Here is a 115,343-nt window from a genome sequence, read left to right on the forward strand (position 1 = left end):
TCGCCCACGTCGTTCGCTGCTTCGAAGACACCAATGTCATCCACGTAGCCAACAAGGTCGACCCGGCCTCCGACATCGACGTCATCAACACCGAACTCGCCCTGGCCGACCTAGACACCGTCGAACGCGCCATCAAGCGTGTCGGACGCAATGCCAAGGGTGGCGACAAAACCGCCAAAGCCCAGCTCGAGCTCTTTGAGCGCATTTTGCCGATTCTCAATGAGGGCAAGCCGGTCCGCGGTATGGGCCTGACGGAAGACCAGCTGGAGTTGGTTCGTGAACTCTGCCTGCTCACGATCAAGCCCACGATGTACATTGCCAACGTCAACGAAGACGGCTTCGAGAATAACCCTCACCTGGACAAGGTCCGCGCCATCGCCGACGCAGAAGGCGCCGTCGTGGTACCGATCTGCAACAAGCTAGAAGCTGAAATTGCCGAACTGGAAGACGAGGAAAAAGCCGAATTCCTCGCCGAAATGGGCATGACCGAACCCGGCCTCGACCGCGTCATCCGAGCAGGCTACCGCCTGCTTGGCCTACAGACCTATTTCACAGCCGGCGTTAAGGAAGTCCGTGCCTGGACCATCCCGATCGGCGCAACAGCCCCACAGGCAGCCGGCGTGATCCACACAGATTTCGAAAAAGGTTTCATCCGCGCCGAAGTCATCAGCTATGACGACTTCATCACCTGTAACGGTGAACAGGGCGCCAAAGAGGCTGGAAAGTGGCGCCTGGAAGGCAAGGAGTACGTCGTTCAGGACGGCGACGTTGTTCACTTCCGCTTCAATGTTTAAGAAGCGCCAAACGGGGTTGACAGGCAGTCCAAAAATCCCGAGAATACGCGCCTCGTATGGCGGCACCGTTAAAGGTTTCGCCTTGTGGCAAGGTAGCTCAGTTGGTTAGAGCACAGCACTCATAATGCTGGGGTCGGCGGTTCAAATCCGCCCCTTGCTACCATTGATTTCAACAACAAAGCCGCTCACTGAGCGGCTTTGTTGTATCCGGCCTCGGTAACTTGCTGGTGACCCCTTCATAGCTTCAACAGCGTCAGCGTGGGTCCTCCTCCAACCCGACTGACGAGCCGTTCGACGGCATGCATCAGCTCCTGGACTTCTGCCGCCGAGTAGTGCGTGGTCATTGACCCGGAACGATGTCCCATTAGCGCCTTGCGCGTTTCCTCCGGCACTCCGGCCGCCCGTAGGCGACGCCCAAACGTATGCCGAAGATCATGCACCCGTACCTGAGTCAGACCAACAGCCGCCCTCGCCCGCTTCCAGCCATTGTTGTTGAGGCCGTCCCGCATGGGTTTTCCTTTATACGAAAAGACGTATTCGGAATGCTTGCCACGTTGGCGGTTCACACAAGCCTTAGCTTCGGAATTAAGCGGCACAATCCGGTCATCCCCGTTCTTGGTGAACTCACCAGGCAAGAGGAAGACTGAGGTCCCGAGTTCCGGCAAGGATATTTCCCAATCCCAGCGGAGCCCCGTGATCTCCTTCTCCCGGCACCCGGTATTCACAGCGAAGATCGCCGCTTCCCGAAGATGGCCAGCCACCGCGCCGAACAGTCGCTCCTGTTCATCCCAAGAAAGCGGATATGGCGCCCGCCTGTCACCCCACTCCACGTTCGGAATCAACGGGGGCGCTTCCAGCCAAGTCAGTCCGTGCTCATCCCGCCAGAGCCTCGCTGCCAATGTTAGAACCCGCCGGACAACCGCCAACGACCGGTTTACTGTGGCGCTTTTACGGCCCTCAGCTTTCCGAGCTTGAATAAACCGCTCCAGCGTCCCCGCGTGCACCTTCCGTAAAAGCAAGTCCCCAATGAACGGATCCAGCAACTTGAAGTCCTGAGCATCCCGGTCCACCGACTTCTTGTGTTGATGGTCCCTCAGGTACCGGGTGGCCGCCTGGCGCCAGGTTCGCTCCGGCCGCACGCCATACACCGACGCCTGTCGGGTTTCCTCCATCTTGCGAGCTAGGTAGCTTTCCGCTTCTGCCTTTTCACTTGTGCCAGTACTTTCTCGAATTCGGATACCTCTGACTCTCTTGTCGATGTGCCAGATGCCGCTTTCGCTCTTGTACAAGCCCGTCGTTTTGTTTCGCATTGTTTTGACACTCCTTTACTGGAGCGCCCGTACCGCTGTACATATTGATCTGCCCAGCGATCAAGCTCAAGTCTGTCGAAGGCGATCCCCTGAGATCCGATGGGGATTTCCGTCAGAAACGGGCACACCTCAGCGTTGAACCGGTTTCGGTCCATGCCGAGGTAACTTGAAGCGTCTTTTAGGCGGATAAATCTGGGCAAAACTGACACGGTACGGCTGCTCCCGGCGGATACAGGAGCAATACGGGATTCTGTTCGTTGCAGCGAAAATTAGTTATGACCACCCCCTGCCGGCTGAAACAGTTCATTTAGTGCAAAGCTGAAACTGAGTCAGGGTCGGCGCGAGCGGTCAAATCGGATGATGCGACCTTTCAATCGAATGAGGCCGTAATACTCGAAGCACCGGTTAAGATCCTGACTCAGACAGCGCAACACCTCGACTGCCGAGTTAAGGACTGGGACAGGGAAACGATGACGGTTATTCGGCCAAAGCGGACGTACGTGTATTAGTCGAAGTATGTCCGCTTCCGATCTGGAGCGGCCTTTACAGTTAGACGGTATGAGTGTAGACAACGACTCGCTCAGCAGCGCGCTTTAGCGCGCCTGATGGAGGGCTGAATGCCCGGAATGAACTGCAGCTATTAGTTAGCGATGAGGGCACAAGAGCCGATTCACCAATCCATCGCCCAAGAAGCTTTCGAGCATTCCAGTTGGTCGTTGCTTGCCGATAGTCTTTCCTAGTCGCAGCGACGATAGTAGGCCTTTTGGATCAAGTGAGCGAAAGATACTTCGAGTACTCATTCATATCTCAGAACCTTTTAGCTTACCGCTCACGTTCACTGACGGCTCCGCGGGAGCGGCGTTGCCGCGGAGGCGGAGACGTCGGGTGGAGCGTGTTGTTCGGCGGCATTCGGACGGACCACGTGACGAGTATCAGGCACCGCGATATCGAGCGCGAAGCAGGAGCAGGACACCCGGAAATAGGTAGCCGTTTTTGTTGATGAACTTCTCAACTTTACTTGGGAAGCATGCCGCAAAGGCATCGCAATTGGCCGTGGACTCATTGACCCACTTGCTCACTTTGTGTCGCAACAGTTGACGATCAATGCTGCACATATCAGCCGCTAGAATAGAGGATTTTGCGATAAAGGGAGCAGCGAAAACTGCAGCAAGGCGAATGTTAGCTTCAGTGTGATGGAGGTTTCCGCAATCATCCCAAGCAAGCTCCATTGCCTCAGCTACCCGATCCACACGGGCGCGATCTCCAATATTCTGCCAAGCCTGCTTGGCCTCAATGGCGAAATCCGTGCTTTGATGCGACACGTAAAGGTCGCACCTACCGCGGCACAGGTGGCCGACATCAATAATGCTGTTCCTCTCTGGCACTCGACCCTTCTTTCTTGTTGAGAATTCCTCGAGTGCTACCCAGCCGTTCAAGCGCCACGCTGCGCCAGCCAGACTACTCAGGGTTGCGCGCTCGTTGTACCACCAGAGGTTATCTTCCCATCCTTGCAACCTCGAATAGTTTAGTACGCACTCGGACCAGCTCTGCAGAAGCGGACTGAGTCCTCGCAGATCGCTGGAGCAGTGTCTCTGGACGAAGTCTTCTATTGGCATGCACTCTCTTCAACTGAGTTGGCGACAGCCTGGTTTGTCGCCGAACGAATGATATGGACTCCCCCTGCTCCCACGGCTTTTCGCGCAGGTCCGGTGGAATGATGGGTTGGGCTGCATATGAATTTTCTACCTTGGCGCCCACTCACCAGCATTGTTGTAATTCCGCGAGCCAACAAATCCGGCTGCTTGCCACATTAGATCGAATGCCGGCTTCATTGCCTTATCTGGTGGCACGGCTGACGGTGCAACGACATCTGGCAAGACAAGAGTTTTTCGATCAAACAACGTCTGGTGCGGATCATCGAATCCCCAGTCAGACCGGGGTAAGTCCAGGAACGGCTGGGAAGTGTCTAGAGAACTGGTGGCGATTCAGCACGCCCTCGTCTTCTGGCCACAGGTTTTAGCCACAAAAAATCCCCGCCTCTGCGGGGATTTTTTGTTACATAGCTTGATGAACGGGGGTTCTTAGAACTCATAATCTGCCGCCCGACAACCGACTGCCACCATCGAGGCTGGACAAGTAGCGCCTTGAGCGATACTTTCATGAAAAAAGTCGAAAAATGAACTATTATTCATTTTCGCAGTAAAGGCCCCAAAGTATCTAGCAGGCCGGAGCGCCCTAGCCCTCTCTTAAGGATCAGCTTTTCAACCCGCTACTTCCGCATGCAGAAAACCTGTTCGTTCTTTATGCAATCATCGAAGGGTGATGGCCATTCTGCGCCCCGACCTTACGAGGGGTGAACTTAACGACCTTTCTTTTCTTTGTTTACGGGTCTGAGAAAGCCCGCCCAACCGTCGAAATTCGATGGATCTCTCCGGCGAATCTGGATTTGGAAGAATCTAGCGCCTCACATTCATGCTCTTGGAACAGACTCAGCTATGAGAACCATCTTTGATAGGTCGATCCGTAAATCGTCACCACATCGTTCACTTTTGCGCTTGAGCGCAGTCGCTGGCGCAAGCGTACTGTTGGCTGCATGCCACAATCCATTTCATAGTGCATCCGTAAGCGGAGCTGGAACCCCAGCAACCACAACTACAACCACGCCGACTCCAAGCTACACGGTATCAACGCTTGGCGTTCATGCTGGCCTAAGTGCCCTGAGTCCCTCAACAGTTGCAGCAGCCGCCTCGCCCATAGGCGTTGCCGTCGACCCAACCTCAAAATATGTCTATGTGGCAAACTCTAGTAGCAAAACGGTTTCTCAATACACCGTCGGCACCGACGGTAGCCTCTCCGCAATGAGTACGCCAACGGTCACTACAAGCGCTAGTCCGCAATACCTTGCCGTCGATCCTAGCGGCAAATATGTCTATGTGTCCGACCATGCCCATGCCGACAACACTATTGCCCAGTACACAATCGGCTCCGGTGGCGCTCTAAGCCCGATGAGCACCGCAACAGTCGCTACAGGCCGTTCCCCGACATACATTGCCGTCGATCCAAGTGGAAAGTATGTCTACGTGGTGAACTCTAGTGACAATACTGTTTCCCAGTACACGATAGGACCCGGTGGTGCCCTCACCCCGATGAGTACTGCGACCGTCGCGACTGATACCCTCCCATTCGGCCTTGCCGTCGATCCCAGTGGCAAATACGTCTATGTGACGAACCTTACTAGCAAAACCGTTTCCCAGTACACCATCGGCTCCGGCGGCGCTCTCACCCCGATGAGTCCTGCAACGATTGCTACAGGCACAGGCCCCCGGGGCCTGGCTATCGATCCTGGCAGCAAATACCTCTATGTGGCGAACAGCAGCAGCGCCACTATTTCCCAGTACACCATTGGATCCGGTGGCGCCCTCACCCCGATGAGCACTGCAACGGTTGCTGCTGGCAACTTCCCCATTCAAATTGCTGCCGACCCGGGTGGAAGATATGTGTTTGTGACAAATTACAACGACAACACCGTTGGTCAGTATGCAATCGGGTCCAGCGGAAGCCTTACCGCCCTGACCCCGGCAACATTCACCGTAGGTACACACCCCAGAGGCATAGCAACAACCAAAAAGTACACCTATGTGATCAACAACGGTACTAACGATGTCAGCCAATTCGCCTTTGACACCATAGGCGGAGGCAACATCAGCCCAACAAGTGCCACTGTCGTCTCAGGCAATACAACGACCTTCACGCTAACCCCCAACACAGGATATACAGTTGATCACGTCACTGGTTGCGGAGGCGCACTCTCTACCAATACCTACACGACGAACACGATCACAACGGCCTGTACGGTAACGGCCTACTTCACGACCAGCGTGCCATAGGTCATTCGGCGATAGAGAGGTACAGGAGAGCTAAGGGGGAAAGACTGAGTTTGCAACGATGCGGCTTATTTCCCATAGCACGCCCTCGTCTTCTGGTCATAGGTTTTCGCCACAAACAGTCCCCGCCTCTGCGGGGATTGTATTGTTATGCAACTCGATCGATGAGAGAACGGTTAAAGATCTCGCGGCTTCAAGCGTTGCCCAGTTGACCACCGCCGTGCCTTTTTGTGGCCTTTTTCGAACGGAAGGGACTTTCTAACGATCCTTTACAGGAATTGTCGTTTTATGGACGGAATTTCTTGGAAATCATAGAACCCGGGGTATCGATTGGATGCATCACATCACATAACGAGGGCGCGCGTTCCCAATCATCAGACCTAACCGCAATAATCTGTCGATTCACCCTGCGCCAACTCAGCGTTACGGCGGCGATAGAGGAAGTGATGAACGGCCATCCCGCCCAGCATGGCAACAACAAAAATGACGGGTTTCGTATTCAGCAGGCTCAATGCCGCTAGCGCTGGCCCTGGGCAATAGCCGACCAATCCCCAGCCTACGCCGAACAGCGCCGCGCCAATGACCAGGGGGGCATCCACGTCCCGAAGACCGGAACTGCTGAACAAGGGACGAGACACGGCCGAAGCCGTTTTGCGCTGCCAACGCCAAGCTATCGCCATAACACTCAGGGCACTCGCCATCACCAGTGCAAGACTGGGGTCCCAGTGGCCGGCGACATCCAGAAATGCCAGGACCTTGGCCGGATTTATCATCTGGCTCACGGAAAGCCCCAAGCCAAAAAGCGTTCCACTGACCAGCGCTACCAGATTCCGCTTCACAGTTTGCCTCCCAGAAGGTGCTGAGTCAGGAACACGACAAGCCCACCGGTGAACATAAACACCATCGTGGCGACCAAGGAACGCAGTGAAAAACGGGATATGCCACACACACCATGACCGCTGGTACAGCCGCCACCCAGGCGCGTACCAAATCCGACCAGCAGGCCGGCAACGATGAGAAGAGGTGTACTGGCATCGATTCTGACCGCCGATAGATCACCACCCAAGAGGTGGTAAAGGATGGCGCCAACCACCAGTCCCCCAACGAACAGCCAACGCCAAGCTGCATCGCCACGGCGCAACAGCCCGGCGGTGATACCGGAAATGCCGGCAATACGTCCCTCGGCAAGCAGGAGAAGCGCAGACGCCAGTCCAATCAAGGCGCCACCCGCAATGGCGCTCCAGGGTGTAAAGTGAGTTATCACGCGTTCATCGATCCTTATAGTCATTAAGGCGCGCTAGTCTACCCTGCAACGGCTACCAGGCAAACCAGCGGCGATGGCCCAGATATATCGGTCATCCTGGCAGATGATTGCGCCAATGATGAGAGAAAAGACGCCAGTGATTCCCTATTCACGTTCACATACGACAAACGCACCGGTTGGCTGGATTTTTCTCACCAGCAGGAACCTTATCAACGTCCCTTAGCCACAAAATACGGATTCAGCACTGATTCCTTGCCATAGACCATCGGCGCACCCTCCAGCGTCGTCACCTGTCCGCCAGCGGCCTCCAGTACCGCCTGGGCGGCACCGATGTCCCATTCACAAGTGGGACCTAAGCGGGGGTAATGATCTGCAGCACCTTCTGCGATACGACAGAATTTCAGCGAACTCCCCGCCTGTACCAACACGTGGTCCCCCAACTGATCGATGTAAGCGCGGGTCTCATCGTTCAAGTGATTCTTGCTGGCAACGACCCGAAGCGGTTTGCGCGGCTCGACGACGCCTATGGCTCGCCGGCCGGCTGTATCTATTTTCCAGGCACCTTGGCCGACGATTCCTGCAAATATCTCGTCCAGAGCCGGTGCCGTGACGACGCCGAGTACTGGCGCCCCTTCGTGTACCAACGCGATATTGACCGTGAACTCGCCGCTGCGATTCACAAAATCCTTGGTGCCATCGATAGGGTCCACCAACCAGAAGGTTCGCCACTGCTGACGCTCGGCCCAAGGAATCTTTGCTCCTTCTTCCGACAGGATCGGGAAGGCCGGTTCCAGCTTCGCCAACCCATCCATAATGACCTGATGCGACACTAGGTCCGCTTCGGTCAAAGGGCTGGCATCGTCCTTATAGGTCACCTCAAAGGAGCGTCGGTAGATCGCCAGAATGGCGTTGTCTGCGGCTTTCGCTATATCGATCACAGACTCAAGCAGCCCGTCCAACGACAGGCCCGCTGCGTGTTCAGAAGGCATATCCACCACACCTCAGGGAAATAGATTACAGCCTTGTAAGCGATCTCTCACAGCGATGTCAGAGATGTCCGCTTTGCCCGGCCCCGAAATTCCATAGACTAGTCATCAGCACGGACGCAATGCAACCGTAGGGAGGCGTAACAGGGACGTTTAACTGCCTGAAGGATCAGGCGCGTTGAGCCACGGAGGGGCGCACACGGATGGTGTGCCCACCCTACCCTTCTCAGGTCTACCATGGACCACTTTCGAGCCCCTTCCTTTCCATATCCACCTGTACGGAAGGTCCATCAACGGGCCTGGAACAAGGAGTTTTCATGAAACGGATCCTTCATGCTGCGCTGGCAATGACCATCGCGTTACTGGTCGGTATCGCCGCGCCCAGCTATGCGAGCAGCGGCGCCTCCAACAAAGTCACAGCACAGACCCATATCACCAAACCACTCAACATCAACCGCGCCAGTGCAGCGGAATTGTCCAGCATGCTGAAAGGAATCGGTCCGTCGAAGGCCAGCGCGATTGTCGCTTACCGAAAAACCCATGGTCCCTTTCACTCGATTGACGAACTGGTGAAAGTCAAGGGCATCGGCTCGTCGACCATCAGCAAGAATCGGTCGCGAATCAGTATTCAGTAACACCTCAACGGGATGGGATACCCTCGCGCAGCTCCCATCCCTCTCGCGCTATAGAGCCTTCAAGCAACGTTGCATGCTTATCGTCACACAGGAAAAGCCGCGGCTCAAAACAAAGTGAACTAAACTACAACACGAGCTGCAATATCGGCTTGATGCCGGAACAGGTTCCAGTGTACCGGACTGCAGGCTGTTAGCGGGTGGCCCTGGCTTAAGCAGCAAGGGCAATGGGATGGCTGCAGGTTATCCAAAGGACCCGGCATGAAAGGATCGCATTCCGGAGCAACAGCAAGAACCTCCCTCTTCCTGCCGGGCCGAATATGGTGGCTGTTCCTTTGCCTCCTCATTAGCACGTTGCCAGTCCACGCCGGGCAAACTGTCAGGGTCGGCGTCTACGAGAATCCTCCGAAGATTTTCTATTCCGACCACCATATTTCCGGCATCTTCGGCCAACTCCTGCGGGAAATTGCCGAACGCAAAGGCTGGCTTCTACAGCCAGTGCCCTGCCAGTGGCATCGCTGCCTGGAAATGCTGAAAAACGGGCAGTTGGATCTCATGCCCGATGTTGCCATCAATGAACAACGCAACACCGAAATGGACTTCGGACAGGTAGCGGCGCTCTATAGCTGGTCTGCCGTCTATCGCAACCCTCATGTCAAAATAACATCGATACCGGACCTGAAAGATAAGCGCATTGCAGTGCTGGCTGGATCTATCCAGCAAGCGTACCTGACGAACCTGATTCGCCACTTTGGCATCCGCAATGCCCAATTGGTGCCGGTGGAGACGTTTCAGCAGGGTTTTCAAGACGCATCGACGGGAATTGTCGATGGCGTCGTCGCCAACAATTTCTATGGCGACAGCAAGGCGCCTCACTATAACCTGGAAAGCACCCCGGTGATCTTTCAACCGGCTCAGCTGTTTTTCGCGGCGCCCAAGGGAGAAGGCGCACGCCTACTCCCACCCATCGATCATTACCTCAAGACCTGGCAAGCAGACTCCAGCTCCGTCTACTACCGCATCATTCGTACTTGGGAAGCACTTCCTGAAAACCGGCATGTGCCGACAGCAGCTTGGTGGGGACTGGGGCTCCTGGGAGCACTGCTGGTAGCGGCCTTGGGGGCCGTGATGATCCAGCGGCGGGCCGTCAAGGAAAACAAGCAGCGCCTGCGCAGCACCGAAAACAAGCTCGCCGTTATTCTGGACAGTGTCGATGCTTACATTTACATCAAGGACAATGATCTTCGTTACGTCTACGTGAACCAAAAGGTGTCAGAGTTCTTCAAACGCCCCGCCGATCAGATCATCGGTTTAAGGGATGACAGTTTTTTCAACTCAGCAACAGCCTCCAAACGACTGGCCAACGACCAGAAGGTTATTTCCGAAGGTGAACGTATAACTTTCGAGGAAACAACCTGCCGTGAAGATGGCTCGGTCGACAGGTCCTACCTCACCGTCAAGCAACCGCTGATCGACGAAAACGGACAGACTTACGGTCTTTGCGGCATTGCCACTGACTTCACCGAGCAGCGCAAGAATGCAGAACGGATCAACCAACTCGCATTCTATGACCCGCTGACAAAACTCCCCAATCGCCGTCTATTGCTCGATCGAGCCACCCACGCCCTGGCGAACTTCCAACGCACCAACTCCGACGGCGCCCTGCTGTTTATCGACCTGGACAACTTCAAGGTACTCAACGACAGCCAGGGGCATGCCCAGGGAGACTTGTTACTGGAACAGGTAGCAAAGCGTTTGGAGGGGCTGGTCAGGAACAACGACACCATGGCCCGGTTGGGCGGCGATGAATTCGTACTCCTGATGGAAAACCTGGGAGAAGACAGTACCCTGGCAGCCCGGTACGTAGAAGTTGTTGCGCTCAAGCTCCTGAACTCTTTCCTTGAGCCCTACCGCCTGCATAAGCTGACCTATAAGATCGGCGCCAGCATTGGCGCGGCCATGTTCTCGGATGCGGAAGGCAGCGTCGAGGAACTGTTTAAACGGGCCGACATGGCGATGTACGAAGCCAAGACGAGCGGCCGCAATCTGCTGAAATTCTTCAACCACCAGATGCAATCGGCACTGCACTTCCGTGCGATGGTGGAGGCCGGCTTGCAGCAGGCCATTGAGAGCAACCATTTTTACCTTCATTACCAGTCTCAGGTGGACAGCCGCGGCCAGGTGTTCGGTGCGGAAGCCCTCATCCGCTGGCGACACCCCGAACATGGTCTGCTGTCACCAGCGGATTTCATACCCATTGCCGAAGTCACCGGCCAGATTATGCTGATTGGGGACTGGGTATTACGTACTGCCTGTCGACAACAGGTTGCCTGGCGGGATGACCCCAGGCTTGAAAAACTGGTGGTTTCCGTCAACGTCAGTACTCGCCAGTTTTATCATCCGGATTTTGTCGCCGACGTTCTTGGTATTCTCGATGAAACGGGCGCAGACCCGACACGGATCGAACTCGAACTCACAGAGAGCGTCCTGGCGGAAGATTTGGATATGCTGATCGACCGGATGAACACCCTGAGGGAGAAAGGCATCCGTTTTTCCCTGGATGATTTTGGAACCGGCTATTCATCGCTCAGCTACTTGAAGCGCCTGCCACTGGATCAGCTCAAGATCGACCAGTCTTTCGTCCGCGATCTGCTAACCGACCCCAATGACGCCGCCATCGTAAAAAGCATTCTTTCCCTGGGATATAGCCTCGACCTGGCCGTTGTCGCAGAAGGTGTGGAAACAACGGAACAGCGCGACAAGCTGCTGGCGATGGGCTGCAGCCTCCATCAAGGCTACTACTACGGACGCCCGGGCCCCGCCGAAGCCCTGATACCTGTCTGCTCAGCGACCACCCACCACTAGACCGCAGCAAACCCGGCAGTCTCATGTCGCAGGTTGCCCCCATGTTCAGGTGACACGCGAATTATCGCGCCAGCTCGATATGCAATTGATTGCATATCGAGACAGCTCTCTGTATTTTTATGCAATAAGTTGCATATCACCACCGTTACCAGGCCATGCTAATGGAGACTTCGATGACCTCTCATTCCTCACTGCTCCCCGCTGTTGCCGAATCAATGAGTCTTTGGCACGACATGATCGCCAAACGTGATCTGAGTGCACTGCCGACCATCGTGGCCAGCGACGCGACTTTTCGCTCACCCGCTTTTTATAAGCCGTACCACAGTGCGGCCGCGGTTTGCCTGATTCTGAATACGGTGATGACAGTGTTCAAAGAGTTCGAATATCACAGAACCTTTGCCAGTGAATCCGGACTGGACGTCACGCTGGAATTCAGTGCGATCGTTGGCGACAAGCACCTCAAAGGCGTCGACATCATCCGGTTTAACGAACAGGGCCAAATCGTCGAGTTTGAGGTCATGGTCCGGCCGCTCAACGCCTTACAGCAGTTGGCGACTGAAATGGGGGAAAAATTGTCGGCCTACCTGCCGAAATACAAGGACATGCCGTCGAAATAGTCCTCGGGAGAGAGCCGGCCGGGCCAGCGCTCTCTTAGCGGCTAAGGGCGAGACTACGACGGAACAGGAGCAGGGATGCCATGAAAAACACGCAACCGATACCAAATAGCGCCAGCAGCTGCGGCCAGATAACCTCAAGTCCCGCCCCCCGATAGAGCACGGCCTGCGCCAGACTGACGAAGTGTGTTGTCGGTGCAACGGACATAATGTGCTGAACCAGCAACGGCATACTTTCCCTGGGTGTTATGCCCCCGGAGAGCAATTGCAGCGGCAGGATCACCAGGATCATAAGCAGCCCCAATTGCGGCATGGAACGGGCAACCGTCCCCAACAGAATCCCGATAGACGTTGTTGAAAACAGGTTCAGCGCCGCGCCAAACAGGAACAAGGCGGTGGACCCGGCAATGGGTACGCCCAACAGATGCCGGACAACCAGCCACAACGACAGGCCCGCCGCGACCAACACTACCAACCCATTGGACCAGACCTTGGCCAGCATGATTTCAGCGGGCGTCAGCGGCATGACCAGAAGGTGCTCGATGGTGCCGTGTTCCCTTTCACGGATCAGTGCGGCGCCGGTCAGGATGATACTGAGCAGCGTCACCTCCGAAATGATCTCCATGACGCCACCGAACCAGACGCCGTTCAAGTTGGGATTGAAGCTGACCCGGGTGACCAGCTGGATCGGCAACTGGGGGGCACGCCCTCCGGGAGACAGGAAATGACTGACCTCGTCGCTGACGATGTTCTGGATATGGGTGGCCCCGACAAAGGCCTGCGACATGCGGGTGGCGTCGATATCCACCTGGATGGACGGAGCCCGCCCCGCGCGCGCATCCCGCTCGAAATGCTCCGGAATCACCAGCACGAAGGTGTAACGCCCGTGGTCCAAGGTCGGGTCGATATCCTTGAAGGCGATTTCCTGGGGCGGCATGAAATATGGGGGGAAAAAGGCCTCGATAATACGCGATGACAACTCGGAATGGTCTTCGTCAACCACCGCGATCGGCGCATTGTGTAACTCGAGGGAGCCCGCCTTTCCGGACGTGTATACCATGAACGAAAAGGACAGGATGACAAAGGCGAACAGCACCTTGTCGCTCCACAAGCTGCGTAATTCCTTTACGCCGAGATAGCCGATATTGGACAGTTTAGCCATATCAGCGCCCCTGTTTCTTTAGCAAGAGGACAGCGCTGACGGTCAGCACCGGGATAAACAGGGCCAAAAGCAGGTACTGAAGCTCAAGGTCGCCAAAGCTCAAGGCCTTGGTGAAAATACCCCGGCAGATAGTCAGAAAATAGGTGGCGGGCCAGACGTGCCCGATCACTGCGCCGACACCTTCCAGAGACGACACAGGGTCCGTCAGGCCGGAAAACTGTACCGTCGGCACCAACGTCAATATGGCTGTACCGGCCAGGGCGGCGATCTGGGTTCGGGTAAAGGCGGAAATCAGCAGACCTACGCCGGTCGTCACGGTGACATACAGCAGCGCTCCCAGGCTGAGAGCTATCAGGCTCCCCTTGAGCGGCACCCTGAAGATGAAAACTGCCAGCGCCACCAATACGAAAAAGCTGACCATGGCCACCAGGATGTAGGGCAGCTGTTTACCCAGCAGGAACTCCACCCGGGTCACCGGCGTCACGTAGAGGTTGGTAATCGAGCCCAGCTCCTTCTCCCGGACCACGCCCAGCGCCATCAGGATCGAGGGGATGAAAATCAGCAACAGCGGGATCACCGCTGGCACCATCGCGTCCAGGCTGCGGAAATCCTGATTGTAGCGATAACGCATATCCAGACCGACCGGCAACAGGCTGACATGCTGCCCATACTTTCGCAGGGCCGCATCGACCAGATACTGGTAATGCAAACCGGTGAGATAGCCACGAATGGTTTCGCCACGATAAGGCATGGCACCATCGATCCAGACGCCAATTTCCGCCGTGCGACCACGCTTAACGTCACGGCCAAAACCGGAGGGGATTTCCAAGGCAAGGCTCAGCTTGCCACTGCGCATACGCGCGCTCAAATCGCTCTCGCTGGTCAGCGGTGCCTGCTCGTCGAAATAGCGGGACCCTGCAATATCGGCCACGTAATCACGACTCTGGGGCGTGTTGTCCAGATCCAGGACGGCGAACTTCAGGTTCTCTACATCCATCGTGATGCCATAACCCAGAATCAGCATCAGAAGCGCCGATCCGAGCAGGGCAAACGTCAGTCGCACAGGGTCCCTGCGTACCTCCAGTGCTTCGCGGAGGGCATACGCCATCAACCGCTGCAGGCTGAAGGCGCGATCAGGGGCATGCACCGGCTCCGCCTGCGCAGGCGCCTGAGCGTCAACGTCTTCGGCATCGTCCGGTGAGGCTTCTTCGAGAACCTTGATAAAAGCCTCTTCCAGGCTATCAGCCCCATGATGCTCGATCAGATTGGCCGGACTGTCGCAGTCCAGCACACGCCCTGCGTGCATCAGGGAAATGCGGTCGCAGCGCTCCCCCTCATTCATGAAATGCGTGGAGATAAAAATAGTGACGCCCTGGTCGCGGGAGAGCTTGACCAGCAACGCCCAAAACCGGTCACGCGCGACCGGGTCAACGCCGGACGTGGGTTCATCGAGAATAAGCAGTTCAGGCCCATGCACAACAGCCACCGCCAAGGAGAGCCGTTGCCGGATGCCGAGCGGCAGCCCTGCAGCCGCCTGATCCATGACCGCCTCGAGATCGAAGTCGCGGGAAACTTCCGCCACGCGGCTTTCAATGTGCTCCGGCGGCAAGTGAAACAATCGCGCATGCAGGACCAGGTTCTGGCGCACCGTCAGCTCACCGTAGAGCGAGAACGCCTGGGACATGTAACCGACCCGTTTGCGGGTATTCAGGTCGTTGGCATCCACCGGCTGGCCAAAGAGGATGGCTTCGCCTTCAGAGGGCGGCAGCAAGCCAGTCAGCATTTTCATGGTGGTGGTCTTGCCACAACCATTGGAACCGAGAAAGCCGAAGATTTCGCCCTGTTCGATGGAAAAGCTGACATGATCCACCGCCGTAAAATTGCCGAAACGCATACAGAGCCCACGTGCCTCGATGGCGATCGCATGCTCACCGTCACCTCTCGGCGGCACCGTCAAAGGGTCTCTTTCTGCACCGGGCAATAAGCGAAGAAAAGCCGTATCCAGATCCGGACTCTCCGTGCTTGCCAACAGGTCGTCAGGACTGCCGCTGGCGAGGATGATCCCGTCGTTCATGGCCGCCAGCCAGTCAAAGCGTTCGGCCTCTTCCATATAGGCCGTAGCGACCAGCACACTCATCCCCGGGCGACGACTACGGATACGGTCGATCAGTTCCCAGAACCGCCGACGCGACAACGGATCGACACCGGTGGTCGGCTCGTCCAGTATGAGAAGGTCAGGGTCGTGAATCAGGGCGCAGCAAAGCCCGAGTTTCTGTTTCATACCGCCTGACAACTTTCCCGCAGGCCGGTCACGAAACGCCATCAGACCGGTAGAGCGCAACAACTCCTCAATGTGTTGATCTCTCATGGTCTTAGAGAGACCAAACAGGCGGGCAAAGAACTCGATGTTTTCCTGGACCGACAGCGTCAGATAGAGATTTCCGCCAAGCCCTTGAGGCATATAGGCAATACGAGGTGCCGCCCGGGAACGGAAGCGCTGGTCGCGCATATCCCCTTGGAGCACCTGAAGAGACCCTTCCTGGATCTTCAGGGCACCGGCCACCAACCCCAACAAGGTCGACTTCCCGACACCGTCCGGCCCGATCAGGCCGGCCATACAACCTGCCGGAATGGCCAGGTTGATATCGTTAAGCGCCACTGTTGCCTTGTAGCGGTGCGTCACGGCATCCAGCCGCGCAATGGTCTCAGCCATGAGGGAGTTTCACATCGAGCCATGCCGGCCAGGGGGTGCTGGTATCGAGGCGGACATAAGCCTCGCCAGGGACACCGGTTTTCACGCGATCCCGGTATGTCTTGAGCAGCGCCGGGTCGATCTTGACCTTGACGCGAAACATGAGTTTCTCCCGCTCGCTGCGCGTTTCGACTTCCTTCGGCGTGAACTGGGCTTCAGCGGCGACGAAGGTCACCTTGGCGGGGATGACATACTGGGGCACCGCATCGATGATCAGCCGGGCATTGGAACCAACGGTGACCTTGCCGGCCTGATCGGTGGGCAGGAAGATCGTCATATAGACATCGCCGACATCAAGCACCGTCATCACCTTGCCGCCGGCGCTCAACACTTCGCCCGGTTCCGCCAGCCGATACAGAACGCGACCGGATATCGGCGACTCCAATTGGCTATCGGCAATACTGGTCTGGATCCGCTGCACCGTCGCTTTCGCCGCCGCGATACCTGCCTCGGCGGAAACCACCTGCACCTGGGCGGCGTTGAGCGCGGCCTTGGCCGAGGCCGCCGAGGTCGAAGCCCGATCCAGGCTTTCCTTGGACACGTGCCCCTGCTTCACCAGCTTCTGCATACGCCCCAACTCAGCATTGGCATAAGACAACTCACTCTGGCGCTGGGTCACTACCGCCTCTGCGTATCGCTTGGCTTCCACAGCCTGCGCCAGTCTCGCCTGGGCTTCGTTCAACTGGGCGTTCAGGTCATCGGTATCCATCCGTGCCAGGATCTGCCCGGCCTTGACCATATCGCCTTCGTGCGCCTCGACCGACTTCAGCCGGCCGGCCAGTTTGGTCGCGACATCCACCTCGGTGGCCTCGATGCGGCCATTACCCGAAGCGAATTGCGGCGGTAAGGCCCCATTACTCTCCATGAGACGATATCCAACCCCCGCCGCCACAGCGACCACCGCAACCAACACCAATACGGCGACCTTCAGGGCTTTCTTCGATATATTCACCCGGCGCATCCTTCCCTAGGAATCAGGGTCACAGAATAAAGTGAAGCGGTTTCAGTGACTTTGCGCCAAATCAATATGAAGTACGGAATCAATGGCAAGACGCCCCTTACAATCAACGTGACCGCGCCGGACACCGGCATTCGGGCTATACTCTCAGGACTCGGAAGACACCACCGCCAGGAGGCAGGCGCCCACCCGCGGCTGCGGGTCGTTACTAAGCTGCGAGTTAGTGCCCCGACCTATGAAACCTGTTTGGCTCCTTTTCCTCCTTGTGTCGGGCTTGCTTGCGCTTTGCAACGACGCCCTGGCGCTAACACCCGTGGACCTGTCTGCAGAAAGCACCCTGCCAATCGGTACGCACATAGCCTATCTGCAGGAGAAGGCCGGCCCGATAGACCTCAGAGAAGCGGAAGCCGCCTTCAAGGCCGGTCGCTTCCACCCTGAATATCGAAGTGCCATGAATTTCGGTATCGGTGCGCCGCCGACCTGGCTGGCCTTTCAGGTCAGCAATACCTCCAGCGAAGATCTGCCACGACACATTACCGTCAATACCTCCTGGATCGACCTCATCGATTTTTACTTCCTCTCGCCCCGCAAGGACTTGGTGCACCAACGGCTAGGCGATCAACTGCTCTTTGACCAACGTCCCGTCACATCGCGTTATCTCGATACGACCTATGCCTTTGCGCCAGGTATCACGACGGTCTTTATGCGGGTCCAGACACCCGATCCCATGTCGCTCCCCGTCGAAATTCGCACAGACAAGCAGGACGCCACGGAAACGACCCTCGAAGCCTATACCTACGGTGTTGTCTATGGTGCGCTGGTGGCGCTACTCGCCTACAACTTCATTCTATTCCTGCGCCTGAAGATCTGGCGATATGCCTTCTATTCGCTATACCTGTCCAGCTTTATCGTCGCCAACCTTTCCTACACCGGGCACGGGTATTGGTGGCTATGGCCACAGAACCCAGCCTGGCAGCAATGGGCAAACCCGGTTCTGATGGTGGTTTATGGCGCCTGTGCGCTGATCTTCGCCATGTCGTTTCTCGATACGCCCCGCCATTTGCCACGACTGCATCGTTTCGTGGTCGCCAGTGTCGCGCTTCCCGTGGCAGTCGAAACCTGGGCGGGACTATGGGGGGATCGCGTAACCGGTCTCCTTCTGGCGTTCACTTTTATCCTGTACTTTTCCTTGCTGATGGTCGTTTTGGGCCTCGTGTCCTGGCGGGCCGGACTGACCTACGCAAAGTATTTCCTGATCGCTGCACTGGCTGGCGTCATCGGCGCGAGCGTGACAGCCGTCACCGTCTGGGGCCTGGTTCCCTATACTGAGTGGGGGTATCGCGCCGCCGAGATCGGCACTATGTTCGAAGCGGTCCTGCTTGCCCTGGCACTGGCAGACCAGTTCCGGGTCAGCGTCGAACAGAAAAACCGGGCGGAACAATTGGCCCGGATCGACCCGCTGACCGGGCTCAACAACCGTCGGGGCTTTAACGAACTGGCGACTTCGGTGTGGAATGCAGGCATTCGCAACCAGCGACACATCTCCGTCATCATGCTGGACCTGGATCACTTCAAGCAGCTGAATGACACCTATGGTCATTCAGCGGGCGACCGGATGCTTAAACTCATCAGCGAGGAACTTCGCCACACGGCGCGAGCCGGCGATATCCTCGCGCGCTGGGGCGGAGAAGAGTTTGTCCTTTTCCTGCCGGAAACGGCCCTAAAGGACGCGATCTATGTCGCTAACAGGCTGCGGACGAACATCAAGTCGAAATCCTTGGTGGATAACGGCCACACACTCACCCTGACGGCCAGTTTCGGGGTCTCCCACAGACAGTTCGGCAATGTCGATCTCGAGACCCTGATTCAGGCGGCCGACCGTCAACTGTATGTGGCCAAACAGACCGGCCGGAACCGGGTATGCTCCATCGACACCGATGTTCAGGGGGAGCAGTCAGAACCTGACAAAATCGTTTTGGGCTGACGATTGCAGACCGCTTCCCAGCAATATCCTCCGAGCCGTCCGCCCCTCCATGCCAGGGATAATCCCAAAAAAAGAGGTTCATCGCACTTTACCGGGAAAAGCGGCTTTGATTTCAAAGAGAGGTCGCTGCCCCGATACCCCCTTGTCATACCTGGAGGTTAGCGCTTGCTCCATCGGTAGGGCGCAATAACCGAAGGGCATTGCGCCGCATGGCAGCAGGCAAACTCCGAGTTTAGCTTCCGGGTGTCGTATCGCCGTTGGTCAGTCATGGGGTGTTGTTACACCGAGTGGCGTCTCATTCGCGACGATCCCCCCCCAAAAAAAAGCCCGACCATCCTGGTCGGGCCATCGCCCCAGAAAATGCGCTTTCAGCTCGCCTTACGCCGACGGACAGCGGTCAGAGTGGCAATACCCAGCCCCAGTAACGCCAGAGATCCAGGCTCCGGGACCTCTGAGGGTTCTGTGCCCGGCCCCCCGATGTTGGTGCGGAGGTTCGACAGGAAAACCGCACTGTCGAGGATGTGATCATTCACATCGCCGACCTCGAACAGCAGCGTGTGGCTGCCGGCACTCAATATCTGTGTCGTTGTCGTCAGCGACATGATCAAGCCATGGGGGTCGCCGAAAGCCGTGTTGACATCGGACGTGGTCAACAACGATGCGAAGCTGCTCCCTACCTGTACGGCCTTGTTATTGCTGTCAAAGACAACCTGATCGCTGGCGCTCGTGCCGTCGAGAAATGCGAGGAACGCATCTGTGAAGCTGTTGACATATTGAGGATATTCAATGGACCCGAAGATGAAGTCGAAGGAGACGGCACTATCGGAAGCCAGGGTGAAATCCACCTTTAAAGCAGCCACATCATTGGAGTCGCTAAAGTTGGTAATGTGCCCGGGGCCATAAGCATCGAACTCTGCGGTTCCCGACTGCTGCAAATTGGTACTGGGGACATTCGAGGAACTGGCCGGCCCCGCGGTATCGACAGCGTTGCCGGTCGACATCACGATCCCGTCGCCAAAGGTCACCGGCGGTGCGGTGAAGTTGGTGTAGGTACCAAACTGAACGGCAGAACCATTCACCACCGTTGCAGAATCGATCGTCACACCACTACCTTGCAAAGCTCCGCCCAAGGTAGCGCTATTGGTAGTCTGGTTGACGATTATCGTCGCTTGCACCGGCGCTGTGAGCAGCACCGCGCAGATAGCGGCAGCTAAAGATGATACCTTTGTAAATTGCTTCATCCCTAATTCTCCCTGACGGATAACATATTGAGATTGATCCATAATTTTGTGTGTAAAGTCCCTCACACAGGCGCCCTGCACGAATCAAACCAACCCGCCATTCCATGACTTTTCCCTTCTACAAACAATAAGATGCAAATTGCATATATTCAAAAAGACAACCTAACCGCAAAACATTGTAAAATTTAACGACAAGTGAAGCTCACCGGTGCAGTTCCCCAATGTTCCAGCACACCCCAATACTCTTTAATTCATTTAAAAATCATATAGTTAAAAATAAAGCACTCCAACAAGTGTCGACAGCGGCTGCGCAAAAGTTACCGACGTGCCTACAAGCACGACTGGAACCGTTACCAAGCGAATGACTGTCAAACGACGCATTGAAGGAAGAAAGCCGCGCCGAGGTCATCTCGGATAAAGAAAAAAGCGGATTATGGCGTCAAAGCGGTCGGGCGAGCTTGATTAATATGGCACCGGAGTTGGGAGTACCGTCCGATATCGCCAGTGCGGCGGCCTTCCTGACGGGTGATGACGCGGCGTTCGTTCATCGGGCTGTTTAGGCGGTGGACGGCAGCAAGACCGCTGCTTGAGATGGTCGAGTCAGGATACGCTCCTGTTTATCGGAGTATTAGCGGCAAATAGACATGCTGGTAGGCGATGATCGCTGCGACATAGAGCAGCAAGATCGCCATCGCCCCGTTGAACCAGCGAAAGATGATCGGGTTGGCAATCCGTCGGCCGACAACATGTCCCATCAGGCAATAGCTGCCGGGAGCGCCCACCGCCATGACAGCGATCACCGCCGACCACATCACCAGGCTCATACCGTGAATGCCGGCCGCTGGGAATTGAATGGCGGCGATGGGCAGGGTGGCGATGGTGCCCTTCGGGTTCATCAGTTGCATCAGCAGGCCGTCCCGAAAGCCCAGTTTAGGGGTGGTGTCGCCGTTGGTATTCAAATGGATGCTTGCAGCGAAGATTTTTACCGCCAGATAGCCGATATAGAGGCAGCCGATAGCGCTGATCAGCACCAAGCCGTCGCCTTGTACCCACTCCGTACCGATCCAGCCGAAGCCCAGCAGCAGAATCAGCATGGCCAGCCCGACGCCGAGAAAGAAGCCGACCGAGGACCGCAATTGCCCATTAATACCCGAATTCAGGCCGATCAGATTGATAGGCCCGGGCGTGTACATCATACCTATGGCATAGGCAAATATCGCAAGCACGGTAGGAGTCCTTGGTTAACGGGCGACGCTTTCCTGATACTGCTTGGGCGTCATCGCGTAGATACGTTTGAAACGGCGGTTAAAGTGGCTGAGGTCGGCGAAACCGTATCGGTAGACCACATCGTTCAGTGGTACCCCGGCATCCAGTTCCCGGCGGGCGGCATTGACGCGGCAACTGAGCACGTACTGGTGGGGAGTAATGCCGAACTGGCGTCGGAACAGCCTGAGGAAGTGATATTTTGAGAGGCTGGCGGCTTGGCTGATATCTTCCAGTGAGATGTCGCTGCTGACATGGTCGTGAATGAAATCACGGCCTCGCCACAACAACCTGTCGGCCTCGCGAACAAGTCCGTTGGGATCGAACTTACCTTCCCGTTGCTGCGCGCGGACCGCGATACGATAGAGGGCGTACTCCTGCTCGATGTTGCTGCCAACGTTGAGCATGATCAATCGCACCAGATCCAGAATGTGCTGGCGCATAACCGGGTCGGGCAGGAGTGTTTCGCTAACGCGAAAACCCTGGGCACTTGAGAGGCCGGCGGCATCAGCGAAGAGTGGTTCTAGCTGTTCCGGATCGATGTAAAGCATGACGTAATGCAACGGCTCATCGCCGCCCGAATGGCCGTCGTGCACGTCACCCGGATTGAACTGGATCACATTGCCGGGTGGGCTGCGGTGATAGGCGCCCAGGCCGAAGAAATCCTGCCGGCCAGTCAGTGTGACGCCAAAACAGTATTCCCCATGAGCGTGCCGGTCATAGCTGAAATCGCTCATGGTTGCCTGCAGCAGGGTCAAGCCCTGAACGTGCTCGCTTTTGATAAAACGAAACTGGCTGTCCTGCTTCACGCCTCGCCTCCAAAGCGGCTTTACTGCCTGATTCCTGTAAAGCCAGAATGACGCATCGACTTAATCAGAGGTTCCTTGGTAAAGGTAACGCTGCGGGGCGGGAATATCTTGGACAATGTTGCGGATTATCCGGACCAGACTCATTTAGGGCACAGGGTGCAAAACCATCGATCGCGCGATAACTATGCAATAACTACGCGATAACTACGAGATAACTACGAGATAACTACGCCATCACTGCTCGACAGCCGCTCTCATCCGTTCGGCGATTCGAGCTTTTTCGTCGGGGCCTAACAACGACGCTTCGACAGCGTTGAGCCCCAGAGTCAACAACGTCTGACGGTCAAAACCGAACGCGTCCTGTACCGCCAGGAAGTTCTCAGTCATATACCCACCAAAATAAGCAGGATCGTCAGAGTTGATGGTCACCTTCAGCCCGTAATCCATCATCTGCTTCAGGGTATGAGACTTCATGTCCGGGAACACACGGAGACGCGTGTTGGACAGCGGACACACGGTCAGCGGGATAGCTTCTTCCACCAATCGCGCCACCAAACCGGGACATTCGACGACACGCACGCCATGATCGATACGCATGACCTGCAACCGCTCCAGGGCTTCCATAATGTACTCTGGCGGACCTTCTTCACCGGCGTGCGCGACAGCCGGCAGTCCAAGCTCACGGGCGGCAGCAAAAACGCGCTCGAACTTGGAGGGCGGATGACCGACTTCGCTGGAGTCAAGGCCAACAGCGGCGATACGGTCGAGATAGGGTTGGGCCTGCCGGAGCGTTACGAAAGCGTCCTCCTCATCCAGGTGACGGAGGAAACTCAGAATCAGTTTTGAACTGATTCCAAGACGCTGTTCGCCTTCCTTCAACGCTCGGGTAATGCCATCGACGACAGTGCCCATAGCGATGCCGCGATGTGTATGACTCTGGGGATCGAAAAAAATCTCGGTGTGCACCACGTTCTGCGCCGCCACCCTCTCGAGATAGGCCATCGTCAGTTCGTAGAAATCACGCTCGGTCTGCAGAACCGCCGTACCCTGATAGTAAAGGTCCAGGAAAGACTGCAGGTTATGAAAGCGATAAGCCTCCCGCAACGCCTCAACGCTGGGGTGGCTTAACACCACCCCATTACGCCGGGCGAAGGCGAATAACTGCTCAGGTTCGAGCGTGCCTTCGATATGCAGATGCAGTTCAACCTTCGGCATGCGCGCAATCAGCGCACGCATGTCGGAGATGGCCGCATCCCGGGATTCCGTCATCAACTGGCTTTTCCTTCCACCCCTTTCACAAACCATTGCAACCCCAACAGCTCACCTTCGCTCAGTGATTTACCGGCGGGAACTTTGAGTTTGCCCGACTGATCATACAATGGACCGGTGAAAATGTTGAAAGTACCATTTTCGATCTCAGCCTTACGTTTCATAACCAGATCAGCGATGTCCTTGGGAACTGCCGGGCTTAGGGGCGCCAACTGCACAATACCCGACTTCAGGCCACCCCAGGTGGATTCCGGCTTCCAGCGGCCTTCCAACACACGACGAGCAGTTTCGACGTAATAAGGGCCCCAGTTGTCGATAACCCCGGTCAGCTGTGCTTTCGGCCCGTACTTGATCTGGTTGGAGTCTTGGGCAATGGCGTAAATACCATGGCTTTCCGCCACCTGCATCGGCGCAGGCGAATCGGTATGGGTGGCGATGACGTCAACACCCGACGCCACCAGGGTCTGCGCCGCTTCACGCTCCTTGCCCGGATCGTACCAGGTATTGACCCACACGGTGCTGACCGTCGCCTTGGGGTTGGTCTCATGCAGGCCGATAGTGAAGGCATCGACCACACGATAGACCTCCGGAATCGGGAACGGCAGGATGAAACCGATCTTGTTGCTCTTGGTCATGGCTCCGGCCACCAGGCCGGAAAGGTACTGGGCTTCATAGAAGCGGCCATTGTAGTTGCCCATGTTGGGCGCGGTCTTGAACCCGGTAGCCTGCTCGAAAATCACATTGGGGAATTCCTTCGCCACCTTGAGGGTCGGATTCATGAAACTGAACGAGGTGGTGAAGATCAGTTGATGACCGCTACTGGCCAACTGGCGGAAAACCGCTTCGGCACGCGCATCGGCGACATTCTCGACGGCAACGGACTGCACCTGGTCACCCAGCACTTCCTGCATGTGCTTGCGGCCCAGTTCATGCTGATAGGACCAGCCGATGTTACCGATAGGGTCGATATAGACGAAACCGATCTTCAGCGGCTTCTTCAACGGGATCTTGTAGTAGCCATCAGCCGCCATGGCGCTCATCGGCAGGCCACCCATTGCACTGGCAGCAGCCAGTCCCGCAGCCGTTTTCAGGAAATCGCGACGCGTGCTCATCTTCGTTATTCTCCTCGGATGTCAGTCATAGGCTTAAAGTGAACTCAGGTTTCAGCCCGGAATGGCCGCCCCAGTGATGCCGGCGTATTCAGCCGGATGCGCAGCGGATCGCGCGAAATCAACACCAACGCCACCACTACGGCAAGATACGGCAGCGCAGACAGCAGATAGGTATTCAGGTCCAGACCAGCCGCCTGGGAAAATAGCTGTCCGATCCCAACACCGGCGAACAGCCAGGCGCCGACCAGCAGCCGCAACGGGCGCCAGGTCGCAAAGACCACGAGTCCCACGGCGATCCAGCCCTGCCCTGCCACCATGCCCTCCGCCCACATCGGCGTATAGGAAGTCGACAGGAAAGCGCCCGCGAAGCCCGCCATGGCACCACCGAACGCAGCCGCCGCATAGCGGGTCGCGTTCACCCGCAAGCCCAGGCTATAGGATACCTTCGGGTCTTCGCCAACACTCCTTAACGTCAGCCCTGCACGGGTGCGGCTCAGGAACCAATGCACGCCAAACACCAGGGCCAGCGCCACATAAACCGGCAGAGTATGCTGGAACAGGATCGGTCCCAGCACCGGCAAATCCGACAAACCTGGCAGTGGCAGTGCCGGTAGCCCGGTAATCGAGTCGCCGGCGTAACCATGGCCAATGAAGCCACTCAGTCCATGGCCCAAGATGGTCAGCGCCAGCCCCGTGGCAACCTGATCAGCCATCAACTGGACGGTTAGCCAGGCAAACAGCAGCCCACAGAGCAGGCCGGCCACAAGCCCGGCCAGCAGCCCCAGATAAGCATTTCCAGAGGTAAAGGCCGCAATAAAACCACAGACCGCACCCACGGCCATCATGCCTTCGACACCGAGGTTCAGCAGACCTGCCCGCTCGCACACAAGCTCGCCCGCAGCCGCCAGCAGCAAGGGTGTGGCGGCAACGACCACGCCCGCCAGCAACGAAATCCAAACGGCGTTATTCATGAGGACACCTTCGCCAACCGGTAATTCACCAGGACATTGCTGGCGAGCAACGTGAACAGCAGGACACCCTGCAGCAACTGCCCCAGCGACGACGATAGGCCAAGGGTGATCTGCGCATTGTTGGCGCCGACCGAAAACAGACCGACCAGCAACGCGGCAGGTAACACACCCAGGGGATTGAGCTGTCCGAGATAGGCGACAATGATGGCGGAGAAACCCACTTCCGAATAAATATCAGGACGCAACTGGTTAATCGGACCGGCAACCTGCATCAACCCCGCCAGACCGGCCAGGGCACCGCTCAGTAGCAGAGCCATCCAGACGACACGCGGACGACTGAAACCGGCATAAGTCGAAGCTTCGTCACTGGCCGACACCCGAACCTGGAAACCAAACAGCGTACTGCGCAGTAAAATCCAGATCAGCGGAGCTGCCAGGAAGGCGAATACCGCCCCCAGACCGAATTGGGTATGCGCCCATATTACCGGCAGGGACGCCGCATCCTGAAAGCTCACCGAGCCGGGAAAGCCGTAACTCGACGGATCCCGCCAGGGGCCGAAGGTCAGATAATGCAACCCGGCGAGGGCGACATAATCGAACATCAGGCTGGTCAGAATCACGTTGGCATTAAAGCGGGTGCTCAGGAAAGCCGGAATCGCTGCATAGAGCAGCCCTCCGATAACGCCGAGCACTATCATACTGGGCAACAGCCAACCGGCACTGGATTCCGGCATATGCACAACGAGCGCACTGCCCAGGACAGCGCCGGCGATATACTGACCCTGGGCTCCGATATTCCAAACCCGGGAACGGAACGCCACCACCAGTCCGGCGCCGATCAAGGCCAAGGGGGCACTCTTGGTCAGCACGTCAGCCCAACCGGACGCCTGGGTCAACGGGGCCAGGAACAATGCATAGAAGCCATCGAGAGGCGCCTTACCGGAAGCCGCCAGCAAACCGCAGGCAATCACGGCTGCCACCAGCACCGCCAGCAGCGGGGCACCGAGACGCATGGCGAAGGACGGACGGGCACGGCGCTGAAGTCTAAGCGGCATCGCCGAATGCCTCCCAACCGGAGACGTTACCGCCCATCCACTGACCGAGTTCGGCGCGGTCGACCGACGCCACCGGACACACCGGAGACACCCGCCCTCCACTCATGACGGCGATACGATCGGACAGCAACAACAACTCGTCCAGATCATCGGAAATCACCAGCAAGGCGGAACCGCGTTCGCGCAGCGCCAGCAGGCCGTCCTGAATGCGACGCGCCGCTGCAACGTCAACTCCCCAAGTGGGTTGCGCCACGATCAGGATTTCGGGTGCCTCATCCAGCTCCCGGCCCATAATGAATTTTTGCAGGTTGCCACCGGACAGTGACGCCGCTGGCGATGCCACGCCAGGATGCCGGACGTCATGCCGGTCGCATAGCGATTGTGCCGCAGCCCGAGCCTGCCCGAGACGCAACAACCCCCACTGCATGGCTTTGGCCCAGCGCGTTAACAGGACGTTGTCGATCAGGGAAAGCTCCGGCACAGCCCCCTTCCCCAGTCGCTCCTCAGGGACATAACGCAAACCGAGCTTACGCCGGGCACGGACATTCAACTTGCCGACCGCCTGGCCGTCTATCAGGATGGCCTCCGGCGGAGAAGACCGCTCTCCCACCAACGCGGCCATCAGTTCCTGCTGACCGTTGCCGGACACCCCGGCCAGCCCCAGGATTTCGCCCTGGCGCAGTTCGAAATTCACCGATTGCAATGCCGTACCGTGAGGGTCGAGCGTCGACTGACTGAGACTGGACACCGCCATGCGAACCCGTGCCTCCAATGCAACGGGCTTTCGTTCACGTAATGGCGGAGGCGCATCGCCCACCATCAATGCAGCGAGATCCTCGACGGAGACATCGGCCGTATCACGGCGCGCCACGACACGCCCTGAACGTAACACCGTCACGCGATCACAGAGTCCACGTACTTCCTCGAGCTTATGACTGACGAACAAAATACTCAGCCCATCCGCGGCCAGACGGCGTAAGATCGCGAAAAGGCCCTCAATCTCCTGAGGGGTCAGCACTGCCGTCGGTTCGTCGAGAATCAGCAACTTCAACGGCTCTTCCTGCAGCAGGCAGCGAAGGATCTCGACGCGCTGGCGTTCGCCCACGGACAGGCGATGAACCGGCCGTCGAGCATGCACTTTAAGACCGTATTCCCGCTCCGCATCCTCAATGCGCGCGGCAATACGGTTCGGGTCCCAGCGGCCATGGCGGTTCAGCGTCAAGGCCAGGTTCTCGGCGACAGTCAGACTTTCCAGCAGGGCAAAGTGCTGCTGCACCATCCCCATCCCCAGCGCGCGCGCCTGCATGGGCCCTTCGATCCGGATCTCGCGACCATCCCACATCAGGCTACCGGAATCGGGCGCCAACAGGCCGTAGATCATTTTCATCAGGGTGCTTTTACCAGCACCGTTTTCACCCAACAGCGCGTGAATTTCGCCGGGATGCACACTGAGGGAAACGTCGGCGTTCGCCACCACACCGGGAAACGCCTTGGTAATACCATACAACTCCAGCCGCGGCTGCGTGCGGGCGTTGGCGCCACCCTTTTCGTCCGCTGTCACATTCATCGTCCGCTTCGATCCTATTCTCTCGCTCTTATGAAACTTTATCCGGTTGGCCAGATCGCAACGGATGGGATAATCAAATCATCCCCTTACCTATACATATTCGGTGCCAACACTGACAGATTCGATGCCAACATCGATTTTACACACAGATGCACCGTCACGAATCGCGTTTTTAACGCCGCAAAGGCCGGGAAAACGCGCAGATGCGCGCGACAGACAGTCTGCGGGGATAACGGATAGCCCGCACCACTGCTGCGCAAACCGGCCTATGATGCACCAGAATGAACCTTTGTTCATGTCAAAAACCAACAAAGGTGCTCCGGGAACGGCGATTCCCCCGAAGCACCCGGTGCTGGCGTTACCCGGGCACAGCACCAGACTTGAGTTCATCCAGCACGGCCACAACCTGCACTGACAGTGCCAATAGCTCATCCATTTTCGCCTTCAATGCCCCATTCCCCTCCGCACGGCTATTTGTGGTCGAGCGGAAGATCGCCGCGCCCGTCGCATGAATTTTGGGGTGCAGATCCCGGTAGAGTCGATTGAATTGGGGATGTGAGCGATAGGCCTGCCCTTGCGCACTGTCGAGGAACTTACCCAACCGGCACTGGGTATGGTCATGCAGTTCCGCAGCCGTCAGCGTTCGCTCGCCGTAGAGCGCATAGCGGACGATCTTGTCGACCCAGACGATATGGTCGTTCTTGGCCAGGGTGAGCAACATGCGAGGATTATCCGGCGGGAAAGCCTTGACGATATCCCCCTGCGCCTCGCGCAGGTCCGCAATCGACCGGGAGATGTCAGCGAAGATCCCATTCAGTTTCTGGGCACCATCCGATGTCCGCAGCACTCGTTCCGACATATCCTGCGCGACAGCCGACTGCTGATCGGCAGCATTGGCGATTTGCACCGTAGCCCGAACGTTCGCATCAGCCGCGTCGCGGGCCTGCTCGAAGCTGTGCTCCACTTCATCCCGCCCGTTAACGGACGCCTGTAATTCCCCAACCGCTTCTTTTACCAGGCTATCGATGGCCTGGGCGCCGTTGACGATATCGGAAACGATTTTCTCGATCTCGGCGGCCGCCGCCGCACTGCGGGCAGCCAACCCCCTCACCTCATCAGCAACAACGGCAAAGCCGCGACCATGTTCACCCGCTCGCGCCGCTTCAATGGCCGCATTCAAGGCCAACAGATTGGTTTGCTCCGCGATTTCGTTGACGGTCGACGTCAGTTGACTGATGTTGCGGGTCTTCTCGACAAAGTCGCTCACCTGTCCGCCGGCCTGGCTGACCGTCTCGCCAATACGGCCGAGTCGGCCCATCAGGGCGTCCAGCAACTGCTTCCCGGCCGAAGCCTGATCTCGCGAACGCTCTGCCTGCGTCAATACATCTTTTCCCAGCGCACCAATTTCGCCCGCAGTGGCCGCCATTTCTTCCGTCGCCGCCGACAGCGACTGGGTTTCATCGACCACAGCATTGAGCTGTTCCTGAAAATCCAGGACACGACGCCCAAAAGGTGTGAGAACCACAGCACATTGAACGACGCGATCCGCGAGACGTAAGTCATCGTTCAACTTGTTCGATACATAGTTCGATACCGGGTGCAACCAATCCGGCACGCGCACGGTCTCAGACGTCTGCTGAACAATACGATCGAACCAATGGCGAAACAGCTTCTCCGAATGGAACATTCAAAACTCCCCAACGCTGATCATTATTCTTATGACTCGTCGCAATGACGGAAAAACCCGACAGCCGGACAGATTACAACGACTTAGCAAATCCCTATATCCTTAGGCTGCAGGTGTCGGTGTTAGTCAGGAAAGCCGGAATAAAACGGAAAGGGCATATCGGAGCCAAAGCCCCGAAAATATCAGCGCATGAGCTTAGACGGAAAAATCGGAGGCAGCCACTGCCTCTGAGGAAATGGCGATAGGGGGGAGAGCCGGAGCCTCCCCCACGGCCGCCCGCTTAATTACCGGACGATCTCGGTTCCACCCGGTAACGTTCACCGGTTTCGGTCTGATAACGCGTCAACCAGACCGCTTGCCCCTGGTAGAGATTGACCCCCAAAGGCTGCACCACCGAAATGGTGCGTCCATCCTGGGTTCGCATGATGACCTGCAGGGCATCCTGGGCCGACGCGGCATTTTCCGCGTTACGCCCCAGAATCGAACCAAGAATGACCCCGCCGACCGTCATTAAGGCCTGGCCGTTGCCACCGCCCACCGAGTGGCCGGCAACACCACCGACAACCGCACCGGCCAACGATCCCGCTGAGGTCGTCGACGCATTGGAGCGGATCTTGACCTTGCGAACCTCCAATACCGTGGCTGGCGTCACCTGCCCCATGCTCATCGCTTCGCCAGGGGTAAAACTATTGGGACCCGGCGTCATGGTGCATCCCGTCGCCACCAGCGCCAAAAGACAGCTCATCAGCACCTGCACTACCCATTTCAGTGTCGTCGTCATGGGAATTTCTCCTTCACTCCACTGCGGACGTTACAACCTGAATCAGCCTCACCTTATGCAACCGTAAGGCGACGCTCAAGCCTGCACGATAGGTTCGCATGAGTGAAGGTCATGCACTTTGAGACGGATCAATAAGCGCTCTGATGACGGTAGTTGATAGAAATCAATACTGACGGATGCCGTTCACGGTTATCTTGTTGTTATGATTTATTGCACATTACAACGAAAAAAGCCTGTCATCGGCCATCTTTAAGGAGTCAGTCGACGTGAAACATTGCAATGGAATTCTCGCCACCTTTCTGACAGGCGCCCTATTGGGCCTGACCACCAGCCTCGCCAGTGCTGCGACAGATCCCGCAGTGGCGCAGCAACTGAAGTCATACATCAACAGTAAAGGGCTGTCCTGCATGGGCTGCCACGGTATCGAGCAGAAGAAAATCGGTCCGGCCTGGATCGACGTATCGAAAAAATTCGCCGGTAATCCCAAGGAAATCCAGATGCTGACCGACCGCATCCACAAAGGCGGCTCCGGAACCTGGGGCTCTATCCCAATGCCGGGCAATATGGCGACAGACAAGCAATCCGCCGAAATCGCCAAAATGATTGCGGCGCTTTACAAGAAATAAAGGGAAACCATCGGCCGGAGCACAGGTCCGGCCGATGGACGTCAAAGAATGACGAGGTGATTGGGCAATTCGTTTTTTGACTCTGTGGCAGGTACGTGGGTCTTCAGCAATTCCCCCGTACGTCCGATGCAGTCGAGAAAACCCTGTAACGTCTCCCCCCGCTTCACCTGCCGGGTGAAATTATCCACGATGCTTTGCCAGTCTTCCGGCGTGACAAACCGATTGATGCCCCGGTCGGCGAGGATTTCCACATAGCGCTCCGCCTCCGAAACAAAGATCAGGACGCCGGTGTCCCCCTTCGTATGATGTAGCTGTTGCGCCAGAAACTGTATCCGCGCAAGCGCTGCCGCACGCCGAAACCTTACCGCCTTCGGCACCAGGCGGCGATAGATCGGCTGCCAGCGAAACAGCACTGCCAGCAGCACAAACAGCACCCACTGCAACAGCAGCCAATCATGGCCACTAAGCCACCAGGGGCCGAGACTGGCCAAGCCGGGAACCACCAGCGCGATCATGGCCGCCCATAATGTGGAGACCCAGGTATAGTCGTCGGCATGGTGAGCGAGCACCGTCACCAGCTCAGCGTCGGTGTCTTTCTCGACAGCGGCAATGGCATCCGCGACACGCTGTTTATCCTGTTCCGTCAGTCGTTTCACTACCAACCTCCCGAGGCGCCGCCGCCTCCAAATCCGCCGCCACCGCCGGAGAATCCGCCTCCGCCGCCGAGGCCACCACCGAATCCACCGCCCGGACCGCCAAAACCGCCGTACCAGAACCCCCCTCGGCGTCGGCCGAAGCCGCCACCACCGCCCCCGAAAAAGCTGCCGAAGACCATGATGCCGATCACGATGACAAAGATGAGGGAAAACAGGTTACGGCTCGGTGGATTTCGGTCGCGAGCTTTGGGGATCGCGGTCGCGTCCCCCTGAAGCAGCGCGATAATCGCGCCGGCGCCATCGACAATCCCCTGGCTGACCTGCCCCTTGCGGAAATCCGGCAGGATAATCCCCTGAATGATACGAGAGGAAAGTGCATCCGTGAGCTGGCCCTCAAGCCCATAGCCCACCTCGATGCGCACTTTGCGCTCCTTCTTGGCCACAATCAGCAGCACACCGTTATTTTTTTCTTTCTGCCCGATACCCCAATGACGCCCCAACTGGTAGCCAAAGTCCTCGATGGTGTAACCCTGCAAATCGGGCAGTGTCACCACAACCAGCTGATTCGTCGTCTTCTGCTCAAACGCCCGCAATTCGGCCGACAGCTGCTGCTGCGCCTGGGCACTGAGCATATGGGCGTCATCCACGACGGGCCCCGTCAGTGCAGGGAACTGTGGGGCCGCGACGCTCCACGGCGCCGTCAGCATCAACAGCGCAAACGCCCACACCCGAACCGCCATCAGAACTTCACCTGTGGCGCCTGTTCCGCATTCGGCGCCGTCGCCTGGAACGATTCGTGAGGCTTCATATCGCTGTATAGCAGGCTATGCCAGATTCGGCCGGGGAAAGTCCGGATTTCGGTGTTGTACTTCTGTACTGCCAGAATGTAGTCACGACGGGCAATAGCGATGCGGTTTTCCGTGCCCTCCAATTGCGACTGTAGCGCCAGGAAGTTCTGATTGGCCTTGAGATCCGGATAGCGTTCGACCACCACCATCAGGCGGCTCAGCGCGCCTGTCAATTGGGCCTGGGCTTGTTCGAACTGCTTCATCTTCTTGGGATCGTTGATGGTCCGCTCATCCACCTGGACCGAACCCACCTTGGCCCGCGCCTGTACCACGGCTTCCAGCGTATCCTTCTCATGTGCGGCATAGCCTTTGACCGTCGCCACCAGGTTGGGGATCAGGTCTGCGCGGCGCTGATACTGGTTCTGCACCTGAGCCCAGGCTGCCTTAACCTGCTCGTCATAGGCCGGAATGTTGTTGATGCCGCAGCCGGAAAGGAACAGGGTCAACAACATCAGCAAACCAACGCGACCACCGGGCGGCAGGCGAAGAGGGAAGCGGGGAAGCGAAACGGTACGACTCGTCATGCGAAGGTCTCCTACCTGTCATGTGGGTTGCGGTCCGGTGCAACAGGATACGACGGGGAAGCATCGTGCTGCTGCCAAGGGCCGAAAACGGTTTTCAGCCGGTCCACCGCGAACTGGAACGTATTGTGGCGATTTGTCCGCCGACACGCCATCCCCCGTCGATGAACCCTTAACGATGAATGGCCCTCGCCTCCTGTAAATCCGGTCGCGGTGACCAGGCAAGCCACAGGGAAAGGCTCAAGGTACCGGCCAGCACCAGCAGGGATGCGCCTATCACGCCGTCCCATCCCGCCCAATGCCAGAAAGGATCCAGATAGAGGCTGCCGGTGCTTGCCCCGACGTAATAGAACACCAGATACAGGGATGAGGCACTTGCCCGCGAATGTGGCGCCTGACGACTGACCCAGCCGCTATTGGTCGAGTGGGTCAGGAAGAAGCCAAAGGCGTTGAGGAGAAACCCCAGCACGATGGTCGGTAACCAGGGCAACAACGTCACCAGCGAACCGGCCATGAACACCAGAATGCCCAGCGCCATCACCCAGGGCTGCGGCAGATACCGCGCAATACGGCCAGACAGGGCCGACGCCAGCGTGCCGCTCAGGTAGGTCAGGAACAGCAGGCCAATGAGGCTTGCCGGCAACTGGTGCGGCGGTCCCGATAACAGGAACGTCACATAGCTGTACTGATTGATGAAGATGAAAAAGTTGAACCCGCCGATCAGGTAAGCCACGATCAGAATCGGGTTTGACAGGTGTCCCAGCAGATTCCTGGCCATCACCTTCATGTTCAGTGGCTGCGCATTGAAGTGCTGGGATTTCGGTAACAGGCTCACGAATATCACCATGCAGACGATGCTGATCATTGCCATTACCCGGAACGCCCAGGCCCACCCCAGACTCTCGCCGACAAAGCCCCCGATCAGCCTGCCGCCGATCCCACCCAGGGTGTTGGCGCTGATGTAAAAACCGACAGCGGCGGTCAGGGCTGTGGGGGAAAACTCATCCCCCATGTAAGCAATCGCGATCGCCGGCAAACCGCCCAGGCAAAAGCCCTGCAGAGCCCGCAATAGCAACAACGAGGGATAGTGGTGGATGAATCCCAGCATCAGGGTGATGAGGGTTGCCCCTGTCATGCTGATCAACATCGGCCAACGCCGACCGACACTGTCCGATAGACTTCCGTAGAACAGAAGCGATAACCCCAATGTCAGCGTGCCGATAGTCAGGCTCCAGCCCGCCATTAGCGTGGAAACGCCAAAGGAGTGCCCCAGCATCGGCAACAGCGGTTGCGGGACATAGAGATTGGCGAAGATCATAAAGGACCCGAGACAGAGCGCCAGGGTCACACGCCAGAAGGCAGCGGTGCGGTATTCGATCATGACAGGAACAACAGTACGCTCATCGGAGAGTGATGGCCCGACTCTAGCAGCCGGAGGGCAATCATAGAACTAAATAGGGGCTATCGCGTTCAAAAGGAGGCCTCGATCGCCCGAACACGCCAGGCAACCCCATCATCCCGACGGATCTTCAGCCGTCTCGACCGATATCGCGACATCGCTTTCACTCCGCAACCCTTCCACCGGATTCAATCCCTTGGTAATGCCGATATGGGTCTCCATAGCCTCACGCGCCCGCTCCGGATCCCGGCTGCGGATGGCTTCGTAGATATCGCGGTGATGCTTTTGCAACAGTTTGAACTGCTCGTCAGAGAGCAGAATCTTTTCCCGGTACTGGGAAATGATGGGAATCATAATGCTGCTGATGGAGATGATCTGGTGCAGGTAGAGCGTATTGCCCACCATTTCCGCCACAGTGCGGTGAAAATCCAGATCCAGTGAGGTGATGCGCTCACGACTCTTACTGGTTTCCATGCCATGGACGATATCCCCAAGATGCGCGATCTGTTCCGGCGTATGGTTAAGCGCCGCTTTCGCAGCGGCCCAGCCTTCCAGCAACTCGCGTAATTCCGCCAACTCCCGGAACGCCCGCACCGACTGGCTGACCTGATCCTTCAGGGTATTAGGCAGCAAAGCCCCGGTGATCGACTTGATATAGTTGCCATTACCCCGGGTCTCCAGGTAGCCGGTAAAGATCAACTCCTTGATCGCATCACGCACCGGAGGACGGCTGACCCCCAACTGGGCGGCCAGTTGCCGTTCACTGGGCAGGCGATCCCCCGGTTGCAACTTGCCGTCGCGGATCACATCCTTGATCTGATCGACGATCAGGGCCGATATTTTCTGTTGTTTGATTTCCTTGAACATGGGCACCTGTCTTTTTCCGGGAGTGGCGCATTCTAGCCCCGTTTCAGTTCCATCGGCACAGCTTCCGTCACGCGGGGTGTCTGACTGACTTCGTCCAGCAGATAAAACAACGAACGGTAGGGTACCCCCGTATGACTGGACAGACCGATCTCGCAAGTCAGGTTCGTTGAGTACCCCTGGCTGCAGTTGCCGACGAGCGCCGGTGTCAGCGTCTCCAGCGCCGACTCGTTAAGTTCCGGCGTAAAGAAGCCCTTGTCCCCGGCAAAACCACAACATCCCACATCTGGTGGCACAACAACCTGCACAGCGCAGCGACGAACGACCTTCAGGAAGTTCTCGTTCAATCCCATCTTGCGAGCACTGCAGGTGAGATGAAGCAGTATCGGCTCAGCCTTCGGCTGGATCGGCAGCTTATCGATCAGGAAACGCTCCGCAAAAACGATCGGCTCGTACAGTTGCAGATACGACGGCAGGGTTTCCCGCATCAGCTTCAGGCAGGGACTGGTGTCGCACAGAATCGGGTGACGACCGCCATCGCTGGCTCGCTCCAGTGCCGTGGCGAGACGGGATTGCGCCTCACGTTCAGCCTCGACAAACCCCTTGCCCTCGAAACTTTTGCCACAGCAGAGATCCTTCAGCCCTTCCGGGTACACGACGGCAAAACCGGCCCGACGGAGTACCCGGGCGACAACGTCCGGAAGGTTTTCCGAGGTCGGTGAGGCCGCATCGCAGGCTGTTGGCGCACCGAAGGTCCGGGCCGCGCAGCTGGGCAGATACACGACTTTCGGCAACGCCGGCTCAGACATCCAGCGAACAGGCTCGAACCCCGCAGCCGCAGGCAGCGCAGGCGTCCATGCCGGAAAACGCCCAAGGCTGACGCTTCGCAGGATGGTCGATACCCGCTGCATCGCATAATCCCCCAGGAGGCGACGCCCAAATCGCGTCATCGTCAGCCCGAAGGCAAACAGTCGACTCAGGGCTCCCATATGATGGGCAAAACGTACCGCCACCCATTCGGCCAGGGGACTGTGGGACGTCTGCCGCAGCGACTTGATCAGCTTTCCGGTGTCGATATCGACCGGACAGCGCGTGGCGCAGAGACCATCGGTCGCACAGGTCCGGTCCCCCAGGTAGTCGAACGCCTTTTGCAGCTTCCGCAGCGTCGACCTTTCGCCGCCATCTCGCATCAGGCGATTGATTTCCCGCCACAGCACGATGCGCTGCCGGGGCGTGATACTGAGGTTTTTCGACGGACAGGCCACCTCGCAGAAACCGCACTCGATGCATTTGTCGATCACCTCATGGGCAGCCGGCATCGGTTTCAGGTTCTTCAGATGGAGGCGGGCGTCATCGGTCAACAGAACACCCGGATTGAGAATATTCAGCGGGTCCAGCAGGCTTTTCAGCTCCCGCATCAGTTGCGTGGCCTGACGTCCCCATTCCTTTTCGACAAAGGGAGCCATATTCCGTCCCGTGCCATGCTCCGCCTTCAGAGAGCCGTCATAACGATCCACCACCAGATCCGCGACAGCCTGCATAAAACCGGCGTAGCGATCGACTTCAGCGGGGTCGTCAAAATTCTGGGTAAAGACGAAATGCACATTTCCGGCCAAGGCATGGCCGAAGATAATCGCCTCGTCATAGCCATGGGCCTTGAACAGCTGCTGCAGTTCGACGATAGCATCAGCCAGACGCGCCAAAGGAAAGGCCACATCTTCGATGATGACCGTCGTGCCCTTCTCGCGAATATGCCCAAGGGCGGGAAACAGTCCCTTGCGGATTCCCCACAGGGCCGCATTGCGGCGGGCATCGGTGGAAAAACTGACCGGGAACAACGGATCGCCGGCTGAAAGCAGACCCCGAAGATCCTCCATCTGCTGTTCGAGCAGGCTGGCCTCGGCCGCACGGGTCTCCACCAGCAGCGCAGCAGTACCCGCAGGCAGCGTGCGCAGATCGACACCGACATCGCTTCGGTCTTCGATCGATCGCAGACTGGCCCGATCGATCAGTTCGGCGGCAGACACCGCAGCATCCCGCACCGCTTCCACCATTCTGCAGGCTTTGTGCACGTCCGGATAGAACACCAGGGCCGTCGCCTTATGGGGGTGATCGTGCACCGTGTGGTAGGTAATCTCAGAGATAAACCCAAGTGTGCCCTCCGAGCCGATCAACAGGTGCTGCAGGATATCGATCGGGTCCTCATAGTCGAGCAAGGCGTTGAGGCTGTAGCCGGTCGTATTCTTGATGCGGAACTTCTCCCGAATGCGGGCGGATAGAACGGCATCCGCCCGCACCCTCGCACCCAATTCGGCAAGCCCCCGGCAAAGTCCTGTCTTTTCGCGGAAAAAGCGTTCGCGGCTCTGGGCATCGCCGGTATCCAATACATAGCCATCATGCAGAACCAGGCGCATGCCTGCCAAAGTCCGATAGCTGTTCTGATCCGTGCCGCAACACATGCCACTGGCGTTGTTTGCGGCAATGCCACCGATCATGGCGGAGTCGATGGACGCCGGGTCAGGACCGATCTTGCGGGCAAAGGGGGCCAGATGCCGATTGGCCTGAGCGCCGGTCAGTCCCGGCTGCAAACGAATACGCTGGCCGGCGTCGAGCACTTCATGCCCAGTCCAATGCTGATCGAGCTTGACCAACACCGCATCGGTGATCGCCTGTCCAGAGAGACTGGTTCCACCCGCGCGGAAGGTGATCGGGATCTGCCACTGATGAGCGCTGTCCAGGATACGCACCACCTCGTCCTCGCAGCTCACCTTAACCACCAAACGCGGAACCAGGCGGTAGAAGCTGGCGTCGGTGCCGTACGCCAACCGACGGGGATAATCCTCAATGACCTGATCCTGCGACAGGAAACTCCTCAAATCATCCAGAAATGCCGGATAACCCGGTAGCTCAGACGCGTTATTCATAACAGCACGGACCACCTCGATCTGCGATATCTGACGTCAGACGACCGTCAGTTGCCTTACAGCGTCACCTTTCTTTATTTTGGTAATACCAAAATCCATTCACAGCACCCTATCGGGATTTTCGCGGGGCATCAACTGTTAATGGACTTGATGCCGCGGAGCACAGCAAGGAGACGAACGCCATCATTTCATCGCCAACGACATATCATTTAATACATTGATACTTATTATTTTAATTTCACAAAAACCTATCACTCCCTCTATAACCGGACTGCGCTGATGCCATGCACTGTCGTTTGTACCCACCGAAAATTCATTTGACAGCCCATCATCGGAGTGAAATGGTAATACCAATTTTAAGAATGGACGCAAAAATCCGATGCGATACCTGCCAAATTCGCAGGGCTGCATGGAGAAGACCCTAAAACAAGGCATGAAAAGGAGGCCGTTATGAAGAAGTTGCTGATGCTCGTTGGCGACTATGTCGAAGACTATGAAGTCATGGTTCCCTTCCAGACACTACTGGCCGTCGGTTACGAAGTCCATGCTGTCTGTCCTGATAAAAAATCCGGGGACAGCGTAAGAACGGCCATCCACGATTTCGAAGGTGACCAGACCTATTCGGAGAAACCCGGTCACAATTTCGCCCTGAACGCGACCTTCAGTGAAATCGACCCCGCCAGCTACGATGCCCTGGTGATCCCCGGCGGTCGTGCACCGGAATACCTGAGACTCAACGACAGGGTTCTGGAAATCGTTCGTCACTTCGCCACAGCGGATAAGCCCATCGCCGCGATTTGTCACGGCGCGCAACTGCTGGCGGCCGCCGGCGTGTTGGAAGGCAAGCAGTGCTCCGCCTACCCCGCCTGCGGGCCGGAAGTTAAAGTGGCTGGTGGCCAGTACATGGACATCGCCGTGGATCAGGCCCATGTCGATGGCAAGTTGGTCACTGCACCGGCGTGGCCCGCACACCCCCAATGGCTATCCAAGTTCATGGGCGTTCTGGGCGCCCAGATCACACTCTAATCCGCCATCCGGGCTGCACGCACTATTGCCGTGCAGCCCTCTCCCACCGTACCTTACCCTCTTCACGTTCAGACTTTCCGGTAAAGACCCCGTCCGTTCGACGCAATTTACCGTAGAATCCTGTCATCCCCGACAACCGTTCCGGAGTCCTAAGGAGGTCCCTTGCAGGCGACAAAAAGCAGTTCGGTGTGGCTGGCCTATGGCGGCTTGACCCTGACCGCCCTGTTCTGGGCAGGCAACGCCGTGATCGCCCGAGGCGTGGTGGGCGAAATCCCGCCGCTGGCGCTGTCCTTCTGGCGCTGGACCCTGGCGTTGTGCATCCTGCTGCCCTTTGGCCTGCCGCGCGTCTGGCGCCAACGAGACATCGTCAAACAGCGTTGGCCGTCACTACTGGCCCTGGCGGCCTTCAGCGTAGGCGCCTTCAATACCCTGCTGTACCTCTCGGCGCAAACCACCACCGCGCTGAATATCACACTGCTCAACTCGACGATTCCGGTGATGGTCGCTCTGCTGGCCTGGATCATTCTCGGCGACCGCATCCGGCTCGCCCAGGCTCAGGGTATCGGCCTGGCACTGGTCGGCATGCTGATTATCATCTCCCGGGGAAACTGGCATAACCTGGCCAACCTGGCCTTCCAGCCCGGCGATCTCATCATGGTGTGTGCGGTGTTCTGCTGGGGCTTTTTCTCGGTTCTGTTGAGACGGCAGGCGGTGCCGATGGATCCGCTGGCCTTCCTCACCTGTCAGGTGGCATTCGGCGTGCTGGTTATCCTGCCGTTCTACCTCGGCGACCTGCTCCTGCACGGAGGTTTCCACCTGCGCCCCGGACTGGTCCCACCCTTTCTGTACGTCGCCATCTTCCCGGGCCTGCTGGCTTATGCGTTCTGGAATCATGGCGTACACCGCGTCGGTCCATCCCGTGCTGCCATGTTCATGTACCTCAATCCAGTGTTTGCCGCGGTGCTCGCAGGATTGTTCCTCGGCGAACATTTGAGCCTGTTTCACCTGTTTGGCGGGATACTCATCCTTCTCGGATTGATACTGACGACGCGGCAAGCCGGACCATCATCATTGCCAGCCAGTAGCGAGTAACTGACCTTGTTCGTACACCTCGGAACCTTTTTGCTCGCTATCACGCTGCTGACAATGATTCCGGGCGTGGACACCCTGATGGTGATTCGCAATAGCGTCCGCGGCGGGTGGCGTGACGGCGCAGTGACCAGCCTCGGCATCTGCTGCGGCCTTTTTGTACACGCAACGGTCTCAGCCATCGGTATTTCCGTCATTCTGCTGCAGACCGCCTGGGCTTTCGCACTGCTCAAGCTGGCTGGCGCCGGCTACCTGATGTGGCTCGGCGTCACCACCCTGATACGTTCCTGGCAGCAACCGTCATACGCCACCCCCGAATCGCTGGCGCCCCCGGCGCGGAAACAGGGTGACTGGCGTTCCTTTCGGGAGGGCTTTCTGTCGAATGTCCTGAATCCCAAGACCATCCTGTTCTACATGGCGTTTCTGCCCCAGTTCATCGACCCCCAGCGTTCTGCGCTCGTGCAATCGCTACTCCTGGCCGGCATGCATTTTATGCTCGCAATGATCTGGCAGTGTCTGCTGGCGTGGGGAGTCACACACACCAAACGGCGCTTTTCACAACGGGCTGCTTCTGCGGGCAGTCTGTTTCAGGGCATCACCGGCACCATATTGTTAGCCATCGGCGCCCGACTGGCACTGGAGCAGTCGCACTAAGCCAGCCGGGTCGAGTCAACGCACCGATTCAATGATTATCCTGCTCCCGATCCCACATCCATCGTTGATGTTTCTGCAGGGTTTCCAGCTGCTCCTTGGTCAGTAATTTGCGCAGTTGCACACCCATCTCAATCCGCTCAAGAAACATCGCACGCCGCTGAGCTTCAACCGCGTCGTAGGCCTTCTTCACGGCTGCCATGTCGGGGTCCGGTTTTGACAGCGCCTGATTGAGATCAAACATGTGAAGGTGTAACTGTTCTGCATGCTTGAGCTGACGCGCCACACTCCCTTCGATAACTTTCCCGATCTGCTCTTCCTGCTGACGGGTGAGCTGCAAGGGCGAGCCGGCCCAGCCACCCATCATGCCCGGCCCCATGCCGTAGCCGTAACCTCCCATCATTCCGGGGCCCATACCATATCCACCCATCATCCCAGGGCCCATACCGTAACCGTATCCACCCATCATCCCAGGACCCATGCCATAACCACCCATCATCCCCGGGCCCATACCATAACCGTATCCGCCCATCATCCCGGGGCCCATGCCATAACCACCCATCATCCCGGGGCCCATACCGGACCCGAGACAGTAACCGAAACCCCGTGTCATGCCCGGACCGCAAATGGCACCGGACGTCGTGTTACCTGAGGCCGTTCCGTTGCCGGAGGCCATCATGGTGCCAGGGCCATAACCGGCCATATGCGCTGAAGTGATGCTCGCCAAGGTCAAACCCAACACCACCAACAACAAGCCGATACCTAAGCGCCCCCATCCTTTTCGCTGCCCTTTCATACACACCCCCAGTCCATGCCAATGTAGCTTTCCATCGTAAATCAGCATGCCCAGCGGCACCTTGACGGCCATCAATGGAATGTCAGGGAACCGCCCGGCCCCCCATCCGCATCACCTCGAAGGACTTCCCATAAGAGGTCCGAAACACCATTGGCCTCAACAGCCATGGGATTCGGCCGACCAGACATGTGCTATACCTAAGTTTATCGTGTGAAAATGAGCGGATGCGCAGTGTTGTCAGCTGGCATCAGCGCCAACAGTCGCGACAAGGTGATATCCAGCAATACACCGCTTGCCTCTGCACGAAAGCCCCGCCGGAAAACAGCAACGAAAGCACTGGGGCAGACAACAACAAAAGGAGAAAGGCACTATGCGAGTAGGCCTTATAGTGGACTCGGCCTGTGACTTACCGTACGCATTTATCAAGCAACACGGCATATTCATTCTTCCAGTAACGGCTCGCATCGATGGCCAGACCTTTGTCGACGACCACGACCCGGTCACAACCCGGACCTTCTACCAAAGCGGGCTTTTGGAAAAAGGACATGAAGCCGAAACGGAAGCTTTCAGCGTGCAGCAGATCTACGATCTGTTCATGCAGGAGATCATCACCCAATACGACCTGGCCTTCTGCGAAACGGTGACGCGCACCCGCAGTATGATCTACCAAAATGCCACCGATGCGATGCAGCGGGTATTGGCGGATTACCGGAGCTCGCGGGCAGAGCCCGATCAGAACGAGCTCTTCACCATGCGCGTCATCGATAGCCGCAGCATTTTTGCCGGACAGGGATTACTGGCCGCCCATACGGTTCACCTTATCAAGCAGTCCATTGGCAAGAATGCCCTACGCCAGCGGGTCGAGTCTTTTACCGACTCGATGTACAACGTCGTGATACCCCGCGACCTGTATTATGTGCGAGCACGGGCCAGACGGCGCGGCGACAAGAGCGTATCCGGGGTTGTAGCCTTTCTCGGCAAGGCATTGAACATTACCCCCGTGCTGTGGGGGCAAGGTGCAGAAGGGCAACCGGTGGCGAAAGTCCGGAGCTTCGAAGGCGCCGTGGAAAAGGTTATCGACTATGCCGTCGGGCGTATCAAGGACGGCCTGCTCTCACCCTATGTCAGTCTTTCCTATGGCGTGGAGGAAGACGAACTGGAGCAACTTCCAGGTCTCGATCGCCTGAAGCGTGCCTGCGAGGAAAATGGCATCGAGCTGCTGCTCTCGCAGATGGGTATTACGAGCAGTATCTATGTCGGGCCAGGCAGCGTCTGTCTTGCCCTGGCAGCCGAGCCCCACGACTTTTCCGATTACGCCTAGCGCGCCGTCAAACCTGAGACCCAGCCCCAAGGCGCCGCTTAGCGGCGTCCGGGCCGGTCGCCGCTGTCGACGGGACCTGCACCAAATCGACCATCTGCTGGCGAATCCACAATTCGACACGCTCATGCAGTGCATCGACCGTGGTATCAGCACTCGACATAGGGGCGCCGACGACCACTACGATTTCACCCGGTGCCTTGCTGACCTGACCCGCGGGCCAGCAAATACCGGAGTTATGCGCCACCGGCACAATGGGCACACCAGTTCGCACCGCCAGCATCGCTGCCCCCTTGTTGAAGCGCCGGACCTGACCGGGGAGCACCCGCGTTCCCTCGGGGAAAATGGTAATCCAGAATCCTTCATTGAGACGAGCCTCACCCTGCTGTAACAACTGTTTGAGGGCCCGAGTGGGCTTGCCGCGATCAATAGCGATCGGTTTGAGTAGACGCAGGACCCAACCAAAAAAGGGAATCAGCAGAAGCTCACGCTTGAGCACGGCGGCCTGAGGAGAGAAGAGGAGCGCGAACAAGTAGGTTTCCCAGGCGCTCTGATGATTACTGACGATGATACAGGGCCCCTCGGGCATCGCATGGAGGCCTTCCACCCGATAACGGATACCGCAAACCCATCGAGACCAACAGATGACAAACCGGTTGAACCCGGCAGCAACCCGAATACGATGGCGCAGCGGCAACCAGGGAATAACAATGAGCAAACTCAAGCCGAACACCACTACCGCCAGTGCATAGCCAATGTAGAACACCGTTGAGCGCAGCAGACACAGCCCTGTCTTCATCACGTTTCCCCCGTATAAACCTGATCATAAAGCCGCCGGGCACCCCACTCAATTTTCTGTCGATAAAAGGCCCGACAGGCGGCCTGGAGAAAGCGTAGACCTTGGTCAAATTCCGTTTCGGTCACGGGGTCCCTACAATGAAAGACGCACAAGGCATGGAGAAATGTTATGCGACGAGTCGTTGTGACCGGGATGGGCATTGTGTCCTGTCTGGGCAACTCTACCGACGATGTTCTGGAAAGCCTGCAAACGGGCCGTTCCGGCATCACCGCCAACCCGACTTACCGGGAAAAAGGCTTTCGCAGCCAGATTTCGGGCTCTCTGACCGTCGACGACAGCGAGATAGACCGCAAACTGCGTCGTTTTATGGGCAATTCCGCACTGTATGCCTATCTTTCCATGCAGCAGGCAATTGCCGACGCAAAGCTCGACGAGAGCATGGTTCGTAACGACCGCACCGGGATCATTGCCGGTTCGGGTGGCGCTTCCTGCGCCAATCAGGTCGAAGCGACCGATATCCTGCGTGAACGTGGCGTCAAGCGCATTGGTCCTTACATGGTGCCGCGCATCATGGCCAGCACCGTCTCCGCCAACCTGGCAAATGCATTCGGCATCCGCGGCTTCAACTATTCTATCTCCTCGGCCTGCGCGACCAGCGCTCACTGCATCGGCCACGCGATGGAACACATCCAGAGCGGTCGCCAGGACATCGTTTTCGCCGGCGGCGGCGAGGAAGAACACTGGTCTCTGACCATGATGTTCGACGCCATGGGCGCCCTATCAACCAAATACAACGATGCCCCGGCGACCGCATCCCGCCCTTACGATCAGGGTCGGGATGGATTTGTTATCGCCGGGGGCGGTGGCATGCTGGTACTCGAGGAGCTGGAGCACGCCCGTCGCCGCGGCGCGCCCATCTATGCTGAGCTGGTCGGCTACGGCGCCACCTCAGACGGCTACGACATGGTGGCCCCCTCCGGTGAAGGCGCCGCGCGTTGTATGCGCATGTCCTTGTCCACAGTGGACACCCCGATCGACTATATCAATACGCACGGCACCAGCACGCCGGTCGGCGATGTTGCTGAAATCAAGGCCGTCCGGGAAGTCTTCGGCGACAACATCCCCGCGATCTCCTCAACCAAAGCGCTGTCCGGGCATTCACTCGGCGCGGCGGGTGTACATGAGGCAATCTATTCGCTGCTGATGCTGAATAACGACTTCATCGCCGGCACCGCCAACCTGACATCACCAGACGCCGCCATCGAGGGCCTCCCGGTCGTGAGCGAAACCCGCAAAGAAGCCCGGCTAAAGACGGTCATGTCCAACAGTTTTGGCTTCGGCGGCACCAACGCCACGCTGGTGTTCCGGCGCCTGCAGGACTAACCCTCGGCTTTCATTGACACAGATCAACCTGTCCCGACACCGGGATCGCTACACTGCCAAAATACAGTCAGTCGTAGTGAGCCCGGTAGCGGCTAAGGTGTGGTAGGTGCAATCAACAGCCGAATATGACGGCCTCAAGAAATGGACATCCAGTCCAGGTCCTCTCGATAGCCTCGAATTGTGGCAAAGCCTGCTGCGCGAGGCACCGAGCCTGATTATGCAGCGGGAGCGGATACCTGCTGAAGTCTCCTTCAAGTCGGCATTATCTTCCCTGACAGACGAACCTATCGCGCTGGCGCTTGAGTTCCCCTTCAGCCGGTTACCGGCCTGCTATCACCCCGCACAACCCATGGCCCAGCAGGCCGTGCGAAACTACTTGGATAGCCTGTTCGCCGAGATGAAACTCGTCTGCGACTGCCTGAAACAGCCCCTGACGCTCTCCCATCTATTCTGGCTCGGTGATCCGGTCGCGTGGCTGAGTAAAGCCGAACTGACTGAGGTCATGTACCGCACAAGCCGCTGCTTTAAAATAAATGGCGCAAACCTGTCGTATGCAGTCGTCGATATGGAGAAACCTCTCGTCGAGGAGGGGTTGTATGCGCTGTTGCGGGGGCTTGGGTTTACACACCTGCTTCTGGATACAAAGGAATGGCAGCTTGCGGCGAACGCCCCTGAATCGCAGATGCTGCAACAATACTGGTCTCACCTGGGCTTGCAGCCCATAACCACCGAGCAGTTCCAATTACAGGGTTTACCGGCACCAGCGGCTAACGATTCCGTAGAGAACGGGCATGCTGGCAACAACATACCCGATAGGATGCTGGGACTGGGCGCTGGTGCATGGAGCCTGCTAGGCCGGCATATGGCACACAATGCATCCCAGTTGGACCTTTATTATCAACGTATTGCGGAAGATCGCCTGCCGGTATCAGAGACAGGTGTTTGGAAAAAATAACAATCATGATAGGGTGAAAGTCAGACCCATCAGCATAATTCCGTACGATGAATGGACAGAAATTCATTGGCGGGTAATAAACAAAGGATTACATTGCACTCATTATGGAGAGCGCATTTCTTTCGGAGCAACGGCTATGGGCGAGCGAATATCCATTTCACCAGCGGCAACGTTACTGAATCCTTCATGCAATCGTTGTAGCCTCAGTAACCTTTGTCTGCCATTGGCAGTGAATCAGCAGGACATGGAGCGTCTGGAGGATGTCGTCCAGCAGGGTCGGACTGTCGATAAGGGCAGCCACATCTTCAAGCAGCATGAGCCGTTCAAGTCCTGCTATGCCGTCCGTAGTGGTGCTATCAAGACCTATATGGTGAGCGAGGAAGGCGACGAGCAAATCACCGGTTTCTACCTTCCTGGCGAAATCATTGGGCTCGACAGCATGAATGCCGAGACCTACTCCTGTTGCGCCAAGGCACTGGACCGCACCAGTGTCTGCGAAATCCCCTTTGATAAGCTCGAAGACCTGGCGACACGCCTGCCCTCTCTGCAGCATCACTTTTTTCAACTGATGAGCAAGGAAATCCAGGAAAGCCATCAGTTATCGATGCTGCTGAGCAAGAATACCGCTGAAGAACGCATCGCATCGCTGCTACTGTCATTGTCCAGTCGCTTCAAGCGCCGGAAACTGTCGCCGACACGCTTCCGTTTGCCGATGGCGCGCAACGATATCGGCAACTATCTGGGGTTGGCAGTAGAGACCGTCAGCAGGGTGATTACCCGCTTCCAGAAACTGGGGCTGATCGATGTTCAGGGGCGGGATATCTCGCTGAAGAACTTCGAAGGTCTGCAGGAAATCATCAAGCCCATCTCCCGCTGCAGCAACGAATAGACCGCCAAGCGCCACTGGCCGGAATCAGCTTCCGGCCGGTGCCGTTTTCGCAGACCTCGCAGCTGACACCAAACGGACTTCCTCCGGTAACTCACGACGCCAAGGCACTTGTTTTATGCCAAAGGTGTTGCGAATCTTGATACAGCCCAACGCGGTATTCGCTGGCTCCAGCCGGGTCCAGTCCGCTTCGGCATCAACCACATTCACTTTGCAGCGATCTCCAACCTGCGCGACGATCGCCTGCCCCAACTCATACAGCGACACCTCTTCCGCCCCGGCATACTGATAAGTACCCCAGACCTCAGCACCGCATTCCAACTGAAGCACTACTGCCGCCAAAACCCTCGCCAGATCCCTGAGCGCAACCGGTTGGCCACGACAACGCCCTGGCATCGACAGCGTTCCCCCGGCATCGCACAGAGCCAGCACCCGATGCACCAGCGCCTCCAGCATCCATCCCGTCCGCAAAATGATGTGCCGTGGCAGCAGCGCCCTCAGCGCCTGCTCACACTCCCACTGCCAGCAACCGAGCTGGCCAAAGGGGTGTCCCGGATTCGAGGAAATATAGGCACTCTGTTTTCGACCATCAAAAATATAGCTACTGGAAAGTTGAACCAGCGCCGCCTGATGGTCCGAGCAGTAATCGGCGAGTCCCAGCGGTAAGGTGAAAACCATGTGGCGCGCCATCTCCGGATCAGCTTCCGCTGCGACCGGGTCCGGCGCTCCCAGAACATTCAGCACCAGATCGGCGCCCGGCGGCAAACAGGCTCGCAGGTCTTCGACGCTCAAAGATTCGGGGCGACTGATCAACAACGGCGTCACCTGCAAAGACCGCTCGCGCAGCCGCTCCAGCAACACCCTGCCCAGTAACCCACTGTCGTGTAGCACCACTACATTCACAAGCACTGTCCCATTTTCAGACAACGACCCGACACCAGTTAGCCCGCCTTTACTGACACCATCCGACGGCGCACACTCAACAGGAGAAAATCACGGGTTCCGCCGGTCAACCTCCTGTTTTAGCGAAACAATCCCTCCATATGAAATTGTAACTCGGATTGCGTCATTTGGACGAGAATACCCATCGCCAACGGCCTTGCTGACGCGATCAGCCAACACACCGAGCCAATGCTACAGGCTCATGTAGCAAGGCACACTGCACACCTAACACGCGCACGCACGAAGGTGCCCACGCAGGCTAGAGTCATAGAGCTGTTACGTTATCTGCAGGTATAGAGGTTTGCATGGTCAAGCAAAAGAGTCATATCGCCGCGCCGATTTCAGAGGATCTCATTTCGCGGGCGACGGCACTGCGTCAACGTATCGAGAGCGAAGGCCCCTCTCGGGAGCGCATTGACGAGCTGTATCATCTCATCATGGACATGACGGAATCCGGCCTCGACTTCTTCTTCCTTGAACCTCTACGACGCCTCGGCGCCGGCACTATGATGATGGGGATGGCCAGTGTCGGCATCAGCAGCACGCTGAAAGGCACCCGCATGGTGATACATCGTGTGCTGAAGAAAATGGATGATCACCATGTCGTGACTGTTCTCGACTTCATCGACGAAGTCGTTTTCCCGCCCGACCAGCGCGCATAGGACAGGACTTAGGCCACGGTTCAGGGTCGACCGTCGATCAGGAACCCGCCGCCAGATAGCGGCGAGGAACACGGGAAGTTAGCCCCGCGAGCAACTCATAGCTGATCGTTCCCGCCAAACGCGCCACCTCATCCACGCTAACATGCCTTCCCCAAAGCTCAACCATATCGCCAGGTTGAGCACTGGGCACGTCGGTCAGCTCCACGGCGATCATGTCCATCGATACTCGCCCAATCAAAGGGACTCGGCGACCACGTACCCAGACCGGGGTACCGGCGGGAGCATGTCGCGGATAGCCGTCACCGTAACCAATGGCAACAATCCCCATACGACAACGCTCGGAGGCCTGCCAGGCAGCGCCATAACCGACCTTGTCACCCTTATCCAGCTCACGGACCGCAATCAGTTGTGACTGCAGCGTCATTACCGGCTGCAACCCCAGATCCTGGCCGGTCTTGCCCAGCAAGGGCGTTCCGCCATAGAGCATGATACCGGGCCGTGTCCAATGGAACGCTGCATCGCCATCGCGGTAGTGCGCCGCAGAATTGGCAACACTGATTTCGAGATCCGGGAATTCATTCTGCAAGTCAGCCATAAGGCCAATCTGGTGCGCATTCATCGGGTGACCGGGATCGTCAGCACAGGCCAGGTGCGTGACCAGACCTCGCAACCGGATGTTGGGCCGGCGCCGCACTCGTTCGACAATCCCCGCAATATCGCCCGACGAAAAACCCAGACGATTCATTCCCGTGTTGACCTTGATCCAAAGGACCTGGGCCCCACCGGCAGATACAAAAAGATCCTCCAGTTGCCCGGGTTCATGCACCACCACTTCAAACCCGGCTTCGGCACATCTTGGCCAGTCAGTCTTGTCATGCACACCCTGCAGGAGCACGACAGGGTGCGTTAATCCGGCTTCACGGAGACGCTCGGCTTCTTCCAGGCATGCCACAGCATAACGGGATGTCAAATCAGCCAAGGCCCCGGCAACGGCTTCCAATCCATGACCATAGCCATCGGCCTTGACCACCGCCATGGTGTCCGCCGGCGAGGCGAGAGCTGCAGCCCGTCGAAAATTGAAACGCAACGCATCCAGATCGATAACCGCAACCGTGGCTCTGGGCATTAGAATTCACCCTCATAGTCACCATGAGCCAAGTCCTCGAACTTGGTGTAACGCCCCATAAAGGCCAGGCGCACGGTACCGATAGGCCCATTACGCTGCTTGCCGATAATAATTTCGGCAACGCCTTTGTCCGGACTATCCTCGTTGTACACTTCGTCACGATAGATGAACATGATGACGTCGGCATCCTGCTCGATAGCCCCGGATTCCCGCAAATCGGAATTCACCGGCCGCTTGTTGGGACGTTGTTCGAGGCTCCGATTCAACTGCGACAACGCCACAACCGGACAGTTCAGCTCCTTCGCCAACCCTTTCAGAGAGCGGGAGATTTCCGAAATCTCGGCGGTACGCCCTTCAGTATTGCCGGGTACCCGCATCAACTGCAGGTAGTCGACCATGATCAGGCCGATCTCCCCTTTACAGTCACGCGCCACACGGCGTGCACGGGAACGCATATCGGTCGGACTGAGTCCGGCCGTGTCATCGACGAAAAGGGGCTTGTCCTTAAGCAGGCTGACGGCAGATGTCAGGCGCGGCCAATCCTCTTCTTCCAGCTTACCGCTACGAACCCTGGTCTGGTCGATACGACCTATGGAAGACAGCATACGCATAACAATGGAGTCAGCAGGCATCTCCATGCTGAACACCAGAACCGGTTTGGAGGTTCTCAGCAGCGCGTTCTCCACCAGGTTCATGGCGAAGGTGGTTTTACCCATCGAAGGGCGGCCGGCCACGATGACCAGGTCCGAAGGCTGCATCCCGGAGGTCATGTTGTCCAGGTCCTTGAACCCGGTCGTAATCCCGGTGATCGAACCATCCGATTCGAAGAGTTCCTCAATACGGGACAGGGCCTTGGTCAGAATCGGGTTGATGGACTGCGGTCCGGTCCCCTGACGACTGCGCGACTCTGCAATCTGGAAAACGCGCCGCTCAGCGTCATCAAGTAGCTCGGCACTGCTGCGCCCCTGAGGACTGAAAGCCGCATCGGCAATTCCGCCAGACACTTCAATCAGTTTTCGTAACACCGAACGCTCGCGAACGATGTCAGCGTAGGCACGAATGTTCGATACACCTGGCGTCTTGTCGACAAGCTCACCAAGGTAAGCAATGCCACCGGCTTCAGCCAGCTTGTCAGAGCGCTCCAGCAACTCCGCCAGGGTGACGACATCCAGCGCTTCCCCTTCCCCGGCGAGGCGCTCGATAAATTCGAAAATAATGCGGTGTTCGTGGCGGTAGAAGTCTTCTGCCACGACAGCATCGGAAATCAGATCCCATTTACCACTGTCGAGCAGCAAGGCACCGAGAACGCCCTGCTCAGCCTCGACAGAATGCGGCGGGACCTTGATCCGTCCGGTATCCTGTTCAGCGAGATTTGTCATGTGCCCAGATCGATTGCCTGAATAAAAGAAGGCCCGGCAGTGCTAACGCACCCCGGGCCGTCATGATACCGCAAAAATCGTCAGGGCAAGAGTCGCTACCGATTACTCGGCGACAACTGTCACCTTGATATCGACCGTTACGTCAGAATGCAGCTGCAACGTGATATCAAATTCGCCAGTGTTGCGAATCGGACCTTCCGGCATACGAACTTCGCTCTTGCCAACTTCGATACCAGTCGCCGTTACCGCATCCGCGATATCGCGAACGCCAATAGAACCGAACAGCTTGCCTTCATCACCAGCCTTGGCCGTGATCGTCAGCGCCAGTTCTTTCAGCTTCTCGGCACGTGCCTCTGCGCCAGCAAAGGCTTCAGCGGCAGCCTTTTCCAGTTCGGCGCGACGCGCTTCGAAAGCCTCGATGTTAGCCTTGGTCGCGGGAACCGCTTTACCGTAAGGTACCAGGAAGTTACGACCAAAGCCGTTCTTAACCCGCACCTTGTCACCCAAAGCACCCAGATTTGCAATTTTCTCGAGCAGAATAACTTCCATCTCGTCAACCTCTTCAAACGTTGTACTGGCCTCGTTCAGGCGGGCTTCACCCGAGACCTGATATCCAGCCAACTATCGATAACCGCCAAAACCACCAACAGCAGCAGTAAACTTGGACCCAGCAGCACCAGCGCGACATAAAACAGAACCAGCCACTGCACCCCCAGCTTCTTGCGCGACACCAGTCCATGCACCAGGGCGATACCGGCAAGGAGCAGAGGAATACTCAGCACCATCACCACCAGAACCGAGTTCATTCCCAGTGCGGGCAGGGCAAACATCGCCACTAAAATCCCGACGGCAACCGGCCCCTTCAAACGGAAACCGTGAAACTCGCTCCGGAAACCTCCCGGGTTATACAACTGGGCCTGCCAGATGCGGGCCAGAGCCAATGAAGCAATGGCAATGACGAGATAAGAAGCACCCATGCTGGCCGCCAGCATGCTTCTCACCGTCGGCTGCAGCTGGTCACCCAACTGCTTTGCCACTTCCGGCTCAAGGTGCTGATAGAAACGGGCTCCCGCTTCCACCAAACTGGTCATCAATCCCGGCATCAACGCCGGAATCACCAGACCACTGATCATGCCGAGCACAACACCTACCAGCAGCGTCTTCTCCCAGGACACACTCAGACGTAGAACCGTCGCCATAATCATGGCATCGATAATCACGACCAGTGTCGAGGGCCCGTCACCCAGCCAAAGCCAGCCAAGTGCCGGTAACAACGCCCAGAGGCCCGCACTCAGACCCTGCGTGAGCCCGACGCGCAACAGCACCAAGCTCACTGCGGCAGCGCTCACCCATGACATCAGGGGCAAGCTGGCCGCCACTACAGCAACTCCCGCCGCCTGGATTGGGCCGCGCATGATGAACCGCGCGAGCGCACGCATTGGCTGAGAGTCCCGTTACCGCTTATTCGTGATGGTTATCCGTATAAGGCAACAGCGCCAGGAAACGTGCACGCTTGATCGCAGCAGACAGCTGACGCTGGTAGCGTGCCTTGGTCCCAGTAATACGGCTGGGGACGATTTTACCGGTTTCCGTGATGTAGCCTTTCAGAGTGTCCAGATCCTTGTAATCGATCTCCTTGACACCCTCTGCAGTGAAACGGCAGAACTTACGACGTCTAAAAAAACGAGCCATGATTTAACTCCTCAACTTCCGAATCTGAATTTACTCTTCTTCGTCCTGCGCACCACGACGACGATCGTCGTCACGACGGCCACGCTCTTCGGAAGAGGGGCGACGATCTTCGCGACCTTCGGATGCCTTCATCGGGGACGGTGCCGTGTCAGCACCCGGACGACGGATAACCATGTCGCGGATGATGGCGTCATTGAAGCGGAAGTTGTGAGTCAGCTCGTCCAGAACGGGCTGGGAACATTCAACGTTCATCAGCACGTAATGGGCTTTGTGAATCTTGTTGATCGGGTAAGCCAGGTGACGACGGCCCCAATCTTCCAGGCGGTGAACCTGACCACCGGTCTCGCTGATGGTCTTGGTGTAACGCTCGACCATCGCAGGAACCTGCTCGCTCTGGTCCGGATGGACCATTAGTACGATTTCGTAGTGACGCATGATTTCTCCCTACGGATTAACAGCTTCCAACGACTTGCCAGCCGCTGAAAGCAAGGAGTTTAAACAATAAAAAACCCTTCCCCTGAAAAAGGGAAGGCGCATTTTATGCCTGCGCGGGCGGGGATGCAAGGCGAGCTTTCGCCACTCACGCCGACGGGCGGCGCTGGCGCACTGCTTCGTAGAGACAAACACCGGTCGCAACGGAGACATTCAGGCTGTCGACGGTCCCCTGCATCGGGATCTGCGCCAGATGATCGCAATGCTCACGAGTCAGACGACGCATGCCCTTGCCTTCAGCCCCCATGACCAGCGCCAACGGCCCCTTCAGGTCAAGATCGTAAAGGGTTGCCTCAACTTCCCCGGCGGTACCGATCAACCACACGCCGGCATCCTTTAACTCACGCAGACACCTCGCCAGATTCGTCACCCGGACCAGGGGCACGGTTTCCGCCGCGCCACAGGCAACCTTCCTCGCCGCCGGATTGAGCGGAGCGGACTTATCCTTGGGCACAATCACCGCATGCACACCGGCCGCATCAGCCGTTCTCAGACAAGCACCCAGGTTATGCGGATCCGTCACGCCATCGAGAATCAACAGGAAGGGCGTCACATCGCCACGCTGCAGCCAGTCGGTCAAATCGCCCTCATGCCATTCCCTGAGCGGCTCAACCTCTGCAACCACCCCCTGATGAGCTCCCTCCACTCGCTCATCGAGGTCCCGCCGGGACACCCAGTGACAGGCGATATCGTGACGATCCAGTTCCGCCACCAACTGCTGCATTCGGGCATCGTCCCTCCCCGCCTGCAGCCAAACCTGACGAATACGCTCGGGGGACCGCCCGAGCACGGCGCTTACCGCGTGCCAACCAAATACCGTCTCAACAGACACTGACAAAAGTCCTTGCAGTCAAAAGCCACCCATAAGGCGCGGCAAACCGTGACAATTAACGTCGCTTACCGCGCGCCTTACCCGATTTCGCAGACTCATTCCCAGCAGGCGCAGCACCCCCTGTCGGAGCCTTTGAGCCCGTTTTGTTCTTACGCTTTCGAGGCTTACCGGCGCCAGCCGCCTTTGCAGGACGCTTTGCGCCCTTCCCGCCTTTATCGCCCCGCGGCGCCAGCTCAGCCAGCCGCTTTGCGGCCGAAGAGCCCGATTTCCGACCACCATCGCGATCTCGCCGCCGCTTGGGAGCTCCCAGCAACTCGAGATCGATCTTGCGATCTTCCAGGTCGACGCGCATTACACGGACAGACACCTCTTCACCCAGCCGGAAGCTGGTACCACTTCGCTCTCCGACCAGGCGATGCTTGACCTTGTCGAAGTGATAGTAATCACCCTGCAAGGAAGAGATATGCACCAAACCTTCCGTGTAAACCCCCTGCAGCTCGACAAAAAAGCCGAAAGCCGTCACTGCCGAAATAACCCCGGCATAGCTTTCGCCCACATGCTGCTGCAGAAACTCGCACTTGAGCCACGCCATAACGTCGCGAGTGGCATCGTCAGCCCGTCGCTCTGTCATCGAGCACTGCTCGCCGAGCTGCACCATTCGCGCAAAATCATAGGGATAACGGGCCAACTCCGCCGAGCGCTTCTTAGGCCGACGCACGGTTTTATCCGTATCGCCACCGGCATGAATCACCGACTTGATCGCACGGTGGACCGTCAGGTCCGGATAGCGCCGTATCGGGGAGGTGAAATGCGCATAACTGGCATATCCCAGCCCGAAATGCCCCTTTTCCTCGGGACTGTATACCGCCTGGCTCAAAGAGCGCAGCATGACCGTCTGAATCACGTGGGCGTCGGGGCGCTCCTTGATCGAGGACAGAAGCGACTGGTAATCCATCGGCTCCGGCTCGTCGCCACCCGGCAACTGCAAACCCAGCTCAGCCAGGAACTGCCGCAACCCGGCCAATTTCTCCTTGGAGGGCCCCTCATGGACACGGTAGAGAGCCGGCAACTTATGGTGCTTAAGGAAGCGTGCCGTCGCGACGTTGGCGCACAACATGCACTCCTCGATCAACTTGTGCGCATCATTGCGCTGAATCGGCACCACTTCGTCGATTTTGCGTCCTGTGGTAAAAATGATGCGGGTTTCGGTGGTTTCAAAATCGATTGCACCCCGTTCCTGCCGCGCATCCCGCAGCGTCTTATAAAGGCCGTATAGCGCCTCCAGCCGCGGCACCACTCCCGAATACTGCTCGCGCAGCTCTCGCCCGACATCCGAGTCAGGATGCTCGAGCATCTGACTGACCTTGTTATAAGTCAGTCGCGCATGGGAATGCATGACCCCTTCATAGAAGCTGTAGCCGCTAATCCGCCCCTGGCTGCTGATCGTCATATCGCAGACCATACAGAGCCGGTCGACCTCCGGGTTCAACGAACAGAGGCCATTGGACAATTTCTCGGGCAGCATCGGCACCACATGGTCCGGGAAGTAGACCGAGTTGCCCCGATTTACGGCTTCCTCGTCCAGCGGCGTGCCTGGCCGCACATAATGGGCAACATCGGCAATGGCCACAACCAACCGCCAGCCACCGCGAGGCCGCGCCTCGCAATAAACCGCATCGTCGAAGTCGCGCGCATCCTCACCGTCGATAGTCACCAGCGGCAAATCCCGTAGATCCACCCGACCGTTCTTGTCGGATTCTCCAACGACGTCCGAAATTTCAGCCGCCTGACGATCCACCGCAGGAGGCCAGATATGAGGAATGTCGTAGGAGCGGATAGCGACAGCGATCTCCATTCCCGGCGCCATATGATCGCCCAACACCTCAACCACCCGCCCGGTAGGCTTGGTACGCAAGGTAGGCTGACGCACGATCTCGACCGTCACATACTGGCCGTGCCAGGACCCGAGACAATCATCGTCGGCAACCAGGATTTCCTGGGAATGACGGGTATTCTCCGGCGCGACAAAGGCGACGCCGCCTTCGCGGAAAAGCCGCCCCACCACTTGATGGGTGTTGTGTTCGGTAACCTCAACGATCACGCCTTCACGCCGGCCGCGGTCATCCACCCCGTCAACACGCACCAACACGCGATCGCCATGAAAGACTTGACGCATCTGCCGGGCGCTCAAAAACAGGTCTTCCCCACCATCGTCGGGAATAACAAAGCCAAATCCGTCTCGATGCCCCTGCACTCGCCCTGGTATCAGGTCCGCTTCGGAAATCGGCAAATAGGCGCCACGCCGATTGCAGACCAACTGACCATCACGGCACATGGCGATCAAACGGCGCCGCAACGCTTCCCGGGCATCGTCGGCAGTGACATCCAGCTCACTGATCAACGTCTCCAGCGTTGCGGGCGCGCCCCGCTTCTTAAGGAAATCGGTCAGGAATTCACGACTATAGATAGGATTATCGTACTTCCGGGATTCGCGTTCGGCATGCGGGTCCCGGAGTTTTTTCTTGGAAACCATTCGGTTCCTGCTCCATTTTGTTCGGTGTTACTTCGGGACGCTTGCGCACGAAGCGGACAACGTGACAGGCGCAGCCCAGTATAGCCTCTGCCCCAGTACTGTGACCAACTTCACGGGCTTTCGCCTGCACCGAATGTGCCTGACAAACATAATTCAAAAAAGTATTTGACAGCTCCCAAAACTCTCATTAAAGTACGCGCCACACGCTAACGAGCTGCCTCAAAAACAGCTTCAAGGCGTAGAACAACCCCGGATATCAAGCAGTTGAGAATATCGGAGTTGTTTGCAACACCGTGCCGAGGTGGCGGAATTGGTAGACGCGCTAGCTTCAGGTGTTAGTGTCCGTACGGACGTGGAGGTTCAAGTCCTCTCCTCGGCACCATAACCGAAACCGGATAGAAATCCGCTTTCGGTTTTATTTTGTCTGGATTTTTTGTAAAGCACTCAGTTGCAGCACCCAGGATTGCCCTCCACTTTCCACACCACTCCCGCCTGCCACAAGACGCTAGCGGCACCCCAGAATAGCCCTCGGCACATAGATCCCAGCGACCGGTCGACGACAATCCAGTCAAACGAAATACCAGCGCCCCCAATAGATTCAACGGTACGCGGCACGTCTAAAAGCTGTTAAAAAGGCGGACAAGGCCATGCAAGTCAGCAGCGTGCGCTAAAAGCGCTTCTGGACCAGCACTGTAGCCAATGCGACGAACACGGATCAACACGAAACCCGAGCAAATCGAAACGTCGGGCGCCGCTATAAGGTCTGGGGAAACCACCTTCAGAGAAATCAGCCTCCAGAGACCGACTCCTCCAACACATACTTGGAAAGCAATTCGTAGTTGTAATCCACAACCATGAAATACGCAGCGGAACTGGTCAGGCTATCGACATACGGCACAGTAGCGCTACAGGCCGAGTCGCCAGTAACCTCGCTCAGAAGCGCTTCCTTGATGAGATCTGGCTGATTGGCATCCAACGGCGTCGAATAGTAGAGATAATTCCATTGCAGCCACGTCTGGGTATAAATGGAAAGATCGAAGAAGGGCGCACGCAGCAACTGGTCACGACCGTTACGCGTATCATAATCCCAACTGGGACTGGTATCGGTCTGGAATGGGGTACTATTCGGCACCACGGAGAAACTCAGCGGCACCTGACGGGTCATAAGGCGCTCCATTGTCGCGCCGTCATAGCAACTGCTTGCGGCCTGGAACTGCCAGGTTTTCGTCGAGCCATCGCTGCTATCGGTGAGCTTGTAGCCAGCAAGGGTGCCAGAGGTTCCAACGTAGCTCACAGCCAGGGAGTAGCGGTTGTCTGAGACACTATTGACCCGCCCAAGACTATCATAAGTCCATTGATAGGTATCTTGAGGCTGGTCCCCGGTATTGCCAAGTACACTCCCCGTGGCCCCATGACCGCTGTATGTGGTGTAGAACATCGCCTTGTTCTTGTCCCAGTCGAAGACCATTCTCTCGTCGATGATGCCATCATTAGCGATACTGGGGCCGGGATTGAACGCCGTGAAAAACCAGTCCCGAACCTGACTGTTCAGTTTGCCAAAGACCCCCTTAACGCTGGCCATGCGCATCAGTTCGACAAGAGACGGCTGCATATAACCATCGGATTCAACCTTGGTTGGACGCCCTGCCGTGTCGTAATACCAAGTCAAGGTTCCCGCCGGATAGTTCTTGAGGCTTCCAGAATCGCTGGCTGTTGCCTTCAGTACACTATCTGCATTGGCGACATAAAACTTTTGCTGGGTCACGACCATAGGATCACTGTAATCCAGCGACACCGCCGGCAGAGAGAGATTTTCTGGAGACACCAGTGCATAGTTGCCCCCGGCACTTGACGCCGCCTGATCGACATCCTTCAACACTGTACCGGCATAGGAAACCAGGGCTCTATTGATCACCGGCACTTCGGCGGTCGAAAAGCCTTGTGCGGAAATACCATCTGTTCCCTGGAGACTGGCGTTAACCGCCGCTGGCGTTTGCATTTGGAGGAAATAGGCAACGGCCCGTGCATATGCCGCACTTCGCGCATTATTCGCCTTGAGGTAATCTTCTTCCAGATTGACCTGCACCCCGAGAAATGACTGCACCGTACTATTCGCGCTGCCGCAACTCGTGCCGAAAACACAGTAGCTATCAATAGCATCTTCAACCGTCGTTAGCGGCGAGACAACGGTCACTCCGGGCTTGGCTGTCATCAGGTAAGCCTTGGAAACCGTCGCCCCAGTGCTCTCATCCACAGTGACCCCAGGAATCGCTAACGCCATCAGGTGATACTTGCGAGGGTCGACACTCGGCGCCACCCTGGGGTCCTGCTCCAGCCCGCTGACATCCAGCGTAAAGGCTCCGCCGCTGCCGGTCATCACGGTGGGTTCGCCGTTTGGCAGCGTAATCGTTTCGTTGCCGGAAGTGATGGTCACGGGAGAGCTGTCATAGACGCCATTCCCATTCAAATCGAGCCAGACCCTGGCATTACGCAAATAGCCATCCATAACCCGCCCGGAATACTCACCCGGCGTCGAGTTCGACACTCCATCGCTATAGGATCGGCTGTCAGTCCCGAACACCGTCGACCCACCGCTGTTGCAACCGGCAAGGATGAGACAGAGGGCAACGGAAGACAGGCGGGCAGTAAGACGGATCATGGGCAGCTCAACCCTTTCGCTGGAACAATGATCTGCCCACTCTAGACGAACCTGCTGCGACGTACCTTGATGGGAGTAGCAATTTGTTAAATTCGGACACATAACGCAAAAAAGGGACACCTAATGACAAGTGTCCCTTTCCGCAGGCGCTAAACGGCGCCGGATCGGAGCCCCTTATTAGAGAGAGCGCGCCACGATTTCCTTCATGATCTCATTGGTTCCGGCATAGATCCGCTGCACGCGGGAGTCTGCCCAGGCCCGCGCAATGGGATATTCCCACATATAACCGTAACCACCATGCAGCTGAACGCACTCGTCCATCACCTTGCACTGGAGATCCGTAGTCCACTGTTTGAGCATGGCGGCGGTCGGCACATCGAGTTTTTTCTCGAGATGCATTTCCAGGCAGCGATCGGTAAAGGTTCGGCCCGCAGTAATGTCCGCCTTCAGCTCCGCCAATTTGAAACGGGTATTCTGGAATGCCAGTATCGGCTTCCCGAAGGCTTTCCGTTCCTTGACGTACTGCAACGTCCACTCGAAAGCCGCCTCACAGGCAGCCATCGCCGTCAAACCAACCAGCAGACGCTCCTGGGGCAACTCCTGCATCAGCTGGAAAAAGCCCTGCCCTTCGCGTGGGCCCAGCAGGCTGTCCAGCGGCAGCTTGACGTCCTGGAAGAACAGTTCCGACGTATCCTGCGCTTTCATGCCCACCTTTTCGAGATTCTGGCCTTTCTCGAAACCCGGAGCAGACGCTTCGACCAGAAACAGGCTGGTTCCCTTGGCGCCCTCACCGGGATCGGTCTTGGCTACGACAATTACCAGATCAGCCAACTGGCCGTTCGTGATAAAGGTCTTGGAACCGTTCAGCACATAATGATCGCCCTGCTTGATCGCGCTGGTCTTTACACCCTGCAGATCGGAACCGGCGCCGGGTTCGGTCATCGCAATGGCACCGACCATTTCACCGGAAATCAGCTTCGGCAGATAACGGTGTTTCTGATCCTCGGTTCCATAATGCAGAATATAAGGCGCGACGATATCGGAGTGCAGTGAGAAACCGATACCGCTCAAACCCTGTCTCGAAATCTCTTCCATCACCACCGTGCTGTAGCGGAAATCGGCACCGGTGCCACCATACTCTTCCGGCATTGTCGGACACAGGAAGCCAAGCTCCCCCGCATGCCGCCAAAGCTCGCGACTGACCTGGCCTTCTTTTTCCCAGCGGGCGTGATGCGGTGCCGCTTCCTGCTCCAGGAAACGTTTCACGTTATCGCGAAAAGCGTCCAGCTCACCATCGAAGAGGGGTCTTGAAATCATGCTTGCTCCTGAATGCTGTAGGTGGGTGGACAGCATATCCCACCCCGTCTGACACAAGCCCAAAGTCTCCCCCGCCGACCGGTATAGGGCCAATGGCGAAAATCACCAAAAGCAATGACCAAATCGATTAGGTTCCCGATTGTCATGGTTGGCGCACAGGCGCCATGTAACAGATTGTATCTTGACGCCAGTGCCACTAAACTCGGGAAATGGATCGTTTGAGACAGGGGGCAGTAGACGGTCCGGAATGAGGATGTGCAGGAAGCGAAAATGATAAGAACACGCTCAATCCACACGAAGCGCTTCATTGATCTGCTGCTGCTGAGCTCCGCCGTCTGGTTGATCGGCATGAGCATCGCATCGCTGACTTAGGTCGCCTTAAGAGGCCAAGAAAGACGACAGCATGAACAAACCGGCGGACTCCGAAACCCGGGACAGGTTGCAAAAAGAGTGCGATGTCCACCTGGACGGCTGTCATACCGTACAGTTGGCCACCGTGGATGCACAGGGCGAGCCGGAAGCCAGCTACGCCCCCTGCTTACGGCGGCAGGGGTTGTTCTATATCTTTGTCAGCGAACTCGCGGCACACACCCGCAATCTGCTGACACAGCCACGAGCCTCACTGCTTTTCATCGAAGACGAAAACCGCAGCCGCAATCTCTTTGCCCGCAGGCGGCTGACATTACGCTGTACGGCCAAGGACCTGCCCAGGGATTCGGAGCACGCCAAAGACATTCTGCTCGGTTTCCGCGACGTCTTTGGCGACACTGTCGATTTGCTGACCGCTTTGCCCGACTTTCACCTGATCGAACTCCAGCCCGAGAGCGGTAGTTTCGTCAAAGGGTTCGGGCAGGCCTGGTCCGTCGATGAACGACTGCACCTGGTGGCGCCGATCAAAAGCCGCTAGCCGCCATCGACTAGCGATAGTCTCCCGAATAGGCCTTAAAGAACTGCCGCGCCGTGCGCCCGCTCCGCCCTCCGCGCCCAAGGGCGAAACGCAGCGCGTCGGCATGCAGCGTTTCCCGATCCCCGACACCGGGAAACAGGGCGTCGACCATCGACAGGTACTCGTCCTGCCTGAAGGGATAGAAAGACAGCCACAGACCAAAACGGTCAGACAGCGAAACCTGCTCCTCGATGGCCTCCCCCGGATGGATCTCATTGTCGATCATCTGCACCTGCTCGTTGTCCTTCATGGACTCTGGCATCAGGTGCCTGCGGTTGGATGTCGCATAGACCACCACGTTATCCGGGGGTAATTCGATCGAGCCTTCCAGCACGCTTTTCAGCGCCTTGTAGGTCGCCTCACCCTTTTCGAAGGACAGGTCATCGCAATAAACCACGAAACGCTGCGGCCGATCGCGAATGCTGTCGACAATTTCCGACAGGAAAATCAGGTCGTCCCGATCCACTTCGATCACGCGCAACCCCTGACCGAAATAGGCGTTCAACAGCCCCTTGATCAGGGAAGACTTACCGGTTCCCCGCGCACCCCACAGCAGCACGTTGTTCGCTGTTTGCCCGGCGATAAAACGCTCGGTATTACGTACCAGGGCTTCCTTTTGCCGCTCGATCCCCAACAGCTGGTCAAGACGGATGGGATCGATATGAGTCACGGCACGTAAAGCCTGCCGGTGCGGCCGCCATATAGCGGCCGGCGTGCGGCTCCAGTCGATATCAGTCATAAGGCTTCCATTAGCTGCATGGTTAGCGGGACTATCCCTCAGAATCCGGCTGCGGAGACTCTCCCCAGCGCGGCATCAGCGTTTGCGGGATAGTCAGGTGGTCGAGAATGCGGGCAACCACAAAATCGATCAAATCGTGTATCGAGGCCGGCTGGTGATAAAAGCCGGGACTGGCGGGCATCACTACGGCGCCCATGCGCGTAAGGCGCAACATGTTTTCGAGGTGGATCTCCGAATACGGTGTCTCGCGAGGCACCAGAATCAAAGGGCGGCGCTCTTTCAGTGCAACGTCGCCAGCGCGCTCGATCAGGTTATTACTCGCTCCCGTGGCCAACGCGGATAACGTGCCGGTGCTGCAGGGACAAATCACGAGCGGGACTGGCTCACCGGATCCAGACGCCGGCGGAGCGAACCAGTCCTCCCGCCCAAACACCTGCAACTGATCCGCTGCCACCCCAAAGCGGTCGCACAAGACATTCTGCAGCGCCCGTGTGGCACTAGGCAGTTTGTACTCGGTCTCCGTGGCAACCACCAACTGGGCCGCCTTCGAGATCATAAAATAGACACGGCAATCTGCCGCTAACAGACATTGCAGCAAACGCAGCCCATATTGCGCGCCGGAGGCCCCCGTTAAGGCCAGGGCTACGGTACGACGCGCCGTCATACCCGGGCCTCCAGCGCCTTTATAAGGCGGGGATGAATACCGCCGAACCCGCCATTGCTCATCACCACCACATGGCTGGGTGACGAGATGCCGTCGCAAGCCGCCTCGATCAATGCGTCCACCGTGTCCGCACAACGATGTTTGCCTCCGGCGGCATGGACCAGGTCAGGCAGCCAATCGAGCTTTTCCAGATTACCCCAGAGCACCGTATCCGCCAGCTCTGCCGATGCCAGCAGGCGATCGCGGTGAACGCCCTGGCGCATGGTGTTCGAACGAGGCTCGATGATGGCCAGGATGGGTTCATTTCCAACCTGGCGGCGCAAGCCTTCCAGCGTGGTCTGAATTGCCGTGGGGTGATGGGCAAAGTCGTCGTAAACCCGGATACCGTGAATATCCGCCAACAACTCCATCCGTCGTTTGACACCCGAAAAACGACAGAGCGCGGCAATAGCATGGTCCGGCGTCACGCCCACATGGCGAGCAGCAGCGATGGCGGCCAGCGCATTGCGAACATTATGGTTGCCGGTGAGCGTCCATTGCACCGCAGCCACCGGTTGCCGACGGTGCAGGACCATGAAATGGCTCCCGGCGTCATCCAGCAATTCAGCCGTCCAGTCAGCCGAATCCGACTCGCCACCGATCGCAGTTTGCTGCACCGGCGTCCAGCATCCCATGTTCAGTGCCCGATCCAGGTGCTGATCCTGCGCAGGGCGGACAATCAGTCCACCGGATGGCACCGTGCGCACCAGATGATGGAACTGTCGCTCGATAGCTTCGACGTTGTCGAAGATATCCGCGTGATCGTATTCCAGGTTGTTCAGGATCAGGGTTCGCGGCCGGTAGTGGATGAATTTGGAACGCTTATCGAAAAAGGCGCTGTCGTATTCATCCGCCTCAATCACAAAGAAATCGCTACTGCCCAGGCGCCCGGAAACCGGAAAATCCAACGGCACGCCGCCGACCAGATATCCCGGCGCCAAACCGGCCTGCTCCAGAACCCAGAGCAGCATGGAGGTCGTCGTTGTCTTGCCATGAGTTCCGGCGACACCCAGCACCCAGCGATGACGAAGTACATCGCGGGCCAGCCATTCGGGTCCGGACAGATAATCGATCCCCTGGTTGAGCACATATTCGACGGCCGGATTTCCCCGGGACAGGGCATTGCCGATCAACACCAGGTCGGGCGCAGGTTTCAAGTGGTCGGGCGAGTACCCTTCACACAGACGAATGCCTTGCGCTTCGAGCTGGGTGCTCATTGGGGGATAGACATGCTGGTCGGAACCGGTGACCTCGTACCCCATCTCGCGGGCAATGACGGCCAGGCTACCCATAAAGGTGCCACAGATTCCCAGAATATGTATGTGCATAGATTGCTGACTAGGTTGCGAATGGAAGGGCGAGCGTACGCCGCAGACTGTTCCCGGATAATAGGCAATATTACCGGTTAAACCAATGCCGTCCCGATGTTTAGCACATTCCGGTGTCGCCCTGTCATGCAATTTCCAGGGGATTCACGTATGATTCGCCGCAACTGATTAACTGGCAGGAGGCAATGTCGCCATGTCCCTCAAAAACGCATTTTATGCGCAGTCCGGCGGAGTCACCGCCGTGATCAACGCCAGCGCCTGCGGCGTTATCGAAACCGCTCGGGAACACTCGGACAAGATCGGTAAGGTCTATGCAGGACGCAACGGCATCATCGGTGCCCTGCGCGAGGAACTGATCGACACCAGCCTGGAAAGCCGCGAGAACATCGCCGCACTGCGTTACACCCCAGCAGGCGCCTTTGGCTCCTGTCGCTACAAGCTGAAAAACCTGGATGAAAACCGCCGCGAATACGAGCGCCTGATCGAAGTGTTCCGTGCACACGATATCGGTTACTTCTTCTACAACGGCGGTGGCGATTCCCAGGATACCGCTTACAAAGTCTCCCAGCTCAGCGAACGCATGGGCTACCCCATCACCTGTATCGGCGTGCCCAAAACCGTCGACAACGACCTGCCGTTCACTGATTGCTGTCCCGGCTTCGGTTCCGTTGCCAAGTATGTGGCTACCTCGACATTGGAAGCGAGTCTCGATATCCGCTCCATGTGCGAATCCTCGACCAAGGTTTTCATCATGGAAGTCATGGGCCGTCACGCCGGTTGGATAGCCGCTTCAGCGGGTCTTGCCGGGCAGGGTTTGGACGAGCCACCGCACATCATCCTGTTCCCGGAAGTCCCCTTCCATCGCGAAAAGTTCCTGGCGCGGGTGGAAGAGTGCGTCAACCGTGTCGGTTACTGCGTCATCGTCGCTTCAGAGGGCGCCCAATACGAAGATGGGCGTTTCCTGGCGGATGCCGGCTCCAAAGACGCCTTCGGTCACACCCAGCTCGGCGGAGTGGCTCCGGCACTCGCCAACATGGTGAAGCAGGCCCTGGGCTACAAATACCACTGGGCCGTGGCCGACTACCTGCAACGCGCCGCCCGTCACATCGCCTCCCGCACCGACGTCGAGCAGGCTTATGCCGTCGGCAAGGCCGCGGTTGAGTTCGCCCTGGCCGGCAAGAATGCCGTTATGCCGATCATCGTCCGCGAACAGTCTTCACCCTACCGCTGGGCGATCGGCGAAGCGCCCCTGAGCCAAGTGGCCAATCAGGAAAAGAAAATGCCGATCCACTACATCCGCGACGACGGTTTCGGTATTACGGCGGACTGCCGCGAATACCTCTCGCCCCTGATCGCCGGTGAAGACTTCCCTCCATTCGAAAATGGCCTGCCGTGTGTTGCCAAGCTCGGCAATACATTGATCGAGAAGAAACTGAAAACGACGTTTGACGTCTGACCCGCGCTCAAGGCGCCATGACCAGCCCGGTGATGGCGCCTTTCCCTTCCCTTCCCTTGCCTTACTTCAATCCTCAAGCGTCGGGCTGTCGGTCGACTTGTAGAGGAACTTTTCCAGAATGGGCTCCCCGTTGAACTCCGCGCCCAACACGGAGATAAAGGTGTAGACTCCGACCAGTTTACGGTTGAGGAACACGAATTCCCGTGGCGGAATGCGAAAATAGCGGCTGATCGCAGAACGGGTGGCCTGCCGGGCGATACGGGTCGGCAACTCACTGTGACGCCAGCGATACTGCCCCGCCTCATTAAGTGCAAAGTCCGGTTTCGGTACGTCACTCCGGGCCAAGGGTTCCAGCACGGCCATACAGACCTCACCGAACCGTTTGAGAACAGGCTCCGGCCATTCCCGACGCATGAAATGGAGCGCAATGCCGCCACGGATAACAGCGTCCAGATCCTGCTCGTATGACGCCTTGATCATATCCTTTACCGGCCGCAGGAACTGGTCGGAATAGGCCTGCACCGCACCGAAATCCAGCAGGACAATACGGTCCGGCATATCGCCTTCCGCCAAACGGATGCGATAGTTGCCGAAGTTCGGGTCCGTCTGCATTTCGCCCCAAACGAACAGTTCACGCAGGAACAGTTCCAGGGCCGCCTTCCCCAACTCCGTGCGCCGATCCACGGGCAATGACTGAACCGCCGGGGCCGTAACGCCAAAGCCGGTTTCATAGGTGGTCGCAACGATATGATCCGTGCAGTACTCGAACAGGACGCGGGGCACGACCAAACGGTCGTCATGCTCCAGCAAGAGACGAAAGCGCTCTGTGGTTTCCGCTTCCGTTCGATAATCAACTTCCCGGTGCATCATGACCCGGACTTCTTCCAGCCACTCGTCGAAATCCGGTCCGAAAGACACCAGGCGAGCCATTTTCAGCAACTGTGCAACGGCTTCCAAGTCGGAATCCACCGCATCCGCAACCCCCGGATACTGAACCTTCAGGCAGAGTTTGAGGCCATCCGACTTGCGGGTCGCCAGATGCACCTGCCCCAGCGATGCCGCGCCAATAGGTTCGGGATCGATATCCAGCTCGACCAGGCGATCGGCACCCAGCTCCTTTTCGATTTCACGGCGGATGACGTCCCATTCCATTGAGGTCGTCTGGTCTTCGAGGGTATGCAGGGCTTCTGTCACCTCAACCGGCAGGAAATGCTCCCCATAAAGCGCCATCACCTGACCGATCTTGACCACACTGCCCTTCAACTGGCCCAGCTCATCAACCAGGTATTGTGCCTGCTTCGACAACATCTCCTTATGACGCTGCTGCCGGTTCTCCTTGCTGGCGAAGAGGTTCGTCGCCATATGGGTAGCCATGCGGGTACCCGCGAAAAGACCGGCCTTGGTCAGGCTGAGCCGACGCTCGAAACTGCCGGTTTTGATACGAGACACGGTTGATCGGGGCTTTTTCGGGTCCATTCAATCGATCGGCTCTGCTAGAGGCTTACGCTCCCAGTCTGCCGGCGAAATGTTGCAGACAGCACTCGGAACCCGCATATACCGCTATTATACGGGAAGGCACCCCCGTCTTTGTAACTTCACCGACGCGGATGCTCCGGCTCCCGAGCCAAGGGCAGCTTAGGCCGGGCATCCCGGCATCGAACGACGGCCTTTAAACCGGGTCTTGCTGAAGATCTGACGGCACTGTGGCAAACATAAAGTCGGTATAACCCAGTTTTTCGACCAGGCTATCCGCCAAGCGTTCCCGCACTGACTCGATGTCCGCCTGTGGCGCCAAGTCGACGACCTGAGTCATTTCCATACCGGCATAACCACAGGGATTGATGCGCCGGAACGGCTCCATATCCATGTCGACGTTCAGCGCCAGCCCATGGAAGGAACAGCCGCGGCGAATCCTGAGTCCCAAAGACGCAATCTTGCGATCACCGACATACACGCCCGGAGCCTCTTCCCGTGGAGCAGCTTCTATTCCCCAATGCGCCAAGGTATCCACCAGCGCATCTTCGATGAGGCGAACAAGGGCACGTGGTCCCATGTGTCGGCGGGAAAGGTCGAGCATCAGATAGCCGACCAGCTGACCCGGACCGTGATAGGTCACCTGCCCGCCGCGATCGACCTTAACGACAGGAATATCGCCAGGCGCCAGCACATGCTCAGCCTTACCTGCCTGACCTTGAGTAAATACCCTTGGATGCTGTAGGAACCAGAGTTCGTCCGCCGTCGAAGCATCGCGTTGCTGGGTCAGCTGCTGCATGGCCTGCCAGGTCGGTTCGTAGTCCATCACCCCCAGGCGACGCACAATGACCCGATCCATGACGTCCGAAGCGGTTGCCGGGTTACTCTTGTCATTTGCCAGACTGTCCACGCGCTCTCCAAGCTGACTGCCGCATTGCCGATTCACACTCCAGAGTGCGTCGTATTTAAAGGACCATATGAACGCGACCGCTCGCCTTCAACTCCTCGAACAAGGCCTTGAGTTGAGGCTCACCAGTCGCAACGATGGTCAGACGAACAGAAAAGAAGCGCCCATTGCGACTGGCGTTGATCGAAACCCGTTCCTCTACCAGTTCCGGGTCGTGACGGCTAACGACTTCCATGACGAATTGCTTGAAATCCGGCGCAGCGTCGCCGATTACCTTAATTCCATAGTCACAGGGAAATTCAATTTTCGGCGGTGTTGGTTCGCTCATGGCTCGCATGACTCCCACTGGATGAAAGGACAGTTGATTCGGGGAACAGCTCACCCGTGGCTTCGGCAGCCGCTCACGCCCTGTCGGGAAACCGGGATAACCCCAGCCTAATCCGACACACACCGGACTGCAATCCAGCCGGCGTCATGGTGGGCAGCACCGAATTTCGCCTCTATATGGGGGCATTCCCGGCGATCTCCAACCCCTACCCAGTCCTCTCAAACCCTTTATGCGCAGAAGCCGCCCCATCTCTCGAGAGGGCGGCTTCTGATTGGGCGACGTCACGAGTGTCACCCATTAGCCGATTGCGAAGCAACGATTAGTGGAAAAGCTTCACGAAGAACAATTTGATCATGTCCCACAGCCGCTTGAAGAAGCTGCCTTCATCAACGGGTTTCAAGGCCACCAGTTTTTCATTCACCAGTTGCTCCTCTCCCAGCTTGACCTTGACCGAACCGTAGGAGTCACCAGCCTTAACCGGCGCCTTGATCACGGTTTGCACATCCATGCTGGACTGCAGGCTGGGCTTGGTGCCATGCGGAATGGTCACATAGATATCACGGGTCACGCCGAGCGGGACCGAATCCTGCTTACCGCCCCATACACGACTGTTATCCAGCACCTGACCTGCGCTGAACAGCTTTTCCGTCTCGTAGTAGCGGAAGCCGTAGTCGAGCAGTTTCTGTGATTCCTGCGCCCGGGCCTCTTCCGACTTGGTGTCCATGACCACGCTGATCAGGCGCATGTCGCCCCGCTTGGCCGACGTCACCTGGCAATAGCCGGCCGCCTCGGTATGACCTGTTTTCAAGCCGTCCACCGATTTATCACGCCACAGCAGCAGGTTACGGTTAGGCTGACGAATGTTGTTCCAAGTAAAGTACTTGTCCTTGTAGATCTTATAGTTTTCCGGGTAGTTCTCGATGATAGCCCGGGCCAACAGGGCCAGGTCGTAGGCAGAGGAGTAATGGTCCGGATGCGGCAGCCCGGTGGGGTCCATGAAATGGCTGTCCTTCATGCCCAGGATCTTCGCCTGCTGATTCATGATGTCGGCAAAGGCGCCTTCGCTACCGGCGATGTATTCCGACAGGGCCACTGTCGCATCATTACCGGACTGGATGATCATCCCGTGCAGCAGATTACTGACACTGACCTTGGACCCCTCGCGAACGAACATCCGGGAACCGCCAGTGCGCCAGGCATTGACGCTGATCGGCACCATATCCGTCATTTTGATGCGGCCCTGCTCCAACTCGGTTTCCACGATATAGGCGGTCATGAGTTTGGTCAGGCTCGCCGGCGGCAGGTGCTCATGGTCGTTGTTTTCGACAATGATACGACCGCTGTTGGCGTCCATCAGGATGTAGGACCGTGCAGCGATTTGCGGCGGCGAGGGAATCAGCACATTCTGCGGATTCGTCTCCACCAGAGGCTTCGGCTTGAGGTCTGAGGTCGGAACAGCCGCCTGAACACAAAGACTGAACAACAACGCCACCAGCGTGGCCGTGTGGAGGAGTAGTTTTTGGATTTTCATGAATCTATCGTTAACTCTCATGGTCGTCATGGATGTCATGGGCGGCCAGTCAGCCGATCACATAACCCTGGCCTCGCTCGTGCCGGTTGTCGGAATACCACCCGTACACCGAGAAAAAACCTGTTGAAAAACATCGCCAAAAATAAAGGACCTGAAGGTCCTTGTCTGTGCAACAACACGACCCCGCTCAACTCGAGCCGCCGACCGACGCTCCCACCAGGATGGGACTGTCGAATCCGTTCCGCTGCAACTGCTCCTTAACCGCTGTCGCGTCGGCCTGACTACTGAACGGTCCCACCTGCACACGGTGAATCACCTTCGACTGATCCCCGGCATCGACGATCCGGGCCGGCGACTGGAGCAACTGTCGCAACCGGCTCACCAGCCGCTGGGCGGCCGCTTCATTGGTAAATGCCGCCACCTGAACAAAGAGCCCGCCGTCACTCGCCGCCGAAGGGGGCATTGTCGGTGTCGACGGCGTCACGTCGGGCGAGGACGGTGACGAAGCGACTCGAACCTCTTCTGCCGTATCGGGGTCGATAGCATCGATCTGGACCATGGTGGTGCCCTGGGCCGCATAGCCCAGCTTCTTGGCGGCCGCATAGGACAGATCGATCAGCCGGTCACTGTGGAAAGGCCCTCTATCATTGACCCGCACAATCAGGCTGCGACCGTTCTCCAGATTGGTCACCCTGACAAAACAGGGTAACGGCAAAGTCCGGTGCGCCGCCGAATAGCGATACATATTGAAGATCTCGCCGTCGGAGGTGCGATGCCCATGGAACTTTGCGCCATACCAGCTTGCAAGGCCCCGGGCATGATATCCCTTGGCGCTGGCCAGCACCTGATACGTTTTTCCCCAGACCGTATAAGGCGACTTGTTCCCGACCGAACTCCGAGTCACCGGATGCGGCACCACCGACGGGATCTGGTTCACGTCCACCGAGGCAACCGGTGCCGCGTCCTTGTCCATGCTATACCGGGACGAAGCACATCCCGCCATCACCAGCACGGTCAGGAGCAACGCTATCAAACGCGGCGGCGTCATGACACCTCTTCTTCTGCTTTCTGAGACCCAAACCGGCTCTCGCGGCTTAATCTGCCAGAGCTTGGGCCAACTGATAAACCGCCATGGCATAGAGCGGACTGTGGTTGTACCGGGTTATGACGTAGAAATTATGGTACGTCAGCCAGTACTCTGCACCCTTTTCACCCTGCAATGTAATCAACCGGGTTGGTTGAGTGCCCGCAACATCCTCACTGGGATCGACGCCCGCCTTGCGAAAATCTGCCATGGTCAACGTCGGTTTCAGACCGTCCGTTTCCAGCGATGCAGCCTTGGCCGCGTCCAACTGCACCTGATCGGCCACCGGCGAGCCATACTGCCAGCTGTGCTTATGAAAGTAATTGGCAACACTGCCGATAGCATCCACCGGGTTATCGAAAATATCGGCCACCTTGTCGCCATCGAAGTCGATGGCAAAGTCCCGGTAGCTACTGGGAATAAACTGGCCGTATCCCATGGCCCCTGCGTAGGAACCCGTCAGCGACAGCGGATTGAAGTGCTGTTCACGGGTCATCAGGAAGTACTGTTCCAACTGCCGCCGGAAGAAGGCGCTGCGAGGGGGATAGTCAAAAGCCAGCGTGGATAACGCATCGATCACCCGATAGTTGCCATCCACATGACCATAACGTGTTTCCACACCGATGATCGCCGCGACAATATAGCGGGAGACCCCCAGCTCGGCTTCTTCGCGATCAAAAGCGGCCTTATGGGCCTCGAGAAAGGCACGTCCCTGGCGAATGCGTTGGCTGGTGAGAAAGATCTTACGGTAGTCCTTCCACTCGAGCACTTTCTCCGCAGGCCGGCTGATCGCCTCGAGAATACTGTCCTTACGGTCAGCATTCGCCATCCAGCGCTCCATCTCAAAGCGACTGAAACCATGCTTGCTGACCATCATATCGATAAAGTGTTGCGCATCCGGATTCGACAGGTAATTCGCCCGGGCAGACAACGACACGCCGGCCAGCAACAGGAGAAGCCACAAGCTCCGAACACCTTTCATTCGTATCATCCGCCCCTCCTGAGGCCATCCGCCCGAGTATCAGGCAGCCACCTACGGCCTAAACAGGCTCCGGCGATGGAGACTATCACGGTACTCCCCGAAGCGACCATAGGCCGATTTTGAAATGAACAAAACGTAATACCCACAGCCAGTTGGCTCATGACACCAGCATGCGGCGATGGGTATGGATCGACATCAGAATACCGAAACCGGCGAGCAGCGTAACGGCAGAGGTCCCACCGTAACTGATCAAGGGCAGCGGCACCCCTACGATCGGCAGGATGCCACTGACCATCCCGATATTGACGAACACGTAGATGAAAAAGGTCAACGTCAGGCTGCCGGCGAGCAATCGGCTATAGGAGTCCTGCGCGTGCGTGGCGATATAGAGACAACGACCGATGATCATCAGGTAGACGGACAACAGCAGCATGACACCGACAAAGCCGAATTCCTCGGCCAATACGGCGACGATAAAATCCGTGTGGCTTTCCGGCAGGAAGTCCAGGTGCGACTGCGTCCCCTGCATCCAGCCCTTGCCAAAGAGCCCCCCGGAACCGATCGCGGTCTTCGACTGGATAATGTTCCAGCCGGCTCCCAGTGGGTCACTGGAGGGGTCCAGCAACGTCAGGATGCGTTGCTTCTGGTAGTCGCGCATGACGAAGAACCACATCAGCGGCGCGGCGAGACCCGCCAGTCCAAAGAAGCTGCCAACCAGCTTCCAGCTGATCCCGGCGAAGAAAAGCACGAAGATCCCAGCTGAAGCAATCAACAAGGCGGTTCCCAGATCGGGCTGCTTAACAATGAGCGCGGTCGGTACCCCGAGAATGATCAGCGCCGTGGCAATCGCCTTGAAACCCGGCGGCAGAGGCTGACGGGACAGATACCAGGCCAACATCATGGGCACAGCCAGCTTCATGAATTCCGAGGGCTGGAAACGGGGAATGCCCGGCAACTGCAGCCATCGTTGGGCTCCTTTGGCACCCACACCAGCCACCAATACCGCAATCAGGGCCAGGGTGCCAACGCCGAACAGCCAGGGCGACCAGCGCCGATAGACACTGGGGTCGAGTTGGGCGAAGACGAACATGACGACAAACGCCAGCCCAAAGCGGACCACCTGCTTCTCGACGGTCTGAATGCTGCCGTCGCTGCCGCTGTAGAGTACGAACAAACCACCAACGATCAGGATCAGCATCAGGATCAACAGCAATGGATCCAGGTGCAGCCGCACCAACCAGCCGCGGCGCTGGCCCAAGTCGTCATGCCCGCTCGGCATGTGTCTGAGATAGTCCCGTCCGATCACCTGTCACCCTCGTCCACGTCCTGCACCGGCTTGATATCCTTATCGGCCGGGAAGCCCTGAATCCATGCGTCTACGATTTGCTTGGCTACCGGCGCTGCAGCGCCGCTCCCGCTACCGGCGTTTTCAACAATCACCGCCACGGCGATTTTCGGTTTTTCAGCAGGCGCAAACATAATAAACAGTGCGTGGTCACGCAGGCGCAGCGCCTTTTCCTTCTCGTCGTAGTGGTTGTCCTGGGGCAAGCCCACCACCTGCGCGGTGCCGCTTTTACCTGCCAACTGGAAAGGCGACCCTCGCCCCACGCGCCGAGCCGTCCCATGCGGCCCGTTCATAACGGCCTCCATACCACCGACCACCGACACCCACTCACTGCGGCTGCGGAGATGGATATTACTCATCGTCTGCTTCGGCAGCACATCGGCAACCGGCGTACCGTCCATCACCTGCTTCAGCAGATGCGGCTGATGCCAGGTTCCGCGCGCCGCCAACACGGCCGTGGCCGTTGCCAGCTGCAATGGCGTCACCAGCATATAACCCTGGCCGATCCCCATATTCAAAGAATCCCCCGGGTACCAGGGTTCCCGCTTGACCGCTCGCTTCCAGGCACGGGACGGCAGCAACCCCTGTTGCGCCTCATCCACATCAAGCGCCGTATTCTGACCGAACCCGAACATACTCAAATACTTATCCATATCATCCACGCCCATCTTATCGGCGAGGTGATAAAAATAAGTATCGCAGGATTCTTCGATGGCACTGTGCAAATTGACCCAACCGTGCCCCCAACGCTTCCAGTCGTGATACTTCCGACCACCCACGCTAAGTTGGTAGAAGCCGGGATCGAACATGCGGAAAGCAGGCGTGATCGTACCGGTATCCAATCCCGCAATCGCCATAAACGGCTTCACCGTCGAGCCCGGCGGATACTGACCACGCAGTGCCCGGTTGAACAACGGTAGATCCGGCGAACTGCGAAGTTTCTTGTAGGTATCGTAATCGATGCCGGTCACGAACTGGTTTGGGTCGTAGGACGGCGAACTGACCATGGCCAGGATATCGCCGTTATTGGGATCAATCGCGACCACAGCGCCACGCTGACCGGCCATGATCTTGTGGGCCAGGGTCTCCAGTCGCAGATCGATGGTCAACTCGATGTTCTTGCCGGGAATCGGATCGTGGCGCTCCAACACGCGCATGATGCGTCCTCGCGCGTTGGTCTCGACATTCTGATAACCCACAGTGCCGTGTAGTATGTTCTCGTAGAACTTCTCAACCCCGAGCTTACCGATGTAGTGCGTGCCGGCATAATTCACCGGGTCGGCAGTCTTTAGTTCCTTTTCGTTGATACGCCCCACGTAGCCCAATGCCGAAACCGTGGTCGAGCCATAGGGATAGTAACGAACCAGCTCCGCGCCTACGTCGACGCCGGGAAGGTCGTAGCGATGCACCGCAAGCTTGGCGATTTCCTCTTCAGTCAGGTTATACCGCAGTGTCACAGGCTCATATGGACGCCGGTACTCTTTGAGATGCCGACGGAAACGCTCTTCGTCATCCGGACTGAGCTTGATGATCTTGCTTAGTCGCGCGAGCGTCTTGTCCATGTTCTTGACCAGTTCGGGGACGATGGTCACGCTGAACACCGGCCGGTTCTCCGCCAACAGGACACCATTGCGATCGTAGATCAGGCCACGGGTGGGTGGAATCGGCTCCACCTGTACCCGGTTCTTGTCCGAGAGCGTGGTATAGGTCTTGTGCTCGACGATCTGCAGATAGTAGAGGCGCACGCCAAGCACGGCGCTCAACAGAAAGATGATCACCAGCGACAACAGTGCGCGACGTCGGAAGAGATATTTCTCCCGAACCGTATTCTTAAAAGTGCCCCATCGCATGAATCGGCCCGCTCCCGCCTTTATCGTTCATTTACGCTGCGGGAAAGCAGCGGTCGTAAATGCAGGCGTAGAACGCCTGCGCGCCAAAAAGTTCCAGTAACCGGCACCCATCCGACCATGAAGCTGGTGACCGGCGCCATCGAAAATAGTGTTTCACCAACAATCACTTGTCGGCACAAGCGATAGGTCGCCAAGCCCATGAATACCGAATTACGCACGATGATATGGGTGATTTTGGGTGATAGTCCAAGCCCGGTATAACTGCTCTGCTACCAGGATACGCACCAGGGGATGAGGTAGCGTCAGCGGCGACAGGGACCATTGCTGCTCGGCCCGCTCCCGGCACAATGGCGCCAGGCCATCCGGGCCGCCCACCAGAAGCGACACATCCCGCCCATCCATCTGCCAACGCTCCAGTTGCTCCGCCAACTGCTCCGTCGACCAGGTTTTGCCACCCACTTCGAGGGCAATCACCCGGTCACCAGCAGACACGGCGGCGAGCATCTGTTCGCCTTCACGGCTCACTGCCCGCTGAATATCCGTATTCCGCCCCCGCTGGGCCAACGGAATTTCCGTCAGCGCCAGTTTCAGCTCAGGCGGGAAACGGCGGGCATATTCGTCGTAGCCAGCCGTCACCCAGGACGGCATGCGCTGACCGACGCAGATAAACTTAAGACGCATGGTTTCAGTCGCTGCCGGCGGCTCCGAGGTGCGGAGCATCGCGCCAGAAGCGTTCCAGGTCGTAGAACTCCCGGGTCGCCTGCATCATGACATGCACCACCACGTCGCCCAGGTCGACCAGAATCCAGTCGCTGGCAGCGCCCCCCTCCACATGAGACGAGCGAACACCATTGGCCTTGGCCTCGATAACCACATTGTCGGCCAGCGAGCGCACATGGCGACTGGAGGTCGCGGAAGCTATCACCATAAAATCCGTCACACTGGTCCGATCGCGCACATCAAGGACACTGATGTCCTTGGCTTTAAGATCTTCCAGTGCCTTAATCACAATATCTTTCAATTGATCTGCCTGCATAGGGTATCTGCGGGTTTGCGACGACGGTCTGCCAGACCGTAAGCGCTGACCTGTCCTCCTGTTGATGATAGGTGCCGCCCAATTGCGGTAAAACGCTTGTCGACGCACAAAGCGCCGTATCGGTTCTGACGAACCGATCAAGACAATATCGACTGCACGGCATCGAAACCGTACAACCCTTCCTTCTGTATATAGTGCCAGACAGCGTCGGGCACCAGAAAGCGCGGTGACCGTCCCTGCGAAATCCGCTGACGGATGTCCGTCGCAGCTATATCCAGCCTGGACAGCTCCGTTTTCCAGACCAACCCCTGCGGACGCGTCCATAACGCTGCCATATCACTCACCGCCCGTGCGGCCATCAACCGGCCCGCACCGCTTTCTGCCGGTACGTCATAGCCGGGGCGCTCAACGATGATGATGTGGGCCAGTTCAGGCATCATTTCCCAACGGGACCAGTGCTCAAGCCCGGCAAAGGCATCGGTTCCCAGCATGACCGCCAGCGGCGCTTCCGGCCCGATTTCCTGACGCCAGCGCTTGAGCGTATCCACCGTATAGGAAGGTCCCGCCATCTGCAGCTCGCGATCATCCGCCACGACAGCGGCCTCATCGACCAGCGCAGCCTTGAGCATGGCCAGCCGCTGACTACCGGTAGCTCCCGGTTGAGCACGATGCGGTGGCACCTGGCATGGCACCATATAAACGCGAGCCGGCCCGAGCCGCTCGCGCAACTCCAATGCCATACGCAAGTGACCATGATGGACAGGATCGAAGGTCCCGCCCATCATGACATGAAGAGTACCGGTTGCCGTCACTTCCGGATGTGTCCGTCACCGAAGACAACGTACTTCTGGGAGGTCAGGCCGTCCAGGCCGACCGGGCCGCGCGCATGGAACTTATCGGTGGAAATCCCGATTTCCGCGCCCAGGCCATACTCGAAACCGTCTGCAAACCGGGTCGAGGCATTGACCATTACCGAGCTGGAGTCCACTTCTGTGAGGAAGCGCCGTGCCCGCGTAAAGTTCTCGGTAATAATCGCATCCGTGTGGTGTGAGCCGTAGTAATTGATATGCTCGATCGCCGCATCCAGGCCGTCGACGACCCGAATCGCCAGAATCGGCGCCAGGTACTCTTCATACCAATCATCTTCGGTCGCGGCGACCACATCCGGAATCAACTCCCGGGTACGGGAGCAGCCCCTCAGCTCAACGCCCAGCTCGCGGAAACGGTCAGCCAGACCCGGCAGGATGCTCTCGGCGACCGGGGCATCGACCAGCAGGGTTTCCATGGTGTTGCAGGTGCCGTAACGTTGGGTCTTGGCGTTGACCGCCACGTCCAGAGCCTTGTTCCGATCTGCATCGCGATCGACAAAAACATGACAGACACCGTCCAGGTGCTTGATCACCGGCACCCGTGCATCCCGGCTGATACGCTCGATCAGACCCTTGCCGCCACGAGGAACGATGACATCGACGAATTCGGGCATCGTGATCATGGCACCAACAGCCGCGCGGTCGGTGGTTCGAATCACTTGCACGGCATCCTCAGGCAACCCAGCGGCCTGCAACCCTTTTTGCACACAGACTGCAATCGCCTGATTGGAATGAATGGCCTCGGAGCCACCTCGCAAAATGGTGGCATTACCGGACTTCAGGCACAAACTGGCAGCATCGACGGTCACATTGGGGCGGGACTCGTAAATAATCCCGATCACACCCAGCGGCACGCGCATACGACCGACCTGGATACCTGAAGGCCGGTAGCACATGTCCGTAATGATACCGATGGGGTCAGGCAATGTTGCCACCTGACGCAAGCCTTCGATCATGCCATCGATACGGGCCGGCGTCAGAGCCAGGCGGTCGAGCATGGCCTCGGCCAAACCGTTCTCGCGGCCAGCGGCCAGGTCCTTTTCGTTGGCTTCCTGCAAGCCGGCCCGTGCCGCATCGAGCGCTTCGGCCGTCGCCAGCAGGGCCGCATTGCGATCCGCCGTCGAGGCGCGGGCCATCGCCGTGGCCGCTCGCCGCGCCCGTTGGCCCACATCGGCCATATAGGTGGCAATATCCATGAAATTCCCCTGTTTTCAGTCTCTGCCCTGCCGGTCGCAGACAGGGTCTTCGACGACAACAATGCATTCCGGCTTCGTCCGCCCCTGCGGTTATCCCGGAAAGTCGGCTATTATACCGCCCATAGCCCTCCGGCGGCACCATCCGATTACCCGGCATAACCGCAGGACCCCGCCGACCCCAGGGCTCCGAACAGAAAACAACAACCGCCTCCCTGACCGAGAGGCCGTGCAGCGACACCTTTTCCTGAGGTGACTATCGCGGCGGAAACGGCAAAACAGGGAGCGGACATAACGAAAAATGTCAGGGAGCGAGCATGTCCAGCCTCACCGACCAGGTTCTGTTCAACCGGTTGCTGCGCTATGCAACGGTGATTCTGCTGTTATTCGCTTTGGCCGCATTCGTTGCCGGGCAGCCCTTTACCGCCATTGTCGTGCTGGTGATGAGCAGCCTGCTCGGCGCACTGTACTGGTCGGAACACCTGGCTATCGAAGCCGTCCCGCGGATGCTCGCCCGTCTCAGCAGCCTCCTCTTGCTGGCGATCATCGTGCTTGCCGTCGGCGACAGGGTTCCCGCCCTGAGAGGCTGGGCCTACCTCTTCCCGATGGTAGCCTGTGTGGTATGGAGCCTGCGCGGCGCCCTGATGCTCACCCTGTTCTTTATCGGCCTCGTGCTCTGGCTCGGAATGGAACCGGCCCTCGGAGCCAGCCGCCACGAATTCCTGCCGACGATACTGCTGGCCACCGCGCTATCGGGCATTTTCGTCTACCTGCGGGAATTCAAGACCCGCCAGCTTGCACCCTTGCGACGTACAGATACCCTGACCCAGGCATCGACCTGGGAGCATCTGGCCACAGACCTGTATAAGGAAATCCAGCGCAGCGAACGGGAAGGCACCGAACTGTCGATTATCCTGCTGGCCCTGGACCCGCCCGGCGAGAATCCTCCCCCGACGGCAGATCTCGCCGCTTTGCTCCACCGTGTCGGACGCCTGCTGCACGAGGAACTGAGAGACTTCGACAGCTACTACCGTGTCGCCGACACCCAGTTCTTATTGATTCTACCCGGTAACACCACGTCCTCGGCCATACGACTGGCCGAGGACCTCCGTCGCCAGATCCGCTCGCTGGCGCAGCGCCATGACATTGCCACGACGGCCAGCGGTGGAGTCGCAGGCCTCAATGTGGGGGACGACCCAGACAGTCTGCAGGAGAAGGCCCGCACCAGCCTGCGCCGGGCTCAACAGCAAGGTGGCAACCGCATACTGTCCTATGTGTCGCAGGACGACGCCGAGATGAACGACAGTCTTATTGAAAACGGCAAAGCCGAGGGTGGGAGCAACGCACAATGACGGAAACGCGCCTGCGCACCCGCACCCATTTGATGAGCTATGGTATTGCCGTTGCCTTCTTTGTCGTATTGGCCAACCAGAACCTGCTCTACGGTTTCTACGACCTGTTCTACGGCGGACTCATACTCGCGGCCCTGGCACTGGCCGGTATCGGTTACACCCTAAGTCAGCACAAGCGCCAGTTGAGGGCCCCTGGTCATTTCTGGATCGCGGTGGGGTTCGCGGCGACGATTGTCAGCTGTGTCGTCGCCCGGCCATCATTGGCACACTACTGGCTTTACCCGCTGCTGTTATTGAACCTGCTCCTGCTGCCGCCCCGTCCGGGGCTGGCCTTGTCGGCGGCAACCACGCTGGCCGTCAGCATCGCCCTGTTCGTCGATCACTCGGTATTCCTGGCCATCAGCACGCTGGTTTCAGCCCTCCTGGTGACGGCGACGGCCGGCTTCTATGCCTGGCGCTATCACCATAACGCCCTTTCCGTGGCAGAGCTTTCCATCGTCGATCCGGTCACCGGCGCCTATAATGCCCGCTACCTGGAAGAGACGCTGGCCAAGGAACTCAGCCGCGGCACCGTGACAGGTCACCCCCTCTCCCTGCTGCAGCTGCAGATCGACTATTACGGCGAGCTGGAGGATCTCCACGGGAGCTCAGACCTGCAACCGCTGCTACAGGGGATCAGCGAAAAGATCGGCAGCATCATCCGCGCCGGTGACAGCCACTACTACACTGGCGACGGTAATTTCTTCCTGATACTGCCGTTCACACCCGAGGAAGGCGCCCGGGTCATCGCCGAACGCATAAGGCGCACCCTGGCGGAATCCCGCTGGCCGCAGACCGACAGCCTGAGTGTCAGCCTGGGCTGCACCACCCGGCAGCTCGAAGCCATTTCGGCGGAGCATCTGATGAACGTCGCCACCCGGGCACTGCGCGAGGCGCAGCAACGGGGACACAACCGCGTTTGGCACCATCGTGTGACCGACTGACAGAAACGGATCAACCCTTCGTGATATCGCATTGGATTTCTACCGTCAGTCCCTGGCTGACGGCGCATCAAAATTGGTTACTGGTCATTGCTTTTGTCACTTCGCTCCTGGAGTCACTGGCCCTTATCGGTTTTACCGTACCCAGCATCCCCGTCATGTTTGCCATTGGCGCCATTGCGGCGGGCAGTGGCATGAATGCCTTGCCGCTGCTGGCATGGAGCGCCCTGGGTGCGGCTTTGGGCGACATTATGAGCTACCTCCTGGGCCGTTCGCTGCAGGGCCGGCTGCACGAGGTCTGGCCATTCCGGCTCTACCCCAAAGCCATTGCCCGGGGGGAACATTTTTTCCAGCAGCATGGTGGTAAAAGCGTCATCGTCGGTCGTTTCGTTGGGTTGCTCCGGCCGGTGATTCCCATCGTAGCCGGCGCTTTCGACATGCCGGTTTGGCATTTTGTGATAGTTGATGTCCTGGCATCCCTCGCCTGGGCCCCGGCGTATGTACTACCCGGTTACATGGTCGGCGCCACGCTCGAATTGCAGGTCCACTTGCCCCCGCATTTTTACCCGGTACTCTTCACCAGCCTGGGAGTGCTACTTGCGCTTTACCTGCTGATATTCCGGCTGCACTGGCAACTCGAACACGAAGGCGCCATCTATCAACGCGTCCGCGAATGGCTGCAGCGCTACGATCAAAGTCACCGGTTCTGGCGGACGTTTTCAAACCAGCGGACGGAAGGCGGCAGATTTCCTTTAGCATCACTGGTGCTGGGAACCGGCGCCATTGCGGGCTTTACGCTTTGGTCGCTGCTGGCACTACATACGGACTGGCTCCGCCAGTTCAATCACCTGGCCACCGACTTCATGCATGTGCTCCGGACGCCTTGGCTGGATGCGGCAATGACGGGCATCACCCTGCTGGGGAATCGTTTTGCGATCTGGCTCGGCTTCGTGCTGATCACACTGCTTTTATGGATCCGGGGCTACCGCGCGGCAGCACTGCATGTGGCGCTGGCCGGTATCGCGACCGGCATTCTGGTGGCCGGACTCAAAACGGCATTCGACACACTGCGTCCGGCACTGGTCCTGCATCCTCCCGCATCGCCCTCATACCCGAGCGGCCACGCGACCGGCGCCACCGTCCTGTTTGGCCTGCTGGGCGCCTTCATTGCGGCGGAACTGCCGGTGCGCAAACGCTGGAAGGCCTATACGTTGGCGAGCGTGCCGGTACTGCTGATCTCCCTCAGCCGACTGTACCTGGGCGTGCATTGGTTTACCGATGTGGTGGGGGGTGTATTGCTGGGGCTGGTCATCTGCGGCTTTACCCGCGTGTCCTACAGCCGCTTCGACCGACAGGCACTCAGCATCGACAGCCTGACACTGGTCGCCCTTGCAGCCTGGCTGATCGCGCTGGCGATCTATACGCTTCACACCTGGCCCGCAGCGATCCTGGCCTACCAGCCAATCAGCTGATCATTCCAGCGCGTCGATGATATCGTGCAGGCTTTCCAGGCGCTCAAGGGGGTCGACCATTTCGGCCAAACGCTGCTTGTCATTCTTTTCAAGCGGCAGAAGCTCAGTGAGGCGCCAGCCGACATCGCGGCTGTCCGAATAGTCGATATCCAGTTCCATTTCTCGAATCGAGGGGTGCTGCAGGAGCGCCCGCAGCACGCTGACCAGCTCTTCATGAAAGGATGGTGTGGGAATGGCGGGCTCGTCCATCAGCCATTCGACATCGCCCTCGTTGAGCCCATCCTCCCGTCGCCAACAGTCCAGTACCGCCACCTTGGCCTCACCGGCAACGGTGATGCCGAGCATGCCGTTATCCATCGACTTGAAATCCACCACCCGCACATAGGTTCCGATGTCGTAGAACGCACAGGTCGGTGAGGTTTCCTGCCCATCGCGGATCAACACCACGACGAAGCCCCGGTCGTGGCGCAGGCACCGGCTCAGCATATCCACATACCGCGGCTCGAACAGCTGCAGGGACATCCGCCCGCGAGGCAATATCAGCGAATTGAGCGGAAACAGAGGCACCCTCATCACTGCACCGCCAGTTGCAGGCACGGAGGGATTGCAACATCCATCTGCCATCGTTTGCTCCCGGCAATCCCGGCCAGCTGCTTTTTTTCCGCGCAGCATTCAAGGCCGCCATCACGATTTCGTGTTGTCGACAACGCTAGCTCCAATTCTGATTATTATCGTTATCTCTATTTTATGACGCTTACAGCGTTTTTCACCCGAAAAACGCCTTTTTTACAGTCTTTATCGCCCTGTCAGGAGGCTGTGCAGGGCTCCGATCTGGGTACGTGCCTCGCTGATCACACGCAGACTCTGCTGGGGCCCCAGCTCCAGGCACTGCATACGCTGGAACGCAGGCACCTCGAAGAACGCCGGCAACTGAGGCTCACAATGCTTACCGATGTAGGCATGCAACTGGGCAATGATAACAATGTCGACCAGGTGAACCTGCTCGTCCCCCGTATCATAAAGCCAGTCTTCCGCATGGCGCGCCACTTCCCCGTAACGAGGCGGAAAATCCCAATGCTCCAGCAGAGCCTGACCGATCTCGCCACGCAGCGAACGGGAGGTTTCGTCCAATCGGCGGCCGTCGGCGAACAGCGACACGTAATGGTCTGCATACTGCAGCACCGGAATGGTTCCGATATCGTGCAGGAGTCCCGCCAACAACGCCTCCTCCGGATCAACCCCTGGCAAGGCCCTGGCCAGGACCCAGCTGATCGCAGCCACCTCGCGGGAATGATCCCAGAGTCGCGCCATTTCTGCCTGCAACTCCGGCCGTTTGCTCTTGAACAATTCCCGCATGGAAAAGACCGTGACCAGTTGACGGGTCGTCCGCAATCCCAGACGTACAACCGCTTCCCGCGTTGTGGCAATTTCACTGAAACCCCGGTAAAGCGGACTGTTGCAAGCTCGCAGCAACTTGGCGGCAATCGCCGGATCAGCGCTGACGACACGCCCGATATCTTCTGCGCTCGAGCCCTCTGCGTCGGCAACCCGACGAATACGCATGGCTATGTCCGGCAGGCTCGGCAGCGTCACCTTGTTGGCGCGCAGGTCCCGGTAGAACTCCATCAACACCGCGTAATCGTCGTCAGCCACGGTATCCGTCTTGTTCTCGGCAGACTCGTCATCAAGTGGCGCAGCCTGTAGGAGCTGACGCAAAACATCTGCAGGTACCACGACGAAGGTGCTGCCCTCGCTGGCGTAGGCATCGCAGGTTCGCGGTTCGCCCCGGGCAATCGGCAAACTGGCTTCCGGGTCGTCCGCCGCGACAGAACTTTCCAGGCCGTCGCCCTGACGCAGGCAGACACTCCCTTCCAGCAGAAAATAATCGTTACCGTCGCAACTGCCAGACTCGAATAACTGCTGACCGGCCTTCAGGCGCCGCAGCGACAGGCGTTCGGCCAGCAGGATCAACTGGTCTTCCGACAACCGGTCCAGTGGCGTGAACTGCTTCAACCGCTGGACCGCTGAAAGCACCGCTGCCGCCATGATCACTCCTTCCCCTGGCCAGCAGGACCGGCCCCCAAACAAAGCGATTCCAATAAATGATACTTTTCAGTGTATCAGGCTATCCGGACATGCGACGCGCTCTGCCACCGAGGCGTTGCGGCAGTGTGATCCAGTCCATGCATCAGTCTCCGCAAGCTGTCATAGGTCTGATATCCTAGAACATCGCTGAATACGCCTATCTGCTATTTCGCAGGACTTCAGTCTTAGCCGGCCGACGTATCTTGCCGCTCTTCCGTTGAGGATTGCCTGCATCCTTGGCGGCACTCAAAAACCCGGCGGAATCGGACCAGCTCAGCGGATAGACGTATTCAGCGGCGCCCATGCACCGAATTTGAACCCGAACGAATCTGACCCCGAAGAGAAACGACGCCATGCCACAGTATCGATCACGCACGACCACCCAGGGACGCAACATGGCCGGCGCGCGCGCACTCTGGCGCGCCACAGGCATGAAGAACGAGGATTTCGACAAGCCGATTATTGCCGTTGCCAACTCGTTCACCCAGTTCGTTCCCGGCCACGTCCACCTCAAGGATCTGGGACAGCTGGTCTGCCGCGAGATCGAAAAGGCCGGTGGCGTCGCCAAGGAATTCAATACCATCGCCGTGGACGACGGTATCGCAATGGGTCATGACGGTATGCTGTATTCACTGCCGTCCCGCGAACTGATTGCCGATTCGGTCGAGTACATGGTCAATGCACACTGCGCCGACGCCCTGGTGTGCATTTCCAACTGCGACAAGATCACCCCGGGCATGCTGATGGCCGCTTTGCGCCTGAACATCCCGGCCATTTTCGTGTCCGGCGGCCCGATGGAAGCCGGTAAGACCAAGCTGTCCGACCACAAGCTGGATCTGGTCGATGCCATGGTGATTGCCGCGGACGCCAACGCCAGCGACGAGCAGGTCGCCGAATACGAGCGCAGCGCCTGCCCCACCTGTGGTTCCTGCTCGGGCATGTTCACCGCCAACTCCATGAACTGTCTCACTGAAGCCCTGGGCCTTTCGTTGCCGGGGAACGGCACCATGCTGGCCACCCATGCTGACCGCGAAGCCCTGTTCCTGCAGGCCGGGCGCCAGATCGTTACCAACGCCCGCCGGTACTACGAGGAAGAGGACGACAGCGTTTTGCCGCGCAATATCGCATCGCGGCGCGCCATGGAAAATGCCATGACCCTGGACATCGCCATGGGCGGCTCCACCAACACCATCCTGCACTTGCTGGCGGCTGCCCAGGAAGCAGAGGTGGACTTCACCATGCAGGATATCGACGCCCTGTCCCGCAGCGTGCCGCAGCTTTGCAAGGTCGCGCCCAACAGCCCCAAATACCATATGGAAGACGTGCACCGTGCCGGCGGCATCATGGGCATTCTGGGCGAACTGGACCGTGCCGGTCTGCTTAAAAGCGACTGCCCGACCGTACACAGCCCGACGCTCGGCGATGCCCTGAACCAGTGGGATATCATGCGCCAGCCGACACCGGAAGTGATCGAATTCTTCAAGGCCGGTCCGGCCGGTATCCCGACCCAGCAGGCCTTCAGCCAGTCTACCCGCTGGCCGAGCCTGGACGGCGACCGCGCCAACGGCTGTATCCGTTCGCTGGAGCATGCCTACTCCCGGGAAGGCGGCCTGGCCGTGCTTCGCGGCAATATCGCCGAAGACGGCTGTGTGGTGAAAACGGCAGGGGTCGACGATTCGATCCTGGTCTTCGAAGGTTCGGCCCGGATTTTCGAGAGTCAGGACGCTGCGGTTAAAGGCATCCTGAACGACGAAGTGAAGGAAGGCGATGTGGTAGTAATCCGCTACGAGGGTCCGAAAGGTGGTCCCGGCATGCAGGAAATGCTCTATCCCACCAGTTACCTGAAGTCCAAGGGACTCGGCAAGGCCTGCGCCCTGATGACCGACGGACGCTTCTCCGGCGGCACTTCCGGCCTGTCGATCGGCCACGTATCACCGGAAGCCGCCGCGGGTGGCGCCATTGGCCTGGTTCAGGAAGGTGACCGGATCCGGATCGACATTCCCAACCGCTCCATCGATGTCCTTGTGGACGAAGCTACCCTGGCCGCCCGCCGTGCAGAGCAGGACAAACTCGGCTGGAAACCGGCGCAGCCGCGCGAACGCAAGGTGTCGGCGGCACTCAAAGCCTATGCATTGCTGGCAACCAGTGCCGACCGCGGTGGGGTTCGGGATTTGAGTAAGCTGGACTGAGGCCGAGTTGGCCGGGCGTTTTCGCGCCGGCCTCCTTTCCCCCTCTCCCTAACCCTCTCCCGCCAGGGGAGAGGGAACCTGCTCCGGGCTCACTCAACTGTTGAGGTATGGTCTCCCCTCGCCCCTGGTGGGAGAGGGGCCGGGGGAGAGGGGGGAAAGCCTCCCCGCAAACCATAAAAAAGCCGGGAAGTTCTCACTCCCCGGCTTTTTCTTAGGTCCCTTTTGCCTGAAGTCCCTTACAGCAGACTATTCCTTCCGCAAATCGAACACGTGCTTGGCCTTACCCTCGGAACGGGCCAAGGAACCGGCGTTGTGCACCTCAACATCACAGGAAATACCGATACAGGACTTGATATGGTGGCGCAGCTCCTTCACCAAATGCCCACGCTTGTCTTCTCCTGCATCGCTGGCTTCCGGCTTCAACTCGACCCGGACCTTGATGCTGTCCAGATGGCCTTTGCGGCTCACTTCGATTTCATAATGCGGCGCAAAGGCCGGCATTTTCAGCACCTGCTCCTCAATCTGGGTCGGGAAGACATTGACACCGCGAATGATCAGCATGTCGTCGCTACGACCGGTGATCTTGTCGATCCGGCGCATGGGACGGGCGCTACCCGGTAGCAAGCGGGTCAGGTCGCGAGTGCGGTAGCGTATGACCGGCAACGCTTCCTTGGTCAGTGTGGTGAAGACCAACTCACCGTATTCGCCATCCGGCAGGACTTCACCGGTTTCAGGATTGATGATTTCCGGATAGAAGTGATCTTCCCAGATGGTGGGACCATCTTTGGTCTCGATGCATTCCATGCCAACACCAGGCCCCATTACCTCAGAAAGCCCATAGATATCCAGCGCATGAATGCCGAGCCGGTTTTCCAGCTCTGTCCGCATGGTGCCGGTCCAGGGTTCGGCCCCGAAGATACCGATACGCAGGCTGGTATCGCGCGGGCTAATGCCCTGCCGCTCCATTTCGTCGGCAATATTGAGCATATAGGACGGCGTCACCATGATGATTTCAGGCTGAAAATCCATAATCAGCTGGACCTGCTTCTCCGTCTGTCCGCCTGACATGGGGATGACCGTGCAACCCAACCGCTCGGCACCGTAATGCGCACCGAGACCACCCGTGAACAGGCCATAACCATAAGCCACGTGCACCTTGTCTCCGGGGTGGCCTCCACCGGCACGGATCGAACGCGCGACCACATCGGCCCAGTTGTCGATATCCTTTTGGGTATAGGCAACCACGGTCGGTTTTCCGGTCGTACCACTTGAAGCATGGACCCGGACCACGTCCCGCATCGGCGTCGCCACCATACCGAACGGATAATTCTCCCGCAGGTCATTCTTTGCGGTGAAGGGGAACAGACTCAGGTCGCTCAATTGCTTAAGGTCAAACGGATGCACCCCGGCCTTATCAAACGCTTTCCGGTAAAAAGGAACGTTGTTATAGGCGTGTGCCAGGCTCCAGCGCATCCGCTCGAGCTGCAGGTGGCGCAGTTCTTCGGTACTGGCGGTTTCAATGGCTTCGAGCCGGTTCTGAACATTCACAGGCGTAGTCATAACCACTCCACTTGTTTTTGTGTGGTCGATCACTTGATCTCACTGTCAGGCCAGACCTGACCGTTCACAGGGACGCCCCGTGCGTCCCGGCCCCTCAAAGGCGTTCGATCACCATAGCGATACCCTGCCCCACGCCAATGCACATGGTACATAGCGCGTAACGTCCCTGCCGGACTTCCAGCTCATGCAGAGCCGTCGTCACCAGGCGAGCGCCGCTCATGCCCAGCGGATGCCCCAAGGCGATGGCACCACCGTTGGGATTCACCCGGGCATCGTCATCGGCCAGCCCCAGCTGACGCGTCACTGCCAGCGATTGCGCCGCAAAGGCTTCATTCAGTTCAATGACATCCATATCCGCCAGCGTCAAGCCGGTCAACTGCAACACCTTGAGTGTCGCCGGTGCCGGCCCGATTCCCATGATACGAGGTTCAACACCGGCCGTGGCCATGCCCACTACCCGTGCCCGCGGCTTGAGGTCGAAGCGATTCGCCGTCGCTTCCGATCCCAGCAACAGGGCACAGGCACCATCGTTGACACCGGAGGCATTGCCAGCGGTCACACTGCCGCCCTGACGGAACGGCGCTGGCAAGCGGGCCAGTTTTTCCAGCGTGGTGTCAGCGCGCGGGTGCTCGTCCTGATCGACGATCAACGGATCGCCCTTTCGCTGGGGAATCCGTACCGCCACGATTTCCTGTGCCAGACGACCGGAAGCCTGTGCCGCGGCGGTCTTCTGCTGGCTGCGCAGTGCAAAGGCGTCCTGGTCTTCCCGGGAAATCGAAAACTGCTCGGCAACGTTCTCCGCCGTTTCCGGCATGGAGTCGATGCCATAACGCTCCTTCATGATGCGGTTGACGAAACGCCAACCAATCGTTGTATCGAACATATTGGCCGAACGCCCAAAGGCTTCGGTCGACTTGCCCACAACGAACGGCGCCCTGGACATAGACTCCACACCACCCGCAATCACGAGCTGGTTTTCACCGGTTCGAATGGCACGGGCCGCCATACCGATCGCATCCATCCCCGACCCGCACAGACGGTTGACGGTACTGCCCGGCACTGAGACCGGCAGGCCCGCCAGTAACGCCGACATCCGTGCCACGTTGCGATTGTCCTCACCCGCCTGGTTGGCGCAGCCGTAGATGACATCATCCACCTGTGCCCAATCCACGTGAGGATTCCGCTCCATCAGTGTTTGCATGGGAATAGCACCGAGATCGTCGGCACGCACGGCCGACAAGGCGCCGCCATAACGGCCGATAGGCGTACGAATGGCATCAAAGATATAGGCGTCGGACATGATTAAATTTCCTCTCGAATAACGGGACCACGAACCTGATAGGACTTGCCACGGAACAGGGCAACCAGATCTCCCAACTGGTTCTCGACACGGACGTCGTAAACCCCGGTGCGACCGTTACGGGAACGCTCTTCCGCCGTCGCGGTCAGAACATCGCCGAGCTTGGCCGGCGCGATGTAATCGATACTGCACCCCGACGCGACAGTCGCCGCATTCTGGGAATTACAGGCAAAGGCAAACGCGGAATCCGCCAGGGTGAACATATAGCCGCCATGACAGGTATCGTGCCCCTGCAACATTTCCTCGGTGACCGTCATACGCAGTACAGAAACACCCGGAGCCATACGCAGTATCTGCATCCCCAGATGACGGGTGGCGCGATCGCGCTCGAACAGGGCGGCAGCACAGCGCTCGGCCAACTCCTGGGGACTCAATTCAGACACATCAGACATCAAGTGTTCCTCCGGAAAAAACGGTTTTTCTCAGCAGCAGCGAAGGTCGGTAACGATCCTCGCCATAGGCATCCTCCAAATGACGCAGACAGCGGAATACCGCCTCCACGCCAAGACGCGTAGCCCACTCGAGCGGCCCAGCCGGGTAATTCACACCAAAGCGCATGGCCGAATCCGCATCGGCAGCGGAGCAAACGTCCTGATGCACCGCGTCGGCAGCCTCGTTGGCAAGCATGCAAACCGTACGCATGACCAACAGGCCCGGGTGATCTTCAATGACGGAAACTTCAATACCGGCTGCCTGGAACAAGCCGGTAACGGCCTGCCGGGAAGCCTCATCGGTCATGGGAGAATAGGTCACCGCCAGACGCCGGCAGTTGGCGTAATCGAGGGCCAGGTCGAACAGGGCCAACCTGGGCGTACCCTGGGTCACGCTTCGCTCGGCGGCAAGCCGGCCATCGGTCAGGGCCAGCGCCAGGCTACCAATCCGAATAAGACCTGCACCGGCGCGTTCGACAACGTTCACGCCAGCCGCACGCCAGCGCGCAATCAAGGGTGAGGCTACGCCAAGGCTGCCTTCGACGACGATGGTGCCGGGCCTATCGCAGGCGGGTTCAGTCTTGGGCTGAGGCGTTTCGGCCCCTTCGCGGTAATCGTAGAAGCCGCGGCCGTTCTTGCGGCCAAGCCGGTTGCCATTGACCAGTTCGAGCTGCAACAACGAGGGCTGAAAACGTGTATCGCCGTAGTAAGCATCAAATACGGAACGTGTAACCGCATAATTGACGTCGTGACCAATCAGGTCCATCAATTCGAAGGGGCCCATACGAAAGCCGCCAGCTTCGCGCATCACGGCATCCAGCGTCGCCAGATCCGTCGCGCCTTCCTCAATGGCACGCAGGCCTTCTGCATAAAACGGTCGCGCCACGCGGTTAACGATAAATCCCGGCGTCGAACGGGTGAAGACCGGCTGTTTGCCCCAGGCGCTTGCCGTGGCATGGATGCACGCCGCCACCGCCTCAGAGGTATCCAGCCCCTTAACCACTTCCACCAGTTTCATAATCGGTGCCGGGTTAAAGAAATGCATGCCAACCAGACGCTGGGGATGATCCAGAGCACTGGCGATAGCCGTCACGGAAATGGAAGAGGTATTGGTGGCAAGCAACGTATCGGGGCCACACAGGGATTCCAGTTCACGAAACAGCGCCTGTTTCACATCCAGACGTTCGACAATGGCCTCGATGACCAATGTCGCTGGACTCAGATCGGACAGACTCTGTGCCGGACGCAGGCGCTGCAGAATACGGTCTCGCTCGTCTGCCGCCAGTTTCCCTCTGCCGACCAGCTTCTCCAGCCCCGCAGCCGTGGCGGCAAGCGCCTTTTCCACCGTTTCACGCTGCTGATCGAACAGCAACACCTCATGGCCATACTGGGCCGCTACCTGGGCAATGCCCGCGCCCATGGTGCCGGCACCCACAACCGCCACGACGGCCTGACGCGACAACGCGTCACCCGCTGTCATTTCGTGCATGGGCTACTCGCCTTTGAAAGTGGGTTGCCGTTTTTCGAAAAAGGCGGTTACACCTTCACGATAGTCTTCGGTTCGCCCTGCCGCGCGCTGCATATCCCTTTCAAGATCGAGCTGGGCATCCAGGCTATTGGACGGTGACGCATTGAGCGCCTGTTTGATGTAGGCCAGCCCTCGGGTGGGCTGCGTTGCCAGGTGAGCAGCCAGCTTTTCGGCCGCCGGCATCAGTTCCGCATCGTCCACACATTGCCAGATCATGCCCCAGGCCTCAGCCTGTTCGGCAGGAACCGCTTCGCCCAACATTGCCAGTGCCGTTGCCCGCGCACGCCCCACCAGGCGCGGCAGTACCCAGGTGCCACCGGAATCAGGAACCAGACCGATCTTGGCAAACGCCTGGACGAACTTCGCCGAACGACCGGCAATAACGATGTCACAAGCCAGCGCGATGTTTGCGCCGGCACCCGCCGCCACACCATTCACAGCACAGACAACCGGCATGGGAAGCTCACGCAATGCACGAATCAGGGGGTTGTAATACGTCTCAAGCGAGTAGCCCAGATCCGGCATATCGGCATCCGGCGCCACATTGCGATCCGCCAGATCCTGGCCCGCACAGAACCCGCGGCCGTTAGCACCGATCAGAAGCGCACGCACACTGCCATCTTCCCTGATCAGCCTTAATGCCTCGGCCACCTCTTCGTGCATTTGCTGGTTAAAGCTGTTGAGACGATCGGGCCGGTTGAAGATCAGCCTGGCCACGCCCCCGGCAGAACTGAACTGAATGGTGGAGAAGTCCATAGGCAAGGTCCCGTACTGGAAGGATTTTATTGTTGCGAGAAGACTCGCTCCTCGCAGCCATTGCCGCAACAATGGCAAAACAGGCACCTAATGCGATTTTCACACATCATGGGTGCATTCCAGTATATCCATTTTATGACACAGCTCAATACACCAAAAAAACTTTTCTGTATCCTTTTAATCCCCAAAGGCCCAACAACATCAATGCCATCAGCAATTTTTAACATTTATTTCAATAGCCTAAGAAATCACACACAGAAGAACAGAAACAGGTAACTGTCACATCAGCTATTAACAGTATTTTTTTTAGGTTATATTTTCATGAGTTTACCCGAAGCATCAGGGGCAAAAATCACCCCAGACAACGGACAGCCACCATGACCTGTTATCGCATTGACGGCATTACCCCCGTCGTCCACCCCGACGCCTTCGTTCACCCCGACGCCATACTGATCGGCGATGTTATCGTTGGCCCCGACTGCTATGTCGGACCGGCTGCCTGCCTGCGCGGCGACTTCGGCAGGATCATTCTCGAGCGCGGCGCCAACATTCAGGACACCTGCGTTATGCACGGGTTTCCAGGCTCGGACACGGTCATCGAGGAGGACGGTCACATTGGTCATGGCGCCGTACTGCACGGCTGCCGTATTGGGCGAAATGTGCTGGTGGGAATGAATTCGGTAGTAATGGACAATGCTGTGATCGGGGAAGCATCGATCGTTGCCGCCATGTCATTCGTCAAGGCCGGTTTCAACTGCCCGCCGCGCTCGTTGGTGGCCGGCTCGCCAGCCACCGTGAAGCGCACCCTGGAAGACAAGGAAATCGATTGGAAAAGCCGGGGGACAAAAGAATATCAGGTGCTGGCCAAACGCAGCCTGGCGACCATGGAGGCCTGCCAACCCCTCACAGAAGTGGAAACAGACCGCCAGCGCCTACCGGCCAGCGATCTCAAACCCAAAGACAAAAACGCCTGATCTCAAGCCAACCCGCCAAAACGCTTGTGAAAGCCAGGATGCGGCGCCGGTAGAGGGCCTTCTGCCGTTTCGAGCTGTTCACTCATCCACTGCTCGGCACCGTCGCAGGTCAGGCGATACAGATTACGGCAGAGCTGCCGGGCAGCCCGGCCTTCCCAGTCGGATGGCAACAGCTCTTCGGGCAACAGGGGATCGCGCAACAGCACCTTGCGGTACTCATGGATCAGGAGAATTCGGGCCAGGAAACACTCCTCCGGGTCCAGCGCATCGCGGGTGCGCATCTCGTTCCACAGCGGACGAAACTGTTCCAGGAAATCCTGATAGCTGGCAGACAGCTGATCGAGATTCCAGGCCTCCCTTACCAGCAGTCGCAGCGGCCGGGAAGCAAAACGCTCCTGTGCTGTCGTATCCAGCAGGATAACGTCATCCAGCACATTCATATCCTGCAACTGGGTGACCACATCGGACTTGTCCACGGTGGGGTGAGCCATGATCGTCGGCGCAAAAGCCCCGAACCCCATCCACTCCAGCTCATCCCGCACAGACTTCCGTCGTTCTACCGACACCTGGTTCAGAATCGCCATGGTCCAGGCGCCCTCCCAGTCCGGCTGGGATGCGGCATAGACCCGTTTGAACGCCTGCTCAAAGCGACGCCGCCCACTGGCGGTAAGACTGTAATAGCTGCGACGACCGACCTTATCCGTCAGTAACCAGCCCTCGCGCACCAATCGAAAAACGGACGTCCGCACGAGTCGCTGACTGATCCCGAACGTTTCCAGCAACTGGATCAGGCTGCCCAGCCAGACCGTCCCTCCACGCGGTGCGATCGCATCACCATAGATGGTAATAATCAGGGAACCGGTTCGCAGCGGTCGCTGAGACTGAAATCGTTCAATCAACTCACCGAGATGACCCGTCGGCAGGACAGACTCTGTTTTTGCGCGCTTCATCCACTCAACTTCATTATTTAAAACTGCTGAAAAATCACGCCGCAGAAGACGCGACCGCCGGAGAGATTAGAGAAAAACCTGCGGCCAGACAAGCCACGCTCCAGCACCACACCCAAGCCCGAAACCCGGCTACAACCGCTGATATGATACAGAAATAGAAGCGTTAACCGCGACAACAGATATTCCTTTTTATTATCGGCCATCACACCATCACCAAACATCACCTCAATACTCAGCCAAAAGTAGCCTTATTAAAGGACAGAAATCGCGTCGCCGGGTGCAACAGGTTTTCCGAAACATCTGCGCACTTTTATGATACAAAAAAATGAACTTGATATTTTTAGTCGTATCATTTAAAAATAAAGAACTGGCATGTTGGGGTAGCACAGCCGCAGCCAAACACAGAATCACGCAATGAGCCGCCACCCACTTAAACAACAGGCGCGCTCTGCAAAGGAGACGACTTCATGTACGCACAACTCGTCGACACCGGCGTCAAACGCGTCAAATCACTCGATGAAATGACACCGGAAGAACGGGCATTCCAGGAAAAGGTCGATGCGGATATCAAAATCGAGCCTAAGAACTGGATGCCGGAGGGTTACAGACGCACCTTGATCCGCCAGATCTCCCAGCACGCCCACTCCGAAGTCGTCGGCATGCTGCCTGAGGGTAACTGGCTGACACGTGCACCCAGCCTGAAGCGGAAACTCCAGCTGATGGCCAAGATTCAGGACGAGGCCGGCCACGGGCTTTACTTGTACAGCGCGATGGAGACCCTGGGTGCGGACCGTGACGAGGAAATCGAAAAACTGCACGCCGGCAAGGTGAAGTATTCCAGCATTTTCAATTATCCGACCCTTAACTGGGCGGATATCGGTGCCATCGGCTGGCTGGTGGACGGTGCCGCCATCGTCAATCAGGTTGCCCTTCAGCGAACCTCCTATGGCCCTTACTCGAGAGCCATGATCCGCATCTGTAAGGAAGAGAGTTTCCACCAGCGCCAGGGCTACGACATCCTGCTCACCATGATGCGCGAGGGTAACGATGCGCAGAAAGCCATGGTGCAGGACGCCATCAACCGTTTCTGGTGGCCCTCGCTGATGATGTTCGGCCCGCACGATGCCGACTCGCCCAACAGCGCACAGTCCATGAGCTGGAAAATCAAACGTCATACGAATGACGAACTGCGCCAGCGATTCCTGGACCAGACGGTTCCGCAGTTGGAGTTCCTGGGCTGCACCGCACCGGACCCGGACCTGAAGTGGAATGAGAAAACCGGTCACTACGATTTTGGCCCGATCGACTGGGCAGAGTTCTATGCAGTGATTGCCGGCAACGGCCCCTGCAACCGCGAGCGCCTGGAAACCCGGCGCAATGCTATCGAAGACGGCCAATGGGTCCGTGAGGCGGCTACCGCCCATGCGGCCAAACGCGCCAAGAAACAGACAGCGGCCTGAAGGAGACCCGACCATGGCTGAGTGGACCCTTTTCGAAGTTTTCGTGCGCAGCAAGCACGGCCTGAATCACAAGCACGTTGGCAGCGTTCATGCCGCCGACGCGGAAATGGCACTGGAAAATGCCCGTGACCTTTACACCCGTCGTAACGAAGGTGTGAGCATCTGGGTGGTGCCTTCAGCAGCCATCACTGCCACGGCGAGCGATGAGAAAGAGCCTTTCTTCGATCCTTCCGAAGACAAAATCTACCGGCATGCCAGTTTCTACCAGCTGCCGAAAGAAGTGGATCAGATGTGAGGACGCGGTCAATGAGCCAACGTAATGATCTGGCGGAATACCTGCTGCGCCTCGGCGACAGTGCGCTGGTCACCGGCCAGCGGCTGTGTGAGTGGTGCGGCCGGGCGCCGGCGCTGGAAGAAGAGCTGGCGCTGATGAATGTGGGGCTGGACCTGATTGGTCAGGCCCGCGGCTGGTACGACTATGCCGCCGAACTTCTGGACGACGGTCGTAACGCCGATGCCCTCGCTTTCAAGCGAGAAGAACGCGATTTCCGTAACCTGCTGATCGTAGAACAGCCAAACGGCGACTATGCCATCACCACCTTGAAGCTGTTTTTCTACGATGCCTGGCATTTGCCGACACTGGAACAGTTGAGCGAATCCAGCGACGAACGCATTGCCGGTGTCGCGGGCAAGGCGCTGAAGGAAGCTCGTTACCATTTCAAGCGCTCCAGTGAGTGGGTTATCCGACTGGGCGACGGTACTGATGAAAGCCATCGCCGTATCTCGGACGCTGTCGATCGCCTCTGGCGCTATACGATCGAGATGGTCAACATCGATCCCCTGGAGCAGGAACTGGCGAAAACCGGTCTCGCGGCCGATCCGGCCTTTGTGGCTGAACAGTGGCAAGCGCGCGTGGCTAAGGTCTTCGAGGAAGCCACACTGAAGCTTCCCGAACCGGCGGTCCCCTTCTACCTGAATGGTCGCCAGGGACTGCACACTGAGCATCTTGGCCAGTTGCTGGCAGAGATGCAGTTCCTGCCAAGAGCCTATCCCGATGCTACCTGGTGATCTGATCGCCCGCGAATCGGCCTTCGACGAGCGTACGGCACAGGACCTTCCTGCCGCCTGGGACTGCCTGGGCCAGGTTATGGACCCGGAAGTTCCGGTGGTCAGTGTCGTCGACTTGGGCATGGTGCGAGATGTGGAGTGGGTCGACGACCACATCCGGGTGAAGGTCAGCCCGACCTATTCGGGCTGCCCGGCCACTGAGCTGATTGAACAGCTGATCGCCGAAGCCCTGATGGAAGCCGGCTTCCGGAACCCCCAGATTGAACGGGTTCTGGCGCCGGCCTGGACGACCGATTGGATCACCGAGCAGGGACGTGAGCATCTGCGAGCCTATGGCATTGCGCCCCCAGCGGGTAGCGGCAAACGCGCTCTGATCGACGCTGAGACTCCGGTCATTACCTGCCCGCATTGCGGAAGCCAGGATACCGAGGTCGTCAGCCAGTTTGGTTCAACGGCCTGCAAGGCGCTCTATCGCTGCCGCAGTTGCCAGGAACCCTTTGACTATTTCAAGTGCATCTAGGGGGCGCGAAGCCGCTCCCCAGACCGGCCAGAACCCCATTTACGGGAGAACACGAGGATGAATCACTTCCATACGCTGACCATTCGTGAGGTCCAGCCGGAGACCCGGGATGCCGTCTCCATAGCCTTCGACGTGCCCTCCGACCTGAAGGACACGTTCAAGTTCACCCAGGGACAGCACCTGGTAGTACGAGCCCAGCTCGACGGCGAGGAAGTCCGTCGCTCCTACTCCATCTGCACCGGTGTCGACGACGGCGAGCTGCGCATTGCGATCAAGCGTGTACCCGGCGGCGTCTTCTCCAACTATGCCGGTACCCAGTTGCAGGCCGGTGACGCCATGGAAGTCATGGCGCCGTCCGGACAGTTCTTCATCCAACTGGACCCTTCCCGGCAGGGACAGTACCTGGCCGTGGCAGCCGGCAGTGGTATCACGCCGATCCTGTCGATCATCAAAACCACCCTGGCGCGGGAACCGAACAGTCAGTTCACGTTGATTTACGGTAACCGCGCCACCTCCTCGACGATGTTCCGGGAAGCCCTGGAAGACCTGAAAAACACTTACATGGGTCGGTTCAACCTGATTTTCATGTTCAGCCGGGAGCAACAGGACATCGAGCTGTACAACGGCCGCATCGATGCTGAAAAGTGTGCCCAACTGTTCCGTCGCTGGATCGATGTGCCCAAGCTGGATGCCGCCTTTATCTGCGGACCTCAGGGCATGAGCGAAACGGTGCGCGATCAGCTCAAGGAATTCGGCCTGGCGCCGGAGCGCATCCATTTCGAACTGTTCGGTGTCGCTGGAGGCCCCCGTCGTCACCGGGCGGAGACACCGGCGAACGAAACCGGCGAGGCGACCAAGGTCACCATTATCAACGATGGCCGCGCCATCGAATTCGACCTGCCGCGCAACACGCAGAGCCTGCTGGATGCCGGTAAAGAACACGGTGCCGACCTGCCCTTCTCCTGCAAAGCGGGCGTTTGCTCGACCTGCAAGTGCAAGGTCATCGAAGGTGAAGTGGAGATGGACAGCAACTTTGCGCTGGAGGATTACGAGGTGGCTGCCGGTTACGTGCTGTCCTGCCAGTCCTATCCGGTCAGCGACAAAGTGGTTCTCGATTACGACCAACACTGACCGTCACCCACATACCAATAGGAAGGATTTTCATGTCAACGCTGCAAAGTTTCCTGGGTGGCCGCTGGATTGGCGAGCAAGCCGACAAACCGCTGCGGAGCGCCGTGAACGGCGACGTTGTCGCCCATACCCATGCCGAAACACCGGATTTTGCCGCTGCGGTGCGTTTTGCCCGTGAGCGAGGCGTTCCCGCATTGCTGGAACTGGATTTCCAGACACGCGCCCAGCGCCTGAAAGCCCTGGCGGCATACCTGCAGGAAAACAAGGAGAAGTTGTACGCCATCTCCGCCCACACCGGTGCAACCCGCGCCGACGGCTGGATCGATATCGAAGGCGGCTACGGAACCCTGTACGCCTATGCCAGCATGGGACGCCGTGAACTGCCCTCCGGCAACGTCGTTCACGAAGGCCCCGCCATGCAACTCGGTAAGGAAGGCCATTTTGCCGGCAGCCATATCCTGGTGCCGCGCCGGGGCGTGGCCGTCCATATCAATGCGTTCAACTTCCCGATCTGGGGCATGCTTGAGAAATTCGCGCCATCCTTCCTGGCGGGCATGCCTTGTATCGTCAAACCTGCCACGTCGACCTCCTATCTGACCGAAGCAGCCGTGCGCATGATGGAAGAGTCCGGTCTGTTGCCGGAAGGTGCCCTGCAACTGATTGTCGGTGGCACGGGTGACCTGCTCGACCACCTGGACGGTCAGGATATGGTGACCTTCACCGGCTCAGCCTCGACGGCGGCAAAACTGCGCGCCCATCCTGGCCTGATTGCCAACTCGGTACCGTTCAACGCCGAAGCGGATTCCCTGAACAGCGCCATCCTGGCGCCGGACGTCACTCCGGACGACGAGGAATTTGGCCTGTTCGTGCGCGAAGTGGCGCGGGAAATGACAGCTAAGGCCGGCCAGAAGTGTACCGCCATCCGCCGCGTCCTGGTGCCCCGCGACCGTCTCGATGCCGTCAGTAGCGCATTGCGCGAACGCCTGACCCGCATTGTGATCGGAGACCCTGCCGCGGAAGGCGTCAAGATGGGAGCACTGGCCTCCCACGATCAGGTGCGGGATGTGCAGGCACAGGTAGACCGCCTGTTGGAAACCTGCGAAGTGGTCTATGGCGCGGCAGACGGTTTCAAACCGGTGGGAGACAAGGCCAGTGAGGGCGCATTCTTCTGCCCCACACTGCTGTTGTGCAATCAGCCTCAATGCGAAGGCGGCGCTCACGATATCGAGGCCTTCGGGCCGATCAGCACCCTGATGCCCTATGACGATATCGAAGAAGCCGTGGCCCTGACCGCCAAAGGCAAAGGCAGCCTGGTCACCACCCTGGCCACCAAGGATCCGGCCATAGCCGCCAAAGTGATTCCGGCAGCCGCCGCCTACCATGGCCGCCTGCTGATCCTCGACCGGGAAGCCGCGAAGGAGTCCACCGGCCACGGTTCACCACTACCAATGCTGAAACATGGCGGCCCCGGACGTGCGGGAGGCGGTGAAGAGCTGGGCGGTATCCGTTCAGTCAAACATTACCTGCAGCGCACAGCGATTCAGGGTTCACCGACCATGCTGGGTGCAGTGACCGGCGAATATGTGCGCGGCGGTGCCGTGATCGAAACTGAAGTGCATCCGTTCCGCCGATACTTCGAAGACCTGGCCATCAGCGAGTCGCTGCTGACCCATCGGCGCACAGTGACCGAAGCGGATATCGTCAACTTCGGCTGCCTGTCGGGCGACCATTTCTACATGCATTTCGACGATATCGCGGCCCGGGAATCCCAGTTCGGTGCCCGTATCGCCCACGGCTACTTCGTGCTGTCGGCGGCGGCCGGCCTGTTTGTCTCTCCGGCACCGGGTCCCGTGCTGGCCAACTACGGCCTGGAAACCCTGCGCTTCGTCAATCCTGTGCATATCGGCGACACCATTCAGGCTCGCCTGACCTGTAAGCGCAAGATCGATCAGGGCAAGGCCGCACCGGATGGTACGCCGCAAGGCGTGGTGGTCTGGGACGTGCAGGTGTTCAACCAGAACAGTGAACTGGTGGCCAGCTACGACATCCTGACCCTCGTGGCCAAGCACGGGTAACCTCCCTTTTACTCGCCGCCGGATCCGGCGGCGATTTTTTCGGTTCCCCTTGGGGGCGTCTGGGTACGTCCCCTTTTTTGTGCCGTCAATTCGGCCTGTCCCGCCACCCAGACCGCAACACTCAGGCGTTGACCTCAGTCGCCGGCAAGGTAACCCGCACCAGCAAGCCCGGCCCTGAAGGGCGGTTCAGCAATGTAATCTCACCGCCCATCTGCCGGATCAGGGTCCGCGCGATGGCCATGCCCAACCCGGCGCCACCGGTTTCACGGCTGCGGGAACCTTCCAGGCGCACAAAGGGTTCAAAGACACGCTCGCGATCCCCCTCGGCGATCCCCGGCCCCCTATCGGCGATTTCGATAACCAGTTGCCGGTTACGAGGCAACAGCATGACGTCAGCCTGTTCACCGTATTTGAGCGCATTGTCGATCAGGTTGCGCAGTGCGCGCTTCAAGGCATCGCCACGGACATCCACCAGACAGCGGCCCGGCCCCCGATAACCGACCTTGGCTCCGGCGTCGGCAAAGTCCGAACAGAGACTGTCGAGCAGGGCGTCGAGATCGAGGCGACGGGATTTCTCATGGCTGCTGCCACGCACGAAATCCAGCGTCTGTTCGGCCAGCGCGGCCATTTCCGACAGCGAATCCAGAAGCTTCTCCTTATCCTCGCTATCCGGCAGCAACTCTACCCTCAACCGCATACTGGTGATGGGCGTGCGCAAGTCATGGGACAGCGACGCCAGCAGCCGGGACCGGTCGTCGATAGCGCGGGACACCCGCTCCTGCATCTCGTTGAAGGCGTGGATGACCTCCCGGATATCGAGCGGCCCCCGTTCGCGGACCGGCTCAATCTCGCCGCGACCGAAACGTTCGGCTGCCTGACTCAGGTCCCGCATCGGCCGCAGGAGGCGACGAATGGCCAACGCCACGGTGAGCAGCAGGATGGCGGCCGTGGTCGACAGACTGATCATGCCTGCCTTGACCCACCAAAGCCCCGGACGGGGCGGCAGTGCCTGCACGTTAAACCAGCCGCCTCCCGGCAACGCCAATGCCACCCGCAGACTGGGCGCGCACTCAGCGCTGTGAGGGTGCGTATGCCAGTAGTCCTGAAGGCTGCGCAACGGCGGACGCTCATCATCGTCCCGGTGCCGCGGTCGCGGGTGATCCTCAATATGCTCATCGCCCTCGACGACAGGACAATGCTCTGACGGCGGGGTCAACTCGCTACGCACCCGCTCGGCCGGGATTCGCAACTCATGGGTCAACCAGGCAGAAATGTCGCCGGTCAGGTCCCGGGGCAGTACGGCATCCCCATCGACGGTCATGATCACGCGAGGGCTGGAGAGAGCCTCCATCACTTGAGGGCGTACAGCCGGCCGGCTCAGCTCAAGGACCGTATAGGCGTTGGCGATGCGGTGCAGCAAGCCCGACATCCCGGCCTCCCGCAGGGCTCCTCGCCCTTCATTGGCGAGAATCCACAGGGTGACGCCCTGGGCGACCAGCAGCGCCAGAATCAGCAGGAAAATCAATTGGGGCGCCGCCCGACGCGGTAATAAACGCATAGGTCAGTTCACTTCCTCGACATCGGCAATCCATTGGTAGCCACCACCCCATACGGTCTTGATCAACCGTGGGTTGCGGGTATCGCGCTCTATCTTGCGGCGCAGACGGCTCACCTGGTTGTCGATACTGCGGTCGAAAACCTGGGCATCACGTCCCTGGGTCAGGTCCAGCAGTTGATCACGCGAGAGAACATGGCCCGCGTGCTCCAGAAAGGCGATCAAGAGATTGTATTCGGCGGTGCTGAGCGACACCTCGACGCCATCGGGGTCGCATAACTCATGGCGATCCACGTCCAGTCGCCACCCATCGAAACGCAATTGCCGTCCAGCCAGACCGGCTCGTTGCGGCGGCAGTGCCTGAGCCCGGCGCAGCACGGCCTTGATCCGGGCCAGCAGCTCACGGGGATTGAAAGGCTTGGTGAGATAATCGTCGGCCCCCATCTCCAGACCGATGATGCGATCGGTATCCTCGCTCATGGCCGTCAACAGGATGACCGGCACAGCGGTGTGCTCGCGCAGATAACGGCAGAGGGTCAGCCCATCCTCTCCCGGCATCATGATGTCCAGCACCACCAGGTCGATACGCTGCTGACGCAGAACCTTGCGTAACGCCTCGCCGCTCTCCGCCAGGGACACGCGAAAGCCGTGCTCCCGCAAATAGCGCCCCAACAGATCGCGGATATCCCGATGATCGTCGACAACCAGAATGTGTGGGCTTTGGTCGGTACTCAATCGCTCTCTCCTGCGCGCCCTCAGCGGTACTCATGCCGGCTGGCAGACACGTCGTCTGGTGATGACTTCATTATAGGGGCTCCGCCATCGCCGCCGCTCGGTCACTGTGTAGCGAACTTTCACAGGGCCGCCCAACGACACATCTTGCGACAAATTTCCCCGGCAGCTGACACATTCTGCAGACAAGTCACCGTTTCAATGGAGGCTATCGCAAACAGCCATACACCACAGAAAGGACAGGTCCCATGAAACGTAAATTACTGCTTGCTTTTATCGCTACCACCACGCTGGCCGCGGCACCCTTTGTTGCCCAGGCGGAAAGCCGTCATCATGATGGCGACAGATGGGAACATCAAAGACCGGCCCCCTACGAGGCCCGCAAGCCTTACACCAAAGACGAAATCCAGATCATGGCCGACGCCCGCGCCCTGCGTATCATGGGCCCCGGCGCCAAAGCAAGCGTCAAAGCCACTGATCGCGGCACCTTCATGGTGGATGTGACGGATCCCAAGGGCCACTTGGTCCATGAAACCGAAGTCAACGTCTACGGCTTCCCGCTGCACGGTTTCGATCGCGACCACCGGGGTTACGACCGACACGATGACGACCGTGGCAAGGAGCGGAAGGATCGCAGCTGATTCAACCAATGACCGGCAGGTCACCCCGTTCCGGTGACCTGCCTTCCCTCGCTCATTTTCCCCCTGCAACAGCCCCGTCACTAACCCTTTTTGGCTTGCGCCGTGTCAAGTCCTTCTTTCTTCAAGGGTGGTATATCTCCTTAATAGCGACTACTCCTCTGTCGCTATGCGATGGATTACAATTGTTATAAGCTTATAACCATTTGTGATTTGGAGACGACAGCCGTGAAACAACGCTTGCTTGGGCGCCTTGCTGGCAGCCTGCTGCTCACTTTTGTCATGGGCAGCGCGGCGGCGCTCGCCGAACCGCTGACGATCGGTCATCAGACGGTTACCGACTATCGCGCCTTCGATGGAACCGTCGAGGCCGTCAACCAGAGTACGATATCCGCTCAGGTCCAGGCCGTCGTCACCGGCGTCTATGCCGATGTCGGCGACCAGATTGGCGCCGGCACCCTGATCGTCAAACTCGACGACACGGAAATCCAGGCCAAGCTGCGTCAAGCCCAGGCTTCAGTGGCTGCGGCCAAGGCCAGCATCTTTGACACCCGCAGCCAGCTGCAACGCCTCAAGCAGCTGTATTCCCGCAAAGCAACCTCCCAGTCCAGTCTGGACAGTGCCCAGGCCGCCTACGATGCAGCCCTGGCACAGCTGGAGGCAGCACGCAGCGAAGTCGCTGTCGCGCAACGTCAGCTGTCCTATACCCAAATCAAGGCGCCCTATAGCGGACTGGTAGTCTCCCGGCAGGTGGAATTGGGAGAAACCGTCCAGCCAGGCACCCCCCTGTTGACCGGCTTGGCGCTTTCCCCATTGCGCGTGCTGGTACAGGTTCCCCAGTCACTGAAAGCCATTGCCGTCAAAGGCGGCAAGGTGCAAATCGACTACGAGGGTAAGCCCCTTGCTGACGCCAGCATCAGCCGGGTATCGCCCCTCGCTTCGGCAGATACCCACGACTTTGCCGTTCGTGTAGACCTTCCCTCCGACGTCCAGGGTCCCTTACCGGGAGAAGCGGTCAAGGTGCGCTTCGTGACCGGTGAACGCCAGGCCATCCTGATCCCACGGGACAGCATCGTCCACGAAGGAGAACTCAGTGCCGTGTATGTCTTGGGCGACCAGGATCGGCCGCTGCTGCGCCAGGTTAGACTGGGCGCGACCAGCGAAGGAAAAGTGGAAGTCCTGGCAGGCCTGCGGGACGGCGAGCGCATTGCCGGCAACGCGGTCGATGTGATGTCTGAACTGGCGAAAAAGGCGGTGAACGATGGCCGATAGCCGAATGGGTATTGCCGGCAGCCTGGCCCGGCGTTTCCAGAATGCGGAGCTGACGCCCCTGCTCGCCCTGGTGGGGGTGCTGCTCGGCATCTTCGCCATCGTCATGACGCCGAAAGAGGAAGAACCTCAGATCGACGTCACCTTTGCCAACGTTTTCATCCCCTTTCCGGGGGCAAGTCCCAAGGAAGTGGAGTCGCTGGTCGCAACGCCAGCGGAGCAGGTGCTGAGCGAACTCCGCGGCATCAAGCACGTCTGGTCGACGTCCACCGCCGGCATGGCGACCCTGACCGTACAGTTCAAGGTTGGCGAATCGCGTAACGATGCGATCGTGCGGCTGTACAACAAACTCTATTCCAATGCCGACTGGCTGCCGAAGAACCTCGGGGTGGGTCAGCCCCTGGTCAAACCCAAGGGCATTGACGACGTTCCCGTCATGTCGCTCACCCTTTGGTCAGACCGCAATGCCACGCCGGAAGCCCTGACTCGCGTGGCGCACACGCTGGAAACAGCGCTCAAACGCCTGCCGGGCACGCGCGAAATCCGTACCGTGGGCGCCCCCGACGATGTGGTTCACGTGGTGTTCGATCCGGCAAAACTGGCGGTTTACCACCTCAGCCTGGACGATCTGCGCAATGCGCTGCAGGCTGCCAATACGGTCGGGCAGACCGTCGGCATGACCCGCAACGACACCTATATCCCGATTCAGGCCGGCACTTTCCTGAGTAGTGTGGACGATGTGCGTTCGCTGGTGGTGGGTCTGAACAAGGGGCAGCCCATCTATCTGGGCGATATCGCCAAGGTCACCCGTGAAAGCGATACGGCCACCAAGTCCGTGTTTATCGGTTTCGGCCAAAAGCACGATGGGAAGGCTGGCACACACCTGTACCCCGCGATCACCCTGTCCATTGCCAAAAAGCCCGGCGCCAATGCCATCGATATGACCCGCGCCGTAAACCACGAGATCACCCAACTGCACCAGTTGCTGATCCCGCAGGGTGTCCATGTCACGGTAACCCGGGATTACGGGGTGACGGCGGCCGATAAAGCCTCCAAGCTGATTCTCAAGCTGGCGTTCGCAACCGCATCCGTGGTGCTGCTGGTTCTCTTCACACTGGGCTGGCGCGAGGCCATCGTCGTCGGATCGGCCGTCATCATCACGCTGCTGATGACGCTGTTCGCCTCCTGGGCCTGGGGGTTCACGCTTAACCGGGTGTCGTTATTCGCCCTGATATTTTCCATCGGCATCCTGGTCGACGATGCGATCGTGGTGGTGGAAAACATTCACCGCCACCTCAAAAAGGGCCACCACAGCCTGATCTCCGCCATTCCCGCCGCGGTCGACGAGGTCGGCGGGCCGACCATACTGGCCACCTTTACCGTTATCGCCGCATTGATGCCGATGGCGTTCGTCAGCGGCCTGATGGGCCCCTATATGAGCCCCATCCCGATCAATGCCAGTACCGGAATGCTGATTTCGCTGGCCATCGCCTTCATCGTCACGCCCTGGTTTTCGCTCAAACTGCTACACCACCCCAAGGGCACGGAACAACAGACAGAACATGAAGACATTGCACCGACGAAACTGGATAACTTCTTCACCCGCATCCTGACCCCCTTCCTGCGCGGTAAAGCCGGACGTGCGATGCGGTGGGGGCTTGTCGTCGGTATCCTGGTGCTGATCGGGCTGGCAATGTTGTTGCCGGCGACCGGCGGGGTCATCCTCAAGATGCTGCCGTTCGATAACAAGTCAGAGTTCCAGGTGGTGGTCGACATGCCGGAAGGCACGCCGGTCGAGAGGACCCAGGCCGTGCTCGGCGAGCTGGCGCAATACCTGCAAACAGTACCGGAAGTCACCAATGTCGAACTTTATGCCGGTACCGCCGCGCCCATAAACTTCAATGGCCTGGTGAGGCAGTATTACCTGCGCAGCCAGCCCAACGAAGGCGACCTGCAGGTCAATCTGGTGGACAAGCACCAAAGGGACCGCCAAAGCCATGCGATCGCACTGGCCGTCCGGGGACCGCTGGATAAAATCGCCAAACGCTGGGACGCCAACATCAAGATCGTCGAAGTCCCGCCCGGGCCGCCGGTACAGGCACCCATCGTGGCGGAAATCTATGGTCCCAGCCGGGACAGCCGTATTGCAACGGCGCACGAGGTTCGCAAACTCTTCGAAGAAACCCCGGGCGTCGTCGACATAGACGACACGCTGGAAGCGAAGGCCCTGAAATATCAGGTTACCGTCGACCGTGCCAAGGCGGCCCGCCTGGGGGTTGCCCAGCAGGATATCGTCAATGCCATTACCGCCGCCTTCGGTGGTGAAGATGTGTCGTACCTGCACGACACCCACCGCCAGTATCCGGTACCGATTCGCCTGGAAATGAGCGACGCCGAGAAGGCGCGCCTGAAGGGCGATCTGGCCAATCTCCGGGTGCGCAGCCAGAGCGGCAAACTGATTGCCCTGTCGGAAGTGACGAAGGTCGTTCCCGCGTCCTGGGACGATGCGCTCTACCACAAGGACGGCCTACCCGTGATCTTCGTCACCGGCGATGACGCCGGCAAGGTCGACAGTCCGCTCTACGGCATGTTCGAGATGGTCAGCAAGGCAACACACCTGCCGTTGACACAGTATTTCATCAAGCAGCCACCTTTGGGCCTGTCACCTGCAGTGAAGTGGGACGGCGAATGGCAGATCACCTACGAAACCTTCCGCGACATGGGCCTGGCCTATGGGGTGGGGATGATCCTGATCTACCTGTTGGTGGTCGGCCAGTTCCGGTCCTACCTGATGCCGCTGGTTATCATGGCGCCGATTCCCCTGACCATCATCGGCGTCATGCCGGGACATGCCTTGCTCGGGGCCCAGTTCACGGCAACGTCGATGATCGGGATGATCGCCCTCGCCGGGATTATCGTGCGAAACTCGATACTGCTGGTGGATTTCATCCAGCAGCAGCTCGCCGAGGGCGTGGCGATTGAACGGGCGGTGGTCCACGCTGCCGCCATCCGGGCCCGGCCCATCATCCTGACGGCGCTGGCGGCCATGATCGGCGCCTTCTTCATCCTGGATGACCCGATCTTCAACGGCCTGGCCATCTCGCTGATCTTCGGCATACTGGTCTCGACACTGTTGACCCTGATCGTGATACCGGTGCTGTTCTACGCCCTGCGTCGCCGTCGCTACGAGACCGCAGAATAAGCGGAATCACGAGAACAAAAAGCCCGGCATTAAGCCGGGCTTTTTAGGAGCAACTTGTTGTTTTTTTTTAAAAAGCCTGAAAAATCCCAAAAATAAAGCTCTTACCTAACGGCCCAGATCCCTATCCTCAGTCTGCAAATCGGCCAGAGCAGACGTTAGTGTAACCGCCGATCAACGTCTCCTGTCGGTCACTGGCCCGTCAAGATAACTGGGCTGGAGTCACTCCAAATATGGCAGATAGGTGTATCGAAAACCGGTTGCGATTCAGACGGACGCTATCCACTATTCATACGAAGGAACAGCCATTTCGCCGCTTTTCAGCACGCGGAAGCTGGGTAAGGTCGATCAATCCCATATTACTTGGTAAGAGTTTGTAGAAGTTCGTCCAGCCGCTCCAACGTAGACGTCATGCCTGCCTGCATGCCCATTTCAATCACTTTTTCCAGTTCTTCAGTGCTGCCAAATGACACGACTGTCCGCACAATCGAATGCTCTGATGCATCCGTAAATGTGACGTCCCACTTGGATCTCGGTAGCTCCGAATTTATAACGCCGGACTCATCGCTAAAGCCATCCAAAGCCGTGTAGTTATCGATGGGAGTGATGGTTTGGTAGTCGGTACGCCCCCAATACTCCTCTCCGTCAGGAGTGACCATGACATAGTGCCAATAACCCCCTTCGCGAAAATCCATATGCTTGGTTCTTGTTTTCAGGGGTTTCGGCGCAAACCACTGGTCAAGTAATTCGCTTTTGGTGTAGCAGTCCCATACCAGCTTCCGTTTGGCGGCAAACTCCCTTTTGATAGTCATGGTGTTATTTTTCTTGTCGACAATGAAGTCAAACAGAAGGTTATTCGTCATTGTTTTCTCCATCCATAGTAGCCAAGAGGTTATCGAGATTGTCGTACCGTTTTTCCCATAGCAGCCGCTGCTCGCCAAACCACCTCTCCACAGCGGCCAATCTATCTGGCCTTAGCGTACAGGTACGTACGCGACCAACTTTCATGGAAACAATTAGCCCTGCGGCTTCAAGCACTCGGATATGCTTCATGAATGACGGCAAAGCCATGTCGAAGGGCCTGGCCAGTTCACTTACGGTTACCGATCCCCGGCAAAGTCGCTGAATCACAGCCCTGCGGGTTGAGTCGGCAAGTACGTGGAAGACTGAATCTAAAGCAGCACTATTGTTATCCATACGGCTAACTTTAACAGCTCCAAATAGTTATCTCAATGGCTAAGTATTGATTTTGACCCGTCGCGTCGAATACCGAACAAGCGTCTAGCGCCAACACTCCCAATGCTCGCTGACAACCTGGTGAAGACCTCCATCCAGCGCCCCCAGGTAAAACTGCCATGGAGCTCAAGTGCGTTCGGATCTCGGCCCCTATCAAGCGACAGCGCCTAAAAGACATCAGCTCGTATCTGGCTGGCGGACTCTCGACCGGTTCTTGGTCAAAGTCCGCTAAGGCCGAACAGCCGAACTCTATGTTTACCCGGTTTAGGAAAGAACTTTATTCCCTTTATACCTGTTGCCAGCCGAAGCTATGGATATACCAACTCCCTCCCCGGTCGTAGGGCGCATCCAACGTTAGGGTTGCAATCCACGGAAGTACTCCCCGGAAGCGCAAAAGCCCGGCACTAGGCCGGGCTTCTGTTCGTTCCTTTACTGCGGTTGGAGATCGCGCTTAGCTGCGACCCCAGCCCCAATGGCCTGCCCAACCCCACTCGTCACCGTCACGGTCGCGATCATGACCAACACGGATGCCGGATTCCGGGTTCAGGAACAACTTGCGAGCATGGTGCAGACGCTGATCGAAGTTGAACATATTGTCCAGCGAACCGGCCTTGGCATCGAAAGAGTCGTCGCCGATACGGCCTGTCTGCCAGTTGTCTTCGATGAAGCGCAGGACGGAAGACTGATCCGTGACGCTGTGATCAACGAAGTTTTTCTTGGCCCAGGGAGAAACCACCAGCAGCGGCAGACGAGGACCGTAGCCACAACGGTCGGAGTACTTGCCGGAACCGGTCTCACCGCACATACCTACGTCAGACAGCGCATCTTTGTTGACGTCGTTCGATTGGCTCACGATCGGGCTCATCACGTGGTCGTACCAGCCGTCGGAGTCATCATAAGCGATGATGACAGCTGTAGAGCGCCAGTCCGGGCTCTTCTGCAAGCGGTTGATGGTGTTGACGATGAAGGTCTGTTCATCCAGCGGATCGGAGTAACCCGCGTGACCGTCCTGGTAACCGGCTGCTTTCAGGAAGCTGACAGCGGGCATGTTGCCAGCGTCGACAGCCGCCCAGAAATCGGACAGGTCATACTGGTGATTTGCCTGATCCTGACGACCGATCATGGATACGGAGGTCGGTGCCAAGTGATGTGGGTTAGAGGTAGATTTGTAGTACTGGAACGGTTCGTGGTGCGGGATATAGTCCGTCACTGTCGCGCCACCGATGTTTTGGTGGGTAGCGCCACAGATGGCGTTGCCGTTGGCATCGCGACTGGTCGGACGGAAGCCGCCTTCGAACCAACCCCAGGTCACGCCCTTGGCATTGAGCAGGTCACCGATGTTCTTGTTGCCATCAACCATCGATACCGTCGGGTACTTGCTGCTGGAGCAATCGTCATAGGTCGGGTTCGGATCATTGATGACCGTACCAACGCCATTGGCATCGGGGCTGACAACACCATAGGTATCCGTATCCGGCTGCGTGGAGATCGCACCGTGGGTTTGGCCCGATACCAGGTTCAGAGCGCCCGGGGTGGACGGACCGAAAGTGGTGTTGAACGAGTTGTCGCTCATGGCGAAGTGCTGAGCATAGTTCCACAGCGCCGTGACGGTGTTACCGTCATAGTAATCCATAACCAGCCCCTGACGGCTGGACTCAGGTGCCGAACAGGCGTCACGGTTGGTGTTTTCGACGAACTTGTCCATCAGGCCGCGGTTGAATGCTTTCTGCTCTGCGGTGTAGCCATGGTCCTGGTCGCAGGTCAGTGCCTCAGTGCGATCCAGACGCATCGGATTGGCCGCATTGGGGTTGTTGTTCAGCAGCGCTTCGGTCAGGCCATTAACGGTCGGCGTTCCCTTGGCCGCAACGAAACGCGGCTCACCGGCCGGATTCAACGCATGCGGGTAGGTACCGAAATAGTGATCGAAGGAAACGTTTTCCTGGAAGATGACCACAACGTGCTTGATCGGAGTCGTGGTACGGGTATGGTCTTCGCCATGTCCAAAATGGGCAGCATCGCTCACTGCCGGTGTTACGACAGCGGCCAGACCGAGGCTGGCCACGATTGCCCGTGACAGCGCCTTCGCCTTAAACATAATCGAACCCTCTAAGTGTTATTGGTCCGGACAGTGTCAGGGAGAAAAATGACAACAGCGTGGCGATTTCTTGAAAAGTTGCTTGCGACCTTTTGCTAACGTCAAAAAAAAGTCTCTGCCTGCCCTCAGAAAAATGGCAGTATCTGAAGTAATAATGTCACTTCTGCCAGATCCAGGTCTGCAACACTGTCCGGACAAATTCAATCGCTGAGAGTGACCGCCATGACGCAAACGGAGCCTGCAGGAAGGAGTACGGTTTGGGTGCTGACGATCTGTCAGGGCCTGTTTATCCTGTCCATGTCGATCGACCTGACACTGACCGGCCTCGTCGGCTATCGACTGGCACCGGACACCGGCCTCGCCACTCTGCCCTTCGCCCTGATCACGGTGTCGACCGCACTGACCACCCTCTTCGCCTCGTTCCTTATCCGCCGAATCGGCCGCCGCCGAAGCTTCGCCTTCGGGGCCTCGGCCGGTGCTGCCGGCGGACTGATCTCGGTATTCGCGGTGACGGGGAAAGACTTCTGGCTCTTCTGTGCCGGCACGGCCATCGTCGGTGTGTCCCGCGCCTTCGCCCAGTATTATCGCCTCGCTGCAGCCGATGCTTCGGACCCGGATCGCAAGGGGAAAGCCATTTCCACCGTGCTCGCCGGGGGTGTACTGGCGGCATTGGTCGGCCCCAGTCTCGCCGCCTGGAGCAGGGATCTGCTGACAGACGCTACCTTTGCCGGCTCCTATCTGTGCGTTGCACTGATTGGGTTGATCGCAACCCTGCTGTTGATGGCAGCCTATCGAGACAGCCATGACCATTCCATCCTGTCGACTAGCGATGCAGCAGCCATACAAACGCAGGAAGGTCGCCCACTGCGAGAGATCCTGCGCCAACCGATTTTTATCGCGGCGCTGGCTAACAACATGATCGGAAGTGCAGTGATGATTTTCGTGATGACCGCCACACCGATTGCGGTGGTTCAGCACCACTTCTCGATAGAGCGCGGTGCCAGCGTCATCCAATGGCACCTGCTGGGGATGTATGCACCGGCTTTCTTCAGCGGTTACCTCATCCGCCGCATTGGCAGCGGCCCCCTGCTATTGATCGGCAATCTGCTGTGTGCCGCCTGCGGGCTGATCGCCGCCGCCGGCGCTTCCCTGCCGCATTTCTATCTTGCCCTGTTATGCCTGGGCGTAGGCTGGAATTTCATGTTCACTGGCGGTTCGACCCTGTTGTCGCTCTCCTACCGGCCAGAGGAACGAGCCAAGACTCAGGCTACCAGCGAGTTCACCACCTATGCCGTCAGCGCGCTCGCATCCCTGCTGGCAGGCATAGCCTTGGCGACCTTCGGCTGGCAAGCCATCAACCTGGCGATCATTTCCGCGTTGGTTTGCAGCGCCGCCGCCACGCTCTGGTGGATGAGCGAAAGCCTGCGGCGGACGGTGCCCGTGTCCTCTCAACGCTAAACTGACAGGAGCCTTCATGCAATCTCCCCGGCACATTGCCCTACTCAGCTACGAACAAGCCAATGTCGTGGATATCACCGGCCCCTTGCAGGTGTTCACCTCCGGCAACGTCTGGCTCAAGGATCGGGGCCACCCGGGGTACCGGTGCCGGGTCCTCTCTCTGCGGGGAGGTGCGGTGACGACATCCAGCGGCCTGCCCCTCGTCACGGAACCCTTGTCGGCAATAGCGGACGACATGATCGACACCCTGATAGTACCCGGTGGCCCCGGCGCCGAAAGCGAAGACGCCAAGGCGCTGGCTCCCTGGATCCTCGATCGCCACCCCCACCTTCGGCGTCTGTGCTCCGTGTGCACCGGTGCCTTCCCTCTGGCCGAAACCGGACTGCTGGACGGACTCCGGGTGGTTACTCACTGGATGTACGCCCCCCGGCTGCAGGCGCTATACCCGCGGCTGAATGTCGAGCAGGACCCCATCTATATCCGGCAGGGAAAACTGTGGACCTCCGCCGGCGTCACGGCCGGTATCGACATGGCCTTGGCGCTGCTCGAGGAGGATTACGGGCATGCCGCCTCGATTTATGCGGCGCGGCAGATGGTGGTATTCCTCAAGCGTCCGGGTGGGCAATCCCAGTTCAGCGTACCGTTGGCCACTCAGAGCGCGCTGGCAGAACGGAGTTTCGATGCCCTGCATACCTGGATCAGCGAGCATCTCGACGAACCCCTCAGCATCGAGCGCCTTGCCGAATGGATGTGCATGAGTCCAAGGACCTTTGCGCGCCGCTATGTCGAGGCCATCGGCCAGACACCGGCGCGCACCGTCGAACGCATGCGAGTGGAGGCCGCCAGTCAATGGCTGGAAAGCTCGGCAATGCCCCTGAAACAGATTGCCGTACGCTGCGGCTTCACGAGCGATCAGAACCTGCGACGAGCCTTCCTGCGCCAGTTCGGCGTCGGGCCGCTTGACTATCGGGAACGCTTTGCGCCGCCAGCCACCTCAGGCTGAAGAGGCAAAACCGCACAGCTGGCTCAGGTCCATATTGCCGCCGGTCACGATCGTGGCCGTCACCTGGTCGGGTCGCACTGGAACCGCTGCGTCCAGCAGCGCGGCCAGACCGACGACCGCGCCGGTTTCCGCGTACAGGTGCCCCGAGGTTGCCATCAGTTTCGTTGCCTCGATAATTGCCGGGTCGGAAACCGTGACCACATCATCAACCACCTGCCGGCTGGCGGCAAAAGTGTACGCTCCGACAACCGCGGGCCCCAGGCTGACAGCCACGGTGTCGATCCGCTCGAGGGCAGCATCCGCACGGCCGTGATTCCAGGCGTTGCGCATGGTCGCTGCACCTTCAGGCTCCACACCGATCAGCTCTATATCCGGTTTCAGGCCTTTCAAGGCCAAACCAACACCGGAAATCAGTCCGCCACCGCCAATAGGGCAAAGTACCCTTTGCAGTGCCGGTAGCTGCCGCAGTAACTCCAGGCCGACCGTGCCCTGACCAGCCATTATGCGAGGATCGTTGTACGGATGAACCAATGTCATGCCCCGTTCATCCCGATAACGCATACAGCGCTCGACAGCCTCCTGGATGCTGCCCTCGACGATTACCTCTGCACCATAGGCTCGGGTTGCCGCCACTTTCATCGGGCTCGATCCCGCAGGCATCATCACGGTCACCGACACCCCGACCCGCGCAGCCGCCCAGGCCAACGCCAGGGCGTGATTACCGGCAGAAACCGTCACCAGGCCACCGTCAAGCTCCTCGGCGCTGGCCGTCAGCAACCAGTTCACCGCGCCACGGGCCTTGAAGCTGCCGGTTCGCTGCAGGCTCTCTGCCTTGGCCCACAAGGCTTGGCCAATGATCTTTTCCAATGCATACAGCTGTAGGGTCGGGGTCGGCGAAACCTGCTCGCGGATACGGTCCTCGGCAGCTTCAATCGCGGCTAGATCCGGCAAGAGAGCAGTATCAGCGGACATAGACCCCCCGGTTAACCGTGGTCAGGAACTCGCACCCCTGCGCGGTGACGACAATGGTGTCGGATAAAAAGGCATCCCCCAGGCCGGAGCGCAACAGCCAACTCATCAAATGGAACACCATGCCCTCCTTGAGCTGCATGTCGGAGTGGCGGCGCAGGCCCACCGGCACGCCACTGCCGGACCAACTGGG

General features: G+C 58.3%; 101 protein-coding genes and 2 tRNA genes (2 of these 103 cut by a window edge). 35 read left to right on the plus strand and 68 right to left on the minus strand.

Going from position 1 to position 115,343, the window contains the following annotated elements:
• On the plus strand, nt 1-794 hold the 3' portion of the coding sequence (ychF, locus tag CLR77_RS11740) for a redox-regulated ATPase YchF (protein ID WP_097460831.1). 298 nt of this gene lie to the left of the window's left edge; the window shows 794 of its 1,092 coding nt (coding positions 299-1,092); its start codon lies beyond the left edge, outside the window; it ends in the stop codon at nt 792-794.
• An 86-nt stretch (nt 795-880) separates the two neighbouring features.
• Nucleotides 881-957: transfer RNA gene (locus tag CLR77_RS11745), tRNA-Met, on the plus strand.
• A gap of 73 nt (nt 958-1,030) precedes the next feature.
• Here CLR77_RS11745 and CLR77_RS11750 read toward each other — a convergent pair.
• Nucleotides 1,031-2,104 carry a tyrosine-type recombinase/integrase gene (locus CLR77_RS11750; RefSeq protein WP_097460832.1) on the minus strand — a complete coding sequence of 358 codons (1,074 nt, stop codon included), beginning with the start codon at nt 2,102-2,104 and terminating at the stop codon, nt 1,031-1,033.
• Between the two features lie 932 nt (nt 2,105-3,036).
• Complete coding sequence (locus CLR77_RS20025) at nt 3,037-3,426, minus strand: hypothetical protein (protein ID WP_143269408.1); 390 nt, start codon at nt 3,424-3,426, stop codon at nt 3,037-3,039.
• 1,173 nt (nt 3,427-4,599) lie between these two features.
• On the opposite strand from CLR77_RS20025, the gene CLR77_RS11760 reads away from it, so the two are divergent.
• The gene (locus CLR77_RS11760) at nt 4,600-5,991 is read left to right on the plus strand and encodes a lactonase family protein (protein WP_097460834.1); all 1,392 of its coding nucleotides are present in this window, start codon (nt 4,600-4,602) and stop codon (nt 5,989-5,991) included.
• Between the two features lie 377 nt (nt 5,992-6,368).
• Here the strand turns inward: CLR77_RS11760 and CLR77_RS11765 are convergent, their stop codons facing one another.
• The 3 genes from CLR77_RS11765 to cysQ all read right to left on the minus strand — a co-directional run bounded on the left by CLR77_RS11765 (nt 6,369) and on the right by cysQ (nt 8,241).
• Nucleotides 6,369-6,827 (minus strand): YeeE/YedE family protein, encoded by a 459-nt coding sequence (locus CLR77_RS11765; RefSeq protein WP_097460835.1) that lies wholly within the window; start codon nt 6,825-6,827, stop codon nt 6,369-6,371.
• Nucleotides 6,824-7,252 (minus strand): YeeE/YedE family protein, encoded by a 429-nt coding sequence (locus CLR77_RS11770; RefSeq protein WP_227519891.1) that lies wholly within the window; start codon nt 7,250-7,252, stop codon nt 6,824-6,826. Before CLR77_RS11770 ends, CLR77_RS11765 begins: the two co-directional genes overlap by 4 nt.
• A 209-nt stretch (nt 7,253-7,461) precedes the next feature.
• Nucleotides 7,462-8,241, minus strand: a complete 780-nt coding sequence (gene cysQ / locus CLR77_RS11775; protein ID WP_097460837.1) for a 3'(2'),5'-bisphosphate nucleotidase CysQ — start codon at nt 8,239-8,241, stop codon at nt 7,462-7,464.
• 314 nt (nt 8,242-8,555) lie between these two features.
• On the opposite strand from cysQ, the gene CLR77_RS11780 reads away from it, so the two are divergent.
• The 3 genes from CLR77_RS11780 to CLR77_RS11790 all read left to right on the plus strand — a co-directional run bounded on the left by CLR77_RS11780 (nt 8,556) and on the right by CLR77_RS11790 (nt 12,352).
• Nucleotides 8,556-8,873 (plus strand): ComEA family DNA-binding protein, encoded by a 318-nt coding sequence (locus tag CLR77_RS11780; RefSeq protein ID WP_097460838.1) that lies wholly within the window; start codon nt 8,556-8,558, stop codon nt 8,871-8,873.
• Between the two features lie 258 nt (nt 8,874-9,131).
• Nucleotides 9,132-11,735, plus strand: coding sequence for an EAL domain-containing protein (locus CLR77_RS11785; RefSeq protein WP_198962747.1), 2,604 nt, complete (start codon nt 9,132-9,134; stop codon nt 11,733-11,735).
• 173 nt (nt 11,736-11,908) lie between these two features.
• Nucleotides 11,909-12,352 (plus strand): nuclear transport factor 2 family protein, encoded by a 444-nt coding sequence (locus CLR77_RS11790; protein WP_097460839.1) that lies wholly within the window; start codon nt 11,909-11,911, stop codon nt 12,350-12,352.
• Between the two features lie 34 nt (nt 12,353-12,386).
• Here CLR77_RS11790 and CLR77_RS11795 read toward each other — a convergent pair whose 3' ends face one another.
• From CLR77_RS11795 to CLR77_RS11805, 3 genes are read right to left on the minus strand one after another with little or no spacing between them, the layout of a single operon-like run.
• Nucleotides 12,387-13,511 (minus strand): ABC transporter permease, encoded by a 1,125-nt coding sequence (locus CLR77_RS11795; protein ID WP_097460840.1) that lies wholly within the window; start codon nt 13,509-13,511, stop codon nt 12,387-12,389.
• Nucleotide 13,512: 1 nt separating this feature from the next.
• The gene (gene rbbA / locus CLR77_RS11800; protein ID WP_097460841.1) at nt 13,513-16,224 is read right to left on the minus strand and encodes a ribosome-associated ATPase/putative transporter RbbA; all 2,712 of its coding nucleotides are present in this window, start codon (nt 16,222-16,224) and stop codon (nt 13,513-13,515) included.
• Entirely contained in the window at nt 16,217-17,224 is a 1,008-nt protein-coding gene (locus CLR77_RS11805) for an HlyD family secretion protein (protein ID WP_097460842.1), read from the minus strand. Before CLR77_RS11805 ends, rbbA begins: the two co-directional genes overlap by 8 nt.
• 232 nt (nt 17,225-17,456) lie before the next feature.
• Between CLR77_RS11805 and CLR77_RS11810 the strand changes: the two genes are divergently transcribed.
• Nucleotides 17,457-19,205 (plus strand): sensor domain-containing diguanylate cyclase, encoded by a 1,749-nt coding sequence (locus CLR77_RS11810; protein ID WP_097460843.1) that lies wholly within the window; start codon nt 17,457-17,459, stop codon nt 19,203-19,205.
• Between the two features lie 368 nt (nt 19,206-19,573).
• On the opposite strand, the gene CLR77_RS11815 is transcribed toward CLR77_RS11810, so the two are convergent.
• The 10 genes from CLR77_RS11815 to CLR77_RS11865 form a co-directional block, all read right to left on the minus strand.
• On the minus strand, nt 19,574-20,446 hold the full coding sequence (locus CLR77_RS11815) for a choice-of-anchor L family PEP-CTERM protein (protein WP_158227186.1): 873 nt from the start codon (nt 20,444-20,446) through the stop codon (nt 19,574-19,576).
• 617 nt (nt 20,447-21,063) lie between these two features.
• Nucleotides 21,064-21,672: a LysE family translocator gene (locus CLR77_RS11825; RefSeq protein ID WP_097460846.1), complete on the minus strand. Its 609-nt coding sequence runs from the start codon at nt 21,670-21,672 to the stop codon at nt 21,064-21,066.
• Between the two features lie 15 nt (nt 21,673-21,687).
• Nucleotides 21,688-22,518: a helix-turn-helix transcriptional regulator gene (locus tag CLR77_RS11830; protein ID WP_097460847.1), complete on the minus strand. Its 831-nt coding sequence runs from the start codon at nt 22,516-22,518 to the stop codon at nt 21,688-21,690.
• 234 nt (nt 22,519-22,752) lie between these two features.
• The gene (locus tag CLR77_RS11835) at nt 22,753-23,754 is read right to left on the minus strand and encodes an adenosine deaminase (protein WP_097461013.1); all 1,002 of its coding nucleotides are present in this window, start codon (nt 23,752-23,754) and stop codon (nt 22,753-22,755) included.
• Nucleotides 23,755-23,786: 32 nt separating this feature from the next.
• The gene (locus CLR77_RS11840) at nt 23,787-24,899 is read right to left on the minus strand and encodes a BMP family ABC transporter substrate-binding protein (protein ID WP_097460848.1); all 1,113 of its coding nucleotides are present in this window, start codon (nt 24,897-24,899) and stop codon (nt 23,787-23,789) included.
• A gap of 44 nt (nt 24,900-24,943) precedes the next feature.
• Entirely contained in the window at nt 24,944-25,870 is a 927-nt protein-coding gene (locus CLR77_RS11845; protein ID WP_097460849.1) for an ABC transporter permease, read from the minus strand.
• The gene (locus CLR77_RS11850; protein ID WP_097460850.1) at nt 25,867-26,925 is read right to left on the minus strand and encodes an ABC transporter permease; all 1,059 of its coding nucleotides are present in this window, start codon (nt 26,923-26,925) and stop codon (nt 25,867-25,869) included. The genes CLR77_RS11845 and CLR77_RS11850 overlap by 4 nt, the downstream gene beginning before the upstream one ends.
• The gene (locus CLR77_RS11855; RefSeq protein ID WP_097460851.1) at nt 26,915-28,492 is read right to left on the minus strand and encodes an ABC transporter ATP-binding protein; all 1,578 of its coding nucleotides are present in this window, start codon (nt 28,490-28,492) and stop codon (nt 26,915-26,917) included. Before CLR77_RS11855 ends, CLR77_RS11850 begins: the two co-directional genes overlap by 11 nt.
• A 358-nt stretch (nt 28,493-28,850) precedes the next feature.
• Nucleotides 28,851-30,179: a methyl-accepting chemotaxis protein gene (locus tag CLR77_RS11860; RefSeq protein ID WP_097460852.1), complete on the minus strand. Its 1,329-nt coding sequence runs from the start codon at nt 30,177-30,179 to the stop codon at nt 28,851-28,853.
• 280 nt (nt 30,180-30,459) lie between these two features.
• Nucleotides 30,460-30,960, minus strand: coding sequence for an outer membrane lipoprotein (locus CLR77_RS11865; RefSeq protein ID WP_097460853.1), 501 nt, complete (start codon nt 30,958-30,960; stop codon nt 30,460-30,462).
• A gap of 266 nt (nt 30,961-31,226) precedes the next feature.
• Here CLR77_RS11865 and CLR77_RS11870 point away from each other — a divergent pair, with 266 nt between their 5' ends.
• Entirely contained in the window at nt 31,227-31,586 is a 360-nt protein-coding gene (locus tag CLR77_RS11870; RefSeq protein WP_097460854.1) for a c-type cytochrome, read from the plus strand.
• A 41-nt stretch (nt 31,587-31,627) separates the two neighbouring features.
• Here the strand turns inward: CLR77_RS11870 and CLR77_RS11875 are convergent, their stop codons facing one another.
• The 6 genes from CLR77_RS11875 to CLR77_RS11900 form a co-directional block, all read right to left on the minus strand.
• Nucleotides 31,628-32,242: a TPM domain-containing protein gene (locus CLR77_RS11875; protein ID WP_097460855.1), complete on the minus strand. Its 615-nt coding sequence runs from the start codon at nt 32,240-32,242 to the stop codon at nt 31,628-31,630.
• Nucleotides 32,242-32,985 carry a TPM domain-containing protein gene (locus CLR77_RS11880; protein WP_406564955.1) on the minus strand — a complete coding sequence of 248 codons (744 nt, stop codon included), beginning with the start codon at nt 32,983-32,985 and terminating at the stop codon, nt 32,242-32,244. The genes CLR77_RS11875 and CLR77_RS11880 overlap by 1 nt, the downstream gene beginning before the upstream one ends.
• On the minus strand, nt 32,982-33,542 hold the full coding sequence (locus tag CLR77_RS11885; RefSeq protein WP_227519909.1) for a LemA family protein: 561 nt from the start codon (nt 33,540-33,542) through the stop codon (nt 32,982-32,984). Before CLR77_RS11885 ends, CLR77_RS11880 begins: the two co-directional genes overlap by 4 nt.
• Nucleotides 33,543-33,783: 241 nt before the next feature.
• Nucleotides 33,784-34,992, minus strand: a complete 1,209-nt coding sequence (locus tag CLR77_RS11890; protein WP_097460858.1) for an MFS transporter — start codon at nt 34,990-34,992, stop codon at nt 33,784-33,786.
• Between the two features lie 132 nt (nt 34,993-35,124).
• On the minus strand, nt 35,125-35,877 hold the full coding sequence (locus CLR77_RS11895; protein WP_097460859.1) for a FadR/GntR family transcriptional regulator: 753 nt from the start codon (nt 35,875-35,877) through the stop codon (nt 35,125-35,127).
• Nucleotides 35,878-35,909: 32 nt separating this feature from the next.
• Nucleotides 35,910-38,798 (minus strand): FAD-binding and (Fe-S)-binding domain-containing protein, encoded by a 2,889-nt coding sequence (locus CLR77_RS11900; protein ID WP_097460860.1) that lies wholly within the window; start codon nt 38,796-38,798, stop codon nt 35,910-35,912.
• Nucleotides 38,799-39,248: 450 nt separating this feature from the next.
• Here CLR77_RS11900 and CLR77_RS11905 point away from each other — a divergent pair, with 450 nt between their 5' ends.
• The 3 genes from CLR77_RS11905 to CLR77_RS11915 all read left to right on the plus strand — a co-directional run bounded on the left by CLR77_RS11905 (nt 39,249) and on the right by CLR77_RS11915 (nt 41,567).
• Entirely contained in the window at nt 39,249-39,824 is a 576-nt protein-coding gene (locus CLR77_RS11905) for a DJ-1/PfpI family protein (RefSeq protein WP_097460861.1), read from the plus strand.
• Between the two features lie 162 nt (nt 39,825-39,986).
• A complete protein-coding gene (locus CLR77_RS11910) occupies nt 39,987-40,916 on the plus strand; it encodes a DMT family transporter (RefSeq protein ID WP_097460862.1) in 930 nt (309 codons plus the stop codon).
• A gap of 6 nt (nt 40,917-40,922) precedes the next feature.
• Nucleotides 40,923-41,567 carry a LysE family translocator gene (locus CLR77_RS11915; protein ID WP_227519893.1) on the plus strand — a complete coding sequence of 215 codons (645 nt, stop codon included), beginning with the start codon at nt 40,923-40,925 and terminating at the stop codon, nt 41,565-41,567.
• Nucleotides 41,568-41,595: 28 nt separating this feature from the next.
• On the opposite strand, the gene CLR77_RS11920 is transcribed toward CLR77_RS11915, so the two are convergent.
• The gene (locus CLR77_RS11920) at nt 41,596-42,408 is read right to left on the minus strand and encodes a Spy/CpxP family protein refolding chaperone (RefSeq protein ID WP_143269410.1); all 813 of its coding nucleotides are present in this window, start codon (nt 42,406-42,408) and stop codon (nt 41,596-41,598) included.
• A 322-nt stretch (nt 42,409-42,730) separates the two neighbouring features.
• On the opposite strand from CLR77_RS11920, the gene CLR77_RS11925 reads away from it, so the two are divergent.
• The gene (locus CLR77_RS11925) at nt 42,731-43,681 is read left to right on the plus strand and encodes a DegV family protein (RefSeq protein WP_097460863.1); all 951 of its coding nucleotides are present in this window, start codon (nt 42,731-42,733) and stop codon (nt 43,679-43,681) included.
• Between the two features lie 7 nt (nt 43,682-43,688).
• Here CLR77_RS11925 and CLR77_RS11930 read toward each other — a convergent pair whose 3' ends face one another.
• Nucleotides 43,689-44,477, minus strand: coding sequence for a lysophospholipid acyltransferase family protein (locus CLR77_RS11930; RefSeq protein ID WP_198962748.1), 789 nt, complete (start codon nt 44,475-44,477; stop codon nt 43,689-43,691).
• 168 nt (nt 44,478-44,645) lie between these two features.
• On the opposite strand from CLR77_RS11930, the gene fabB reads away from it, so the two are divergent.
• From fabB to fnr, 3 genes are all read left to right on the plus strand, one after another.
• The gene (gene fabB / locus CLR77_RS11935; protein ID WP_097460864.1) at nt 44,646-45,860 is read left to right on the plus strand and encodes a beta-ketoacyl-ACP synthase I; all 1,215 of its coding nucleotides are present in this window, start codon (nt 44,646-44,648) and stop codon (nt 45,858-45,860) included.
• A 106-nt stretch (nt 45,861-45,966) separates the two neighbouring features.
• Nucleotides 45,967-46,815, plus strand: coding sequence for a hypothetical protein (locus tag CLR77_RS11940; protein ID WP_097460865.1), 849 nt, complete (start codon nt 45,967-45,969; stop codon nt 46,813-46,815).
• Nucleotides 46,816-46,951: 136 nt separating this feature from the next.
• Entirely contained in the window at nt 46,952-47,704 is a 753-nt protein-coding gene (gene fnr, locus CLR77_RS11945) for a fumarate/nitrate reduction transcriptional regulator Fnr (protein ID WP_097460866.1), read from the plus strand.
• Between the two features lie 24 nt (nt 47,705-47,728).
• Here the strand turns inward: fnr and CLR77_RS11950 are convergent, their stop codons facing one another.
• A complete protein-coding gene (locus CLR77_RS11950) occupies nt 47,729-48,604 on the minus strand; it encodes an SDR family oxidoreductase (protein ID WP_097460867.1) in 876 nt (291 codons plus the stop codon).
• 344 nt (nt 48,605-48,948) lie between these two features.
• On the opposite strand from CLR77_RS11950, the gene CLR77_RS11955 reads away from it, so the two are divergent.
• On the plus strand, nt 48,949-49,305 hold the full coding sequence (locus CLR77_RS11955) for a hypothetical protein (protein ID WP_097460868.1): 357 nt from the start codon (nt 48,949-48,951) through the stop codon (nt 49,303-49,305).
• Nucleotides 49,306-49,342: 37 nt separating this feature from the next.
• On the opposite strand, the gene alr is transcribed toward CLR77_RS11955, so the two are convergent.
• From alr to rnr, 8 genes are all read right to left on the minus strand, one after another.
• Nucleotides 49,343-50,431 carry an alanine racemase gene (gene alr, locus CLR77_RS11960; protein WP_097460869.1) on the minus strand — a complete coding sequence of 363 codons (1,089 nt, stop codon included), beginning with the start codon at nt 50,429-50,431 and terminating at the stop codon, nt 49,343-49,345.
• The gene (dnaB, locus tag CLR77_RS11965; protein WP_097460870.1) at nt 50,431-51,810 is read right to left on the minus strand and encodes a replicative DNA helicase; all 1,380 of its coding nucleotides are present in this window, start codon (nt 51,808-51,810) and stop codon (nt 50,431-50,433) included. Before dnaB ends, alr begins: the two co-directional genes overlap by 1 nt.
• A 102-nt stretch (nt 51,811-51,912) precedes the next feature.
• On the minus strand, nt 51,913-52,359 hold the full coding sequence (gene rplI / locus CLR77_RS11970; protein WP_097460871.1) for a 50S ribosomal protein L9: 447 nt from the start codon (nt 52,357-52,359) through the stop codon (nt 51,913-51,915).
• Between the two features lie 35 nt (nt 52,360-52,394).
• Complete coding sequence (locus tag CLR77_RS11975) at nt 52,395-53,249, minus strand: hypothetical protein (RefSeq protein WP_097460872.1); 855 nt, start codon at nt 53,247-53,249, stop codon at nt 52,395-52,397.
• 22 nt (nt 53,250-53,271) lie between these two features.
• A complete protein-coding gene (rpsR, locus tag CLR77_RS11980) occupies nt 53,272-53,502 on the minus strand; it encodes a 30S ribosomal protein S18 (protein WP_097460873.1) in 231 nt (76 codons plus the stop codon).
• Between the two features lie 30 nt (nt 53,503-53,532).
• Nucleotides 53,533-53,937 (minus strand): 30S ribosomal protein S6, encoded by a 405-nt coding sequence (gene rpsF / locus CLR77_RS11985; RefSeq protein ID WP_097460874.1) that lies wholly within the window; start codon nt 53,935-53,937, stop codon nt 53,533-53,535.
• 145 nt (nt 53,938-54,082) lie between these two features.
• Nucleotides 54,083-54,826 (minus strand): 23S rRNA (guanosine(2251)-2'-O)-methyltransferase RlmB, encoded by a 744-nt coding sequence (rlmB, locus tag CLR77_RS11990; protein WP_097460875.1) that lies wholly within the window; start codon nt 54,824-54,826, stop codon nt 54,083-54,085.
• A gap of 55 nt (nt 54,827-54,881) precedes the next feature.
• Complete coding sequence (gene rnr, locus CLR77_RS11995) at nt 54,882-57,359, minus strand: ribonuclease R (protein ID WP_097460876.1); 2,478 nt, start codon at nt 57,357-57,359, stop codon at nt 54,882-54,884.
• A gap of 295 nt (nt 57,360-57,654) precedes the next feature.
• Between rnr and CLR77_RS12000 the strand changes: the two genes are divergently transcribed.
• Nucleotides 57,655-57,741, plus strand: a tRNA-Leu gene (locus CLR77_RS12000).
• 405 nt (nt 57,742-58,146) lie between these two features.
• On the opposite strand, the gene CLR77_RS12005 is transcribed toward CLR77_RS12000, so the two are convergent.
• Entirely contained in the window at nt 58,147-60,018 is a 1,872-nt protein-coding gene (locus CLR77_RS12005; protein WP_143269411.1) for a hypothetical protein, read from the minus strand.
• A 177-nt stretch (nt 60,019-60,195) separates the two neighbouring features.
• Nucleotides 60,196-61,335 (minus strand): acyl-CoA dehydrogenase family protein, encoded by a 1,140-nt coding sequence (locus CLR77_RS12010; protein ID WP_097460878.1) that lies wholly within the window; start codon nt 61,333-61,335, stop codon nt 60,196-60,198.
• Nucleotides 61,336-61,738: 403 nt separating this feature from the next.
• On the opposite strand from CLR77_RS12010, the gene CLR77_RS12015 reads away from it, so the two are divergent.
• Entirely contained in the window at nt 61,739-62,242 is a 504-nt protein-coding gene (locus tag CLR77_RS12015) for a HugZ family pyridoxamine 5'-phosphate oxidase (RefSeq protein WP_097460879.1), read from the plus strand.
• 10 nt (nt 62,243-62,252) lie between these two features.
• On the opposite strand, the gene CLR77_RS12020 is transcribed toward CLR77_RS12015, so the two are convergent.
• From CLR77_RS12020 to mpl, 3 genes are read right to left on the minus strand one after another with little or no spacing between them, the layout of a single operon-like run.
• Nucleotides 62,253-63,020 (minus strand): ATP-binding protein, encoded by a 768-nt coding sequence (locus tag CLR77_RS12020; protein WP_097460880.1) that lies wholly within the window; start codon nt 63,018-63,020, stop codon nt 62,253-62,255.
• 31 nt (nt 63,021-63,051) lie between these two features.
• Nucleotides 63,052-63,684 carry a flavin prenyltransferase UbiX gene (locus tag CLR77_RS12025; protein ID WP_097460881.1) on the minus strand — a complete coding sequence of 211 codons (633 nt, stop codon included), beginning with the start codon at nt 63,682-63,684 and terminating at the stop codon, nt 63,052-63,054.
• Nucleotides 63,681-65,051, minus strand: a complete 1,371-nt coding sequence (gene mpl / locus CLR77_RS12030) for a UDP-N-acetylmuramate:L-alanyl-gamma-D-glutamyl-meso-diaminopimelate ligase (protein ID WP_097460882.1) — start codon at nt 65,049-65,051, stop codon at nt 63,681-63,683. Before mpl ends, CLR77_RS12025 begins: the two co-directional genes overlap by 4 nt.
• A 193-nt stretch (nt 65,052-65,244) precedes the next feature.
• Here mpl and CLR77_RS12035 point away from each other — a divergent pair, with 193 nt between their 5' ends.
• Entirely contained in the window at nt 65,245-66,507 is a 1,263-nt protein-coding gene (locus CLR77_RS12035; RefSeq protein WP_097460883.1) for a 6-phosphofructokinase, read from the plus strand.
• 66 nt (nt 66,508-66,573) lie between these two features.
• On the opposite strand, the gene CLR77_RS12040 is transcribed toward CLR77_RS12035, so the two are convergent.
• From CLR77_RS12040 to CLR77_RS12095, 12 genes are all read right to left on the minus strand, one after another.
• Nucleotides 66,574-67,983, minus strand: coding sequence for an ABC1 kinase family protein (locus CLR77_RS12040; protein WP_097460884.1), 1,410 nt, complete (start codon nt 67,981-67,983; stop codon nt 66,574-66,576).
• Nucleotides 67,984-68,176: 193 nt separating this feature from the next.
• Nucleotides 68,177-68,839, minus strand: coding sequence for a lipoyl(octanoyl) transferase LipB (lipB, locus tag CLR77_RS12045; protein ID WP_097461017.1), 663 nt, complete (start codon nt 68,837-68,839; stop codon nt 68,177-68,179).
• 106 nt (nt 68,840-68,945) lie between these two features.
• The gene (locus CLR77_RS12050) at nt 68,946-69,215 is read right to left on the minus strand and encodes an HP0495 family protein (protein WP_097460885.1); all 270 of its coding nucleotides are present in this window, start codon (nt 69,213-69,215) and stop codon (nt 68,946-68,948) included.
• A gap of 319 nt (nt 69,216-69,534) precedes the next feature.
• Nucleotides 69,535-70,746: a D-alanyl-D-alanine carboxypeptidase family protein gene (locus CLR77_RS12055; RefSeq protein WP_198962749.1), complete on the minus strand. Its 1,212-nt coding sequence runs from the start codon at nt 70,744-70,746 to the stop codon at nt 69,535-69,537.
• 187 nt (nt 70,747-70,933) lie between these two features.
• Nucleotides 70,934-71,794 carry a septal ring lytic transglycosylase RlpA family protein gene (locus CLR77_RS12060; RefSeq protein ID WP_158227187.1) on the minus strand — a complete coding sequence of 287 codons (861 nt, stop codon included), beginning with the start codon at nt 71,792-71,794 and terminating at the stop codon, nt 70,934-70,936.
• Nucleotides 71,795-71,840: 46 nt separating this feature from the next.
• Nucleotides 71,841-72,821 (minus strand): lytic murein transglycosylase B, encoded by a 981-nt coding sequence (gene mltB, locus CLR77_RS12065; RefSeq protein WP_227519895.1) that lies wholly within the window; start codon nt 72,819-72,821, stop codon nt 71,841-71,843.
• 148 nt (nt 72,822-72,969) lie between these two features.
• Nucleotides 72,970-74,091: a rod shape-determining protein RodA gene (rodA, locus tag CLR77_RS12070; protein WP_097460889.1), complete on the minus strand. Its 1,122-nt coding sequence runs from the start codon at nt 74,089-74,091 to the stop codon at nt 72,970-72,972.
• Nucleotides 74,092-74,114: 23 nt separating this feature from the next.
• Nucleotides 74,115-76,007 carry a penicillin-binding protein 2 gene (gene mrdA / locus CLR77_RS12075; protein ID WP_097460890.1) on the minus strand — a complete coding sequence of 631 codons (1,893 nt, stop codon included), beginning with the start codon at nt 76,005-76,007 and terminating at the stop codon, nt 74,115-74,117.
• Nucleotides 76,008-76,217: 210 nt separating this feature from the next.
• The gene (gene rlmH, locus CLR77_RS12080) at nt 76,218-76,688 is read right to left on the minus strand and encodes a 23S rRNA (pseudouridine(1915)-N(3))-methyltransferase RlmH (protein WP_097461018.1); all 471 of its coding nucleotides are present in this window, start codon (nt 76,686-76,688) and stop codon (nt 76,218-76,220) included.
• A gap of 4 nt (nt 76,689-76,692) precedes the next feature.
• Nucleotides 76,693-77,043, minus strand: coding sequence for a ribosome silencing factor (gene rsfS / locus CLR77_RS12085; protein ID WP_097460891.1), 351 nt, complete (start codon nt 77,041-77,043; stop codon nt 76,693-76,695).
• 137 nt (nt 77,044-77,180) lie between these two features.
• The gene (gene nadD / locus CLR77_RS12090) at nt 77,181-77,855 is read right to left on the minus strand and encodes a nicotinate-nucleotide adenylyltransferase (protein ID WP_227519896.1); all 675 of its coding nucleotides are present in this window, start codon (nt 77,853-77,855) and stop codon (nt 77,181-77,183) included.
• A complete protein-coding gene (locus CLR77_RS12095) occupies nt 77,852-79,108 on the minus strand; it encodes a glutamate-5-semialdehyde dehydrogenase (protein WP_097460893.1) in 1,257 nt (418 codons plus the stop codon). The genes nadD and CLR77_RS12095 overlap by 4 nt, the downstream gene beginning before the upstream one ends.
• Before the next feature lie 314 nt (nt 79,109-79,422).
• Between CLR77_RS12095 and CLR77_RS12100 the strand changes: the two genes are divergently transcribed.
• Genes CLR77_RS12100 through CLR77_RS12110 form a run of 3 tightly spaced genes read left to right on the plus strand, consistent with a single transcriptional unit; the run spans nt 79,423 to nt 82,909 of the window.
• Entirely contained in the window at nt 79,423-80,457 is a 1,035-nt protein-coding gene (locus tag CLR77_RS12100; protein ID WP_097460894.1) for a GGDEF domain-containing protein, read from the plus strand.
• Complete coding sequence (locus CLR77_RS12105; protein ID WP_097460895.1) at nt 80,454-81,440, plus strand: GGDEF domain-containing protein; 987 nt, start codon at nt 80,454-80,456, stop codon at nt 81,438-81,440. The genes CLR77_RS12100 and CLR77_RS12105 overlap by 4 nt, the downstream gene beginning before the upstream one ends.
• 20 nt (nt 81,441-81,460) lie before the next feature.
• Nucleotides 81,461-82,909: a bifunctional DedA family/phosphatase PAP2 family protein gene (locus tag CLR77_RS12110; RefSeq protein ID WP_097460896.1), complete on the plus strand. Its 1,449-nt coding sequence runs from the start codon at nt 81,461-81,463 to the stop codon at nt 82,907-82,909.
• On the opposite strand, the gene CLR77_RS12115 is transcribed toward CLR77_RS12110, so the two are convergent.
• Both CLR77_RS12115 and CLR77_RS12120 read right to left on the minus strand, forming a co-directional pair.
• Entirely contained in the window at nt 82,910-83,533 is a 624-nt protein-coding gene (locus CLR77_RS12115) for an LON peptidase substrate-binding domain-containing protein (RefSeq protein WP_227519897.1), read from the minus strand.
• A 171-nt stretch (nt 83,534-83,704) separates the two neighbouring features.
• Entirely contained in the window at nt 83,705-84,955 is a 1,251-nt protein-coding gene (locus CLR77_RS12120) for an HDOD domain-containing protein (protein WP_097460898.1), read from the minus strand.
• 392 nt (nt 84,956-85,347) lie between these two features.
• Here CLR77_RS12120 and ilvD point away from each other — a divergent pair, with 392 nt between their 5' ends.
• The gene (gene ilvD, locus CLR77_RS12125) at nt 85,348-87,183 is read left to right on the plus strand and encodes a dihydroxy-acid dehydratase (RefSeq protein ID WP_097460899.1); all 1,836 of its coding nucleotides are present in this window, start codon (nt 85,348-85,350) and stop codon (nt 87,181-87,183) included.
• A 246-nt stretch (nt 87,184-87,429) separates the two neighbouring features.
• On the opposite strand, the gene paaK is transcribed toward ilvD, so the two are convergent.
• From paaK to paaG, 5 genes are all read right to left on the minus strand, one after another.
• On the minus strand, nt 87,430-88,743 hold the full coding sequence (gene paaK / locus CLR77_RS12130) for a phenylacetate--CoA ligase PaaK (protein ID WP_097460900.1): 1,314 nt from the start codon (nt 88,741-88,743) through the stop codon (nt 87,430-87,432).
• A gap of 94 nt (nt 88,744-88,837) precedes the next feature.
• On the minus strand, nt 88,838-90,043 hold the full coding sequence (gene pcaF / locus CLR77_RS12135; RefSeq protein WP_097460901.1) for a 3-oxoadipyl-CoA thiolase: 1,206 nt from the start codon (nt 90,041-90,043) through the stop codon (nt 88,838-88,840).
• A 2-nt stretch (nt 90,044-90,045) separates the two neighbouring features.
• Nucleotides 90,046-90,495 carry a hydroxyphenylacetyl-CoA thioesterase PaaI gene (gene paaI, locus CLR77_RS12140; RefSeq protein ID WP_227519898.1) on the minus strand — a complete coding sequence of 150 codons (450 nt, stop codon included), beginning with the start codon at nt 90,493-90,495 and terminating at the stop codon, nt 90,046-90,048.
• Nucleotides 90,488-92,023, minus strand: coding sequence for a 3-hydroxyacyl-CoA dehydrogenase PaaH (gene paaH / locus CLR77_RS12145; RefSeq protein WP_406564953.1), 1,536 nt, complete (start codon nt 92,021-92,023; stop codon nt 90,488-90,490). Before paaH ends, paaI begins: the two co-directional genes overlap by 8 nt.
• A 3-nt stretch (nt 92,024-92,026) precedes the next feature.
• Nucleotides 92,027-92,818 (minus strand): 2-(1,2-epoxy-1,2-dihydrophenyl)acetyl-CoA isomerase PaaG, encoded by a 792-nt coding sequence (gene paaG, locus CLR77_RS12150; protein ID WP_097460902.1) that lies wholly within the window; start codon nt 92,816-92,818, stop codon nt 92,027-92,029.
• A gap of 377 nt (nt 92,819-93,195) precedes the next feature.
• On the opposite strand from paaG, the gene paaY reads away from it, so the two are divergent.
• On the plus strand, nt 93,196-93,792 hold the full coding sequence (gene paaY, locus CLR77_RS12155; RefSeq protein ID WP_097460903.1) for a phenylacetic acid degradation protein PaaY: 597 nt from the start codon (nt 93,196-93,198) through the stop codon (nt 93,790-93,792).
• A gap of 2 nt (nt 93,793-93,794) precedes the next feature.
• Here paaY and paaX read toward each other — a convergent pair whose 3' ends face one another.
• On the minus strand, nt 93,795-94,742 hold the full coding sequence (paaX, locus tag CLR77_RS12160; RefSeq protein ID WP_097460904.1) for a phenylacetic acid degradation operon negative regulatory protein PaaX: 948 nt from the start codon (nt 94,740-94,742) through the stop codon (nt 93,795-93,797).
• A 17-nt stretch (nt 94,743-94,759) separates the two neighbouring features.
• Nucleotides 94,760-94,945 (minus strand): hypothetical protein, encoded by a 186-nt coding sequence (locus CLR77_RS12165; protein WP_143269412.1) that lies wholly within the window; start codon nt 94,943-94,945, stop codon nt 94,760-94,762.
• A 264-nt stretch (nt 94,946-95,209) separates the two neighbouring features.
• On the opposite strand from CLR77_RS12165, the gene paaA reads away from it, so the two are divergent.
• The 6 genes from paaA to paaZ are packed head-to-tail and all read left to right on the plus strand — an operon-like array spanning nt 95,210 to nt 100,996.
• Entirely contained in the window at nt 95,210-96,202 is a 993-nt protein-coding gene (gene paaA, locus CLR77_RS12170) for a 1,2-phenylacetyl-CoA epoxidase subunit PaaA (protein WP_097460906.1), read from the plus strand.
• Between the two features lie 13 nt (nt 96,203-96,215).
• A complete protein-coding gene (gene paaB, locus CLR77_RS12175) occupies nt 96,216-96,497 on the plus strand; it encodes a 1,2-phenylacetyl-CoA epoxidase subunit PaaB (protein WP_097460907.1) in 282 nt (93 codons plus the stop codon).
• Between the two features lie 11 nt (nt 96,498-96,508).
• Nucleotides 96,509-97,270 carry a 1,2-phenylacetyl-CoA epoxidase subunit PaaC gene (paaC, locus tag CLR77_RS12180; RefSeq protein ID WP_097460908.1) on the plus strand — a complete coding sequence of 254 codons (762 nt, stop codon included), beginning with the start codon at nt 96,509-96,511 and terminating at the stop codon, nt 97,268-97,270.
• On the plus strand, nt 97,257-97,790 hold the full coding sequence (gene paaD / locus CLR77_RS12185) for a 1,2-phenylacetyl-CoA epoxidase subunit PaaD (protein WP_097460909.1): 534 nt from the start codon (nt 97,257-97,259) through the stop codon (nt 97,788-97,790). The genes paaC and paaD overlap by 14 nt, the downstream gene beginning before the upstream one ends.
• A 57-nt stretch (nt 97,791-97,847) precedes the next feature.
• Nucleotides 97,848-98,921, plus strand: coding sequence for a 1,2-phenylacetyl-CoA epoxidase subunit PaaE (gene paaE, locus CLR77_RS12190; RefSeq protein WP_097460910.1), 1,074 nt, complete (start codon nt 97,848-97,850; stop codon nt 98,919-98,921).
• A 32-nt stretch (nt 98,922-98,953) separates the two neighbouring features.
• Complete coding sequence (gene paaZ / locus CLR77_RS12195; RefSeq protein ID WP_097460911.1) at nt 98,954-100,996, plus strand: phenylacetic acid degradation bifunctional protein PaaZ; 2,043 nt, start codon at nt 98,954-98,956, stop codon at nt 100,994-100,996.
• Nucleotides 100,997-101,117: 121 nt separating this feature from the next.
• Here paaZ and CLR77_RS12200 read toward each other — a convergent pair whose 3' ends face one another.
• Nucleotides 101,118-102,554 (minus strand): ATP-binding protein, encoded by a 1,437-nt coding sequence (locus tag CLR77_RS12200; RefSeq protein WP_097460912.1) that lies wholly within the window; start codon nt 102,552-102,554, stop codon nt 101,118-101,120.
• A 3-nt stretch (nt 102,555-102,557) separates the two neighbouring features.
• A complete protein-coding gene (locus tag CLR77_RS12205; RefSeq protein ID WP_097460913.1) occupies nt 102,558-103,286 on the minus strand; it encodes a response regulator in 729 nt (242 codons plus the stop codon).
• Nucleotides 103,287-103,531: 245 nt separating this feature from the next.
• Between CLR77_RS12205 and CLR77_RS12210 the strand changes: the two genes are divergently transcribed.
• From CLR77_RS12210 to CLR77_RS12220, 3 genes are all read left to right on the plus strand, one after another.
• Complete coding sequence (locus CLR77_RS12210; protein ID WP_097460914.1) at nt 103,532-103,924, plus strand: hypothetical protein; 393 nt, start codon at nt 103,532-103,534, stop codon at nt 103,922-103,924.
• A gap of 225 nt (nt 103,925-104,149) precedes the next feature.
• Nucleotides 104,150-105,193 (plus strand): efflux RND transporter periplasmic adaptor subunit, encoded by a 1,044-nt coding sequence (locus CLR77_RS12215; protein WP_158227188.1) that lies wholly within the window; start codon nt 104,150-104,152, stop codon nt 105,191-105,193.
• Nucleotides 105,183-108,392, plus strand: a complete 3,210-nt coding sequence (locus CLR77_RS12220) for an efflux RND transporter permease subunit (protein ID WP_097460916.1) — start codon at nt 105,183-105,185, stop codon at nt 108,390-108,392. Before CLR77_RS12215 ends, CLR77_RS12220 begins: the two co-directional genes overlap by 11 nt.
• Before the next feature lie 356 nt (nt 108,393-108,748).
• Here CLR77_RS12220 and CLR77_RS12225 read toward each other — a convergent pair whose 3' ends face one another.
• From CLR77_RS12225 to CLR77_RS12235, 3 genes are all read right to left on the minus strand, one after another.
• Nucleotides 108,749-109,252 carry an SRPBCC family protein gene (locus CLR77_RS12225; RefSeq protein ID WP_097460917.1) on the minus strand — a complete coding sequence of 168 codons (504 nt, stop codon included), beginning with the start codon at nt 109,250-109,252 and terminating at the stop codon, nt 108,749-108,751.
• Nucleotides 109,242-109,586 carry an ArsR/SmtB family transcription factor gene (locus CLR77_RS12230; RefSeq protein ID WP_097460918.1) on the minus strand — a complete coding sequence of 115 codons (345 nt, stop codon included), beginning with the start codon at nt 109,584-109,586 and terminating at the stop codon, nt 109,242-109,244. The genes CLR77_RS12225 and CLR77_RS12230 overlap by 11 nt, the downstream gene beginning before the upstream one ends.
• A 490-nt stretch (nt 109,587-110,076) precedes the next feature.
• On the minus strand, nt 110,077-111,720 hold the full coding sequence (locus CLR77_RS12235; protein ID WP_097460919.1) for a phospholipase C: 1,644 nt from the start codon (nt 111,718-111,720) through the stop codon (nt 110,077-110,079).
• A 261-nt stretch (nt 111,721-111,981) separates the two neighbouring features.
• On the opposite strand from CLR77_RS12235, the gene CLR77_RS12240 reads away from it, so the two are divergent.
• Together CLR77_RS12240 and CLR77_RS12245 are read left to right on the plus strand one after the other, a co-directional pair.
• Entirely contained in the window at nt 111,982-113,178 is a 1,197-nt protein-coding gene (locus CLR77_RS12240) for an MFS transporter (protein WP_198962750.1), read from the plus strand.
• Nucleotides 113,179-113,194: 16 nt separating this feature from the next.
• Nucleotides 113,195-114,181 carry a GlxA family transcriptional regulator gene (locus CLR77_RS12245; protein ID WP_097460921.1) on the plus strand — a complete coding sequence of 329 codons (987 nt, stop codon included), beginning with the start codon at nt 113,195-113,197 and terminating at the stop codon, nt 114,179-114,181.
• On the opposite strand, the gene CLR77_RS12250 is transcribed toward CLR77_RS12245, so the two are convergent.
• Together CLR77_RS12250 and CLR77_RS12255 are read right to left on the minus strand one after the other, a co-directional pair.
• Nucleotides 114,173-115,153 (minus strand): threonine ammonia-lyase, encoded by a 981-nt coding sequence (locus CLR77_RS12250; protein ID WP_097460922.1) that lies wholly within the window; start codon nt 115,151-115,153, stop codon nt 114,173-114,175. The two genes, CLR77_RS12245 and CLR77_RS12250, sit on opposite strands and share 9 nt — an antisense overlap.
• Nucleotides 115,143-115,343: the final stretch of a M24 family metallopeptidase gene (locus CLR77_RS12255; protein WP_097460923.1), read on the minus strand. 1,068 nt of this gene lie beyond the right edge of the window; 201 of the gene's 1,269 nt are visible here — the last part of the coding sequence; its start codon lies beyond the right edge, outside the window; it ends in the stop codon at nt 115,143-115,145. Before CLR77_RS12255 ends, CLR77_RS12250 begins: the two co-directional genes overlap by 11 nt.

It is taken from the genome of Mangrovitalea sediminis, assembly GCF_002514725.1.
Lineage (GTDB): Bacteria > Pseudomonadota > Gammaproteobacteria > Pseudomonadales > Oleiphilaceae > Mangrovitalea > Mangrovitalea sediminis.

What these genes read in the sequence shown, in the direction of transcription:
- CLR77_RS12020 (WP_097460880.1), bottom strand. Translation starts at nt 63,020, where the DNA reads ATGACTGATATCGACTGGAGCCGCACGCCGGCCGCTATATGGCGGCCG.
- CLR77_RS12165 (WP_143269412.1), bottom strand. Translation starts at nt 94,945, where the DNA reads ATGGCCGATAATAAAAAGGAATATCTGTTGTCGCGGTTAACGCTTCTA.
- CLR77_RS12005 (WP_143269411.1), bottom strand. Translation starts at nt 60,018, where the DNA reads ATGATCCGTCTTACTGCCCGCCTGTCTTCCGTTGCCCTCTGTCTCATC.
- CLR77_RS11835 (WP_097461013.1), bottom strand. Translation starts at nt 23,754, where the DNA reads ATGCGTGCGCTGATTGCGCGCATGCCGAAGGTTGAACTGCATCTGCAT.
- rodA (WP_097460889.1), bottom strand. Translation starts at nt 74,091, where the DNA reads ATGCCGAGCGGGCATGACGACTTGGGCCAGCGCCGCGGCTGGTTGGTG.
- CLR77_RS12210 (WP_097460914.1), top strand. Translation starts at nt 103,532, where the DNA reads ATGAAACGTAAATTACTGCTTGCTTTTATCGCTACCACCACGCTGGCC.
- CLR77_RS11750 (WP_097460832.1), bottom strand. Translation starts at nt 2,104, where the DNA reads ATGCGAAACAAAACGACGGGCTTGTACAAGAGCGAAAGCGGCATCTGG.
- alr (WP_097460869.1), bottom strand. Translation starts at nt 50,431, where the DNA reads ATGCCCAGAGCCACGGTTGCGGTTATCGATCTGGATGCGTTGCGTTTC.
- paaZ (WP_097460911.1), top strand. Translation starts at nt 98,954, where the DNA reads ATGTCAACGCTGCAAAGTTTCCTGGGTGGCCGCTGGATTGGCGAGCAA.
- paaH (WP_406564953.1), bottom strand. Translation starts at nt 92,023, where the DNA reads ATGCACGAAATGACAGCGGGTGACGCGTTGTCGCGTCAGGCCGTCGTG.
- CLR77_RS12100 (WP_097460894.1), top strand. Translation starts at nt 79,423, where the DNA reads ATGTCCAGCCTCACCGACCAGGTTCTGTTCAACCGGTTGCTGCGCTAT.
- CLR77_RS11920 (WP_143269410.1), bottom strand. Translation starts at nt 42,408, where the DNA reads ATGCTGATTTACGATGGAAAGCTACATTGGCATGGACTGGGGGTGTGT.
- paaG (WP_097460902.1), bottom strand. Translation starts at nt 92,818, where the DNA reads ATGGACTTCTCCACCATTCAGTTCAGTTCTGCCGGGGGCGTGGCCAGG.
- CLR77_RS12120 (WP_097460898.1), bottom strand. Translation starts at nt 84,955, where the DNA reads ATGGCGGCAGCGGTGCTTTCAGCGGTCCAGCGGTTGAAGCAGTTCACG.
- CLR77_RS12060 (WP_158227187.1), bottom strand. Translation starts at nt 71,794, where the DNA reads ATGACGCCGCCGCGTTTGATAGCGTTGCTCCTGACCGTGCTGGTGATG.
- CLR77_RS12225 (WP_097460917.1), bottom strand. Translation starts at nt 109,252, where the DNA reads ATGACGAATAACCTTCTGTTTGACTTCATTGTCGACAAGAAAAATAAC.
- CLR77_RS12055 (WP_198962749.1), bottom strand. Translation starts at nt 70,746, where the DNA reads ATGAAAATCCAAAAACTACTCCTCCACACGGCCACGCTGGTGGCGTTG.
- CLR77_RS12200 (WP_097460912.1), bottom strand. Translation starts at nt 102,554, where the DNA reads ATGCGTTTATTACCGCGTCGGGCGGCGCCCCAATTGATTTTCCTGCTG.
- fabB (WP_097460864.1), top strand. Translation starts at nt 44,646, where the DNA reads ATGCGACGAGTCGTTGTGACCGGGATGGGCATTGTGTCCTGTCTGGGC.
- CLR77_RS11860 (WP_097460852.1), bottom strand. Translation starts at nt 30,179, where the DNA reads ATGTTCCATTCGGAGAAGCTGTTTCGCCATTGGTTCGATCGTATTGTT.
- CLR77_RS12035 (WP_097460883.1), top strand. Translation starts at nt 65,245, where the DNA reads ATGTCCCTCAAAAACGCATTTTATGCGCAGTCCGGCGGAGTCACCGCC.
- pcaF (WP_097460901.1), bottom strand. Translation starts at nt 90,043, where the DNA reads ATGTCCGACGCCTATATCTTTGATGCCATTCGTACGCCTATCGGCCGT.
- CLR77_RS11850 (WP_097460850.1), bottom strand. Translation starts at nt 26,925, where the DNA reads ATGCCGCTTAGACTTCAGCGCCGTGCCCGTCCGTCCTTCGCCATGCGT.
- paaD (WP_097460909.1), top strand. Translation starts at nt 97,257, where the DNA reads ATGCTACCTGGTGATCTGATCGCCCGCGAATCGGCCTTCGACGAGCGT.
- mpl (WP_097460882.1), bottom strand. Translation starts at nt 65,051, where the DNA reads ATGCACATACATATTCTGGGAATCTGTGGCACCTTTATGGGTAGCCTG.
- lipB (WP_097461017.1), bottom strand. Translation starts at nt 68,839, where the DNA reads ATGGATCGGGTCATTGTGCGTCGCCTGGGGGTGATGGACTACGAACCG.
- CLR77_RS11905 (WP_097460861.1), top strand. Translation starts at nt 39,249, where the DNA reads ATGAAGAAGTTGCTGATGCTCGTTGGCGACTATGTCGAAGACTATGAA.
- paaC (WP_097460908.1), top strand. Translation starts at nt 96,509, where the DNA reads ATGAGCCAACGTAATGATCTGGCGGAATACCTGCTGCGCCTCGGCGAC.
- CLR77_RS11975 (WP_097460872.1), bottom strand. Translation starts at nt 53,249, where the DNA reads ATGCGTGCGCTCGCGCGGTTCATCATGCGCGGCCCAATCCAGGCGGCG.
- mltB (WP_227519895.1), bottom strand. Translation starts at nt 72,821, where the DNA reads ATGATACGAATGAAAGGTGTTCGGAGCTTGTGGCTTCTCCTGTTGCTG.
- CLR77_RS11900 (WP_097460860.1), bottom strand. Translation starts at nt 38,798, where the DNA reads ATGAATAACGCGTCTGAGCTACCGGGTTATCCGGCATTTCTGGATGAT.
- CLR77_RS11885 (WP_227519909.1), bottom strand. Translation starts at nt 33,542, where the DNA reads ATGTTGTTGACCCTGTTCCTTTCCGGCTGCGGCATCAACAACATTCCG.
- cysQ (WP_097460837.1), bottom strand. Translation starts at nt 8,241, where the DNA reads ATGCCTTCTGAACACGCAGCGGGCCTGTCGTTGGACGGGCTGCTTGAG.
- CLR77_RS11810 (WP_097460843.1), top strand. Translation starts at nt 17,457, where the DNA reads ATGAAACCTGTTTGGCTCCTTTTCCTCCTTGTGTCGGGCTTGCTTGCG.
- rplI (WP_097460871.1), bottom strand. Translation starts at nt 52,359, where the DNA reads ATGGAAGTTATTCTGCTCGAGAAAATTGCAAATCTGGGTGCTTTGGGT.
- CLR77_RS11840 (WP_097460848.1), bottom strand. Translation starts at nt 24,899, where the DNA reads ATGAGCACGCGTCGCGATTTCCTGAAAACGGCTGCGGGACTGGCTGCT.
- CLR77_RS11805 (WP_097460842.1), bottom strand. Translation starts at nt 17,224, where the DNA reads ATGCGCCGGGTGAATATATCGAAGAAAGCCCTGAAGGTCGCCGTATTG.
- CLR77_RS11890 (WP_097460858.1), bottom strand. Translation starts at nt 34,992, where the DNA reads ATGATCGAATACCGCACCGCTGCCTTCTGGCGTGTGACCCTGGCGCTC.
- rbbA (WP_097460841.1), bottom strand. Translation starts at nt 16,224, where the DNA reads ATGGCTGAGACCATTGCGCGGCTGGATGCCGTGACGCACCGCTACAAG.
- CLR77_RS11815 (WP_158227186.1), bottom strand. Translation starts at nt 20,446, where the DNA reads ATGAAGCAATTTACAAAGGTATCATCTTTAGCTGCCGCTATCTGCGCG.
- CLR77_RS12230 (WP_097460918.1), bottom strand. Translation starts at nt 109,586, where the DNA reads ATGGATAACAATAGTGCTGCTTTAGATTCAGTCTTCCACGTACTTGCC.
- fnr (WP_097460866.1), top strand. Translation starts at nt 46,952, where the DNA reads ATGGGCGAGCGAATATCCATTTCACCAGCGGCAACGTTACTGAATCCT.
- CLR77_RS12050 (WP_097460885.1), bottom strand. Translation starts at nt 69,215, where the DNA reads ATGAGCGAACCAACACCGCCGAAAATTGAATTTCCCTGTGACTATGGA.
- paaI (WP_227519898.1), bottom strand. Translation starts at nt 90,495, where the DNA reads ATGTCTGATGTGTCTGAATTGAGTCCCCAGGAGTTGGCCGAGCGCTGT.
- CLR77_RS11955 (WP_097460868.1), top strand. Translation starts at nt 48,949, where the DNA reads ATGGTCAAGCAAAAGAGTCATATCGCCGCGCCGATTTCAGAGGATCTC.
- CLR77_RS11865 (WP_097460853.1), bottom strand. Translation starts at nt 30,960, where the DNA reads ATGACGACGACACTGAAATGGGTAGTGCAGGTGCTGATGAGCTGTCTT.
- paaY (WP_097460903.1), top strand. Translation starts at nt 93,196, where the DNA reads ATGACCTGTTATCGCATTGACGGCATTACCCCCGTCGTCCACCCCGAC.
- CLR77_RS12010 (WP_097460878.1), bottom strand. Translation starts at nt 61,335, where the DNA reads ATGATTTCAAGACCCCTCTTCGATGGTGAGCTGGACGCTTTTCGCGAT.
- CLR77_RS12015 (WP_097460879.1), top strand. Translation starts at nt 61,739, where the DNA reads ATGAACAAACCGGCGGACTCCGAAACCCGGGACAGGTTGCAAAAAGAG.
- rnr (WP_097460876.1), bottom strand. Translation starts at nt 57,359, where the DNA reads ATGGTTTCCAAGAAAAAACTCCGGGACCCGCATGCCGAACGCGAATCC.
- CLR77_RS11790 (WP_097460839.1), top strand. Translation starts at nt 11,909, where the DNA reads ATGACCTCTCATTCCTCACTGCTCCCCGCTGTTGCCGAATCAATGAGT.
- CLR77_RS12105 (WP_097460895.1), top strand. Translation starts at nt 80,454, where the DNA reads ATGACGGAAACGCGCCTGCGCACCCGCACCCATTTGATGAGCTATGGT.
- CLR77_RS12250 (WP_097460922.1), bottom strand. Translation starts at nt 115,153, where the DNA reads ATGTCCGCTGATACTGCTCTCTTGCCGGATCTAGCCGCGATTGAAGCT.
- CLR77_RS11845 (WP_097460849.1), bottom strand. Translation starts at nt 25,870, where the DNA reads ATGAATAACGCCGTTTGGATTTCGTTGCTGGCGGGCGTGGTCGTTGCC.
- CLR77_RS12220 (WP_097460916.1), top strand. Translation starts at nt 105,183, where the DNA reads ATGGCCGATAGCCGAATGGGTATTGCCGGCAGCCTGGCCCGGCGTTTC.
- CLR77_RS12245 (WP_097460921.1), top strand. Translation starts at nt 113,195, where the DNA reads ATGCAATCTCCCCGGCACATTGCCCTACTCAGCTACGAACAAGCCAAT.
- rsfS (WP_097460891.1), bottom strand. Translation starts at nt 77,043, where the DNA reads ATGCAGGCAGATCAATTGAAAGATATTGTGATTAAGGCACTGGAAGAT.
- CLR77_RS11760 (WP_097460834.1), top strand. Translation starts at nt 4,600, where the DNA reads ATGAGAACCATCTTTGATAGGTCGATCCGTAAATCGTCACCACATCGT.
- paaB (WP_097460907.1), top strand. Translation starts at nt 96,216, where the DNA reads ATGGCTGAGTGGACCCTTTTCGAAGTTTTCGTGCGCAGCAAGCACGGC.
- CLR77_RS12115 (WP_227519897.1), bottom strand. Translation starts at nt 83,533, where the DNA reads ATGGCAGATGGATGTTGCAATCCCTCCGTGCCTGCAACTGGCGGTGCA.
- CLR77_RS11855 (WP_097460851.1), bottom strand. Translation starts at nt 28,492, where the DNA reads ATGAATGTGACAGCGGACGAAAAGGGTGGCGCCAACGCCCGCACGCAG.
- CLR77_RS11930 (WP_198962748.1), bottom strand. Translation starts at nt 44,477, where the DNA reads ATGAAGACAGGGCTGTGTCTGCTGCGCTCAACGGTGTTCTACATTGGC.
- dnaB (WP_097460870.1), bottom strand. Translation starts at nt 51,810, where the DNA reads ATGACAAATCTCGCTGAACAGGATACCGGACGGATCAAGGTCCCGCCG.
- CLR77_RS11795 (WP_097460840.1), bottom strand. Translation starts at nt 13,511, where the DNA reads ATGGCTAAACTGTCCAATATCGGCTATCTCGGCGTAAAGGAATTACGC.
- paaE (WP_097460910.1), top strand. Translation starts at nt 97,848, where the DNA reads ATGAATCACTTCCATACGCTGACCATTCGTGAGGTCCAGCCGGAGACC.
- CLR77_RS11925 (WP_097460863.1), top strand. Translation starts at nt 42,731, where the DNA reads ATGCGAGTAGGCCTTATAGTGGACTCGGCCTGTGACTTACCGTACGCA.
- rpsR (WP_097460873.1), bottom strand. Translation starts at nt 53,502, where the DNA reads ATGGCTCGTTTTTTTAGACGTCGTAAGTTCTGCCGTTTCACTGCAGAG.
- CLR77_RS12235 (WP_097460919.1), bottom strand. Translation starts at nt 111,720, where the DNA reads ATGTTTAAGGCGAAGGCGCTGTCACGGGCAATCGTGGCCAGCCTCGGT.
- rpsF (WP_097460874.1), bottom strand. Translation starts at nt 53,937, where the DNA reads ATGCGTCACTACGAAATCGTACTAATGGTCCATCCGGACCAGAGCGAG.
- paaX (WP_097460904.1), bottom strand. Translation starts at nt 94,742, where the DNA reads ATGAAGCGCGCAAAAACAGAGTCTGTCCTGCCGACGGGTCATCTCGGT.
- CLR77_RS11785 (WP_198962747.1), top strand. Translation starts at nt 9,132, where the DNA reads ATGAAAGGATCGCATTCCGGAGCAACAGCAAGAACCTCCCTCTTCCTG.
- CLR77_RS12040 (WP_097460884.1), bottom strand. Translation starts at nt 67,983, where the DNA reads ATGGACCCGAAAAAGCCCCGATCAACCGTGTCTCGTATCAAAACCGGC.
- rlmH (WP_097461018.1), bottom strand. Translation starts at nt 76,688, where the DNA reads ATGCGTCTTAAGTTTATCTGCGTCGGTCAGCGCATGCCGTCCTGGGTG.
- paaA (WP_097460906.1), top strand. Translation starts at nt 95,210, where the DNA reads ATGTACGCACAACTCGTCGACACCGGCGTCAAACGCGTCAAATCACTC.
- paaK (WP_097460900.1), bottom strand. Translation starts at nt 88,743, where the DNA reads ATGACTACGCCTGTGAATGTTCAGAACCGGCTCGAAGCCATTGAAACC.
- CLR77_RS11895 (WP_097460859.1), bottom strand. Translation starts at nt 35,877, where the DNA reads ATGTTCAAGGAAATCAAACAACAGAAAATATCGGCCCTGATCGTCGAT.
- CLR77_RS12025 (WP_097460881.1), bottom strand. Translation starts at nt 63,684, where the DNA reads ATGACGGCGCGTCGTACCGTAGCCCTGGCCTTAACGGGGGCCTCCGGC.
- CLR77_RS11780 (WP_097460838.1), top strand. Translation starts at nt 8,556, where the DNA reads ATGAAACGGATCCTTCATGCTGCGCTGGCAATGACCATCGCGTTACTG.
- ilvD (WP_097460899.1), top strand. Translation starts at nt 85,348, where the DNA reads ATGCCACAGTATCGATCACGCACGACCACCCAGGGACGCAACATGGCC.
- CLR77_RS12095 (WP_097460893.1), bottom strand. Translation starts at nt 79,108, where the DNA reads ATGGATATTGCCACCTATATGGCCGATGTGGGCCAACGGGCGCGGCGA.
- mrdA (WP_097460890.1), bottom strand. Translation starts at nt 76,007, where the DNA reads ATGCGATGGGGCACTTTTAAGAATACGGTTCGGGAGAAATATCTCTTC.